Below are 111,372 nucleotides of genomic sequence, written 5' to 3' on the forward strand. Positions count from 1 at the left end.
TGGAAACCGGCCCAGACGGTAGGCGGCCTGCGCGAAGGCATGATCAAGATGGCGCCGCTGAACGCTTCCGTGCCTGCCGAGGTGCGCGATAAGTTCGCCGCAGTGGAGAAGGATATAGCGGAAGGCCGGCTGCATCCCTTCGCAGGGCCGATCTTCGACCAGGCTGGCAAGCAGCGCGTGGCGGCGGGCCAGGTGCTGGGCGCCGCAGAGCTGGACAAGATGAATTTCCTCGTCAACGGCGTCGACGGTACACCACCGAAATAGGAGAGCACATGAGCAATCTCGTTCTCATCAAGGACGCCCACAGTATCCTGACCGGCGCTGGCGGCGAAGCGGCCCGCAGCGCCGCCAGCGATGTGCGCATCGCCGACGGCGTTATCACTCAGATGGGCAACGGCTTGCGGCCGCAGCCCGGAGAGCGGGTGCTGAACGCGCGCGACTGCGTGATCTATCCCGGCTGGGTGAATACGCACCACCATTTGTTCCAGTCATTGCTGAAGGGCGTCCCGGCGGGCATCAACCTGACGCTCAGCCCATGGCTGCAGGCGGTGCCTTTCATTTACCGGCGCGCCTTCAACGAGGAGCGGCTGCGGCTGGCGGCGCGCATTGGCATCGTGGAGCTGATGCTGTCCGGCTGCACCACCATCGCCGACCACCACTACATCTACTATCCGAACATGGGCTACGACGCTTCCGCCGCGCTGTTCGAGGAGGCGGACAAGCTGGGTGTGCGTTTCATGCTGCAGCGCGGCGGCGGGACCGTCACCCGCAAGCTGGAGGCCGACCGCAGCACCTACGTGGAGCCGGAAACATTGGACGGCATGCTGGCCGACGTGGAACGCGTCGCCAGCCGCTACCACCAGGGCGGGCCGAGGCCGCGCACCAGGGTGGCGCTGGCGCCGACCACCGCCACGGTGTCCGTGGCGCGCGGCGAGTTGCGCGAAGTGGCGCGCGCGGCGCGCCGCATGAAGCTGCCGCTGCACACGCACATGTCGGAAACGGTGAGCTTCCTCGAGCACTGCCGCGCGGAGTTCGGCTGCCTGCCGATCGAATTCCTGGCCGAGCACGAATGGCTGGGGCCGGACGTGTCGCTGGCCCACCTGACGCACCTGGCCGACGCCGAACTGCGCCTGCTGGCGCAATCGGGCACCGGCATGGCGCACTGCCCGCAGAGCAACGCGCGCCTGGCGGACGGCGTGGCGCGGGCGCCGGACTTGCACCGCCTGGGCGGGGCGGTCTCCATCGGCGTGGACGGCGCCGCGTCCAACGAAGCTGCCGACATGCTGAGCGAGGTGCACTTCTGCTGGCTGATGCACCGGGCCCATGCGGGGGCCGCCACCCGGCCCCGGCCGCAAGGCGGCGGCGAGGCGGGCGCGGACAGCGTCTCGGTGGAGCAGGTGGTGAACTGGGCCAGCGAGGGCGGGGCGCGCATGCTGGGCTTCGACGGCGTGGGCACGCTGCAGGTGGGGCAGGCCGCCGACCTGGCCGTGTACGACCTGGATTCGCCGCGCTACTTCGGCCTGCACGACATGGCGATAGGACCGGTGGTGGCTGCCGGCCGTCCGCGGCTGAAATGGCTGCTGGCAGGCGGCCGGGTGCTGGTGGAGGACGACGCGATTCCGGGCATGGACATGGCGGCGCTGCGCGCCGAAGCCAGCGCCGACGTGCTGCGCCTGATGCAGCAGGTGTGATGGAAGTGTGGCGTGCATCAAAATTCCGTTGACAGCATAAAGCGAATAACGGTATAAATAGTTTTAGTAAGTGGGTAGAAGCGTTCAACTGGATTCCGCAGCGGTGCAATGCCGGCGCGGGGGACAGTGGGAGATTGCCTGCTGGCGGAGTACCCGTCAGTGGCCATTTGTCCTTCGCAAACGCGCCCCTGACAGTCCTCCAGATAAGCGAGGCGCACAGAGCAAGTGCGCTATCCCAACCTGAAGTATTGTGAGGAGATAACCCCATGATCATCGACACCAGCTGCTACCCGACCAACCTGGTCGACCTGGCCTGGCGCCACGATGGCGACCCATTCACCGGCGAACGGCTGATCCAGATGATGGATGGCCCCTACATGGTGAACGGCAAACCACGCCGTATCGACAAGGCCTTCATCCAGCCGCCGCAAGGCAACACCATCTACACCTACACGGACGGCGAAAAGACCGGCACCGAATCGATCGACGCCTACATGGCCTACACGCTGGAGATGGTGCGCAAGTACCCGGACCGGCTGATCGGCTGCTTCGTCTACAACCCGCGCTGCGGCGTGCAGAACGGCGTGGAAGCCATCGAGCGCTACGTGACGGAGTACGGCTTCAAGATGGTGCAGTTCCAGGCCAATATGCACGCCTACCGGCCCGACCGCGCGCTGGACTGGCTGCGTCCCGCGCTGGCCAAGTGCGCCGAGCTGGGTGTGCTGGTCAAGCTGCACACCGGCGACGGCCCGTACAGCATCCCCACCGAATGGGTGCCGATGATGAAGGAGTTCCCGACCGTGAACTTCATCATGGCCCACTTCGGCGTGCAGACCGGCGGCGTGTATTGCTTCGAGCCGTTCCAGCTGGCCATGGACATGCCGAACGTGTACTGCGAATCGGGCTGGTGCCTGCAGTCGCGCATCGTTGAATTCTCCAAGGTCCTGCCCAAGCACAAGATCCTGTATGGCTCGGACACGCCGCCGAACGAGCCGGGCATGTGGCTGCGCCTGCTGGAAGTGCTGTGCTTCGAGCCGCCGCAGGGCCTGAACCTGGACGAGGACACGCTGGAGGACTACCTCGGCAACAACGTGGCCCGCATGGTGGGCCTGGAAACCAGCCCGCCGCCGCGCACCGTGGCCGAAGCCGAGGAACGCCTCGGAATGAAACGTATCAACGACCGCTAACCGGAGCCACACATGATTATCGATACCCATCTGCACCCGACCAACCTGGTAGACGAAGCGTGGCGCCATACCGGCGAGCCGTTCAACGGCGAGCGCATGCTCAAGATGATGGACGGCCCCTACATGATCAACGGCAAGCCGCGCCGCATCGACATGGGCTTCATCCAGCCGCCCCCTGGCAACACCGGCTACCGCGACGGCAACCGCCGCGGCCGCGAAGGCATCCGCGACTACATGGCCTATATCTCGGAGCTGTGCCACAAGTATCCGGACCGCTTCATCGGCAACTTCACCTTCAACCCGCGCTGGGGGCCGGAGGAGGGCGCGCTGGAACTGGAGTACCACGTCAAGGAATACGGCTTCAAGATGCTCAAGCTGCACGCCAACATGCACGGCTACCGCCCGGACCGTGCGCTGGACTGGCTGCGTCCGGCGATGAAGATGTGCGCCAAGTACAACATCGTGGTGCTGATCCACACCGGCGACGGCCCGTACACCATACCGACCATGTTCTACCCCATCATCCGCGAATTCCCGATGGTGAACTTCATCATCGGCCACTTCGGCATCCAGACCGGCGGCAACTACTCGTTCGAAGCTTTCTGGATGGCGATGGATACGCCGAACGTGGTGTGCGAGTCCGGCTGGTGCTTCCAGTCGCGCATCGTGGAATTTGCCAAGCAGCTGCCGCGCAACAAGATCGTGTTCGGTACCGACACGCCGCCGAATGAGCCCGGCATGTGGCTGCGCGAGCTGGAAGTGCTGTGCTCCCAGCCGCCGCACGGCATGGGGCTGGACGAGGACGGGCTGGAGGACTACATGGGCAACAACATCGCCCGTCTTTGCGGCATCAAGACCACGCCGCCGCCGCGCACCCTGGAGGAGGCGCAACTGCGCCTGACCGACACTTACGCCGGCGTCAAGTAGCAAGCGGTAGCGGCGGCGCGCTCCCGTATGGGCGCTCCGCCGCTCCGCTGCATTATCCGCGCATCAACTGAAAAGGGCAGACATGATCTCGCAAGACTTCCATCAATTCCTGCGCCAGTACCGCGAACTGCACCCCGAGGATGTGCTGGCGGTGCGCGAGGAGCTCGAGAGCGGGCAGGACGCAACCGCGCTGGTGTGGCAGCTGGCGGCGCAGAACCGCCATCCGCTGCTGGTGTGCGAGCGCGTGCGCGGCATCGACACGCCGCTGGTAACGAATATTTTTGCCTCGCGCGAGCGCGTGGGGCGCATGCTGGGCGTGGCGCCGGCCGGCATCCACACCGAGTACCAGGCGCGCAGCCGCAGGCTGGTGGCGCCGCGCCTGGTGGCGCACGGTCCGGTGCTGGACAGCGTGGTGCAGGAAGGTGTGGGAGCGGGCCGCGTCGACCTGCGCACGCTGCCCATCATCCAGCACTTCGCCACCGACCGTGGTCCCTACATTACCAACGCCATCCTGGTTGCCGAACATCCCGACACCGGCGTGGGCAACATGAGCTTCCACCGTTCCACGCTGCACTCGGCGAACGAGATCGCCACCAGCCTGCATTCGCGCGGCCACTTGTGGCGCCTGCTGCAGATCGCGCGCGAGCGCGGCCAGCCGCTGCCGGTGGCGATGGTGATCGGCGCCCATCCGCTGTTCATGCTGGCCGGCGCCGCGCGCCTGCCGTTCGGCGTGGACGAGCGCCACGTGGCAGGGGGCCTGCTGGGCGCTCCGCTGGACGTGGTGCGCACGCCCAAGTACGGCCTTGCCGTTCCGGCCTACGCCGAATTCGTGCTGGAAGGCGTGATCGACCCGGAAGCGCAAGTGCCGGAAGGCCCGTTCGGCGAATTCAGCGGCTACTCGTCGGACCGTTCCACCAACAACCTGCTGCGCGTGCACTCCGTGCTGCGGCGGCGCGACGCGGTGCTGGTCGATGTCGTCGGCGGCAATTCGGCCGAGCACCTGAACCTGGGCCGTATTCCGCGCGAGTCCGAGATGGTGGAAAAGCTGCGCGAGCGCTTCCCGAGCGTGACCGCCGTGCACTATCCCAGTTCGGGCACGCACTTCCACGCCTACGTGGCGGTGAAGCAGATGCGTCCCGGCGAGGCGCGCCAGATCATGCTTGGCTTGCTGGGCTGGGACCCCTACCTGAAAACCGTGGTGGCGGTGGACGAGGACGTGGACGTCACGCGCGACGAGGAGGTGCTGTGGGCGATGGCCACGCACGTGCAGCCGCACCGCGACGTGCTGGTCGTGGACGGCCTGCCGGGCAGCGCGCTCGATCCGTCCGCGTCCGGCATCGGCACCACTTCGCGCATGGGCGTGGACGCCACGCGCGGGCCGGATTTCGACGGCATCCGCGCGCGCATCGCGCCGGAGGCGCTGGCGCGCGCCAGCGCCATCCTGGCGCGCGCAATGGTGTAGCCAAAGTTGCAAGCTATGGGGTAGGATGCTGCCAACAAAACATATTTGAGGTGCAGCATGATTTCACTAAAACTGCTGGCCGCCGCCGGCCTGGTGGCAGTCTCCACGCTGGCGCTGGCCGCCGCCCCGGCCGCAGCCCCCGCAAGCACGGCGGCGCCCAGCGCCATGCAGGTCAAGGCAGCGTACGACCTGATGGCTGCGATGCAGGCGGAAAAGCTGACCCGTACCGTGGCCGGCGGCAGCCGCTTCGCCAACGAGCAGCAGCGCTCGGCCTTCATGGCCAAGCTCGATAAAGTGCCCGCAACGGAAGTCTACAGCCGCCTGTCCGCGCCGGTGGCCAAGCTGGTTTCGGCCGAGACGGCGGTCGAGATGACGCGCTTCTACCAGTCCACGTATGGCCAGAAAGTACTGCAGAAGACCTACAACGGCGGCCCGAGCATGTACGACTTAGCGCCCAAGCCGACGCCCGCCGAAAAGGCGGAGCTGGCCAAGCCGGCCTACATCAAGGCCGACAAGGAATTCCAGGCCGCAAAATCCGCCATCCGCCACGAAGTATTCGTGCTGGTGAGCCAGCTGGCGAAAGCGAAGTAAGGCGGAATTGGGCTAGCATGTGCCCATGACCGACTCTAATCCGTGGAGGTTGCGATGAAGATATACCTGGTTGTTCTGAATACCCTGGCCGATTGGGAAATCGGTTATTTGACGGCGGAGCTGCACAGCAAGCGCATGATGGCCGCCCCCGGCGTGGCATGCGAGATCGTGAAAGTGGGCCTGACCCCGGCGCCCATCGCCACCATGGGCGGCATCAGCATCACGCCCGACATCACCTTCGACGCGGTGCGCATGGAGGCGGATGATTTGCTGCTGATGCCGGGCGCGGACTCGTGGCAGGAACCGCCAACCGCACCATTGCTGGCCTTCGCCAAGGACATGGTGGTGCGCGGCCACCGCGTTGCCGCCATCTGCGGGGCCACCATCGGCCTGGCGCAGGCCGGCGCCCTGGACGACAGGCAGCACACCAGCAACGACAAGGGCTACCTCAAGACCGTCTGCCCCGGCTACACCGGCGAGCAGCGCTACGTCGACTCGCCAGCGGTACGCGACGGTAACCTGATCACCGCGTCCGGCCTGGCGCCGCTGGAGTTTTCGTATGAAGTGATGAAGATGCTGGGCCTGTTCCGGCCCGCCACGGTGGACGCCTGGTTCAAGCTGTATTCCACCCGCGAGCCGCAGTACTACGAAGCCTTGATGGCGTCGATGGGCTAAGAGGCTGCGCGCCAGGCCGGCTGGCGTTTTTCCAGGAAGGCGTCGATGCCCTCGCCGGCGTCCTCTTCCATCATGTTGCGCGCCATGACGTCGCTGGCGTAGTCATAGGCGTCGCCCAGCGGCATCTGCCGCTGGCGGTAGAACATGGCTTTGCCGTGGCGTATGGCTGCCGGGCTCTTGCCGACGATGTCGGCCACCTTGCGCGCCACGGCCGCGTCCAGCGCATCGTCGGGAACGGCGTCGTTGATCAGGCCGAAGTCCGCCGCCGTGGCGGCGTCGATGAAGCGCCCGGTCGCGAGCATGTCGAAGGCGCGCTTGGACGACACGTTGCGCGACAAGGCCACCGCCGGCGTGGCGCAGAACAGGCCGACGTTGATGCCCGAGACGGCAAAGCGCGCACTGCTGGCGGCAATCGCCAGGTCGCAGCTGGCGACCAGCTGGCAGCCCGCCGCCGTGGCAATGCCGTGCACCCGGGCGAGGACCGGCACCGGCAAGGCCTGGATCGCTTGCATCACCCGGCCGCAGCGGGCGAACAGCGCCTGGTAGTAATCCAGGCTGGGTTGCGCGCGCATTTCACGCAAGTCGTGCCCGGCGCAGAAAGCCTTGCCTTCGCCGGCCAGGACCACGCAGCGCACGGCCGCGTCCGTGGCCACCGCATCCAGCGCGTTCTGGAGGGCGTCCAGCATGGCTTCGGACAGCGCGTTGAACTGCGAGGGCCGGTTCATGCGCAGCGTGACAACGCCGTCGCGGTCTTCCCGCAGCAGCAAAGGGGTTTGTTCGGTCTGCATATTGGTCTCCATGTTGTTTTCCATGTCTGTTTCCATGTCTGTTTCCATGTGCTCCGCGCTGTCAAATTGTACAGACATTGCGGAGCACAGGGGAGAGCACGCAGCCTTGCCGGACTTACTGCTCCAGGTAGCGCTGGGCATCCAGCGCCGCCATGCAGCCGGTGCCGGCGCTGGTGATGGCCTGGCGGTAGATGTGGTCCTGCACGTCGCCGGCGGCGAACACGCCCGGCGCGGAGGTGGCGCTGGCCATGCCTTCGGTGCCAATGCGGGTCTTGATGTAGCCGTTGTGCATGTCCAGCTGGCCTTCGAAGATGCCGGTGTTGGGCTTGTGGCCGATGGCCACGAACAGGCCGTGCACGCTGATCTTGGTCTTGGCGCCGCCGGCGGTGGCCGCCAGCGTCAGGCCGGTCACGCCGCCCTGGTCGCCGGTCACCTCTTCCAGCGTGTGGTTCAGCTTCAGCTCGATCTTGCCTTCGCCAACCTTGGCCATCAGGCGGTCGATCAGGATGGCTTCGGCGCGGAACTTGTCGCGGCGGTGCACCAGGGTGACCTTGGTGGCGATGTTGGACAAGTACAGCGCTTCCTCGACGGCGGTGTTGCCGCCGCCGATGACGGCCACTTCCTGGCCACGGTAGAAGAAGCCGTCGCAGGTGGCGCAGGCGGATACCCCGCGCCCCATGAATTCCTGTTCGGACGGCAGTCCCAGGTACTGGGCCGACGCGCCGGTGGCGATGATCAACCAAGCGCCTGGCGCAGGAGCTGGTGNGCCGCCGATGACGGCCACTTCCTGGCCACGGTAGAAGAAGCCGTCGCAGGTGGCGCAGGCGGATACCCCGCGCCCCATGAATTCCTGTTCGGACGGCAAACCCAGGTACTGGGCCGACGCGCCGGTGGCGATGATCAGTGCGTCGCAGGTGTACTCGGCGCTGTCGCCGATCAGGCGGATCGGTTTCTCGCTCAGCTTGGCGGTGTGGATGTGGTCAAACACCATCTCGGTGTTGAAGCGCTCGGCGTGCTGCAGGAAGCGCTGCATCAGGTCCGGGCCTTGCACGCCCATCGCGTCGGCCGGCCAGTTTTCCACGTCGGTGGTGGTCATCAGCTGGCCGCCTTGTTCCATGCCGGTCACCAGCATGGGATTCAGATTGGCGCGCGCGGCGTAGATGGCGGCGCTGTAGCCGGCCGGGCCTGAGCCGAGTATCAGGACGCGGGCGTGTTTCTTGTTCATGGCGTTCCGCTTTGCGATAGTTGAGTTCCGCCCGCCCGCTGTGCGCGCTGCAGTTGCAGGATGAACGGTTCGGGCGGGATGAAGCCGATCAGGCGGCCTTGCGGGATCTCCTTGCCGCTGGCGTCGAACAGGATGATGCCGGGCGGCCCGAACAGGCTGAATTTCTTCATCAGCGCGCGGTCGTCGCCATTGTTCGCGGTGACGTCCACCTGGATCAGGCGCATTTTCTTCATCTCCGCGCTGACAGCGGCCTTGGAGAAAGTCATGCGTTCCATCTCCTTGCAGGCCACGCACCAGTCGGCATAGAAGTCCAGCAGTACCGGCTGCTTGGCCTCGGCCAGCACGGTCTCCAGCGCGGCGACCGTGCGGATGCGGGTGAAGCGCGGCTCGCCGTGGTCTTCCGCCGCCAGCGAAGCCGCATTGGCGGTCCCGCCGCGCAGGTGGGCCAGCGGCTGCAGCACGTCGCGCCCGGCGCTGGCGGCGCCCACCAGCTCGAACAGGCCGCCCACCAGCAACAGCAGGCCGAGCGCCTTGGCCGCATAGGCGCCCGGCTTGCTGCCCGGCGGCAGCGCCTGGCCAACGTGCAGGAACACGGCGCACAGGATGGCCAGGCCGCCCCACAGCATCATCATCACGGGGACCGGGAATACCGGCGACACCATCCACACCGCCACCGCGATCAGCAGCAGGCCGAATACCTTCTTCACGCCGTTCATCCAGGCGCCGGCGCGCGGCAGCAGGCTGCCGGCGGACAGGCCGGTCAGCAGCAGCGGCACGCTCATGCCGCACGCCATGGAGAACAGCGCCCAGCCGCCGATCCAGGCGTTGCCGGTCTGGCTGATGTAGAGCAGGGCGCCGGCCAGTGGACCGGCCACGCACGGGCCGACGATCAGTGCCGACAATGCGCCCATGGCGAACACGCCGACAAAACGGCCGCCGCGCAGCTTGCCGCCGGTCTCGCTCAGGCGCGACTGCAGGCCGCTCGGCAGCTGCAGCTGGTAGACGTCGAACATGGACAGCGCCAGGCCCACCAGCAAGGCGCCGAAGGTCAACAGCACCCACGGCTTCTGCAGTGCGCCGGCCAGGCCTTCGCCCGCCAGGCCCGCGCCCACCCCCAGTGCGGTGTACACCAGCCCCATGCCGATGCAGTAGGCGGTAGCCAGCAGCAGGCCACGGCTGCGCGACACGTTGCCTTCGCCGACGATGATGGAGGACAGGATGGGCACCATCGGCAGCACGCAAGGGGTGAACGAGAGCAGCAGGCCGAACACCAGGAAAGCGCCGCCGATGCGCCACAGGCTGCCGCTTTGCAGCGTGCGCTGGGCCAGGGTGCTGTCGTCCTCGGGCGGCGCCGCCGCTTGCGCAGCCGTGGCGGAGGGATTGCCTGCGCCGGCCGCCGTGGCCGTTTCTGCGGCAGCTGCGCTGCTTGTGGCGGCGCCGCCGTCCACAGCGGGGACTGTTGCCAGTGTGCCGGGCTGGCCCGGATCGACCTTGAAGGCCAGCTCCTGCGGCGGGTAGCACAGGCCCGCGTCCGCGCAGCCCTGGTAGCCCACGGTTAGCGTGAACGGCGCGGCGCTGCCACCGGCCAGCGGCAGCGTGACGGCCAATTGCCGCTGGTAGGTCTCCATCTCCTTGTTGAAGTTCTCGTCGAACTTGCGGATGCCGGGTGGTAGCGAAGGTTGCTCCAGCGCGCTGCTGCCCTTGAAGGCCAGCCGTTCGCGGTACAGGTGATAACCCGGCGCGATAGCCCAGGTCAGCACCAGCGTGCCGTTGTCGCGCAGCTCGCCGCGCAGCTGGAACGCCTGCTCGGGCGCGAGAAAGTCGTCGGCCGCCGCCGTGCCGGGCAGGCCGGCGAAAGCCAGCATGGCGCACAGCGCCAGCAGCCAGTTAAATAAACGTCGAAAAGCCCGTTGCATTACATCCTCCCAATTTGATTTACCACTGGCGCGTGAGGCCCAGCTGGATGCTGCGCGCACGCAGCGCGTCGAGGCCCGGGCTGCCGCTGTCGACGGCGCGCCACGCGCCGCGCTGCTGATAGGCTTCCACTTTCACGTCCACGGTCCAGTCGCGGCTCAATTCCTTGGCCACCTTGATCCCCAGCGTCACCGCGCCGAAGCCGGACAGGCGCTGGTCGGCCGACGAAAAGCGGGTGCTGCCAAACACGTAGCCCGGCGGGAACGGCTGGCCCAGCGCGGCGTCGTACACCGGGTCATAATAGAAGCTGGCCGCGCGCTGGGTGTGGTAACGCACGGACGGCGTCACCCGCCAGCCTTGCGCCAGCGGCTGCACGTACTCGGCGCCCAGCGTGTGCGCGCGGATGCCGTAGCTGTCGTTGTAGTAGCGGTAGCTCAGGCGCGAGGCGCCGCCGCTGCCCTCGTGGTGGTGGTTCCAGCGCGCCAGCAAGGTGTTCTGGTTGCGCTCGCGCGGCCGGTTGTCGAAGGCCTTGTACGGGTCGGAGAAGTAGCCGTGGCCGTGTGTGCGCGTCAGCGTCAGCTGCGCGAGGTCGCGCGGGGTGAGCACCTGGGTCACGCCCAGCATCAGATTGACGCTCTGGCGCGACTCGCTGCTGACGATCTTGTTGACCGGGTCGATCGCATCGTCCGAACCGCCCACGCCGAACGACCAGGTGGTGTTCTTGTCTTCGCTGGACACGGTGCCCGTCAGCGACAGCGCACGCGACACGTAGTCATGCTCGGTGGAGTAGGCCGCGCCCACCGTCACGCTGCCGCGCGGCAGGTAGCGGGTCACCGCGATATCGCCGGCGCGGCGGGTGTCCTTCATGCGCGAGGCGCCGGACACCGCCGTGTGGTAGCGCGGCGAAGCGCCGGACACATGGTCCGAGGTGAGGGAGCCGGACAAGGACCACTGGCCGGCGATCGGCGTCACCAGCGACACCGACGGCGAATCGACGTGGATCCGCTCCAGGCCGGACTGGCTTTCCTCGTACCTCAGGTATTTCAGGCTCAGGGTGCTGCGCTCCGGCGGCTCCTCGGCGTGCGCGGCCAGGCCCGGCAGCAGCAGCGCGGCCGCCAGCAGCGCGTTGCCCAGCGGGGGCAGGTCGGTTTTTTCTGTATTCATGCTAGTCCTTGTGCCGTTCAATTGCAGCCGCAGCCGCCGCCACCCACGCCGCTGCCGCCGGAGGCGGCTTCCTTGCTGGCGTAGATATGCTCGTTGTAGCGCGCTTCCAGCGGATCGCCGTCGATCAGCATTTCCGGCTTGGCCAGCACGCCTTTTTCCCACGCTTGCACCGGCTTGATGGCGCTGCAGCCGGCACCGGCGGCGGCGGTTGCGGCAACGGCCGCCAGCGCTGCCAGGCGCGCCAGCGCGCGCATGGCGGTATTGACGCGCGGGCTCACTTTTTCGCTCCCAGGGCGGCGCGGATGCGGCTCTCCAGTTCGGCGCGGTCGCCTTCCCGGAAACCGCTGTGCTCGAACAGGATCTTGCCGTCCGGCCCGATTAGCACGCTGCTCGGCATGCCCTTGATGCCGTACTGGCGCGGGGCGGCGCCGGCCGGATCGAAGGCGACCACGAAGCGGGCCGGGGTGTTGGCCAGGAAGCTGCGCGCGTCGTCGGTCTTGGCGTCGACATTGATGCCGACCACCTGCAGGCCTTGCGCGCCATACTTGGCCTGCATCTCATTCATCCACGGGAAGGAATGGCGGCAGGGGCCGCACCAGGAGGCCCAGAAATCCAGGTACACCAGCTTGCCCTGGTACTGCTCAAGGCGCACCGCGCCGGCAGTACCAGGCAGCTCGAAGGCCGGCGCGGGCTGGCCGGGGACGACCGCCGCGCAGGCCGGCTGCGCCAGCAGCAAAGCGGCGGCGGTGCCGCTGATGCCGATGACGGCCGCGAGTGCCCGATGGGCACGATTGCCCAGGCTGATGAAGTTCATGCTGCCTCCTGATCGTTGTGTTGGTCTTTGCCGGCGCGGCGCGCCGGCCCGCGCGCAACCCTGCGCCAGCCGATCACACCCAGCGCCAGCAGCACCAGGAGCGGCAGCATCGGGTCCTTGCCGTCCCGGGCGGCGGAGCAGCCGCCGCCACCGCTGTTCTGCGGCTGCGCAGTGGCGGGTGGGGGCACGGCGGCGCTGGCCAGGCCGGTCAGCGCGATAGTCCAGCTGGACGCGGCGTCGCCTTGCAGCTTGACCTCGCCGGCGCTGGCGCCGGCTGCGGTAGGTGCATAGCGCACCACCAGTTCGCAGGAGGCGCCCGGCTGCAGTGCAAACGGCGTGGCGGCGCAGCTGGTGCTGTCGGTGACGGCCGAGAACGGGCCGGTGAAGGTGGCGCTGGCCAGGTTGAGCGCAGCGCTGCCGGTGTTGGTCAGCGTGAAGCGCTTGGTTGGGGCGGTACCGCCGACAGTGACGGCGCCGAAATCGAACGATTGCGGCGATACGGCCAGCGCGGCGCCGGCCGGCACCGCCACGCCGTTGCCGGACAGGTTGAGGTTGAGCTGGGCGCCGCCATCGGTCATCAGTACCAGGCCGGCGCTGCGGGCGCCTGCCGCTGTCGGTTTGAAGGTGCTGTCTATGGTGCAGCTGGCCGCAGGGCTCAGCGTGCCGTTGACGGTGCAGCTGCCGCCCAGTACGAAGTCGCCGGGATGGGCGCCGCCCAGCAGCAGGCTGGCGATCTTCAGCGCCGCGCTGCCGTCGTTGCGCAGCACGGTGCTGCGCGCCGCCGAGCTCCTGCCGAGCTGCGTGTCCGCGAACACCAGCGGGCCGCCGTCCGACAGTACCGGTTTGGCCACGGCGGCCGTGGTGCCGGCGCCGGTGATGGCAACCTGCAGGTCCGGCGCGTTGGAGCGCACCAGCAGCGTGGCGGCCACGTTGCCGGCGGCGGCGGGGGCAAAGCTGAGCGGCACCACGCAGCTCGCGCCGATGGCCAGCGTAGCGCCGCAGGTGCCGGCGCCAGCCGTTATGGCCGTGGCGCCGCTGGCGGTGATCGAGCTGATGGCAAGAGCCACGTTGCCGTTGTTGGTCAGCGTGACGTTCTGGGTGACTGCCGCACCGCCCACGGTTTGCGCGCCGAAGGCCAGCGCGCTCGGATTGGCCGCCAATGCCGGTGCAGCGGCCGCGCCGCTGCCGGACAGGCCGATGGCGGCATTGCCGTTGGATGCGTTCGATACCAGGCTGACACTGGCGGAGAAGGCGCCCGCCGCAGTCGGCTGGGCCTGCACGGTCAGGGTGCAGTTGCCGCCGGCCGGTACAGGCGCCGCCGTGGAGCAGCTGCCGCCCAGCGTGAAGAAGCCGCTGTTGGCGCCGCCCAGTGCGATGCTGGTGAAACTGAGGGCTGCCTGGCCGCTGTTGCTGACGGTGATGGTCTGCGGGGCCGACGCGGTATTCACGACCAGTGCACCGAAGTTGACGCTGGTGGCCGACAGGGCGACGGTGGGCTGTGCCACGGCGCTGCCGGTGCCGCTCAGGGCAAGGGTGCTGGCGCCGCCGGTGGCGTTGTGGCCGATGGTGAGTGTGGCCGCGCGCGTGCCTGCGGCAACCGGCTTGAAGCTGACCACCAGGGAGCAGTTGGCGCCAGCGGCCAGCGCGCCGCCGGCGCTGCAGCTGCCGCCGCTGACGGCATAGTCGCCCGCAGCCGCGCCGCCCAGCGCGATGCTGCTGATGTTGAGCGCGGCCGAGCCGGTGTTGGCCAGCGTGGCCGTCAGGCCGGCACTGGTCTGGCCCACGGTGGTGCCGCTGAAGGCGAGGCTGGCCGGGGACAGCGAGGCGGCAGGCGCGGCGACCACGGTCGGGTCGCCGATGAAGGCTGCCAGGTCGGCCAGCTCGGCGGAGCTGAAGCGGCCGTTGAACAGCGCACCCATGCCGCCGCGATTGGCCGCGATGGCGGCGCTGATCACGGCGGGCGCATTGGCGGCGCGCAGGATGCCGTTGACGTTGCTGGCTGGATTGGGACCATGGCAGGACGCACAGGTGGCGCCGCCGCCCACCGGGCCGTTCAAATACAGGCTTTTGCCATTCAGGGCGTTCGGCGTCTGGGCCGACGCGGTGCCGAGACCGGCGCCAAGGATCAGCAGCGTGGCGAGGCCGGTGCGGCGGACTAGCCGCCGGCCCGGGTAATGCGGTGTGGATGGGGTCATCGTTGCTCCTGGTTGTGCTCTTGTTGGTAAGCCGGGTTGTTAATCTCGTTACTGAAAATTGATGCTGCAGGAAACATGGGCAAAGCCATTGCACAGGGCATGCGCGGCGGCGCATAGCCGCCAGTCCCGCCGGCGCCAGTACAGCAGGCCCATGGCCAGCCCTGGCGGGAACACAGCGGCGGCGGCGAACCAGCCGGCGCCAGCGTGCAGCAGGCTGAACCCGGCGGCCGGCGCCAGCATGGCGAGCGGCATATTCCCGGCCCAGCGCCGCATCAGCCATTCCTGCAGGCCGGCGCGCACTATCCACTCCTCCAGCAGCGGCGCCAGTACCAGCAGGCGCAGCAAGGTGGCAGGATCGGTCTTCAGCAGCGACGGGCCGCACAGGGCTGGGAGCAGGGGCAGGGTGGTCATGTCACACGGTCAATACTGTCAAGTCTGAAAAAGGTTCAAAGGAACGTGAAATATTTTTCCCGGAATGGCGGCGTGTAAAATGAATCAGAAATTTTTTGAACCTTTTCTGTGCTTGTGCGTATAAACCGTAGACAGGTAGAAATAACGAAGAAATAGCGAAGCAGCAGCGGAGAAACAGGCAGATGGGGAATTTGGCAGGGGCGGACGGCGGCGAGCCGCAATTGGTGCGGCAGATCGCCACAGGAGACCGGGCGGCGTTCCAGGCGCTCTACCGCATCTATTTCCCCAGGCTGGCCCGGTTTCTGGACCGCATGGTGCGCAACGCGCCGCTGCTGGAAGAGATCATCAACGACACCATGCTGGTGGTGTGGCAGAAGGCGCAGACCTATGATCACAGCTGCAAGGTGTCAACCTGGATTTTCGCCATCGCCTACCGCCAGGGCTTGAAGGCGGTGAACATGCTCGACGAGCCGGTGGAGTCGGACTTCGAGCAGCAGCCCGGTTGCGCCAGCCAGGAACCCGAGCAGGCCGCCTTGCAGCAGCAGATGCAGCAGGACGTCGGCCGTGCGCTGGAGGCGCTGCCGCTGGAGCAAAGGGTGGTGGTGAGCCTGGCCTATTACCACGACATGGCCTACCAGGAGATCGCGCAGACGATGGATTGCCCGGTCAATACGGTGAAGACGCGGATGTTTCACGCCCGCCAGCGCTTGCGCGGCATGCTGTCCGCACATATGGAAGAATTATCATGAGTAGCAATCAACTAGCGGATACGCATGGCGCGGTTCAGGCCTTGCTGCCGTGGTTTGCCAACGAGACCCTGGCCGCGGACGAGATGGCGCTGGTGCGCGAACATCTGCGTGCCTGCCCGCAGTGCCGCGAGGAGGCCGCCTGGCAGCAGCGCTTGCGCGCGGCCGAGCCTGCGCTGCCGCCGGGGCTGGACCCGGAACGCGCGCTGGCGCGCCTGATGCCGGAGCTTGGACCGCAGGAAGCGGGGCAGGCCGCGGCGCCGGCCGTGCCGCAGGCCGCGCGGCCAGCCGTACGGCCGTCTGCCGATGGCTGGCTGCAGCAACTGGCCGCACGCTGGCAGTCCCTGCTGTCCGGCGGCAGCGGCTGGATGCCGTGGGCGCTGGCAGGGCAGGGGATACTGATTGCCGGGCTGGTAGTCCAGCTGCTGCCTGGCGACGCGAGTGACTACCGGGCACTCAGCAGCGGCGGCAACGCCGCGCCGCCGTCCTCCGGCAACGTAGTGGTGATGTTCCGTCCCGACGCGCAGCTTGGCCAGGTGCAGCAGATCCTGCAGGCCCAGGGCGCACGCGTGGTGGACGGCCCGACCGTAACGGGCGCCTACGTGCTGGAGGTGCCGGACGCGCAGCAGGCGCAGACGCTGTCGGCGCTCAGGGGCTACCCCGCGGTGCAGCTGGCGGAGCCGCTCAACCCGCGGCGCGCGCCATGAAGCGCGCATGGCCATGGCTGCTGTGCTGCGCGCTGCTGGCCGGCGCGGGATCTGCGTTGTCCGCCGCCGCCGCCGCCCGGCAATCCGCGCCGCCAGCACCGCCAGCAACGCCCCAGGCGGCGCCGCAGCCTGCCGGCACGCTCCCCCAGCCGCAGGCGGCGTCCCCCCAGCCTGCGCGCGAAATCCTGGTCATGCTGCGCTTGCCCGCGACGCACTTCCGGCCGGATTCCTACTACCCGCCCAACTACCGCGACGACACAGGCCAGGCGGCGCGGCGCCGCACCGCCGAAGCGCTGGCCCGCGAATACGGCCTGCGCCTGCTGGAGGACTGGGCCATGCCGCTGCTGAACGTCGATTGCTACCGCATGGCCGAACCCGAGGGCGCCGAGCCGGGCAAGATCGTCGAGGCGCTGTCGCGCGACCCGCGCGTCAAGTGGGCGCAGCCGATAGGGACCTTTTCGGCGCAGGGCGGCAGCGACCCGCTGTTTCCGGTGCAGCCGGCAGCCCGGCAGTGGCAGCTGGCCGATATGCGCAAGGCCGCCACCGGCCGCAACGTGACGGTGGCGGTGATCGACAGCGGCGTTGAAGCTGCCCATCCCGACCTGGCCGGTCAGCTTGCCTTCCAGGAGAATTTCGTCGATGGCCAGCAGTACACCGCTGAACGGCATGGCACCGGCGTTGCGGGCGTGATCGCAGCGCGGGCCGGCAACGGCGTCGGCATCGAAGGCGTGGCGCCGGAAGCGCGCCTGATGGCGCTGCGGGCGTGCTGGGAACAGGCCGACGGCGCCACGCGCTGCAACAGTTTCACGCTCGGCAAGGCCATGAATTTCGCATTGATGCACGGCGCCCAGGTGATCAATCTCAGCTTGTCCGGGCCGCCCGACCGGTTGCTGCGTGAGCTGATCGACGTGGCGTGCGCGCGCGGCGTGCGCGTGGTCAGCGCGGTCGACCCGGCCAGCGCCGACGGCGGCTTCCCCGCCTCGCATCCCGGCGTGTTCGCCGCCACTGCCATGGTGGCGCAGATGGCGGCCGGACGCGTGCTGCTGGCGCCCGGGCGCGACATTCCCACCGCCGCCCCTGGCGCACGCTGGGACATGGTGTCCGGCTCATCCTACTCGGCGGCCCATATCTCGGGCATGATGGCTTTGCTGAGCGAGCTGCGGCCCGCCCTGGCATTGCCCAAGCTGCGCGCCGGCATCGTCACGCAGCCGGCCGGCCAGGCGCAGAACGCCGGCATCGACCTGTGCGCCACTGTGACCCAGCTGACAGGCAAATGCACCTGCTTGTGCGGCAGCACGGCGCAGCTGAAGGAAGTGCGCTCCCCGTAAGACAATTTTGCCGCCGGTTTGGTGAAATTCGCAATGGATCGGGAGCGCAGGGCGCGTTATGCTGCCCGCACAGCAATACCTCCGCCTGTCAACCATACTCCGCTCACGGTCTTATGATAAATCTGCCTCGCCGCCGCCTCCTTGCGACTTCGCTTGCCACCACTCTTGCCACCACGGTTGCCACAGCGGCAGCCCTGCCTGGCGCGCGCGCAGCAGCGCCGACAGCCCATGGAGGGGCGGCGCTGGCGCCCACGCCGCCGATGGGCTGGAACAGCTGGAACTCCTTTGCCACCACCATTACCGAGGCCCAGGCGCTGGAGAACGCGCGCATCATGGCGCAAAAGCTGCTGCCGTCCGGCTACGACATCTTCACGGTCGATATCCAGTGGTACGAGCCGAACGCCACCGGCTACGAGTACCGCAAGGACGCCGAATTGACGATGGACGAGTATGGCCGCCTGCTGCCGGCGCCGAACAGGTTTCCTTCTGCCGCAAAGGGCGGGGGCTTCAAAAGCCTGGCCGGCCAGGTGCACCGCATGGGCATGAAGTTCGGTATCCACGTCATGCGCGGCATTCCGCGCCAGGCGGTGCGCCTGAACACCCCGATCCTCGGTACGAAGCTGCGCGCACAGGACATCGCCGACACGAGCTCCATTTGCGGCTGGAACGGCGACATGTACGGCATCGACATGAGCCGGCCCGGCGCGCAGGACTACTACGATTCCATCTTCAAGCTGTATGCGTCCTGGGGCGTCGATTTCGTCAAGCTGGACGACATGTCGCGGCCCTACGAGAAAAACTGGCGCGAGGTTGAAGCGGCCCACAAAGCCATCCAGGCGTCCGGACGCGCGATAACGCTGAGCCTGTCTCCCGGCGAGACCGATCTCAAATGGGCCGGCCACGTGCCGCACTACGCGCAGCTGTGGCGTATCTCGGACGATTTCTGGGACGAGTGGAAACTGCTGAAGGAGCAGTTCCAGCGCCTGGAAAACTGGAATCCCACCATGGCGCCCAACGCCTGGCCCGATGCCGACATGCTGCCGCTGGGCCGCCTGGCGATGGGCGAGCGGGACACGAAATTCACCCCGGATGAGCAGCAGACGCTGATGACCTTGTGGAGCATCGCGCGCTCACCGCTCATCATGGGGGGCGACCTGCGGCGCCTGGATTCAGCGACACTGGCCTTGCTGACGAACCCGGAAGTGCTGGCCGTGAACCAGCAGAGCCACCAGAACCGGCCGCACCGCGCCGACCCGGGCACGCGCATCTGGAGCGCCCGCGCGAACGGCGACAAGCAAGCCCCGGTTTATTACCTGGCGCTGTTTAACACTGAAGACGCGCCGTTGGAGATAGAATTCGACCTGTCGCGCCTGAACTTTGGCGACAGGACGGTGGCGCTGCGCGACCTGTGGCGCCGCCGGGATCTGCCGCCCGTGCGCGGCGCTGTTCGCCAGGCCCTGGCTCCGCATGGTTCGGCGCTGCTGCGCGTGGCGGGCTGACCGGCGGCGCCCGGCTATCCCTTTATTCGAAGGTCACCATTAAGGAACGGAACGATGCGAATTGCACTGGCGGTTTTGGGCTCGGCCCTGTGTTTCACCTTGTCGGTTCCGGCGCTGGCGCAAAGCAGCGATGACGGCTACCGTACCGCTGCCCAGGTGGGCGCCGGCTACAGCGTGAATCCCAACATTACCTACCTGACCGCCAGCGGGCGTGACCTCAAGCTCGATGTCTACCAGCCCTGGCCGAGCAAGGCCGCCACGCCGGTGGTGCTGAATTTCCACGGCGGCGGCTGGGTGGCCGGCTCGCGCGAAGGCGACATCCTGCATCTGCTTCCCTACATGCAGATGGGCTTTGCAGTGGTCAATGTGGAATACCGGCTGGCCAAGACAGCATTGGCCCCGGCCGCAGTGGAAGACACGCTGTGCGCGTTGCAGTGGGTGGGCCGCAACGCCAAGCGCTTCAACTTCGACCTCGGCAAGGTGGTGACGACGGGCGGCTCGGCTGGCGGGCACCTGGCGCTGGCGACCGCGATGATGCCATCCGATTCGCCCTTTACCAACCAGTGCGCGGCCAACGATAGCTGGAGCGGACCGTACGCCAACGCGGCGCCGAAAGTGGCGGCCGTGGTCAACTGGTTCGGCATCACCGACGTGGCCGACATGCTGCAGGGGCCGAACGTGCGTTCCTACGCGGTGGCCTGGTTCGGCACCATGGACGGCCGCATGGAACTGGCGCGCCGCCTGTCGCCGCTCAGCCATGTGCGCAAGGACGGTCCGGCCGTGCTGACCATCCATGGCGACGCCGACCCGCTGGTGCCCTACGCGCATGCGCTGCGCCTGCAGCAGGCGATGGACAAGGCGGGCGAGAAAAACCAGCTGTTTACGATCAAGGGCGGCGGCCATGGCGGCTTCGCGCCCGAGCAGCATCAGCAAGCCTTCCAGGCCGTGCGCAGCTTCCTGCGCGAGCAAGGCATCACGGCGCCCGCACCATAGGGCGGGCCGCGGCAGTCGCTGGACTGGCTGCGCGGCCCCAATGCCGGCGTCCGGCGCCGGTGCCTCGGCTCATGCTGCGGCCCGGCCTCCCGCCACCAGCCGCAGCGTGGGCGAGGCCGCGCGGCGCGCTGTGGCGGCCGGGCCAGGCGCCGCATCGCCGCAGCCGGTGGTAAAGGTCGACACCACCTGCGTCAGGCAAGTTGCCTGCTCCTGCAACGAGAGGGCGGCGGCGGCCGCTTCCTCCACCAGCGCTGCGTTGCGCTGCGTGACTTCATCGAGCTGGCAGATGGCCTGGTTGATCTGGTCCAGCCCCGCGCTCTGTTCCTGGCTGCCGCTGGCAATGTCGGCCATCACGCCGGCCACGCCGCCTATGCCTTGCACCACCGACTCCATGGTGGCGCCGGCCTTGCCGACCAGTTGCACGCCCTGTTCCACCTGCTGCACCGAGTTGCCGATCAGCGTCTTGATTTCCTTCGCGGCGGCGGCCGAGCGGTGCGCCAGGTTGCGCACTTCGCCGGCCACCACGGCGAAACCGCGCCCTTGCTCGCCGGCGCGCGCCGCTTCCACGGCGGCGTTCAGCGCCAGGATGTTGGTCTGGAAGGCGATGCCGTCGATGACGCCGATGATGTCCGCAATCTGGCGGGAGGAGGCGTTGATCGCGTCCATGGTCTCGACCACCTGCGCCACCGCTTTGCCGCCTTCGGCCGCGACGGCCGACGCGGACGCCGCCATCCGGTTGCCGCGCATCGCGTGTTCCGCGTTGCGCTTGACGATACAGGCCAGCTCCTCCATCGACGAGGCGGTTTCCTCCAGTGCGCCGGCTTGCTGTTCGGTGCGGCTCGACAGGTCGGCGTTGCCGCCGGCGATGTCGCGCGAGGCGGTGGCTATGGCGTCCGCGCCGCCGCGTACCTGGTCGACTATGCCGGACAGGCTGCCGTTCATATCCTTGAGGGCCAGCAGCAGCTGGCCGGTCTCGTCGCTGGAACGCGCCTCGATCACGCTGCCGAGGTTGCCCGACGCGACGGTCTGGTCGATGCGCACCGCTTGCTTGATGGGGCCGGTGATCGAGCGTCCCACCGCCCAGGCGGTGAAACCGCCCAGCAGCAGGGCCAGGGCGGACACGCCCAGCATCAGTGCCAGCGCGCGGGCGTTGCTGTCATCGGCCTCCTGCTCGTCCCGGCGGCTTTTGGCCAGCTGCACTTCCACGTACTGCTGTATCGCGTCCTGCCACGCGCCGGTGGCGGGGCCGGCCTGTTGCAGCAGATAAGTGACCGACGCTTCGCGGTCGCTTTTGCTGAGCTGGAGGAAGCGGTCGTACATGGGCAGGGCCTTGTCGTGGCCGGCCTTGATTTCCGCCATCAGCTTTTTGCCGGCCTCGTCCAGCGGCATCTTTTCCATCGCGGCGTAGGCTTTATCGTAGCGGGACTTGGCGTCCACGATTTTCTGCGACTCGGTGCGGGCGGCAGCCTCGTCCGATTGCAGGGCGACGGTGCGGATCACGCGCGCGACAACGTGCGTGGACTGCGACATCTCTTCCAGCAGCCGGATCTTCTCAAGGTTGACGTCGACGATATGGTGCAGTGCGTGGCTGGCGGTGTTCAGGCCGGCCATGCCGGACAGCGCCACGCAGGCCAGCAGCGCCAGGATCACCGCGAAGCCGGCGGCCAGCCGCTTGCCGATGCTCAGATTTGCGAGTTTCATGATTGCCTCCAGGGTAGGGAACACACGCGATGCGGCGGCGCGAGCAATCCTAAGAGACGCTTCGCGCAGCAAGTACAGGCGGGGATGTGGCCTGAAGGGAATTATTATTGCCTTGTGTTACATTTGGTGAGATTCAGGATAGCCCACGCGAAGCCGTTTGTGTAGGATTAGATGAGGTAGACGGATTTTGTTGCGTGTTTGGTCCTGCGCGCGGCATGGCAACGTCCTGTTCAGCGCCGTGCATCTCTGGCATGATGGCATTTGTTACACACCTGATCAGGGAGTTTGCATGTTTGTGCGGCAGTTTTCGCGGCAATACTGTTACGCCCGCCGTTGCGGCGGAGGCGTCTTTGCGTAGAGCCTGGGCGGTCCTGCTGCTGTGCTGCTGGCAGGGGCGCGCAGCGCATGCACAACTGAGCGGCAGTGTCACGCTGGTGTCCGAGCACGTGTACCGCGGGGCGAGCCTCAGCGACGGCGCTCCCGCACCCCAGTTCAACCTGACTTACGACGGCGCCGCCGGCTGGTACGTGGGCGCGTTCGCGTCGCGCTACAGGCTGCAGGGCGACCGGCGCAGCGGCACGCAATACATCGCCTACGCCGGCCATGCACAACGGCTGTCGTCCGGCCTGACGCTGGACACGGGCGTGTCGCGCTACGGCTACACGCCGGGCGCGAGCCTGAACTACACCGAAGTTTACGCCAGCCTGGCGGTGGACCAGTTCAATGCCAGGCTTTCCTATTCGCCCGACTACCTGGGCTTGAACGCCAGCAGCGCCTACACGGAACTGAACGGCAGCTACGCGCTGGGCGGCGACGTCAGCCTGTACTTGCACGCGGGGTGTCTCAGTTATTTGTCCGGCCTGCCGCAGTATGCCAGCCGCCATACGCTGGACGGGCGGGTCGGCGTGGGAACCGCGTGGGCGGGCTGGCGCTGGCAGGCGGCCTGGGCCAAGGCCCAGGCGCGCGGCAACGCTTACAGTTCGTGGTACGGCGGCAGGGCGCCGAACTCCAGTGGCACCCTGGTGCTGAGCGCCAGCCGGCCGTTCTAGCCCGTCGCCTGGACCGGGTTTTCTCCGCTCAGTGCGTGCAGGTCGGTCACTTCCAGGCCGTCCAGGTCTTGCGCGGTGTTGCCGACGAAGGCCGCGCGGCTGGGCGTGGCTTGTTTCAGCCACTGGCGCACCGCCAGCCGGATCTCATCTTGCGTGCAGGCAAGCACGCCGCTGCGGAAACGCTGCCGCTGCTCCGGGCCGATGCCGCGCGCCTGCAGGCTCCAGGCGTTCAGTACGGCGTCGAAGGGAGACGCCGGCCGGTCCAGCGACTTGATCACGCAAATGATCGCTTCCTCTATCTGCTCCGGGCTGAAGTCGGTTTCCAGCAAGTGGCCGATGGCGGCGGCGAAGTCGGCGTAGGTTCCGGCCAGGCGCGGGTCGCGGTAGGAACTCATGCTGAACAGGCGCAGGCCGCCGGCGTAGCTGGCCGAGCCGCCGTAGGCGCCGCCTTTCTCGCGCAGCGCCTGGTGCAGCAACTGGTGTGTCAGCAGTTCGGCGGCGACCGCCAGGGCCGGCGCCTGCGGGTGGGTCTGGGGCGGAGCGGGCCAGGCGATGTAGCAGTGGTTGACCTGGCCGGCGGCGTACAAAGCCAGGTTGGCGCGCGCTGCGCTGGCGGCGGCCGCCGCGCTGCCGCGCGCGGCGGCCGCTGCCGATTTCGCAGCCGGCGCCGCGAGCATGCCGGCCAGCGCCTGCGCGTCGTCCCCGGTGCCGGCGCACAGCACCTTGGATGGACAGGAAACCACTTGCAGGTGGATTTCGGCCAGGCGCGCAGCGATGTGCGCCACGCCTTCGGGCGTCGCCGCCAGGCGCCCCAGCTCGCCCAGGAAGGGCAGCATGGCCACGCCGCCGCAGGCGTTCTCGAAGCGGCGCAACGGTGACAGCGGTGCGGTGGCTGCCAGCGACGCATACACGTTGCCCGAGCTGGCCAGGCCGTTGATGCGGTTTTTCACCATGCGGGCGACCAGGAAGGCGATGCGTTCATGCTCGTCGAAGCGCGGGCTGCCGATGTAGGCTTCCAGCACGGCGGCCATATTCGCATGTTCCTCGCGCAGGCCGGTGACCGAGAACTGCAGCGCCAGGTCCAGCGTGTCGTCGGCCTTGACCAGCGCTTCCAGGCCAAGCTTGAAGGCAGGCACCATGCGCTTGCGCCATGCCCCGGCCTGTTCATAGCTGTGGCCGGCCACACCCAAGTCGCGCCGCAGGTCCGCATATAGCTGCAGCCACGGCCATGCCGATTCCGGCAGCGCGCCCACGTCGTATTGCACCACGGCGTAGGAGATGCCGTTGGAGGCAATCGGGAAGAGGTATTTGCCGTCCTGCGCGGCCGGAATGGCGGGCAGGGGGCGCGGATGCGGGCTGACATCGCCCGGCTTGATGCGGGGCAGCAGCGTGGTGTCGGACGGCAGGCGCTGGTGCGCATCCAGCGCCACGCTGTCGGCTTCGATGCGCGCGCGTTCCTCGCCGCTGAGCGCGGCCAGCCTGGCGGCCAGTCCTTCCTCTTCCGCGGCCGCGCGCGCGGTGAAGAAGTCGGCATCGGGCACGATGGCGGCGTCCAGCCGGGCCGGCGAGTCGAGCAGCGCGCGCACCAGGCCCTTGAAGAAGGCCGGGTCGGCAATATGCTGTTCCAGGCTGCGCAGCACGGCCTCGCTGTCGAAGGCGCCCACCACGTCGCCGCCGCGCATGGCCACCGGCAGCGCCTGCAGCATGCGGTTCATCACGTTCGGCATGCGGCCGCTGGAGGTGTCGCGCTGGCTGTACTTGATGTCGCGCAGTGCGGCCTGCAGTGCCGATTGCGGCACGCCGGCGTTGGCAGCGTCCTCCAGCGCGGCCCACACGCGGGCGCGGGCATCGGCCAGCTGGTGCTGCGCCAGGCCGTCCATTCCCAGGTGGAACAGCAACTGGCGCGGCCCCGTATCCATGCCGTTCAGGCGCGAAGGGCGGCCGTAGCCGGCCGATTCCATGGCTTTCTTCAGTGGTGCGGAAGCGTCGCCCAGCAGGCCGGCCTGCAGCAGGTTGGCGTGGTGCTGGACGGTGGCGTCCGACGACTCGCCCATCAGCCAGGTGAGCTGGAAACCGAATTCGTCGCCGCGCGCGCTCTGCGAGGGTACGCGGATGGTGGCTTCGCGCGGCGCGGCGGCCGCCGCCAGCTGCGGCATGCGGCGCGGCATGGCGCCCGGCAGCCTGCTCAGCACCCGCTCGGCGACGTGGCGCTGTATTTCGGCGGCGGGAATGTCGCCGGCTGTCATGAACACCGCCTGCGACGGGTGATAGTGGCTGGCGTGGAAGTCCTTCAGCATCTGGTGGCTCAGCTCCGGTATCGCCAGCGGGTCGCCGCCGGAGACGACCTCGTAGGTGGTGTCCTTGAGCAGGGCCGCGCTGATGCCGTTGTACAGCGCCCGCGTGGGATCGGCGAACGCGCCCTTCATTTCGTTGAACACCACGCCCTGGTAGCGCAGCTTGCCGTCTTCCAGGGTGTGGCGCCAGCCTTCCTGCAGGAAGTTCAGGTAGTCCAGGCGCGGGAAGAAGGTGGCGTCCAGGTAGACATCCAGCAGGTTGAAGAAGTCGTTGCGGTCGGTGCTGGCGAAGGGATAGACGGTGCGGTCGGCATACGTCATCGCGTTCATGAAAGTGGCGGTGGAGCGGCGCAGCATGGAGAAGAACGGCGCACGCACCGGATAGCGCTGCGAGCCGCACAGGGCCAGGTGTTCCAGGATGTGGGCGCGGCCGTCGCTGGTGTCGGGCACGGTCGGAAAGCCGACCAGGAAAGCCAGGTCGGCTCCGGCGGTGGCCAGGTGGATATGGCGCGCGCCGGACGACGGCGCCACGTATTCTTCCACGGTGGCTTGCAGGGCGGCGATGCGGTGGCTGCGGACTAGTTCGAACGTGTTCATGAGGCTTTCCTTGGACGGGGTCAGCCTATCGTACACAAAGCCGGGTCAGACCGCCATCGGCGCCGTGATGGGCGCGTGGTGCCGGTAGCCTTCCAGCGTGAAATCGGCGGGCTCGATCTTTTCCAGCCACTCCGGTTCGTACTTGCCGGTCTTGGCGAAATCGGGTACGCGTTCGGCAATCACCAGCCTGGGGGCAGGGAAGGGCGCGCGCGTGAGCTGTTCCTGCACCATGTCCATGTGGTTCTCGTAGATGTGGGCGTCGCCGATGAAATAGGTGAACCAGCGCGGCGTGTAGCCGGTGAGGCGGCCCACCAGCGCGAGCAGGGCGGCGCCTTCGGCCAGGTTGAACGGCGTGCCCAGGCCGATGTCGTTGCTGCGCACGTACAGGCACAGCGAGATTTCCTTCGTTGTGGCGTTCGGGATGAACTGGTACAGCAGGTGGCAGGCCGGCAGCGCCACCTGGTCCAGCACGGACGGGTTCCAGCCGTGGAACAGGATGCGGCGGCTGCCGGGATTGTTGACGATGCTGTCCAGGCACTCGCGCAGCTGGTCGATGGCCTTGTACATCAGCACCTTGCGCACGCCGCCTTCCTCCAGCGGCGCCACCTGGCGGTAGCCGTTCTTTTCGGCGTCGGCGATCTGCGCGGCGGCGGCCGCGTCGAGCAGCTTGTAGCCCGGCCATTCGCGCCACTGCACGCCGTACACGGGACCGAGGTCGTCGGTGCCGGTGCGGTAGGGATTGTCCAGCCACTGCTGGTTCTCGTTGGCGTTCTGGTCCCACACCTTGCAGCCCAGCGCGCGGAAGTCGGCCGCGCTGCGCGAGGCGCGCAGGAATGCGCACAGCTCACCCACCACGGATTTGAACGCGAGCTTCTTGGTCGTCACGGCGGGGAAACCGTCCTTCAGCAAGTCGAAGCGCATCATGGCGCCGGGCACGCTGAGCGTGCGAATGCCGGTGCGGTTGTCCTGCCAGCTGCCGGTTTCGAGGACGGTACGGATCAGATCAAGGTATTGCTGCATGCGGTTCTCCAACGTAATGCGTGTTTTTCAGAGCGGGATTCTACAAGGCCTTAGCGTTTCACGCTGCCACGGCCGGTCTTCCGGCTCGGCGCGATGGCTTGTGCGCGGCCTTCGGCGCGGGCTGCGGACTTGGCGCCGCGTCCGCCGGCGACGATGATTTTGCCCTGGCCCTGGCCCTGGCTTGCATTGCGGCCACCGCCGGCCGCCTCGGCCATGGCGCGCAGGGTGGCGGCGTTGCTGCCACGGCTGCCTGGCGCGGGTACTTTGGCGGCCGGGGCGCCCGGCTTGCCGCTGCCCGCCGCACCGCCTTTGCCGGCGCCGCCGCCGCCGGCTGCGCCGGTCGGCCGGCCTGCCGCCGCAGCGCCAGCCTTGCCGCGAGCCGGACCGCCGGCGCTGCTTGCTGCCGGGCCGCCGGCCTTGGCCCGCGCCGCGCCGCCGGCAGTCCGGGCGCCGCCCGCCGCTTGCTGTGCCAGCGCCGCCTTGCCGCCGGCAGGGCCGGTGAACGGGCGTTTCTTCTTGCCGGCCACAGCCTGCTTGGCGGCTGGTTTCGGCGTGCCGGTTTCCGGCACGCGGTGGTCCGCCTCGAAACCGGGTTCCTCTTCGCGGCGCAGCACCTGTTTGGTGAGCTTTTCGATGGCCGCCAGCAGGTCCACCTCGTCCGCGCACACCAGCGAGATCGCCACGCCGTCCGCTCCCGCGCGGCCGGTGCGGCCGATGCGGTGCACATAGTCTTCCGCCACGGTGGGCAGGTCGAAGTTCACCACCAGCGGCAACGCTTCGATGTCCAGGCCGCGCGCGGCCACGTCGGTAGCCACCAGCACCTGCACTTCGCTGGCCTTGAAGCGCGCCAGCGCGCGCAGGCGGGCCGGCTGCGGCTTGTCGCCATGGATGGAGTCGGCGCGGATGCCATGCTCGACCAGCGTTTTCACCAGCACGTCCACGCCTTTGCGGGTCTTGACGAACACCAGGACCTGGCCCCAGCGCTGCTTCTTGAACAGGTGCAGGAACAGTTCCGGCTTGTGCGCCTTGTCGGTGGTGATAATCCACTGCTTGACCGACTTGGCGGCGATATTGCGCGCGCTGGCCTGGATCGACAGCGGGTCGTTCAGCAGGATCTCGGCAAGGCTGCGCACGTCGTCCGAGTAGGTGGCCGAGAACATCAGCGTCTGGTGCTCGTCCGGCAGCGCGAGCAGGATGGCTTCCAGGTCGTCCGCGAAGCCCAGGTCCAGCATGCGGTCCGCTTCATCGAGCACCAGCGACTCCAGCTGCTCGAACTGCAGCACGCCCTGGCGGAACAGGTCCAGCAGGCGGCCGGGGGTGGCCACCATCACGTCCAGGCCCTTGTTCAGCTTGGCGATCTGCGGTTCGATCGGCACACCGCCGTACGCCACGTGGCAGCGCATCGGCACGTTGCGGCCGTAGCTGCGGAAGCTTTCGTACACCTGCTCGGCCAGCTCGCGGGTGGGCACCAGCACCAGGCAGCGCACGTGGTTCGGCGCGGCGCGTTCGCCTTGGCTCAGGCGCTGCAGCAGCGGAATGGCGAAGCCGGCGGTCTTGCCGGTGCCGGTTTGCGCGGCGGCCATCAAGTCGCGGCCGGCCAGCACGGCGGGAATGGCTTGCTTCTGGACCGGGGTGGGCGTGGTGTAGCCTACCGTGTCCAGCATGCGCAGCAGGGGATCGATAAGGCCGAGGGATGCGAAAGTCATGGGAATCTTTATTGTTATTGGGCGGGAGCGGCCAGTTCGGCGCTCCACAGGGTAAGGATGGCGTGCAGGCGCTGGTCGCTGATGGCGAGCAGGTTGTCGCCCACATACCATTCGGTGGCGCTGTGGCCCGGCAGCTGCGCCTGGCTGACGCGGTTGAACAGCCAGACGCCGTGTTTTTCCGCGAAGGCGTTGCGGATGGCGACGGCGCGCTCGCGGTCGACCGGCATATGCAGATGCAGCAGGTTGGCTTGCGGGCGCGCCGGATTCGGCGCCAGCAGCGGATGGCTGCGCAGCGTTTCGAACAGCGCTATGGTGCGTTTGAAGTACTGCGGCATGGCGGCCAGGCGCGCGTCGAACTGCATGGCGGCGGCCACCACGTAGGGCGTGCGGTGGATCACGTTGCCGCCCTGGCGGCGGAACCATTCCTGCGCCTTGGCCACAAAGCCGATGTTGCCCAGCAGCATGGCGCCGCCCAGGCCGCCGATGCCCTTGTAGAGCGAGACATAGACCGTGTCGAAGCCGGCGCAGATTTCGTGCAATGGCTTGCCATAGGCTGCGGCGGTTTCCCACAGGCGCGCGCCGTCCATGTGCAGGTGGATGCGGCGCGTGCGGCAGTAGTCCTTGATGGCTTGCAACTCGTCCCAGCCGGGGCACTGGCCGCCGATTTCGCGTGCCGGCAGTTCCAGCGACACCGCGCCGAGGTGGTCGGGCAGGGCCTGCAGGTCTTCCAGCGTCCACGGACGGTGCGGATCGCCGATCTGCAAGGCCTGGAAATGGCCCAGCAGCTGGTGGTTGCCGCGTTCGTGCCTGAAGATGTGGGCGGTGGGGTGCAGCGCCGCCAGCGGGCTGCCGCGCTCCATGCAGGCCAGGCGCAGCGCCGTCACCTGCGTCATGGTGCCCGTGATGCAGAAGGCGGCCGCCTCGAAGCCCAGCAGGTCCGCCACCTTGCGCTCGAACGACTGGATCAGCGGACCTTCGCCGTACACGTCGTGCGTCACGTCGTTGGCGGCGCACCAGGCGGCCATGGCCGCGAACGTCTCGGCCGGCGCGGGCTGGCGATGGCCGGGCAATACGGTGTGGCACATCTGGCGCAGTTCGGCGTCGGTCACGGGCAGTCTCCTGAAAGAACGTGATTTTACAGGACTGGCGCGGGCGGCAATGGTTGTGGCGCGAATCGCGGGCCGCATTGCCGCCTCAGGCGTGACATGCGGCCCGGCACGGCCGGTCGCCGCATGCGGATACGGCTCAGTAATATGCAGGGCGCGTTTGAACCGCCGTTGCTAGTGCACCACGTGCACGTTGTGGAACTGCAGCGCGGCCAGGTTGGCGTAGATGCCGCCCAGCGCCACCAGCGAGGCGTGCGTGCCGGTTTCGACAATCTTGCCGTCTTCCATGACGATGATGCGGTCGGCGCGCTGCACGGTTGCCAGGCGGTGCGCGATGATGACCGTGGTGCGGCCTTGCATGGCCGCTTCCAGCGCGCCTTGCACCAGGCGTTCGGATTCGGCGTCCAGCGCGCTGGTCGCTTCATCCAGCAGCAGCAGCGGCGGATTTTTCAGCAGCGCGCGGGCGATGGCGATGCGCTGGCGCTGGCCGCCGGACAGGCGCACGCCGCGCTCGCCCAGGAAGGACTGGTAGCCGTTCGGCAGCCGCTCGATGAATTCGTGCGCCGCCGCCAGCTTGGCGGCCTGGATCACTTCCGCGTCGGTGGCGCCGGCGCGGCCGTAGCGGATGTTTTCCATCGCGTCGGTGGAGAAGATCACCGTGTCCTGCGGCACGATGCCGATGGCGTCGCGCAGGGTGTGCAGGTCGAGCTGGCGGATGTCCACGCCATCGAGCTTGATGGCGCCTGCCTGCGGGTCGTAGAAGCGCAGGAACAGCTGGAACAGCGTGGTCTTGCCGGCGCCGGACGGGCCCACCACGGCCACCGTTTCGCCGGGCTTGATGTCCAGCGACAGGTGCGCCAGCGCCGCCGTTTCGGGGCGCGACGGGTAGTTGAAGGTCACATCGGCCAGCGTCAGCGCGGCGCCGTTGGCGGCGCGCGGCGGCAGCGCCAGCGGATGCGCGGGCGACTGGATTTCGGACTTGACCGACATCAGTTCCAGCAGGCGCTCGGTGGCGCCGGCCGCGCGCTGGGCTTCGCCCATCACTTCGGACAGCGCGCCGATGGCGCCGGCCACGATGGAGGCGTACAGGATGAACTGGCCCAGGTCGCCGCCGGTCATGGAGCCCTCCAGCACGGCGTGCGCACCGAGCCACAGCACGAACACGATGGTGCCGAACACCAGCACGATGGCCAGCGCGGTGAGCATGGCGCGCGCGCGGATGCGCTTCATGGCGGTGACGAAAGCGCCTTCGACCGACGCGCCGAAACGGTCGGTCTCGATTTTTTCATGCGTGAAGGCCTGCACGGTGGGCATGGCGTTCAGGATCTCGCCGGCCACGGCGGAGGCGTCGGCGATGCGGTCCTGCGAGTCGCGCGAGAGCTTGCGCACCCGGCGGCCGAACATCACGATGGGCAGCACGGTGAGGATCAGCAGGCCGATGATGATGGACGACAGTTTGACGCTGGTGACGAACAGCATGGCCAGGCCGCCGATGAACAGCAGCACATTGCGCAGCGCCATGGAGATGCTGGTGCCCACCACGGCCTGGATCAGCGTGGTGTCGGTGGTGATGCGCGACAGCACTTCGCCGGTCTGCGTGGTTTCGAAGAATTCCGGGCTTTGCGTGACCACGTGGCGGTACACCGCGCTGCGGATGTCGGCCGTGACGCGCTCGCCGAGCCAGGACACGGTGTAGAAGCGCGCCGCCGTGGCCAGCGCCAGCACAGTGGCCACGCCGAACAGGGCCAGGAACACCAGGTTCACGTGCTCGATGCTGCGTACCCCGGCCGAGGCGCCGAAGCCCAGGTCTATCATTTGCTTGAAGGCGGCCGGGATGGCCAGCGTGGCGCCGGCTGCCACCACCAGGGCCACGCCGGCCATGGCGAACTGCTTGCGGTAGGGGCGCAGAAAGGGCATCAGGCCCTTGAAGGCTGCCAGGCTGCCCTTCTTGAGTTCGCGGGATTCGCTGTGGGGGGCCGGTGTTGCGGCGTTGCTGCTGCCAGCCCCTGGGTTGACGTTGCTCTTGATACTGTCGGTCATCGTGTTGCCGTTGTTGTTGCGTTGTTCTGCGTTGTTATGGGTAAGCGAATTCATAGTTTCATGGGACTGGCATAGCCGGTCAGTTCCAGGTAGCCGCGCCCGGCGCGTGCGCCATCGCGGCTGAGCGTCACCGCACCTTCCCAGTACACCGCGCCCGTGCTGCGGCGCGAATCGAGCTCCTGGTCTTCCTGCAGGGGCGCAATCCGCCACAGCGTGTTGCCTGTGGCGAGCTGGGTGGCGACGGGATACTCGGCATTGGTGCGGGGCGAACGCCACCGCCGTTGCGGGGTAAAACTGACCTGGTCCGGCGCGTAATGCGTGATCTTACCGGATGCATCGCGCCATGTCGCGTGCGCCCATAGTTTAGCACCTGTTTTGCCGCGGATCTGGAAAGCCATCAGCGCGCCGCCGTCGTCGAGGTTGGCGCTGACCCAGTCCCAGCCCGCCGCGTCGTCGCCCAGCACCTGCTGCGACCATTCGTGATCCAGCCAGGTGGTGCCGGTGACGGCCTGCGGCTTGCCGCCGTTGCGGGTAATGGTGCCGCTGGTTTTCAGGTGCGGTTCGCTGTAGTAGTAGCTGGCCTGCTGGGGGTCCGTGCCCTTGCGCGAGTAGCCGCGTTCACCCTGCAGCAGCACCGGCTGGGTGGGCGCCAGGGTCAGGTTGAGGGTGAAGCTGGCGGCCGCCAGGGTGACCTGGTAGCTGCCGTCCGGGCGGCGCGCCATGCGCCAGTCGTCCAGTTTCACGTCGGTGTCGCCGGACTTGGCGTAGGCCAGGCCGAAGCCTGCGCGGGCGCTGCGCTGGTCGTGCAGCAGCTTGCCCAGCGCCGGATCGGACAGCGCGGCATGCCCGATGATGAGCTGCTGCGGTGCGAATTTGCTGGGGTTGGCGCTGTCGATGCCCGTGGCGCGGCGGAAGAAAGTGACCTGGTAGCCGAGATCTTTGCCCTCGGGCGTCTTGAGCCAGCCGGTGGCGTACCACCACTCGGTCTTGTAGTCCGGGTGGGCCCCATAGTCCTGGGGGAAGGCCAATGTGGCGCCGGCGGGAAGGGGCGTGACGGCCGGGAAGAGGCGCGGGGCCGCCAGCGCCGCCGCCAGCGGCGCCATGGCGCAAAGCAGGGCCGCCAGCAGGCGCAGGAGGGGCGGCAACATCACCAATCCTCCCGCACCGCGCGGATCGGCGCGCCCGACAAGGCCTGGCGGCCGGCCAGCAGCGCCGTCAGCGCGGCGGCGGCCAGCAGCGCGGAGGCCACGCTGGCCAGCAGCGGCCACGGGAAGTGCATCTGCATGGTCCAGTGGAAGGACTGCGGATTGATGACGAATACCAGCACCAGGCTGATGATCCAGCCCAGCACCGCGCCGGTGGCGATGCCCAGTCCCGTCAGCGCGCCGCCCTCCAGCGCCAGGATGGCCAGGATCTGGCGCCGCGTTACGCCGATGTGGCGCAGCATGCCGAATTCCTTCGAACGCGCCAGGGTCTGGGCCGAGAAAGTGGCGGCCACGCCGAACAGGCCGATAATAATCGCTATAGCCTCCAGCAGATAAGTAACGGCGAAGCTGCGGTCGAAGATCGTCAGGCTCATGGCGCGCAACTCGGACAGCGCGCTCAGTTCCAGCCCGGCCCCGAACGGCAGCGCCTTCAGCGCCGCCTTGACCTTTTTCATGTTGTCGTCCCCATCGCCGCCTTTGGCCAGCCAGATGGCCGTGCTGTTGATGTCCATGTCGCCCGTGATGGCGCGGTAGTCGGCCAGCCGCATCTGCACCGAGCCGGAGGCGCGGGCGTAGTCGCGCCAGACGCCGGCCACGAAAAATTCATGCTGCCGGCCTTGCAGCGGCAGTTTCAGGATGCTGCCTGCGGCCACCCCGTACAGGTCGGCCATCGGCTCGGACACCCACACCGGCCGCCGCCCCTCGGGCACCGGCAGCGTGGGGCCGGTCATGGCCAGCAGCTTGTCGGCGTTGGCCGGCTCGATATTGCGCGCCATGAGCAGCACCGGCGGGCGCTCGGGCGCCAGGCTCACGCCGCGCGCACGCAGGAAATCGACCTTGGCCACGCCGGGCAGGGCGCGCACCTGCTCCTGCTCGCGCGGATTCAGGCCCGCCGTGGCGCCGCCGCTGGCGGTGCTGGCGTACAAGTCGGCCGGCAGGATTTGCAGCAGCCAGTCGTCGAGCGAGACGCGGAAGCTGGACACCATGATGGCCATGGCCACCATCAGGCTGAAGCTGGACAGCACGCCGCCCAGCGCGATGCCGGCCTGGCCGGAGGCGTTGGCCAGCCGCGCCAGCGCCAGGGCCAGCACCGGCGAACTGTCCGGCCGGTCCGCCGCAGCCGCGCTCCAGCGCGCGTGCAGGAGGCGGAATACCGTGGACGCCAGGCGCGGCATCAGCGCGATGGCGCCCACCAGCATCAGCGCAATTGAGAGGTAGCCGAAAATGGGCAGCTCCCACAGCGGCGGCATTTGCGACATGGCCGCCGCCACCGCCAGGCATGCCAGTCCAGGCCAGGCAAGCGCAAGGCGCGCCATGGCGGTCTCCTCGCTGCCCGACTTGAGCGCCACCGCCGGGGTGGCGCGCGCCGCCTCCATGGCGGGCGCCACACAGCCCAGCATGGCCACGCCCGCACCCAGCGCGAAATACACCAGCGCCGCCACCGGCGTGAACTGAACCTGCGGCTGCACGCCGGCGAAGTAGCCCGCGCCCAGGTCGCCGCCGAACAGGCGCAGGGCGGCGGCCGCCAGGCCATAGCCGGCCGCGATGCCGAGCAGCGAACCGGCCACGCCCAGCGCGCGGCCTTCCAGCAGGATCTGGCGCAGCAGGCGGCCGCGCTCCATGCCCAGCACGCGCAGCAGCGCGAACTGGCTGCGGCGCCGCATCACCGACAGGGCCTGGGTGGAAAAGACCAGGAAGGCGCCGGTAAACAGCGCCACCAGCGCGAGCACGCTCAGGTTGACGCGGTAGGCCCGGCTCATATTGTTGTTGCGGCTATTCTGGTCTTCGTCGTTCGGGCTGCCGACATGGAAGCGGCCCGGATGTTCCCGCTCCAGGTCGCGCGCCAGCTGCGCCTTGAACGCTTCGCGGTCCACGCCGCCGCGCAGCTTGAGGTCCACGCGCGACAGCTGGCCGACCCGGTTCAGGCGCCATTGGAGCGCGCCGATGTCCATCACGCCCAGGCGCTGCCCGGCGCGCACGCGCTGCAGCGGCCCGGCCACGCGCAAGGTCACCGCTTGCGTTCCCGATTGCAGCGCCAGCACGCCGCCCTGCGGCTTGAGCCAGGCCTGCGCGGCCGGGGACAGGAAGATGGCGTCGTCGGCCAGGGTATCGGCCAGGTGCTCCGGGTCCGGCGTGCCGAGCAAGTCGGGCGTGACGTAGCCGGCGCGGAACGGATCCAGGCCGATGATTTGCAGGGCCGAGCGCTGGCCCGGCAGCGAGGCTTGCACGTCCAGGACGGGCGAGGCGACCGCCACCCCGGGGCGCTCGGCCAGGCGCGGATAGACTTGCTCGTCGAAGGTGGCCTCGGCGCCGGTGACCTGCACGTCGGCTTGTCCGGACAAGCTCTTGATGGCGGAGGAAAACTCGTTGAACGCGGCCGCATTGATCAGGTGGATGGCGAAGCCGAGCGAGACGCCGATGGCAATCGCGGCGATCGCCGTGATGGCGCGCACCGGATGCGCGCGCCATTCGCCCAGCAGCAGCCAGCGCGACAGCTTGCGCAGCGAGGCCGGCAGTGCGGCGGGCGGCGCAGCGCTCAACTGGCGCACGACAGCTTGAGTTTATCGGCGGCGCGCTGGGCCTTGATGCGGGCGCGCTCCTCGTGCTGCGGCTGGGCGCGGCGCAGGTCCTCGTCGGCCCACTTCCTGTCGAGCCGGAGCTTGTCGCATTTCTGGTGGCGCGCTGCGGCGGCGCGGCTGGCCGCGGCGTCTTCGCGCTCGTCGGCGGCATCGCGCTTGCGGCGCTCTTTTTCCAGCGCGTCGGCCTGCTTTTTCGCGCTTTTCAGCTCGGCCGCGGCCGACTTGCTGGGCGCGGGCGCGTCCGGCACCGCGATCACCGTGCCGCCTGCGCAAGGTTGCCCGGTGTAGGTGATCTTGCCGTCCTGCGTGCATTTGTGGACCGCCTGCGCGCCCGCATGGGGCGCTGCGGCGGCGCATAGCATGAGCAGGGTGGCGAGGGCGCGTGATTTCATAGGATCTTCCCGGGGTTCATTATGCCCTGCGGGTCCAATGCCGATTTGATCGCGCGCATCAAGTTCAGCTCCAGCGGCGACTTGTAGCGCGCCAGTTCATCCCGCTTCAGCGCGCCGATGCCGTGTTCAGCCGAAATCGAACCGCCGAAGCCTGCCACGCTGTCATGCACCACGCGGTTCACGGCATCCTGGTTGGCCAGGAAAGCTTCATTGGGAATGCCGTCCGGCGGCGCGACGTTGAAATGCAGGTTGCCGTCGCCGAGGTGGCCGAAGCACACCAGCTGGCAACCCGGGAAGGCCTGCTGCAGCAGCGGCGCCGTGCGGCCGATGAAGTCCGGGATGCTGGACACGGGCAGCGAGATGTCGTGCTTGATGTTCTTGCCGGCCTTGGCCTGCGCCAGCGGAATGTGCTCGCGCAGCTGCCACAGCCCGCGCGACTGGGCCACGGACGTGGCCACCACGGCGTCCTCGATGGTGCCGTTCTCCAGGGCCGCGTCGATGGCGCGCTCGAGCAGGCCCACCGCGTGCTCTGCCGATTCGCTGCTCGACAGTTCCAGCAGCACGTACTGGGCGTGCTGGCCGCTGAAGGGGCGCGGCAGCTGCGGGAACTGCGTTGCCACCAGCTGCAGGCAGAACGACGACATCAGTTCGAAACCGGTCAGGCTGGCGCCGCAGTAGTCCTGCATCAGCGCCAGCAGGCGCAGCGCGGCAGCGGGGGAGTCCAGCGCGGCCAGCGCGGTGATGCAGGCCTTCGGCTGCGGATAAAGTTTCAGCACGGCGCCGGTGATGATGCCTAGCGTGCCTTCGGCGCCGATGTACAGGTCGCGCAGGTCGTAGCCGGTGTTGTCCTTGCGCAGGCCGCGCAGGCCGTTCCAGATTTCGCCCTGCGGCGTCACCACTTCCAGGCCCAGGCACAGCTCGCGCGCGTTGCCGTAGCGGAGCACGGCGGTGCCGCCGGCGTTGCTCGACAGGTTGCCGCCTATGGTGCAGCTGCCCTCGGCCGCCAGCGACAGCGGGAACAGGCAGTCGTGCGCCGCCGCCGCGTCCTGCACTTGCTGCAGGATGCAGCCGGCGTCCACCGTCATGGTACGGTTCAGCGCGTCGGTTTCGCGGATGGTGTTCAGGCGGGCCAGCGACAGCAGCACCGCCTCGCCGCTGCGGTCCGGTACGCCGCCCAGCACCAGGCCGGTGTTGCCGCCCTGCGGCACCACGGGGATGCCCCAGCGCGCGCAGGCGCGCACCACCTCGGCCACCTGCTGCACGCTGCCGGGCCGCAGCACAGCCAGGGCCATGCCGGTGTGGCGGCCGCGCCAGTCGGTGAGGAAGGGCGCCATGTCGGCCGCGCCGGCCAGCACGTGGCCGGCGCCCAGCAGTGTGCGGCAATGCGCCAGGAAGGCGTTCCGCATGGCGGTGGAGGGCGGGCTCATTTGGCTGAGTTCACCCTGTTGACCTTGTCCAGCAGGTCCTTGGTCAGTTGTTTGGCGGCCTTTTTGTAGGGCCGCACATACATGATGGCGCAGATGAAATAGACGGTCACGATCAGCGCTTCGCCCCAGCCCAGCCAGGCCGACAGGGAACCGGTATCGCTCCAGCCGCGCACCACGCCTTCGGTGAAGTACAGCAGGATCACCATCGAGGTCCATTGCAGCGTGTAGACGTCGCGCTTGATGATGCCGGCCAGCGGGAACAGCAGCGGCGCCGCTTTCAGCGCCATCCACGAGCCGCCCGGCTTGAGCGGCGCCAGCCAAACTTCCCAGGCGATGCACCACAGGATAAGCAGCACCATGCTGGCGATGGCGCCCCGGTGGAAGAATTTTTGCGACTTGGTTTCCATCATGCTCCCCGCAGCGTGCCGGCGCGCAGTGTGCTTGCAACCTCCGCCAGGCGGCGGCCCTGCGCCGTGGCCAGGCGCCTTTCATCTTCGGTCAATGGCTTGTTGCCGTCAAGGCCGGACCAGTGGCTGGCGCCGTAGGGCGTGCCGCCGCTGGCGGTGGTCATCAGCTCGGCGTTGGTGTAGGGCAGGCCCATCACCATCATGCCGTGGTGCAGCAGCGGGATCATCATGGTCAGCAGCGTGGACTCCTGGCCGCCGTGCAGGCTGCCGGTGGAGGTAAACACGCAGGCCGGCTTGCCGGCCAGCGTGCCGGACAGCCACTCGGCCGAGGTGCCGTCCCAGAAGTACTTCATGGCGGCGGCCATATTGCCGAAGCGGGTCGGCGAACCCAGGGCCAGCGCCGCACAGTCACGCAGGTCGTCCAGCTCCACGTAGGGTGCGCCCTCGGACGGCACGGCGGGCGCGCTGGCCTCGGCCACGGTGGACACCGCCGGCACGGTCCGCAGCCGCGCCTCGCAGCCCGGCACCGAATCGATGCCCTGCGCGATGAGCTCAGCCAGTTTGCGGGTTGCGCCGTGGCGCGAATAGTATAAGACGAGAATTATCAGATCTGGTGTGGTCATCTTGGTATTATAGGGCGCTTTGGAGTCCGGCAGGCATGCCGCGCTCCCGCAACAACAGTGCTTTAGCAGTGCTTTCGATCCGGGGTTCAATGTTTTCCAAGTATATCTATCCGTTTTTGCAGTACATATTCCGCACCTGTAACGTCGGCGTGGCCGTGCTGCGGGCCTTGTCGTGGCACGAGATCCGCGACATGTTCCTGTTCGCGCGCCGCCGCCTGAAGGAAGAGAGCCTGCCGCAGGTGGCCGGCAGCCTCACCTTCACCACGGTGTTCGCGCTGGTGCCGCTGCTGACCATCGCGCTGGCCATCTTCACCACCTTCCCCATGTTCGCCGCCTTGCGCAAGGCGCTGGAAGTGTATTTCGCGCAGAGCGTGATGCCCAAGCAGATCGCCACGCCCATCCTGAACAACCTCACCATGTTCGCGGCCAAGGCGACGCGCCTGTCGGCGGTGGGCGCGGTGGCGCTGGTGCTGACGTCGGTGGCCATGATGGGCATGATCGAACGGGTGTTCAACCGCATCTGGCGCGTGAAGGCCGAGCGCAGCTGGGCCCGCCGCATCCTGGTGTACTGGGCCATCCTGACGCTGGGGCCGGTGCTGGTGGGGGTGTCGCTCAGCCTGTCGACCCACGTCTACACCACCACCAGCGACCTGGTGGGCAATGTGCCGGTGCTGGGCGCGCTGCTCTACACCACGCTGTCCATCGCCGCCACCACGGCCGGCTTTACGCTGATGTACGTGGTGGTGCCGAACCGCCAGGTGGACTGGCGCGATGCGCTGTGGGGCGGCCTGCTGGCGGCGCTGTTCTTCGAGCTGGCCAAGCGCGGTTTCGCGGTCTTCATCACGCAGTTCCCGACCTATTCGCGGATCTATGGCGCGCTGGCGGCGCTGCCGCTGTTCCTGCTGTGGATCTACCTGTCCTGGCTGATCACGCTGGTGGGCGCGCTGTTTACCGCGGCGCTGCCGGTGGTGAAGTACGAACGTTGGTGGCACGAGGCGGTGCCGGGCGGAGAGTTCGTGGACGCGATGGCGATCCTGAAGGTGCTGCACGTGGCCGGCCATTGCGGCGACACGGCGCTGGTCAACTCGGCGGCGATCCGGCAGGCGACCCGCATGGGCTACGACGAGATGGACGCGCTGCTGGAACGCATGCAGACGCAGGGCTGGGTGGGCAAGGTGAAGGCCGAGGCGCCGCCGCGGGTGCAGTGGGGCAAGCGGGTCAGCGAGGGCGCGGACAACTGGGTGCTGCTGGCCAATGCCGAGAAGCTCACGCTGGCCGATGTGTACCGCGTCTTCGTGTTCGGCGGCGTGGCCGTCAACAGCGGCATGCCGGATGATGAGGAGGACGACCGCGACCGCCAGGCCGCGCGCGAAGCGGCCAGCCTGGCGCGCCAGGTCGAGGATTCGGTCGAGAAGGGATTGGGCCGCACGCTGGCCGAACATTTCGGCCCGCTGGACTGCCGCTAGGGCAGTCCGCCTTCGTGGTCAGTGGGTCTTGCGCTTTTCCTGCTGCACCAGGATGAAGGGGCTGACCACGCTGGCCCATAGGCTGGCGTTGCTGTCGTTCCAGCGCTGTGCCTGTTCGTCCGATACCTTGGCGATCTGGCCGGCGGCCATCCATTGCGTGATGCTGGCCTTGTCGTCATGCGAGATGCGCACGGCCACGTCGACCAGGTCCAGCTCGTCGGCGATCCACACCACGGTGCCGGAGGCGAAGTGCTTGGCCAGCTCGCCCCATGGCAGGCGCGCCGTTTCCCGGTTGATCTTGGCGTGCAGTTCGATGTCTTGTTCAGGTTTGGTTTGCATAGTGAAGCTCATAGTAGGGAGATGCGCGGTTCCGGCGCTCCCTCCCATGTTAACCGATAGGCCGCGCCTTTGCGAACATTGCCCACCAGCGCGGGCCGGAAGCAGGCCAGGTTGACGCCGCCGGCGCGCCGCACGCTGGGGAAGATCACGCCGGTCGAGCCTTCCTCCAGCAGCCGCTCGGCCAGCCGCTGCGACTGCACGTAGCTGGCCGGGTCCAGGCAGTCTGCGTGCTCTTCGGTGCGGCGCAGGTCGTGGAACTGGGCGGTGAAGTCGGCCAGCATGCACTGGTAGCTCACGCTGTCGTGGAAGTAGTCGATCTCGGCGTATTCCACCGTCTTGTGGAAGGCGATCTCGGCCAGCGCAGTGTCGATGTCGAAGGCGCAGTACCAGGCGCCGCGCTCGCCGTCGTTGAAGCGGCTGCCTTCCGGACGCGCGTAGGTAAAGGCGGCGTTGATGATGCGGTAGTTCGGCACCCGGAACACCAGTTCGTCGATGCCGATGCCGGGCGCGCCGCCGTGTTCGGCGATCAGGCGCGCGTTGGTGGCGTTGTCCAGGTCGAACAGGTCGTGCAGTTCGTCTTCGCTGCCGGCCAGCGGGGCCAGCACGGAATCTTCCACGTCGGCAAAGCGGGACTGGATCAGGCGGCAGGTGTCGAATTGCCGCAGCAGGGTCAGGGGAGGGAGGGTCGCTGCCGCCATCAGAGCCCGCCGCGCCGCGCGTCGACCAGCTTGCGCACCGTTTGCATGGCCAGCAGGCCGCCGCCCAGCATATAGGCCAGCGGCGTGCGGCCGCCGAAGATGATGTTCTTGTTGGGCAGCGTAACCCAGCGGTCCGCCAGCTGGTCGCCGTACAGGATGTGCAGCGACTTGTAGATGCCCACCAGGTAGGAAATGCGCGTGATGCGGTCCACTTCCAGCACCCGGTCCGGGTTCTTCTTCCAGTCGTAGTAGCTGCTGCTGGACAGGCCGCCCAGCAATTCGCGGGCGTCGCTCTCGCGCACGGACCAGGCTTCCACCAGGCGGAAAAACGCGGTCAACGCCGATTTCGACAGGCGTTCGCGCTCTTCGCGGGCATTCAGGTCGACCGGGATCACCGGTTCAAAGCGGCTTCTTGGGTAGGCGTAGGCGGCTTGCATAAATCCTCCGTTTCTGGATTATTTATACTCCGCTTTCGGATGAAAGGCAAGTTCGAAAAATTCGATAATAGACAGGCAATTTTTCCGTTTTTCTTTTCGATGCGGCAGGTTCATACTTCATTTCATCGGCGCTGCAAACAAACAGTAACACTGCAGGCCTTCGAAAAAATCGATGTATACACCACAGGAGAACTACCATGCCATTCGCAAAAGCCCAACCAGGTAAAGAACTGCTGAACGCCAACGACCACACGCTGATCATGATCGATCACCAGTCCCAGATGTCGTTCGCCACCAAGTCCATCGACATTACCGTGCTGCGCAATAATGCCGCGCTGGTGGCCAAGGCGGCGCGCGAGTTCAAGGTGCCCACCATCCTGACCACGGTGGCGGCGACAAGCTTCTCGGGCCCGATCTTCGACGAGATCCAGTCGGTATTCCCCGAGCAGCAGCCGATCGACCGCACCAGCATGAACACCTGGGAAGACCAGCGCATTGCCGACCGTGTCAACGAAATCGGCCGCGGCCGCATCGTGCTGGCCGGCTTGTGGACCTCGGTATGCATCGTTGGCCCGGCACTGTCCGCGCTGGACCAGGGCTTTGAAGTGTACGTGATTGCCGATGCCTCCGGCGACGTCACCGACGAAGCGCACGAGCGCGCCATGCAGCGCATGATACAGGCCGGCGCCAAGCCCATCACCTCGCTGCAATATCTGCTGGAACTGCAGCGCGACTGGGCGCGCAGCGAGACCTACGATGAAACGGTGGCCACTTCCATCGCCCACGGCGGCGGCTATGGCCTGGGACTGATCTACGCCAAATCGATGTTCAACGCTTCCGAAGGCCATTAAACCGGCGTAGTATCGAAGGCTCGCCGACTCCCTGAGGATTATCGATGAGCCTTCCCAACTATGCCTTCGTCGCCGCGCTCGCACTGGTTTGCTCCACTGCGGGCGCGGCGCCGTCGAATGCCGAGCTGACCCAGCAAGTGGCCGACACGGAGCGCGCCTTCGCGGCCACCATGAAGGCGCGCGACCTGGCCGCCTTCACCAGCTTCCTGTCCGACGAAACGGTGTTCTACTCCGGCCCCACGCCCTTGCGCGGCAAGGAGCAGGTGACTGCTTTCTGGAGGAAGTTTTACGACGGCAAGGAAGCGCCGTTCTCGTGGGAGCCGGACCGGGTCGATGTGACCGATTCCGGCACCCTGGCCCACTCGTCCGGCCCGGTGTACGATCCGAAGGGCAAGCTCATCGCCCGCTTCAACTCGGTCTGGCGCCAGGAAGCGCCGGGCAAGTGGCGCATTGTGTTCGATAAGGGACAGGATATCTGCGACTGCAAGAAATAGAGGGGCATCGCGGATGTGCGGGATGGCGGATCGCCGCACGGAGCATCCGGCGGCTGCCATATCGGGCCGCGCTGTAGGACTGCGGCCCGTCGCGGGCCGGTCCGTGCGCCGACGCACAGAGGCCGACCGGATGGAAGGTAATCATGGAGGCATTCAATCAGGAGGCCACCATGAACCCATCCATTTCAAGCAAGTGCCGCGCTTTGCTGAGCAGCGCGCTATTCATGGCAAGCATCGCTCCTGCCTGCGCGGCGGGCCAGCAGGACCAGCAGACGCCGCCGGCCCTGGCCGATACGGTCCCGCTGGCCGCACCCGCGCCTGCTGCCGCAGTACGGCCGGCGGCGCCCGCCATCACGCGCATTGTACTGGCTGCCGAAGAGTTACCTGTTCCGGGTCGGGCGCAGCCCGCATATGCGCTCCAGCCGCGCGCGGCGCCCGTACGCCAGCTGGAACGTGACGCGATAACGCTGCGCGCCGCGCGCGCCGCCTTGCTGCAGAACGACGCAAGCCATCGGCAGCAATTGGCGGCGCTGCGCTAAGCAGGCTCAGAACGTGTAGCTGGCGTACACCGCTGCCGTTGGCGCGGTGGTGCGGCGCGCCAGCGGGCTGTTGGCCGCGTCGCGCAGCAGGCTGCTGGCGCCCAGCATGCCGGTCACGCCCCAGTGGCCGTCCAGCTTGTGCTGCCAGCTCATGGTCACGTCCGCCTGGTAGAGGCCGGCCTTGGGCTGGTATACCTTGTAGCCGGATTTGAGCGCCTGCTTGGCCGTCACGCCGTAGTAGGCTTGCGCATACTTCTTGTCGGCCACTTCGAAACCCAGGCTCAGCGTGACGGTATTGGCATCGTCCTTGAACAGTTTGCCGCTCAGGCCGGCGCCATAGGTGCTGCCCGTTTCGCGCGCGCTCAGCGCCTGCGCCGTATGCACGTTAACGTCCAGTCCGTCGAAAATGGCATAGCCCAGGCTCAGGTTGGCCGTTGCGCTGCCTTTCACGTCGCCCATGCCGCGCAGGTACTTGCTGGCCTTGCCGCCGAAGGGCAGCTTGCCGTCTTCCTTGCGCGGTGCGCGGTAGCCCAGCGCGGCGCTATAGCTGAACGGGCCGGCGGCGCCGCCGTAGCCCAGGCCGCGCAGCGTGCTGGCGTAGAAACCGTTGGCCATCGAGTAGTCCAGCGCCACCACCGGCACCACCATGTTTTCGTCCGAGCCGGAATAGCGCGGCGCCAGGGCCACGCCGGCCCCGATGGTGGTAACGGCTTCGTCGGCAGCGGTGGCGGCGCCGGCGATCAGGATGAACAGGGCGGGGATCAGTTTCATATTGCAGCTCTTCATAAGTTCTCCAATTTTTGGGAATGAGTTGGGAAGGCCTGCAGTGTGATGACTTGGCATGAAGCAAACCTGAGCCGTTCATGAAGATTCCATGAAGACAAGGCTTTAGCTGATCTTCAGCTAGCCGTGCTCTAATATGGGACATGAAAATACTGCTGATTGAAGATGACCTGGACCTGGGCAACGGCGTGCGCATCGCACTGGCCGACCAGGGCATGGACGTGGTGTGGACGCGCCGCCTGGACGACGCGGCGCGCCAACTGGAGAGTGGCGGCTGCGACCTGGTGCTGCTGGACCTGGGACTGCCGGACGGCGACGGCATCACCTTGCTGACCCGCTTGCGGCGCGAACGGCGCGACCTGCCGGTGCTGATACTGAGCGCCCGCGACGCGCTCGGCGACCGCCTGCGCGGCCTGGACTCCGGCGCCGACGACTACCTGGTCAAGCCCTTCGAACTGGCCGAGCTGTTGTCCAGGGTGCGCGCGCTGGCGCGGCGCAGCTATGGTTTCGACGGCGAAACGCTGGAGCTGCGCGGCCTGGAGCTGCACGCCCCCACGCGCCGCGTTAGCGCCGGCGGCAAACCGGTTGACCTGACCGCCAGCGAGTACGAGTTGCTGAAGATGCTGATGATGCGCGCCGACCGCGTGGTCACGCGCCGCATGCTGGAAGAGCAGGCCTTGCCCGGCTCGCAGGCCAACGCCAGCAATTCGCTGGACGTCCACATGGCCAACCTGCGCCGCAAGATAGGCGAGGGCTATGTGCGCACGGTGCGCGGCGTCGGCTACGTGATCGACGGCAAGGCGCCGGCCGGCATGGGGCCCGCTTGAGCGGCCTGCTGCGCGGCCTGTGGCGCCGCATATCCCAGCCCAGCCTGGTGCGCCGGCTGCTGCTGGCGCAGTTGCTGCTGCTGACGCTGTTGTGGACCATGTTTACCGGCTATATCACCTATGAAACGGGCAACGACCAGGCGGCCCTGCACGAGGAAAACCTGTACAAGACCGCGCTGGCCGTGGCCGACAACCTGGCCGGCCAGCCCGAGCGCCGGCATCAGACGCTGGCGCTGCTGGATGCCGCCGCCACCGCCGGCTACGGCATGGGCGACCCGATCCTCGCCGTCAGCATGCTGGTGAGCCAGGACGGCCGCGAGATATTCCGTTCTCCCAAGGCGCCCGAAGGGGCGCGGCATGTGGACGTGCCGGGCAAGGTGGTGGTGATGGGCACGGGCGAGCGCCGCTGGCGCGCGCGCACCATGCGCGCTCCCGATACCGGCAGCCTGGTAACGGTGATGACGCCAGCCGGCGGCTGGTTCGTGTTCGTTACGCTCAATTCGCGCGGCTTCTATCTGCTGCCGCTGGTGCTGAGCCTGCCGTTGCTGGTGCTGCCCGCCTGGCTGTCGATTCGCCTGGCACTGCGGCCATGGAGCAACGTGGCGCGCGAAGTGGCCACGCGCGGTCCGCACAACCTGGCCGCGCTGGGCTACAGCGACCGCCACCAGGAACTGTCGGACATGGTGGACAGCATCAACACGCTGATGCAGAGCGTGGCGGAGAGCCAGTCGCGCGAACGCAGCTTCATTGCGGACGCGGCGCATGAGCTGCGCACGCCGCTGGCTGCCATGCGGGTGAACGTGGAAGCCTTGCTGGGCCAGGCCGGCGAGGGCCGCGACCGTACCTTGCTGAGCGGTATCGTCAGCAGCGTGAAGCGCGCCACCAGGCTGGTGAGCCAGCTGCTGACCTTGATGCGCAGCGACGCCACCGCCGGCGATGAAACCGAGCGCGTGGCGCTGGACGAGCTGCTGCAGGACAGGCTGGCCGTGCTGTCCGGCCTGGCTGCCGCGCGCGGCGTGGAGCTGGAACTGGCGGCCGAGCCGGACGTGGCGGTGCAAGGCCAGCGCGAGAGCCTCATTTCGCTGGTGGACAACCTGGTGGAGAACGCCATCAAATACGGGCCGGAAGGCGGCGTGGTGCGGGTGGCGCTGCGCCGCGCGGGCGTGCCCCGTGGCGTAGGCGGGCCGGCGCCGCTGGCGCTGCTGGCCGTGGAGGACCAGGGGCCGGGCATCGCGCCGGCGCTCCGGCAGCGGGTGTTCGACCGCTTCTTCCGCGACCCTGCGCAGTCGCAGGGCGGCAGCGGCCTCGGATTGGCGATCGCGCAGGCGGCCGCCGCCCGGCATGGCGGGCAGGTCGCGTTGCTGGATGGCGAAGAGGGCGGCTTGCTGGTGGAGGTGACGCTGCCGCTGGCGAAATGAGCGGGCGCGGGCTGGCGCAGCTTAGCGCTTGTGGCGCGAATTCATCTTGTCGATCAGCTTGGCCAGGTCGTCCTTCATGGCCTCGGACATGTTCAAGAACTGGCAGCCGATCTGCACCTGCTCGCCGAGCAGGAAGGAGCGGTAGGTGCGCGACAGGCGGATTTCCAGGTCGGCGATGATTACCGCGTCCGGTCCCAGTTCCAGCCGCACGCGCTGCAGCTTGCGGCCCACGTGCAGGCCCTGCGAGTCGCGCGGGGCGCAGCGCATGCCGACGCCGCCCTGCGAAAAGTCGTACAGCTGCAATTCATACGGTTTGCCGTTCAGCACGAACGACGCCGTGAAGTACACCCCCAGCGGCGTCTCCAGCCGCGCCGTGGCGCGCCGGTTCAGCACCTGGCAGCGTTCCGGGAATTCCAGCGGGATCAGGTGCGGCTGTTCCGGCAGCGCGTTCCAGGCCGGATCGCTCAGCGTGAACTGCAGCTTGGCGCTGCGCAGCCAGGCCACGAAGGTGGCTTCGCCCGGGGGCAGCTTTTCCCCCTCGTTCAGTTCCAGCACGAAGCGCGGCTGATCGTCCGACACCGACTGGATGCGCGCCATGACCACGTTGGTGCTGCTCGCAGGATAGACGGAAACGGCGTCGCCGTTCTCCGCCAGGATCGCCAGCGAATCGCCGATATCATCCACATCCGTCATCTCGTGCGGTTTGGAACCCGCCGCTATGGGTTCGACGGCATCTTGCAGCCGGGGCGGACCTTTGCGGAATTCGTTAGGGATAGGATCGTTCACAGCTGCGTGTCTCTTTGATAATGGGCGGTTTCCGGCCGGTCCGGGTAGTTTACAAGCATATCAGGACTTTGGCTTGCCAAACAGCAAGGAAAAGAGGATGGCTTCCAATATCTGTGGTTAAAACTGCTCGCCCGCCTTCAGATAGCGCCACTGGCCTTCCGGCAAGTTGCCCAGCTTGACCTTGCCGATGCGCACGCGCTTCAGGCCGACCACCCGCAGCCCCACCATCTCGCACATGCGGCGGATCTGGCGCTTTTTACCTTCGCGCAAGGTGAAGCTGAGCTGGTCGTCGTTCTGCCAGCGCACCTTGGCCGGCAGCAGCGGCTTGCCGTCCATCCACAGGCCGTGGTTCAGTTTTTTCAGGTCCGAGTCCGGCAGCTTGCCTTCCTTGGTGTACTGTACCCGCACCAGGTATTCCTTGTCGACGTTTGTGGTCTCGCCGATCAGGGTCTTGGCGACGCGGCCGTCCTGCGTCAGCACCAGCAGACCGACCGAGTCGATGTCCAGGCGGCCGGCGGGCACCAGGCTGCGCAGCTGGGTGGGGTGGAACTGCTCGGGCGCGTCGCACTCGGCCCAGCGGTTTTCCGGCTTGATGAGGGCGATGGCGGGCGTGTAGCCGTCTTCGGCCTGGCCGCTGACGAAGCCGACCGGCTTGTTGATCAGGATGGTGACGCGCTTGGACTGCTCGGCGGCCGCCTGGCGCTCGACGGTGACGCGCTGGCTCGGGTAGATCTTGGTGCCCAGTTCGGACACCACCTGGCCGTCCACGCGCACCCAGCCACGCGCGATCCATTCATCGGCTTCGCGGCGGGAGCACAGGCCCAGTTCGGACATGCGTTTGGACAGGCGTAAGAGTTCTTCAGACATTTTCTTCGTTCGTTATTGGCGGGTGAGGGCTACGGCCAACCCGCCCTACGTGTTCCACATTGCCGTAGGGCGGGTTAGCGCAGCGTAACCCGCCGTGGGGTTAAACCTTTAATGCTTCCAGCAGGTCGGTTTCCAGCTGGAGCTGGTTGCGTGCGTTGTTGAGCGCGGCGCCGTCGACGAGGAACACGTCCTCGACCCGCTCGCCCAGGGTCATCACCTTGGCCGTGTGCAGGTTGATGCGGTATTTGGTCAGCACGTTGGCGATCGAGTACAGCAAGCCGGTGCGGTCGTTGGCCGCCACCGACAGCAGATAGTACTGGCCCCGTTCGTCCGGCCGCAAATCGACGGTCGGCTGGATCGGGAAGGTGCGCGACAGGCGCGACAGGCGGCCCTTGGTCGGCGAGGGCAGTTCGGCCTGCGACTGCAGCAGTTCGCACAGTTCGTGCTCGATCAGGCTGATGATGTCGCGGTAGCTCTTGGCGAAGTTCTGCTCCGTCACCAGGAAGGTGTCGAGCGCGTAGCCGTGGCGCGTGGTGTGGATCTTGGCGTCCAGGATGCTGAAATTCTTGCGGTCGAAATAGCTGCAGATGCGCGCGAACAGGTCTGGCTGGTCCTGCACGTAGACCGCCACCTGCAGGCCCTCGCCGATCGGCGCCAGCCGGCACTTCACCACCGGCTTGGTGCTGTCCAGGCGGTCGTACAGCGCGCGGGTTTGCCAGGCGATGTCGGAGGCGTCGTGGCGCAGGAAGTAGGCCATGTCGAGCTGCTTCCACAGCGGCTCGTGCGCGTCCGGCGGCAGGCCGTACAGGCGCAGCGTGGCCAGCGCTTCCTGCTGGCGGTTCTTCAGTTCGCGGTCGGCCGAATGGGGCTCGCCACCCAGCACGCGCAAGGTGATGCGGTACAGGTCCTCCAGCAGCTTGGCCTTCCACGCGTTCCACACCTTCGGGCTGGTGCCGCGGATGTCGGACACCGTCAGCAGGTACAGCGCGGTCAGGTGGCGCTCGTCTTTGACCAGCTTGGCGAAGGCCTCGATCACGTCCGGGTCCGACAGGTCCTGCTTCTGCGCCACTTGCGACATGGTCAGGTGCTGCTCGACCAGGAAGGTCACCAGTTCGGTGTCGGTCTGGTTCATGCCGTGGTCCTGGCAGAACTGCGCCGCGTCGGCCACCCCCAGCTTGGAGTGGTCGCCGCCCCGGCCCTTGGCGATGTCGTGGAACAGCGCCGCCACGTACAGCAGCCAGTGGTTGGGGAAGTTGGCCATCAGCTGGCTGCAGAACGGGTATTCGTGCGCGTGCTCGGTCATCGTGAAGCGGCGCATGTTACGCACCACCATCAGGATGTGCTGGTCCACCGTGTAGACGTGGAACAGGTCATGCTGCATCTGGCCGACGATCTTGCGGAAGTTGGGCAGGTAGCGGCCCAGCAGCGACAGTTCGTTCATGCGGCGCAGCGCGTGCAGCATGCCCACCGGCGCCTGCAGGATGCGCAGGAAGTAGGCGCGGTTCACTGGATCGTGGCGGAAGGCCGCGTCGATCTTGAAGCGTTCGTGCCACAGCGCGCGCGTGGTGCGGGCCGTCATGCCTTTCAGGGCGGGGCGCTCGGTCATCAGCACGAACACTTCCAGCATGGCCGACGGGGTTTGCACGAAAGTATCGTCGGCCGCGATGTCGATGAAGCCGTTTACTTCGTTGAAGCGGGCGTTGATCGGCGTCTGTTCGCAAGGCTGCGGGAACAGCTGCGCTTCGATGTTTTGCAGCAGGATGGTGTTCAGCTGGGTCACCGTCTTGGCCGCCCAGTAGTAGCGCTGCATCAGGAATTCGCTGGCGCGGCGCATGTGGGCGCCGCTGCCTTGCGCGGTCAGGCCCAGGGTTTCTGCGATGGCGGTCTGCACGTCGAACACCAGGCGGTCTTCGCGGCGGCCGGCGTGCAGGTGCAGGCGCACGCGGATGTCCTTGAAGGCGCGTTCCTTTTCCATCAGCTGCTTCGCTTCGGTCTGCGTAATCAGGCCGCCGGTGGCCAGCGTGCGCCAGGACGTGGCCAGGCCGGCCGCCTTGACCATCCACAGGATCACCTGCAGGTCGCGCAGCCCGCCGGGGCTTTCCTTGCAGTTGGGCTCCAGGCTGAAGGGCGTGTCTTCATATTTCGCGTGGCGCTGCTTCATTTCCAGCATTTTCGCGTGGAAGAAGGCTTGCGGGTCCATGGCTGCGTTGTAGCGGGTTTGCATCTCGTCGAACAGCGCCTGGTTGCCGCACACCAGGCGCGCTTCCAGCAGGCTGGTCTGCACCGTGATGTCGGCCTGCGACTCGCTCATGCACTCGTCCACCGTGCGGATGCTGGAGCCGATTTCCAGGCCCAGGTCCCACAGCAGCTGCACCAGCTCTTCCAGGCGGGCGCGGGTGTCCGCATCCGGCGCCTGGTGCAGCAGGATCAGCAGGTCGACGTCGGAATAAGGGAACAGCTCGCCGCGCCCGAAGCCGCCCACCGCCACCAGCGCGGTTTCGGGCGGCAGCGCCGCTTCCTGCCACGCGGTGCACAGCACGCCGTCCACCACCTGGCGCAGGTTGCGCAGCAGTTTTTCGGGCATGCCGTCCTCGCGGAAACCGGCGATGACGGTCTGGCGGCCGGCTTTGAGCTGGCTTTTCAGCTGCTCGCGCAGCTCCTTCTTCATGGCGGCAGCTGGCATGCGCAGGTCAGGCGGCGGCAGGGGCTGCGGCCGGCCCTGCTGCGGATGCTGCCTGGACGGCGATGATGGCGGGCGGCGGCGGGGTGCCGGCCGACATGGTCAGCACTTCGTAGCCGGTTTCGGTCACCAGCACGGTGTGTTCCCACTGCGCCGACAGGCTGCGGTCCTTGGTCTTGATGGTCCAGCCGTCGTTCATCTCGCGGATTTCGCGGCGGCCGGCGTTGATCATCGGCTCGATGGTGAAGATCATGCCGGCTTTCAGTTCGTCCAGCGTGCCGGGGCGGCCGTAGTGCAGCACTTGCGGTTCTTCGTGGAAGACCTTGCCGATGCCGTGGCCGCAGAATTCGCGCACCACGCTGTAGCCGGCTTTTTCAGCGTGCTGCTGGATCACGTGGCCGATATCGCCCAGGTGCGCGCCCGGCTTGACCTTGGAAATGCCCAGCCACATGCATTCGTAGGTGATGTCGGACAGGCGCTTGGCCAGGATGGATGGTTCGCCGATAAAGAACATGCGGCTGTTGTCGCCATGGTAGCCATCCTTGATGACGGTGATGTCCAGGTTCACCACGTCGCCGTTTTTCAGCACCTTGTCGCCCGGGATGCCGTGGCAGATCACGTCGTTGACGGAGGTGCAGATGGCTTTAGGGTAGGGCGTGTAGCCGGGCGGGCAATAGTTCAGCGGGGCCGGGACGGTGCCCTGCACGTTGACCATGTATTCGTGGCACAGGCGGTCGAGTTCGCCGGTGGTGACGCCCGGTTTGACGAAAGGAGTGATGTAATCCAGCACTTCGGAGCCGAGGCGGCCTGCAACGCGCATGCCTTCGATGTCTTCGGCGGTATGGATGGTAATAGCCATGGGGTAGGTAATCTGTGTGAAATGTATAGGTGAAATTATAAACGACCCACCACCTTCTCGCGGGATTCATGTCGTTGTTGTTTTGGCAATCTTGGCTGGGGAGGGGGTTTAGGCGGCTGGTGCAATGGATGTTTGCGGCTGTAACCTTCCCCCGCTGCCGGCGCGCAGCAGTCTTGCCGCAGGTCTATCCACGGTGGCCACGCGCTTGAAGTACGGGAGAGGGTGTACTTACTTCAAGTGTGTGGAGGAAAAAATGGGCGCGACAAAATTGACGAGCAAGGAATTCGATCCCGATGCTGGCCAAGCCAGGAAGCCCGCCAGCGAAGAGCCTGTATTCATCTGCAAGCATGGCAAACCGGCGTATGTGCTGATGAGTATTGCGGAATTTCAACGCATTACCTCGGGCGGGCGGACAATTGCAGACCTGTTGTATATGCCGGAAGCGGCGGAGTTGGATATCGAATTCCCAGCCGCGCAAGACTTGGCTCGGCCCGCTGAATTTTCCTAAATGTTCATTCTGGACACGAACGTCATTTCGGAACTGCGCAAAGCGGGCAAAGGCACTGCTGATGCCAACATGCTTGCCTGGGCAACCGGCATCCCGGTGGTCAACCTGTATTTGCCCGCAATCACGATCCACGAACTGGAATTAGGCATATTGCTTGCCGAGCGGCGCGACATAAAGTGCTCGGCGCCGGCGCGCCCGCTACCGGAGGAAGTAGCCGGAGACTTTCCAGTTGCCGTCCTTGGCGCGTGCTGGCGTGACGGTTTCGACCGCATCCGGCTTGTTCGCAAAGGTGCTGGCGTAGACGATGACAACGTATTCGCCCTCCGGCGCTCCTGGCGGGTTCTTGGCGAACGTGGCCGATTTCACTGTCCTGCTTTTCAGCGGCCCAAGGGGCGCCCTGAGGGCTTGCAGCGCCTGTGTCCAATCCGACTGCGACACCGCCTTCTGGAACGGCTCCGCCGCTTCGGTCCAGGTTGAGGCGGCCCGGTTGCTGTCCGCCAGAGCAAGCCAGCTGCCTGCGGCGGCTTTAGCCTGCTCGACATCTTGCGCGCTTTGTGCCTGCGCCGTCAGGCTGAGGGTCATGCTTGCGCATGCGAGGAATTGTAAGATGCGTTTCATTGAAGTCCTTGTAAGCCAATAGGATTTGTCAGGATAGCATCTCACCGTAAGCTGAAAATGCGAGCATCTTCGCTGTCCGCAATCCAGACTTGCGCTTCCTCGTCCCAGACAGCCACAATTTCCAGCGGGGTTTCCATAGAATGACTATAAGCAGGAAACCTTCGGCCGCAAGCTGCCGCAACGGCCACTTATACGTGCTGGTCAAGGAAGACCGGGTTGCCGTCCGGGTCCAGCAGGATGGCGTAGGCGGGGCCGGTGGTGGTTTCGTCGGCTTCGGCGGTCAGGGTGACGCCGTCGGATTTGAGCTGGCGCTGGATCTCGCGGATGTCGGTGAATTCGGCCAGCGGCTGGGCGTTCTGGTCCCAGCCGGGATTGAAGGTGAGGGTGTTTTTGTCGAGCATGCCCTGGAACAGGCCGATGATGTGCTCGCCGTTCTTGAGGATGAGCCATTTGTTGGCCAGGTCGCCGCCGAAGGGTTTGAAACCAAGTTTCTCGTAGAAGGCCAGCGATGCTGCGATGTCCTTTACGGCCAGGCTGACAGAGAATGCGCCGAGTTTCATGTTGTCTCCAGGAGTGTGGTCAGGAAGATAATACTACAGGGTTGCTGGCCGGACATGACCTAAGCTTGGTCCTTTGTGGCAAGATGGTAAACATCTAACTTGCGAGGATAGTCATATGCGCATATATGCCGCCGCATCCGGCAGGGCGATGCAGGGGTTGCTCTTGCTCTTGCTGTTGCTGGGATGCGCGCAGGCCGCCGCATCCGCGCCGCCGCTTGCGCTGACGCCGATTAAGCTGACGCCGATCCAGGTGGCGCCCCAGGTCTATTACTTCCAGGGCCAGGCCGGCATGGCGAGCGTGCAGAACAAGGGCTTCATGTCGAATGCCGGTTTTGTTGTCACGCGCGACGGGGTGGTGGTGTTCGACGCGCTGGCCACGCCGGTGTTGGGCGAGGCCATGCTGAAGGCGATTGCGGGCGTGACCGCGCAGCCGGTGCGCCGGGTGGTGGTGAGCCACTACCACGCCGATCATTTCTACGGCCTGCAAGCGTTCAAGCTGCAGGGCGCCGAGATCTGGGCGCATGGCGCGGGCAAGGCCACGCTCATGTCCGAGTTCACGCAGACCCGCCTCGCCGAGCGCCGCGCGTCGCTGGCGCCGTGGGTGGACGGCGCCACCCGGCTGCTGGCCGCCGACCGCTGGCTGGAGTTCGGCGCGGACAAGCAACTCAAGTTCGAACTGGGCGGCACGCGTTTCACGCTGCTCGACGTGGGCGGCGCGCATTCGCCGGAGGACTTGATGCTGTATGTGGAGGACGCGCAGGTGCTGTTCGCGGGCGACCTGTTCTTCACCGGCCGCATCCCATTCGTGGGCGAGGCGGACAGCAAGGCCTGGCTGCAGGCGCTGGCGCGCTTTCCCGCCGCGCCCAAGGTGGTGATCCCCGGCCACGGTCCCGCGTCCAGCAAGCCGCAGGCCGATCTGGCGCTGACCACCAGCTATCTGCTCTATCTGCGCGAGCAAATGGGCAGGGCGGTGGCGGACATGCAGACCTTCGACGAGGCTTACCAGCAAGTGGACTGGAGCCGCTTTGAGCAGTATCCTGCGTTCAAGGAAGCCAATCGCATCAACGCCTACGGCACCTATCTGCTGCTTGAGCGCGAGAGCCTCGGCAAATAACAAAACCAACCTGAGGAGATTTCATGAAGCTGCTGCGCACTTTCTTCGCTGTCCTGTTTGCGCTACTGGCGCTGATTCCCGCTGCCGCTACGGCTGCCACGCCGCAAATCAAGGTGGTCTACCACGTCAACAACAGCGACGGCGCCACGGCCGTGTTGAACAACATCCGCAACCACCTGAACGCCAGCCCTGCGGCGAAAATCGTCGTGGTCACGCACGGTCCCGGCATCGACTTCTTGCTGGACGGCGTCAAGAACGCCAACGGCAATCCTTACGATATCCCGGTGCAGGAACTGGCCGATCGCGGCGTGGAGTTCCGGGTCTGCAAGAACACGCTGGACGCGCGCAAACTGGACAAGTCGAAACTGCTGCCGGAGACGAAGATCGTGCCGTCCGGCGTGGCCGAGATCGCGCGGCTGCAAGCGGAGGAGGGCTTCGTCTACCTGAAGCCTTGATATAATTGTTCCCCCAACCGTCGATGAGAATTCCGTGGATAACCGCTTAAGCAAAGAGCAGATGGCCGAATTGTTCGAGGAAGTCTCGAACGTCTTCTTTTTGCTGTCCGAACCGACGCGCCTGAAAATCCTGCACAGCCTGTGCCACGGCGAACGCGCCGTCAACGAGATCGTGGCGGAAATCGAGGCCAGCCAGGCCAACGTGTCGCGCCAGATCAATATGCTGTTCCGCGCCAAGATCCTGGCGCGCCGCAAGGAGGGTACGCAGGTCTACTACCGCATCGACGATCCCGCCACGCTGGGCATCTGCCAGAACGTGTGCGCGCGTGTCAGCGCCGACATCCTGGCCCGCAGCGGCCAGCGTCCCGAACCGCAGCCCATCCTGGTCGCGGCCGAAGCCTGAAACCGGTATTGGCCGTGTTTTTTTGCCACATCGCGAAATTTCTTTTCGCAAATATGCGTGATTAGTCATATACTCCAGTTCAAGCAGTCAACAAGAATGAGGAGACGGCATGGCGGGCGAAGCATCTAAGCCTGGGCGCATCTTGCGCGCCCCTGAAAATTTCGTGGATAGCCAGCTGGCGCTGGACATCACCAACAATGGCATGAACGACCAGCGGCGCAGCTTCCTGCGCAAAAGCTTCCTGGCCGCCGGCGCGGCCATGGCGAGCGGCACGGCCCTCGGCCAGGCGCCAGCCGGCGGCGACCCCGCCATCCTGAAGCTGCCGGAGCATTCCACGTCGTTGGGCAAACCGGTGGCGACCAACCCTTACGGCATACCGTCGCGCTTCGAAGGCGCGCTGCAGCGGCGCGAGTCGCCGGGCCTGACGCGCGTGAATGCGGCCTCCGTTTCGTTCACGCCGCTGCAAAGCCTGTTCGGCATCATCACCCCCAGCGGCCTGCATTTCGAGCGCCACCACCAGGGCTGGCATGACATCGATCCAAGCCAGCACCGGCTGATGGTCAATGGCCTGGTGCGCCAGCAAAAAGTCTACAGTATGGACGACCTGATGCGCCTGCCGTCCGTGTCGCGCATGCACTTCATCGAATGCGGCGCCAACACCGCCATGGAATGGGGCAATGTCGCGGTGCCGTCGGTGCAGTATTCGCATGGCATGCTGAGCTGCAGCGAGTTTACCGGCGTGCCGTTGTCGGTGCTGCTGGATGACTGCGGCTACGACAAGAAGACCGCCCGTTTCGTGCTGGCCGAAGGCGCGGACGGCTCCGGCATGACGCGCACCATCTCCATCGAGCGCGCGCTGGACGACGTGATCGTGGCCTGGGCCATGAACGGCGAAATGCTGCGTCCCGAGAACGGCTATCCGCTGCGCCTGGTGGTGCCGGGTGTGCAGGGCGTGTCGTGGGTGAAGTGGCTGCGCCGCATCGAGGTCGGTGACCAGCCATACGCCACCAAGGACGAGGCGATCCATTACGTCGATGCGATGCCGGACGGGATGTACCGCCAGTACACCGGCATCCAGGAATGCAAGTCCGTAATCACCACGCCGTCTGCGGGGCAGCGGCTGCTCGATACGGGCTTCTACAACATCACCGGCCTGGCCTGGTCGGGCAGGGGCAAGATCAAGCGCGTGGATGTATCCACCGACGGCGGGCGTAACTGGCGCACCGCACGCCTGGAATCGCCGCTGCTGCCGAAGTGCCTGACCCGCTTCAATATCGACTGGACTTGGGACGGCGCGCCGGCCGTGCTGCAGGCGCGCGCCATCGATGAAACCGGCTACGTGCAGCCGAAGATCAACGAGCTGCGTGCCGTACGCGGCACGCGCTCCATTTATCACAACAACGCCATCCAGTCTTGGCAAGTGGCAGCGTCCGGGGAGGTGTCGAATGTCCAGGTTTATTAAGGCAGCCGTGGCGCTGCTGTGCGCCGCCGCTTCGTGCACGCTGCTGGCCGCACCGCCCTACGCCAATGTGGGCCGGTCCGCCACGCCGCAGGAAGTGGCCGCATGGGATATCGATGTGCGGCCCGATTTCAAGGGCTTGCCCAAGGGTTCGGGCAGCGTGGTCAAGGGCATGGAAGTGTGGGAGGGGAAGTGCGCGTCCTGCCACGGTACTTTCGGCGAGTCCAATGAAGTATTTACGCCGATAGTCGGCGGCACGACCAAGGAAGATGTCAAGTCCGGCCGGGTGGCGTCGTTGCGCGACAACAAACAGCCGCAGCGCACCACGATGATGAAGGTGGCCACGGTGTCCACGCTGTGGGACTATATCAACCGCGCCATGCCGTGGACCGCGCCCAAGACGCTGACCACGGAGGAAGTGTATGCGGTAACCGCTTATATCCTGAACATGGCGGAAGTGGTGCCCGACGACTTTGTGCTGTCGGACCGGAATATCGCCGAAGTGCAGGCGCGCATGCCGAACCGCAACGGCATGACGCAGGCGCATGGCATGTGGGACGTGAAGGGCAAGCCGGACGTGCGCAGCACGGCCTGCATGAGCAACTGCGGCGACGTGAAGCTGCGCTCGGAACTGCCCGAGGCGGCGCGCAATGTGCACGGTGACCTGGCCGCGCAGAACCGCAGCTTCGGTGCAGTGCGCGGCGTGGACACCACCCAGCCTGCGCCTCGGGCCGCGCTGGTGGGCAGGGCGCCGGTGGCTGCCTCGACTTCCAGCGCGCTTGCCGTGGCAGCGGTGTCCGCGCCGGCGCCGGCCGTGGCCAAGGCGCCGACCGGCGGACTGGCGCTGGCCAAGCAGAACGCGTGCATGGCTTGCCACGGCGTGGGCAACAAGATTGTCGGCCCGGCGCTGCGCGACATCGCCGCCAAGTACAGGGGCGACGCGGCGGCGGCGCAGCGCCTGGCGGGCAAGGTGAAGGCGGGCAGTGCGGGCGCCTGGGGACCGGTGCCGATGCCGGCCCAGGGCCATTTGAAGGACGAAGACATTGCAGTGATGGTCGGCTGGATACTGGACGGCGCCAAGTAGGCGCACTCCGGGCAGCCATATTAATAAAGGGAGACTTCAATGAATCAGAATCGACGGGATGCCCTGCGCATCGGTTCCATCCTCGGCCTGGCAATCACGGCCGGCCTGCTCAAGCCAAGCGACGTGTTCGCCGCCGACTGGCAGGCCAGCGTGTTCGACGCCAAGTCGCTGGAAGCTGCGCTGAAAGCCATGGGCGGCGACACCTTCACCACCAGCAAGGACGTGGCCGTAACCGGCCCGGACATCGCCGAGAACGGCGCCGTGGTGCCCGTGTCGGTGTCGAGCAGCGTGCCGAACACCGAAATGATCGCCATCCTGGTGGAGAAGAATCCGAATCCGCTGTCGGCCAGCTTCAAGATCCCCGCCGGCACCGAAGCGGCGGTGAGTACCCGCGTGAAAATGGGTGGCACCTCGAACGTGCACGCGCTGGTGAAGGCGGACGGCAAGTGGTACGTCGCCAGCAAGGAAATCAAGGTCACCCTCGGCGGCTGCGGCGGTTGATACGCTCCTACTAACCAATTCAAGGAATACATCATGGGCAATCCGATGCGCATCCGCGCCAACGCCAGCGGCGACACCGTCGAAGTCAAAGTGCTGATCCGCCACGACATGGAAACCGGCCAGCGCAAAGACGCTTCCGGCCAGGCGGTGCCGGCGCACTTCATCCAGACCCTGGTCGCCACCTGCAAGGACAAGGTCGTGCTGGACGCGCAGTTCGGCACCTCGGTGTCGAAAGACCCCTTCCTGTCCTTCAAGTTCAAGGGCGGCGCCAAGGGCGACAAAGTGGTCGTCAAATGGACCGACAACAAGGGCGACAGCCGCACCGACGAAGTGGTCGTCGCTTAACAGTAGCACCCGGCAGCAAGTGGCGCAGACCACCCACCTGAAAAGAAACGGAGACGCAATGAAACGGACTAGCTCCTACCTGATGGCCGCACTGGCCGTGTCCGCGCTGGGCACGGCCCTGGCGCAGACCTCTGCCACCGACGAAATCGCAAAGTACCGGCAATTGCTGGCCGACGGCAATCCCGCTGAGCTGTGGGAAATGCGCGGCGAAGAGTTGTGGATGAAAAAGGACGGCCCGCGCGAGGCCACGCTGGAACAGTGCGACCTGGGCAAGGGGCCGGGTGTGCTGAAGGGCGCCTACGTTGAACTGCCGCGTTACTTCAAGGACGTGAACAAGGTGATGGACCTGGAGCAGCGCCTGGTGCACTGCCGCACCACCCTGCAGGGCCTGAGCCCGGAGCAGGCCACCAAGACCCCGTTCGGCGCAGCCGGCAAGCAGTCCGACATCGAAGCGCTGGTGTCCTACATCACGGCGCAATCGAAGGGCATGAAGATGGCGGTCTCCACCCGCCACCCGCAGGAGAAAGCGGCCTACGAGATCGGCAAGAAGCTGTTCTATTACCGAGGCGGCGCGCACGATTTCGCCTGCGCCACCTGCCACTCGGCCAATGGCCAGCGCATCCGCCTGCAGGAGCTGCCCAACATCCTGAACAAGACCAACGCGCAGGCGGCCTACACCACCTGGCCGGCGTACCGCGTGTCGCAGGGCGAAGTGCGCACCATGCAGCATCGCCTGAACGACTGCTTCCGCCAGCAGCGTTTCCCGGAACCGGTCTACGGTTCGGACCTGATCACGGCGTTGACCATGTTCCTGGCCAAGAATGCCGATGGCGGCACCTACAACGCACCGGCGCTGAAGCGCTAAGGAGAACCGCATGAAATATAGCGCATTGATGTTGGCCTCCGCCGCAGCCTTCGGACTGACCGCCCAGCCCTCGCTGGCGGCCGACTACGAGAAGCAGGCGCAGGAACTGATGAAGGCGGACTTCCGCTCCAAGGGCCCGGCCACAGTGGAAGGCGTGCTGCAGCAGGACGACGCGCAGAAACTGTGCAGCCAGTATCCGGCGCCGGAAAAGCGGCCCAAGAAGCTGGCCGCCAAGCTGGAAGCCGAGCAGCTCAAGCTGGTGAAGTACCCTTCCGACGGCCAGTACATGGGCCGCTGGCAGGAAGGCGAGAAGATCGCCCAGAACGGGCGCGGCATGCAATCGTCCGACAAGCCGGGGGCGCCGAACGGCGGCAACTGCTACGCCTGCCATCAGCTGGCGAAGGCTGAAATCTCGTTCGGAAACATCGGCCCGTCGCTATACCAGTACGGCAAGCTGCGCGGCGACAGCGAAGCGGTGCTCAAATACACCTGGGCCAAGCTGTATAACTCGCAGGCCTTCAGCGCCTGTTCCAATATGCCGCGCTTCGGCCACAAGGGCATCCTCGACGAACAGCAGCTGAAGGACGTGCTGGCGCTGCTGATGGATCCGGCTTCTCCGGTCAACAAGGACTGAACTTCATGGGCCTGAATCGACGCGAATTTATACAGGTCCTGGGCATTGCCGCCGCTGGCGGCATGGCGCTCAATTCCAGGGGCGCGCTGGCAGCGCAATCTGCCGATGCGCTGTACTCCCTGCCGCGCTACGGCAACGTCCATTTCCTGCACTTTACCGATTGCCACGCGCAGCTCAAGCCGGTGTACTTCCGTGAGCCCAGCGTGAACATCGGGCTGTTCGAGGCGGAAGGCAGGATGCCGCACCTGGTGGGCGAGCACCTGCTGCGGGCGGCCGGCGTCAAGCCGAACACGCCGCAAGCCCATGCCTTCACCAGCCTCGATTTTGAACGCGCGGCAGCCACGTACGGCAAGGTGGGCGGCTTCGCGCACCTGGCCACGCTGGTCAAGCGCATGAAGGCGTCGCGGCCCGGCGCCTTGCTGCTGGACGGCGGCGACACCTGGCAGGGTTCGGCCACCGCGCTGTGGACCAGGGGCCAGGATATGGTCGATGCCTGCCTGGCGCTGGGCGTGGATGTGATGACGGCGCACTGGGAGATGACGCTGGGCGACAAGCGGGTGCAGGAGATCGTCGACAAGGACTTCAAGGGCAAGGTCGATTTCGTGGCCCAGAACATCAAGACCAACGACTTCGGCGACCAGGTGTTCAGTGCTTACACCATGAAGGAGATGAACGGCGTGCAGGTGGCGGTGATAGGCCAGGCCTTCCCGTACACGCCGATTGCCAATCCGCGCCACTTCATCCCCGACTGGAGCTTCGGCATCCAGGAGGAGAACATGCAGAAGACGGTGGACGAGGCGCGCGCCAAGGGCGCCAAGGTGGTGGTGGTGCTGTCGCATAACGGCATGGACGTGGACCTGAAAATGGCCTCGCGCGTGCGCGGCATCGACGCCATCATGGGCGGCCACACGCACGACGGCGTGCCGGCGCCTGTCGTCGTCAGCAATGGCGGCGGCAAGACGCTGGTGACCAATGCCGGCAGCAACAGCAAATTCCTCGGCGTGCTGGACTTCGACGTGCGCGGCGGGCAGGTGCAGGGCTACCAGTACCGCCTGCTGCCGGTGTTCTCCAACATCCTGCCGGCGGACCGGGAGATGGATGCGCTGATCACGCGCATCCGCGCGCCGTACGAGGGCAAGCTGAACGAGCGGCTGGCGGTCACCGAAGGCACGCTGTATCGCCGTGGCAATTTCAACGGCAGCTTCGACCAGCTGATCGTCGATGCGCTGATGGACGTGAAACAGGCCGAAATCGCCTTCTCGCCGGGCTTCCGCTGGGGCACCTCGCTGCTGCCGAACAGCCCCATCCTGATGGAGCACCTGATGGACCAGACCGCGACCACTTACTCGCACACCACCGTGTCCGAGCTGAGCGGCGCCACCATCAAGACCATCATGGAGGACGTGGCCGACAATCTGTTCAACCCGGACCCGTACTACCAGCAGGGCGGCGACATGGTGAGGGTAGGGGGCATGAGCTACGCCATCGATCCGAAAGCGAAGATGGGTGCGCGCATCCAGGACATGCGCCTGAACGGCAAGCCGATCGACGCGGCCAAAGTGTACAAGGTGGCCGGCTGGGCGCCGGTGGCCGAGGGCGCGAGCGGCGAGCCGGTGTGGGACGTGGTGGGGACGTGGCTGCGCAGCCAGAAAGCGGTCAAGCCGCGCAAGCTGAACGCGCCGCGCCTGATCGGGGTGCAGGGCAATCCGGGCATACTGGCATGATGCGGCGGGCCGCAGTGTTCGCCGCGTTTGCTGCGGCCGGGCTGCTTGCTGCCCTGCCCGGCGCCGCCGCTGCGCCTGCGGCTCCGGCACTGCCCGCGTTTAAAACACTGGACGGCACGCTGCTTGCGCCCGCGCGTTTCGCTGGCAAGACTACCGTTGTGGCGTTCTTTTCCAGTAGCTGCCCGTTCTGCGTGAACGAGGCACCCAAGCTGCAAAAGCTGTATCGCGAAAACAGCCGGGTGCTGGCCGTGGTATCGGTGAACATCGAGGCGGGCGATGCGGCGCAGGCGGCAAAGGCCGCCGCCTGGGTCCAGCGTTTCGGGCTAACCCACGCAGTCACAGCGGATTACCGCGCGTTCGAGGCGGCGCTCGGCAAGCCGAAGGGCATCCCGGCGCTGTATGTGTTCGACCGGCATGGCAAGCTGGTACGAAGCGAAATCGGCGAGATGCTCGACGAGGATTTCGACGACATTGCCCGCGAAGCGCGCAAGCCATGAAGACGGCATTGGCGGCGGCTATGCTGGCGATGTTGGCCAACGCGGTCAACGCGGCCGCTTCGGCCGCCGCGCCCGCCGCCAAGGCCAATGCCGGGACATCGGCGGCGACGCCCCCGGCGTCTTTGCCGCCGGTCCCGCTGGCATTGGACCTGCAGCGCGATGGTATCGCCGCGGCGCGGACGGGCATGCCGCTGGTGCTGTTTTTCTCGCTGCCGGACTGCCGCTATTGCCACACCGTGCGCCACAGCTACCTGGCCCCCATGCAGCACAGCCCGTACGTCGTGCGCGAAATCGAGGTTGGCGGCAGCCTGGCCGTGACCGGACTGGACGGCGCGGCCACCACGCACGCCGCGCTGGCGCGCCGGTTCGGCGTGCAGTTCGCGCCAACCGTGCTGTTCCTCGGCCCGGCCGGCGCCGAGCTCGCGCCGCCGCTGAAAGGCGGCGACACCGCCGGCATGTACGGCGCCTACCTCGACGCGCGCCTGGCCACGGCGCGGCATGCCATCTCCGCCACATTACGCCCCGAAAGGAAAGCCCCATGAAACAAGCCATTACCAGCGTCCTGGCCGCCGCCATCCTGCTGGGCGCGCCTTCTGCCGCCCTGGCCGCCGACGCCAGCTATGCCATCCGCCTGATGACGCCCGAAACCGCGCTCAAAGCCGCATCGGCCGCACTGGCCGCTTGCCGCAGCGGCGGCTTCCAGGTGGCGGTGGCCGTGGTGGACCGCAGCGGCCAGATCCAGGCGGTGCTGCGCGACCGCTTCGCCGGCGCGCACACCCCGGAAACGGCCGTCAACAAGGCCTGGACCGCCGCCAGCTTCAAGATGAACACCACCGACCTGGCCAAGGCCACGCTGCCGGGTTCGGCTTCCAGCGGGATCCGCGCCATCCCCCGCGTGGCGGCCATCGGCGGCGGCCTGCTGATAGAAGCGGCCGGCGCGCCCTACGGCGCCATCGGCATCTCCGGCGCCCCGTCCGGCGACCAGGATGACAAATGCGCCCGCGCGGGCCTGGACGCCATCCTGGACGACCTCAACCTCTGATCCGCCGCGTTCCGCCGCGCAGCCCTTGCGCGGCGCCCGCCTTGCCACTATGCTCGCGTTTTGCCAGCCATAGAAGGGCGCCCCATGCGTAGCACCATCAGGATTGCCGTGACCGGCCTCGCCGCAGCGTGCTGCCTGGCTTTGGCCGCATGCGGTACGGCCGGCACGGCCAGCCCCGGCGGCCCGGCCGGTGGCGTCTTGGCGCGCGCGGCCGGCCCGGGCAGTCCAGCCCCCGGCCTCACCTGGGCGCTCAAAGTGCAGCCCGGCGTCACGATAACCGAGATAGAGGATGCTTTCGCCAGCGTCGCGGCCGAGGACAACATCCGCGCGGTGGGGGAGTTGCCGCTGTCCAAAGAGCTGGAACTGCGCGCCGGCAAGCCCGGCAAGTTCCTCAAGGTGTATTCCTATTGCGACCCCGCCGCCGCGCGCACCATGGTCGACTTCAACCCCAGCATGGCCGCGCTGCTGCCGTGCCGCATCTCGGTGGTCGAGCAGGACGACGGCCTGTGGATCTACACCATGGATATGGACATGTTAATTAATATGCAAGGCGAGTTGCCGCCCCATGTCGGCGCCACCGTGCAGCGCGTGCGCGCCACCATCCTCAAAATGCTGGATCGCGGCGCGCGCGGCGAGTTTTGATCAGAAGCGGCGATGTCCCGTATCCTGCTCGCAGCGGCCGTTGAACTTGATCATGCCTTCCACCGTGATGACACCGCTGACGCGGTTGATGGTCAGGGTCGGCTTGTTCAAGCCGTTGAGCCTGAAGCGGGCGCGGATTTCGTCGTGTCCGACAATCAGGTCATCCAGGTCCCACCAGCCGTGATCGCCGCCTGAATTGATTGGCGGCACCAGCTGCTTGGGCATCTTGATGCTGCCCTGGTCGCCGTGGATGGACACGTTGACGGCGGTCTCGAACGAGGCTTTGCCCGTCTCCACTGTGGACTTCGGTTCGTACTTGTGCTTTTCAGCGTTCCACTGGTAGCCGCTGTGGGTTTCCACTGTCAGCTTTTCCGCGCCGCCGTAGCAGACCAGCTGGATATCGTCGCGCCGCTCGCGCCGGTCGTCATCCCGGTCCTGGGCGTGGACATGGCCGGCGGCAACGGCTATGAATAGAAGTGCGGTCAGTGCTTTCATCTGGTCTCTCCTAAGGATGGGGGGGGGCGTAGCCAAGGCGCTCAATGCCGGCGGAAGGTGTGGAGCTGGTCTTTGCGCAAATAGTGCAGGCCGAATATCAGGCCGCCGGACGGGCCGGGCAGTTGGTAGTCCCCCGCAGCGCGGGCGATGATGTAGTCCGCCCCTTCCTCGACGATGTCGGCGTTGCGGCCAAAACCAGTTCAGGCGGGAGCATGCCTGCCACCCGGGTGCAGGCCAGTTGGAGCGTGCCCACGTCGGCCTTGTACAGCACCTTGCTCAGTTCGCCGCGCGCATCTTTCTCCAGCATGCCGCGCAGGGCGGCGGCGCCGAGCAGCATCTCCCCGTGCATCTTTTCCAGCATGGCCGGCCCCGCTTCCTTCAGCGCGGCGGCGGCATAGGCGCTGGGCAGATGGGTCATGTAGCGCCCGGTCCAGTTAGCCGACTGCATGCGCGCAACGAGCGCCACGCGGAACTGGTCGTCATCGCAGTCGAGCAGGTAGGCCAGCGGGTGCAGGTTGAGGCCCTTGCCGTCCTTGCTGAGCAAGGGGCTGCCGGCCATGGCTTGCTGCATGACGGCGTACGGCTCCACGCTGGCATATTTGGCCGCCAGTTGCGCCGCGTCGTGGTGGTGCAGCAGCGCCGTCGCGGCCTCCGTCACGAACGGCACGGGCACCAGCAAGCCTGCCGCGCTCTCGCGGGAGATCAGGATGAACTGGCTGTGCGGGACCGGTGTGCTTGCCTTGGGTAGCTCGGCCGGCAGCGCGCGCGCCAGCACTACTCCGGCGGCCAGGGCGCCCGGCGCGGGCGCGGTGCTGTGCCGGATCGTGCCGCAGCCTGCCAGCAGCAGGGCGGCGAGTATGGTCCATCGCATGCGTGCTCTTTCCTGTTGTTATCCGAGTCAGAATAGCAGGAAGATAACACAGGCGCGGGCTCAGGAGAGGCGGCCGAAAGTAAGAAACAGCCAGGCGGCGGTAATGACCACCATGCCCGAAATGGTGAGGCAGGACCAGGTGAAGAACCAGGCCGACAGCAAGGTGGCCTGCAGCGCGCGCTCGAACAGGAAGCCCAGCGCGAAATCCAGGGCCGCCACCACCGACCAGCGCCGCAGGTAGACCGGCAGGTAGCGGCTCATGAAGCGGTTGTGCGCCAGCGCCGCGTGCCGCTCGAACAGGTCGCGCGCCGCGCTCACGTCCCTGAACAGCCAGTCGAAGAACATGAAGCGGTAGAGCAGGGTCCTGAACGGCATGGCCGGGCTGTGGTCTTGCTGAAGGTCGGGCTGCGACGCGTCCTTGTCCATGGGCTCTCCAAGTTGAGTTGAAGATGAGAGTGGCAATGCCGTTTCGCTCATCATACGCCTACCCGCGCAACGCCGCGCGCGCGAAATTGCATCCAATGCAAGCTTATCGGGCCGAAGGCCGTTGCCGCGCTTGCCTAAAACGGCGTTTTCAGAGTAGAATTTCGGGTTGCTTGAATTCGTTTTTGAGCAAGGTAGTAAATCCTTAAATTTTTTTAAACGCGAATCCGGTCGCCAAGGGTGCCTGTCACAGGGTGACTGATCGGATTCCAGACCCAAACCCTGGAGCTAATATGTCCGTAACTATGCGTGAAATGCTGGAAGCCGGTGTCCACTTCGGTCACCAAACCCGTTTCTGGAACCCAAAGATGGCTCCGTTCATCTTCGGCCACCGCAACAAAATCCACATCATCAACCTGGAAAAAACCATGGGCATGTACCAGGAGGCGATGAAGCACGTTCGCCAACTGGCATCGAACCGTGGCACCATCCTGATGGTGGGCACCAAGCGTCAAGCGCGCGAAATCATCGCTGCTGAAGCGCAACGTGCTGGCGTTCCTTACGTTGACCAGCGTTGGCTGGGCGGCATGCTGACCAACTTCAAAACGATCAAGACCTCGATCAAGCGCCTGAAAGACATGGAAGCGCAAATCGAAGACGGTTCCGTTGAGAAGCTGTCGAAAAAAGAAGCGCTGATGTTCCAACGCGAGATGGTCAAGCTGCAAAAGTCCATCGGCGGTATCAAGGAAATGGGCGGCGTTCCTGACGCAATCTTCGTCGTGGACGTTGGCTACCACAAAGGCGCCATCACCGAAGCCGCTAAACTGGGCATCCCAGTCATCGGCGTGGTCGATACCAACCACTCCCCAGAAGGCGTAACCTACGTCATTCCAGGCAACGACGACTCCTCGAAAGCGATCACGCTGTACGCTCGCGGTGTGGCCGACGCCATCCTCGAAGGCCGTGCCAACTCGGCAGCCGACGTGCTGGAAACGATCAAGACCGCATCTGGCGACGAGTTCGTAGAAGTCAGCGAACAAGCCTAATTGGCCGCCTGCCGCAAGGCAGGCTTCCATGCAGCAAATCAGCAGTTTAAAAGGGGTGGCATCTGCTCCCCCTTTTTTTTAACGACAGCGTATGGGCGTGCAGGCTTGCGAGCCACCCCATACCACTCACCGAATACACAGGAGAATTACATGGCAGCTATTACTGCAGCGATGGTAGGCGAACTGCGCGCGAAAACCGACGCGCCTATGATGGAATGCAAAAAAGCCCTGACCGAAGCCGAAGGCAACATGGACAAGGCTGAAGAACTGCTGCGCGTTAAGCTGGGCGGCAAGGCTTCCAAGGCTTCCTCGCGCATCACCGCCGAAGGCGTGGTGGCGACTTACATCGCCAACGGCGTTGGCGCCCTGATCGAAGTCAACTCCGAGACCGACTTCGTTGCCAAGAACGACGACTTCCTGAACCTGGCCAACACCGCGGCCCGCCTGGTTGCCGAAAACAATCCGGCCACCGTGGAAGCCCTGCTGGCCCTGCCAGCCGGCGAAGGCAAGACCCTGGACGAAGTGCGCACCGCCCTGATCGGCAAAATCGGCGAAAACATGTCGATCCGCCGCTTCCAGCGTTTCGAAACCACCGCCAAGCTGGCGTCGTACCTGCACGGCACCCGCATCGGCGTGATGGTTGAGTTCGAAGGCGCGGACGACCAGGTCGGCAAAGACGTGGCCATGCACATCGCCGCCATGAAGCCAGTGTCGCTGTCGGCTGACCAGGTGCCTGCCGAACTGATCGAAAAAGAGCGTTCGGTTGCCCAGGCCAAGGCCGACGAAGATGCAGCCCAGGCTGCCGCTGCCGGCAAGCCAGCTCAGTCGGCTGACATCGTCGCCAAGCGCCTGGAAGGCTCCGTGCAGAAGTTCCTGAAAGAAGTGTCCCTGCTGAACCAGGCCTTCGTCAAGAACGACAAGCAGACCATCGAAGCCATGCTGAAAGCGAACAACGCCTCCGTGAAAGCATTCACGATGTACGTGGTTGGCGAAGGCATCGAGAAGAAGGTAGACGATTTCGCTGCTGAAGTTGCAGCGCAAATGGCTGCCTCCAAAGGCGCATAATTAAAAGCGGGCCGCAAGGCCCGTTTTTTTAAGCCCAAACCACTTGTCTCTTGCTTTAGTGCAAGCGAGTGGTGCAGCAAGCGGAGGTCCGGTTATCATTATGCGTTGCATAACCTTGCCTTCGTAGCCTCACCCGAATAAACCCCAACTAAGGAGCCCCAGCTCATGTCAAAACCAGCCTACAAGCGCGTCCTCCTCAAATTGTCCGGTGAAGCCCTGATGGGCGACGATGCCTACGGCATCAACCGCGGCACGATCGAGCGCATGGTGGCCGATGTGGCCGAGGTCGCGAAACTGGGCGTGGAACTGGCAGTAGTGATCGGCGGCGGCAACATCTTCCGCGGCGTTGCGCCCGGCGCCCAAGGCATGGACCGCGCCACTGCGGACTACATGGGCATGCTGGCCACCGTGATGAACGCGCTGGCCCTGGCCGACGCCATGAAGCACGCCGGCGTGACCGCGCGCGTGATGTCGGCCATCGGCATCGACCAGGTGGTCGAGCCCTATGTGCGCCCGAAAGCGCTGCAATACCTGGAAGAGGGCAAGGTTGTCGTGTTCGCCGCAGGCACCGGCAATCCCTTCTTCACCACCGACACGGCCGCTGCCCTGCGCGGCTCGGAAATCAGCGCGGAAATCGTGCTGAAAGCGACCAAGGTGGACGGCATCTACACCGCCGACCCGAAAAAAGACCCGAACGCGACGCTGTTCCACACGATCTCGTTCGACGAAGCCATCGCCAAGCACCTGCAAGTGATGGATGCAACCGCATTCGCGCTGTGCCGCGACCAGAAACTGCCGATCAAAGTGTTCTCCATCACCAAGCCGGGCGCGCTGATGCGCGTGATTCTGGGCGAGGATGAGGGTACACTGGTTCACGTTTAATTATTTACCAAGATATACAGGAGCACAGCATGTCCGTAGCTGACGTTAAAAAGAACGCGCAAGACCGCATGGTCAAGTCGATCGAGACGCTGAAGGGCGACCTGGCCAAGGTCCGCACCGGCCGCGCCCACACCGGCATCCTCGACCACGTGATGGTGGAGTACTATGGCAACCCGACGCCGCTGAGCCAGGTGGCCAACCTGACGCTGGTGGATGCGCGCACCATCGGCGTGACGCCCTTCGAGAAGAAGATGGGCGCCACCATCGAGAAAGCCATCCGCGACGCCGACCTGGGCCTGAACCCGGCCTCGCAGGGCGACCAGATCCGCGTGCCGACCCCGGCCCTGACCGAAGAACGCCGCAAGGAAATGGTCAAGCTGGTCAAGAGCGAAGGCGAAGACGCCAAGGTCGCCGTGCGCAACATCCGCCGCGACGCCAACGAATCGCTGAAGAAGCTGGTGAAGGACAAGGCCATCTCGGAAGACGACGAGCGCCGCGGTTCGGACGACATCCAGAAGCTGACCGACAAGGCCATCGTCGACATCGACAAGCTGCTGGCTGAAAAAGAGAAAGAAGTGCTGACCGTATAAGGTAACTGCGGTTACAGTACGGTTACCGTACGGTACAGTGCGTATCTAGAACACGGGACGGGCCGCGCAAGGCGGCCTGTCCCCATTGTGGCGACACCTTTTTTGGCTTTAGAGTTCATGAAATATTCAAGTTCGACGACTGCGGTTCCGGATGCGCCCAAGGTGCCCCGCCACGTTGCCATCATCATGGACGGCAATGGACGCTGGGCGACCAAGCGCTTTCTGCCGCGTGTCGCCGGCCACGTCAAAGGCGTGGAAGCGGTGCGCAACATCGTGGAGGGCTGCGCGCTGCGCGGCGTGGAATACGTCACCCTGTTCGCCTTCAGTTCCGAGAACTGGCGCCGGCCGGAAGAGGAAGTGTCGCTGCTGATGCGCCTGTTCGTCACCGCGCTCGAGCGCGAAGTGTCCAAGCTGCACGCCAATAATATCCGCCTCAAGGTGGTGGGCGACCTGAGCCGCTTCGACGAGAAGCTGCGCGGCATGATCGCCGCCGCCGAGCGCAAGACTGCCAACAATACCCGCCTGACCGTCACCATCTGCGCCAACTACGGCGGCCGCTGGGACATCATGCAGGCGGTTGGCAAGATGGTGGCGGCCCATCCCGGCGCCACCGACTTCAGCGAAGAGCAGCTGGCCCCGCACCTGGCCATGGCCTACGCGCCCGAGCCGGACCTGTTCATCCGCACCGGCGGGGAGGAGCGCATCTCCAACTTCCTGCTGTGGCAGTTGGCCTATACCGAGCTGTTTTTCACCGACACTTACTGGCCCGATTTCTCGATCGAGAGCCTGGACGCGGCCATCGCGTCTTACCAGAACCGGGAGCGCCGCTTCGGCCGCACCGGCGACCAACTGGCTGAAAAGACCACCTGATGCTCAAAACCCGGATTATCACCGCTGTCGCGCTGCTGGCGGTCCTGCTGCCAGTCCTGTTCTTCAACTACTATCCGGCCGTGGCCGTGGTGGTGCTGGCCTTCTTCGGCGCAGCGGTGTGGGAAAGTTTCCGGCTGTTCAATACCCCCCGTCCGCTGCTGGCGGCGGCGGTGTGGGCGGCGGCGTTCGGCTACACTTTTTTGCTGCACGGCCTGAACGGCCCGGTCACCTTCTGGCTGGCGCTCGGCTTCGCCATCTGGCTGCTGCGCTTTACGCCCACGCTGTACACCGGCCTGCCGCCGGCTGAAAGCCTGGGCAACAAGATGCTCAGCGTGGTCTATGCCATCACGCTGGTGAGCTGCTTCGTGGCCATCCTGGCGCTGTACCTGAGGTCGCCGCTGTTCCTGATTTCCGCCATGGCGCTGGTGTGGATCGCCGATATCGGCGCCTACTTCAGCGGCAAGGCCTTCGGCAAGCGCAAGCTGGCGCCCACCATCTCGCCCGGCAAGTCCTGGGAAGGCGCGATTGGCGGCTGCATTGCCGTGGTGCTGCTGTCGGCCGTGAGCGTGCTGGCCGCACCGTCCTTCCCCTGGCTGCAGGACACCTTCGTGGTGGCCCTGCAGGCCAAGCGCGGCTGGGCGCTGACTATTATTATCCTGGTCGTGATCTGCGCCTTCAGCGTGATCGGCGACCTGTTTGAATCCATGCTGAAACGCCGCGCCGGCGCCAAGGACAGCAGCAACCTGCTGCCTGGCCACGGTGGCGTGCTGGACCGTATTGACGCCCTGGTGCCAGTGCTGCCGCTGGCCGCGCTGATCGCCGGCTGGGCATAAGGAGTACCATGCAACGCATTACCATATTGGGCGCCACCGGCTCCATCGGCGTCTCTACGCTGGACGTGCTGGCGCGTCACCCGGACCGCTATTCGGTCTATGCGCTGAGCGCGCACAGCCGCGTCGACGAATTGGCCGCACAGTGCGAACAGTTCAAGCCGGCGCGCGCCGTGGTCGGCACCGCCGCCGCCGCCGCGCAGCTGCAGGCCCTGCTGCGGGCCAAAGGCTTGCGCACCGAAGTCGAATACGGCGAACAGGCGCTGTGCGCCATTGCCAGCGCCGCTGAAACCGACACTGTGATGGCCGCCATCGTCGGCGCCGCCGGCCTGGCGCCCACGCTGGCCGCCGCGCGCGCCGGCAAGAAGGTGCTGCTGGCGAACAAGGAAGCGCTGGTCATGTCCGGCCAGCTGTTCATGGACGCGGTGCACGACAGCGGGGCGGTGCTGCTGCCCATCGACAGCGAACACAACGCCATCTTCCAGTGCCTGCCGCAGCATTACAGCCGGGTGCCGGGCGCCTCCGGCGTCACCAGGATCCTGCTGACCGCCTCCGGCGGTCCCTTCCTCAAGCGCGCCGTCGACACGCTGGACTCGGTCACGCCCGACGAGGCGTGCAAGCACCCGAAATGGTCGATGGGCCGCAAGATCTCGGTCGACTCGGCCACCATGATGAACAAGGGCCTGGAAGTGATCGAGGCCCACTGGCTGTTCGGCACCACCGCCGAGCAGATCGAAGTGGTGATCCACCCGCAGTCGGTGGTCCATTCCATGGTCTCCTACAACGACGGCTCGGTGCTGGCCGAACTGGGCAACCCGGACATGCGCACCCCGATCGCGCATGCGCTGGCCTACCCGGAGCGCATCGCATCCGGTGTGGCGCAGCTGGACCTGGCGCAAGTGGGCACGCTGCAGTTCGAGCGTCCCGACTTCGTGCAGTTCCCCTGCCTGGCGCTGGCTTTTAAGGCGCTCAAGGCCGGCGGCACCGCGCCCGCGCTGCTGAACGCGGCCAACGAAGTGGCGGTGGCCGCCTTCCTCGACAGCCGCATCGGCTTCCGCCAGATCGACCGCGTCATCGCCCAGGTGATGCAGGAGCTGCCGCACGGCGCCGCCGCCAGCATCGCGGCGGTGATGGAGCAGGATGGCCTGGCGCGCGCTGCCGCACAGCGTATCATCGGCAACATCACTAGCGGTTTGCGCCCACAATGAACTTCCTCACGACCCTGCTGGCTTTCGCGGTTGCGCTGGGATCGCTGATCATCTTCCACGAGCTGGGCCACTATTGGGTGGCGCGCTGGTGCGGCGTGAAAGTGCTGCGCTTCTCGGTCGGCATGGGCAAGGTGGTGTGGTCGCGCCGCGTCGGCCCGGACCAGACCGAATGGGCCGTGTCCGCCTTGCCGCTGGGCGGCTACGTCAAGATGCTGGACAGCCGTGAGCCCGACACCGGCCCGCTGTCCGATGCCGACAAGGCGCGCGAATTCACCCGCCAGAACGTGTGGAAGCGCATCGCCATCGTGGCCGCCGGCCCGCTGGCCAACTTCCTGCTGGCCATCTTCCTGTTCGCCGGCCTGTACATGGCCGGCATCGCCGAACCTTCCTCCAAAGTGGCGCCGCCCGCCGCCGACACGGCCGCCTTTGCTGCCGGCCTGAAGGGGGGCGACGTGGTTACCTCGGTGAACGGCGAGCGCGTGCGCGTCTGGTCCGACCTGCGCTGGGCCGTGATCCAGACCGCCATCGACAAGCAGGCCATGCGGCTGGAAGTGGACCGGCCCGGCAGTGGACGGCAGACGCTGTCGATACCGGCCAGCGCCATGGCCGGCATGGACCTGGAATCCGACGTGGCCGGCAAGCTGGGCTTCGGCCTGGCGCGGCCGCCCGCGCTGCTGGGCGAAATCCTGCCGGGCAGCGCCGCCGAGCGCGCCGGCCTGCGCAGCGGCGACCTGATCGAAGCCATCGACGGCAAGCCGGTCGAGGACTGGATCGCCTTCCTCACCGTGGTGCGCGGCTCGAACGGCAAAGCGCTGCAGCTGCAGGGCCTGCGCGGCGGCTCGCGGTTCGAATTGACCGTCACGCCGGACGTGGAGCGTAAAGGATCTGTAACAGTCAGTAAGATCGGCGCTTACGCCGGACAAGGCCCGGATATGATCGAAGTGACCGCCGGGCCGGTGGAGGCGGTAGGCAAGGGCGCCGTCAAGGTGTGGGATACCAGCGTCCTGACCCTGAAAATGATAGGGAAAATGATCGTCGGCGAGGTCTCGTGGAAGAATGTGACCGGACCTATCACCATAGCCGACTACGCCGGGCAGACCGCACGGATAGGCGTTGCCAGCTATCTGAGCTTCATTGCCTTCATCAGCATCAGTCTCGGGGTGATGAATTTGCTACCGATTCCCGTTCTTGATGGGGGACTTTTACTGTATTATTCGCTGGAAGTTTTAACCGGGCGTCCAGTGCCGGAGCGTTTTGGCGAGATAGCGCAGCGCCTCGGCGTTGGTCTGCTGGTGACATTAATGGCACTGGCTGTATTCAACGACGTGGCGCGCCTGCTTTAATAAGTTTATGTAGTCTGTAATTTGAGCCATTGATTTGAGCCATCGAATACCACCAATGAAATTATATTCTGACCGTATCGCCTTGCCTTCTTTTCGCCGCAGCCTGATCGGCGCCGCCGCCCTGGCACTCTGCTCCGGCAGCGCGTTCGCCATCAATCCCTTTGTCGTCAAGGACATCCGTGTCGAAGGCATCCAGCGTACGGAGGCCGGCACGGTCTTCAGCTACCTGCCGGTGCGCGTGGGCGAGACCTTCGACGACAAGAAGAGCGTGGCCGCCATCAAGGGCCTGTACGGTTCGGGTATATTCAAGGACGTGCGCCTGGAACAGGACGGCGACGTGCTGGTGGTGATCGTGGAAGAACGCCCGGCGATCGCCAAGGTGGACTTCACCGGCACCAAGGAATTCGAGAAAGACATGCTGGTCAAGGCGCTGAAGGACATCGGCGTGGGCGAAACCAAGACCTTCGACAAGGCATCGGTGGACCGCGCCGAGCAGGAGTTGAAGCGCCAGTACCTGTCGCGCGGCCTGTACGGCGTGAAGGTCACCACCACGGTCACGCCGATCGAGCGTAACCGCGTCAACATCGTGTTCGCGGTGGACGAAGGCGAAATCGCCAAGATCAAGCAAATCAACCTGGTGGGCAACAAGGCTTTCTCCGACAAGGAACTGCGCGAGAACCTGGCGCTGAACACCGGCGGCTGGTTCAGTTGGTACACCAAGGCCAACCAGTACTCCAAGACCAAGCTGACGGGCGACCTGGAGTCGCTCAAGTCCTTCTATCTGAACCGCGGCTATATCGAGATGCAGGTCGAATCGACCCAGGTGTCGATCACCCCGGACAAGAAGGACATCTACATCACCATCAACATCAGCGAAGGCGAGAAGTACAAGGTCGCCGACTACAAGTTCGAAGGCGAGATGTTCGGCCGCGAGGAAGAACTGCGCCAGCTGGTACTGCTGCGCAGGGGCGAAGTCTATTCGGGCGAGCGCCTGACCGCCACCAACAAGCTGATCACCGACCGCCTGGGCACCTTCGGCTACGCTTTCGCCAACGTCAACGTCGATCCGCAGATCGACCGCGAGAAGCGCGAAGTGAGCTTCACCTTCCTGATCGATCCGGGCAAGCGCGCCTACGTGCGCCACATGAATATCGCCGGCAATACCAGCACCCGCGACGAAGTGATCCGCCGCGAGTTCCGCCAGTTCGAATCGTCCTGGTACGACGCCAACAAGATCAAGCTGACCCGCGACCGCGTGGACCGCCTGGGCTACTTCAAGGACGTGACCATCGACACGCCGGAAGCGCAGGGCACCTCGGACCAGGTGGACGTGCAGCTGACCGTGGTCGAAAAGCCGACCGGTAACTTCCAGATCGGCGGCGCGTTCTCGCAGGCCGAAAAGTTCACCTTCTCGGCGTCGATCCAGCAGGCCAACTTCGCCGGCTCGGGCAACACCGTCGGCATCAACCTGAACACCAGCAAGTACAGCCGCACCATCGAGTTCTCGAACACCAATCCATACTACACGGATGATGGCGTGAGCCGCTCGTTCGACTTGTATATCCGTACCCTGAACCCGCCGGCGCTGAACATCGGTTCCTACACCATTAAACAGCACGGCGGCCGTATCAGCTGGGGTGTGCCGTTCTCGGAAGTGGACACCGTGTTCTTCGGCGCGGGCCTGGAACGCTCGTCGATCACCACCGACGAAACCAGCCCGGTGCGCTACCAGGATTATGTGCGCGACATCACCGGCAGCCCGGTGGGCACCGCCAAGACCGTTGCCGTGCCGCTGACCGCCGCCTGGGCGCGCGACAGCCGCGACAGCGCCCTGACCCCGACCGTGGGCCAGTACCAGCGCGTCAACCTGGAACTGGACGTGGTGGGCGAGTCGAAGTACTTCCGCGCCGTATACGAACACCAGCTGTTCAAGCCGCTGCACCCGAAAGTCACGCTGGCCCTGAAGGGCGAGATCGACTACGGCCACGGCATCGGCGACAAGCCGTATCCGGTGTTCAAGAACTTCTACGGCGGCGGCATCGGTTCGGTGCGCGGCTACCTGAGCTCCTCGCTCGGTATCGTCGACACCCGCTACGGCGACGCGCTGGGCGGCGCCTCGCGCCTGATCGGTAACGCCGAACTGCAGATGCCGTTCCCGGGTTCCGGCCAGGACCGCAGCTTGCGCTGGTTCGGCTTCCTTGACGGCGGCCAGGTGTACCAGGAAGGCCAGAAGATGCGCTTCTCGGAGCTGCGTTTCTCCACCGGCCTGGGCGTAAACTGGATTTCCCCGGTTGGTCCGCTGAAGTTGAGTTATGCTAAGCCTTTGAACGCCAAACCTGGCGACCGCCTGGAGCGCTTCCAGTTCCAGATGGGTAATGGATTCTAAGGGTACTAACTTTGATTCGGAGAAACACGTTGAAGACTGCTTCCGCTACCGCATCGGCTAAGGCCGCCAAGTATCTGGCCGTGCTTGCACTGGGCTTGAGCGCTTTGGGGCCGGCGCAAGCGCAGTCGTCCAAGATTGCGTGGCTCAGCACCGAGCGGATTTATAACGAATCGCGCCTGGCCAAGCTGGCCGGCGACAAGCTGGCCGAGGAGTTCAAGGCGCGCGAAAAAGCCATGCAGGACCTGGCTTCGCGCCTGAAAAGCGCCTCCGAAAAGCTGGAAAAGGAACTGCCGGCGCTGGGCGAGGCCGACCGCGTCAAACGCCAGCGCGAGTACTTCGAGCTGGACAAGGAGTTCCAGCGCCGCCAGCGCGAGTTCCGTGAAGACCTGAACCAGCGCACGAATGAAGAGCGCGCCGTCATTTCCGACAAGGCCACCCTGATCATCAAGCAGCTGGCGCAGACCGAAGGCTTCGATATCGTGCTGCAGGATGCGGTGTGGGCCAGCCCGCGCATCGACATCACCGACAAGGTGCTGGCGGCGCTCGACAAAAACAAATAGTCACACAGATATAGATTGGAACACCCCGATGGGCACTCGACTAGGAGAATTGGTCGAACGCTTGGGCGGGCAGCTGGTAGGCGATGCGGCACTGGAAGTGTCCGGCATCGCGCCACTGGCGGACGCCGGCGTTTCGCACATCAGCTTTCTCAGCAATAGCAAATTCCGCGCGCAGGCCGGCCAGAGCAAGGCCGCCGCGCTGATCGTCTCCGCACAGGACGACGAGACCGTGGCCGCGACCTACCAGGGCGCGCGCATCATCGTCAAAAATCCCTATGTGTACTTTGCCCGCGCGGCGCAATACTTTGAATCGCTGACGGCCATCGTGCCCGAGCCAGGCATCCATGCTTCGGCGGCGGTGCACGCCACGGCCACGGTGGACCCCAGCGCCCATATCGGCCCCTTCGTCAGCATCGAGGCGGGCGCGGTGATCGGCGCCGGCGCGGTGATCGAGCACGGCTGCTTCGTCGGCCGCGACGCGCAGGTGGGCGAGGGCACGCACTTCTTCGCCAACGTGACCTTGCAGGCGCGCTGCATCATCGGCAAGCGCGGCATCGTCCATTCGGGCGCCGTGATCGGCACCGACGGTTTCGGCTTTGCCAACGAGGGCGGTGTCTACATCAAGATTCCGCAGACCGGCCGCGTGGTGATCGGCGACGACGTCGATATCGGCGCCAACACCACGGTGGACCGCGGCGCGCTGGCCGATACCATCATAGAAGACGGCGTGAAGCTGGACAACCAGATCCAGATCGGCCACAACTGCGTGATCGGCGCGCACACGGCGATGGCCGGCTGCGTCGGCGTGGCCGGCAGCGCCGTCATCGGCAAGTACTGCACCTTCGGCGGCGCCGCCATGGTGCTGGGCCACCTGAAAATCGTGGACGGCGTACACGTCTCGTCGGGCAGCATGGTATCGCGTTCGATACTGGAGCCGGGCCAGTACACCGGCTTCTATCCGTTGGCAAAAAACGCCGATTGGGAAAAATCGGCCGCCATTGTTCGCAATTTGCCGGGGATGCGCGATAAAATCCGCGCGCTGGAAAAAAACATTAAAACTAAAGACGCTGACGTCAAAGACTAATCATGACCACTACCGAATTGAGCACCGCCCCGAAGACCATGGATATTTGCGAGATCAAGGCCTACCTGCCGCATCGCTATCCGCTGCTGCTGGTCGACCGCGTTCTGAACTACGAAGAGAACAAATCCATCACCGCCATTAAGAACGTCACCGTCAACGAAGAATTCTTCAACGGCCACTTCCCGCACAAGCCGGTCATGCCGGGCGTGCTGATGATCGAGGCGATGGCGCAAACCGCAGCGCTGCTGTCGTTCAAATCCATGGGCATCAAGCCGGACGAGAATTCGGTGGTCTACTTCGTCGGCATCGACGGCGCGCGCTTCAAGCGCCCCGTGGGCCCCGGCGACCAGCTGAAGATGGACGTGGAAATTCTGCGTGTGGCGCGCGGCATCTGGAAGTACAAGGCAGTCGGCACCGTCGACGGCCAGACCGCCGTGGAAGCGGAACTGATGTGCACCATCCGCAGCACCGCCGACGCGAGCCAGCCAGCGGGGCAGTAATGAGTCATATCCATTCCACCGCCATCGTTGACCCGAAAGCGCAGCTCGACAGCAGCGTGACGGTCGGCCCGTACTCGGTGATCGGCCCGAATGTGCGCATCGCGGCCGGCACCAAGGTCGGCCCGCACGTGGTGATCGAAGGCCACACCACCATCGGCCGCGACAACGTGCTGTTCCAGTTCTCGTCCATCGGCGCCGCGCCGCAGGACAAGAAATGGTCCGGCGAGCCGACCCGCCTGGAAATCGGCGACCGCAACACCATCCGCGAATTCTGCACCTTCAACACCGGCACCGTGCAGGACAAGGGCGTGACCAGGCTCGGCAACGACAACTGGATCTCGGCCTACGTCCACCTGGCGCACGACTGCATCGTCGGCAACAACACGATTTTCTCGAACAACGCCCAGATCGCGGGCCACGTCGAGATCGGCGACTGGGTCATCATGAGCGGCTTTGCCAATGTGCACCAGTTCTGCAAGATCGGCGCGCACGCCTTCGTCGGCATGAGCACCAGCCTGACGCAGGATGTGCCGCCGTTCGTGCTGTTGAACGGCAACCCGGCGGCGGCGCACGGCGTCAACATCGAAGGCCTGAAACGCCGCGGCTTCACGCGCGAGCAGATCAACGCCATCCGCGCTGCCTACAAAACGCTGTATCGCTCCGGCCTCACGCTGGAGGAGGCCAAGGCGGCCATGCTCGAACAGGAGAACGCCCTGGCCGAGGACGTGGCCGTGCACGCGCGCGCCATGCGCGAATTCCTCGATACGGCGAATCGTGGCATCGTCCGCTGACATTGCCGTCGCGGTAGTCGCCGGCGAGCCGTCCGGCGACGTGCTGGCCGCGCGCCTGCTGTCGGGCCTGCGGCCGCAGTTGCCGGAAGCGCGCTTTCACGGCATCGGCGGTCCGGCGATGATGGAGCACGGCTTCGAATCGCAATGGCCGATGGACAAGCTGACCGTGCGCGGCTTGCTGGCCGTGATTCCCCGCTACCGCGAAATCAAGGGCATCCAGAACACGCTGCGCGACCAGTTGCTGGCCGAACGGCCTGACGTGTTCATCGGCGCCGACTACCCGGGCTTCAACCTGGGACTGGAAGAACAGCTGAAGGCGGCCGGCATTCCCACCGTGCACTACATCGGGCCGCAGATCTGGGCCTGGCGCGGCGGCCGCATCAAGAAGATCATCCGCGCCGTGTCGCACATGCTGGTGGTGTTCCCCTTCGAGGAAGAAATTTACCGCAAGGCAGGTGTGCCATGCAGCTACGTCGGCCATCCGCTGGCCGAACTGGTGCCGTTGGCGCCGGACGAGGCCGCTGCGCGCCGCCTGCTGAGCCTGCCAGAGGTGGCCAACGTAGTCACCATCATGCCGGGCAGCCGCATGTCGGAGATCAAGTACAACACGGTAGCCTTCATGAAGGCGGCACGTTTGCTGAAGAAGCGCGACCGTTCGCTGCATTTCGTGGCGCCGATGGCAGGCGAGAAGCAACGCCAGTACTTCCTCCAGCTGGTGGCGGAAGCCGGCCTGCAGGATGTGGAGATCAAGCTGCTGGACGGCCAGTCGCACACCGCCATCGCGGCGGCGGACGCGGTGCTGGTCGCTTCCGGCACGGCGTCGCTGGAAGTGGCACTGTTCAAGAAGCCAATGGTGATCGCTTACAAGATGATGGCGCTGGAATGGCAGATTTTGCGGCATTTTGGCTACCAGCCGTGGATCGGCCTGCCGAACATCCTGGCGCGCGACTTCCTGGTGCCGGAGCTGCTGCAGGACGCGGCCAGCCCGGAGAACCTGGCCGAAGCCATGTGGCGCCAGCTGAGCGACGCGCCGCACCGCCTGAACCTGGCGGAACGGTTTACTGAAATGCACCACAGCCTGCTGCGCAATAGTGCGCAGGAAAGCGCGGCGGCAGTGATGAAAGTACTGAAGAAATGAAAACCCCACAACCCGGCCTGTTCGACGACTTGCCGCGCTCGCTCGACGAGATCATCTGCGGCGTGGACGAGGCCGGGCGCGGCCCGCTGGCCGGCCCGGTGTTCGCGGCGGCCGTGATCCTGCATCCCGAGCGTCCCATCGACGGCCTGCGCGACTCGAAAAAGCTGACCGAAGCCAAGCGCGACATGCTGGCGCCGCTGATCAAGAGCCATGCGCTGGCCTGGGCCATCGCCGAGGCCTCGGAGGCGGAGATCGACAAGCTCAACATCCTGCAGGCCAGCATGCTGGCCATGAAGCGCGCCGTGGAAGCGCTCAGCACCAGGCCGACCCTGGCGTTGATCGACGGCAACCACTGCCCGCGCATGATGATACAGACCATCGCCATCATCGGCGGCGACGACAAGGAAGACGCCATCTCGGCCGCCTCCATCCTCGCCAAGACCGCGCGCGACGCCGCGCTGGTGCAGCTGCACGCCGCCTATCCGCAGTATGCCTTCGACCAGCACAAGGGCTATGGCACCGCGCTGCACCTGGAGCGCCTGCGCGAACACGGCCCGTCGCCGGTGCACCGCCGCTCGTTCGCACCCGTACGGGAACTGCTGTTCATGAATAATTTGTTATGAAAACCATCACCTCGCGCGACAACGCGCAATACAAAGACCTGAAGCACCTGGCCACCAGCTCCCAGGCCCGCAAGAAAGCCGGCCAGACGCTGCTGGACGGGGTGCACCTGTGCCAGGCTTACCTGCAACTGCGCGGCCTGCCGGTGCAGTGCATCGTCAGTGAAACGGCGCTGAACAACCAGGAAGTGGCCGATATCGTCGGCAAAATCGAGCATCAGCGTGGCCATACCATCGCCTTGCCGGACGCGCTGTACAACGCCGTCAGCCAGGTTGAGCACGGCGTGGGCGTCATGTTCCAGATCGATACCCCCGAGCGCGCCGTGCCGGCGGCCATGACAATGTCCGCAGTCCTGCTGGACAATGTGCAGGATCCCGGCAACGTCGGCTCCATTTTGCGCAGCGCCGCTGCCGCCGGCATCAAACAGGTTTATTGCAGTGGCGGCAGCGCTTTCTGCTGGTCGCCGAAAGTGCTGCGGGCCGCCATGGGCGCCCATTTCGTGCTCGACATCTTTGAAAATGTCGATCTGGCGCCGCTGATGGCTGCCTCCAGTATTCCCACGCTGGCCACCAGCGGCTATGCCACCACCCGCCTGTACGATGCGGACCTGGCCAGGCCGGTAGCCTGGGTATTCGGCCACGAAGGGCAGGGCGTGGCGGACGACCTGCTGTCCCTGGCAACGCAGACCGTGGTCATCCCCCATCTCGGCCAGGTGGAATCCCTGAACGTCGCCGCGTGTGCGGCTGTATGCTTTTTCGAGCAAGTCAGGCAGAATCAGCAGTAAATAAGTTTCTCTGGAGCAGGCATGGACATCGCGCAGTTGCAGTTTCTGGTAGCGGAGGGGGATCCTGGCCAGCGCCAGGCGCTGGTGGACATGTTGCGCCGCCTGGGCGCCGCCCAGGTTGCCGACGCGCCGGACGGCCACGGTGTGCTGCGCCACCTCAGCGCTGACTTCGTGCCGGCCGTGAATATCGCCATCCTCGACCTGGCGCTGCCCGGTATCGACGCGCTGGAACTGATACGCCGCCTGGCCGAGTCCGGCAGCCGCGCCGGGATTATCGTTGCCGGCGCCCAGAAATCCGACGTGCTGTTTTCGATTGAAACCATGGCCCAGGCCTATGGCGTGGATTTACTCGGCGCCATTGCCAAGCCGGTAGGTGAACAGCGCCTTCAGACATTGATCAGTAATTACCAGGGCGCGCGCGCCGATTCCAGTGCCAAAGCCGGTCCTGTATTCAGTTTTGCCGAAGTGGGGCGCGGTTTGCAGGCACGCGAATTCGATCCGTTCTTCCAGCCTAAAATCGAATTGGAATCCGGCCTGGTAAAAGGGCTGGAAATGTTCGCCCGCTGGCGGCATCCGGAACACGGCGTACTGGGGCCGGCCGCATTCATGCGCGCGCTGGAGGAAAATAAGCGCATCGATTTTCTCGACTGGAGCATGATAGAGAAATCGGTAGCCGCCTGCCGTACGCTGCACGATAAAGGCATTCCGATTTCGGTGTCGATTAATGTGGACCAGGCGACCTTGGCTCATCCGCAATTCATGGCGCAAATCGGCGCATGCCTGGAACGCCATCGCATATTGGCAGACTACATTACTTTTGAAATGACAGAATCGGCTGTGCTGTCGGCCGAACCGCATTTCCTGGAACGCCTGCTGCGTTTGCGCATGCAGGGATTCGGATTGGCAATTGACGATTACGGTACCGGCCGGTCGAATCTGCAATTATTGGCCGCCGTGCCATTCACGGAATTAAAAATAGACCGCAGTTTCGTCGATGGCGCATCGCGCCGGCGCGCCATCAGTACGGTATTAAAATCCTGCCTCGGCCTGGCGCGCAGCCTGGATCGCCGTTCGGTGGCGGTCGGTGTGGAAACCAAGCAGGATTGGGATTTCCTGCAAGGCCTGGGTTGCACCTACGCGCAGGGCTATTACATTGCCAAACCCATGCCGGTCGAAGAATTCCCCGATTGGCTGAACGACTGGCGCCAGTTTTTCTAATCGCCATCAACTTTCTACAGCGGCCGCAGAGATGCGGCCGCTGTTGTTTCATAGGCAGCCCATGCCAGTTATTGGCGCAATCAAGCTGGTATCGGGCACGAGGTGGACGCGTCGGCGGACCGGCGCGCGAGTACGGCGGCTGTGAAATCGTCTGCGGGGAAGAATGTCTCGATGGCCAGCTCCTGCAGCGTGATATCGTGCGGCGTGCCGAATATGGTAACGGTGCTGATAAAGCTCAATATTCCGGAAGCGCTTCTCAGGCGCAGCGGCAGTAATACGCCGGGCGCATCGTATTCCTTCCCGGACCTATTGTCCCGCAAGGCAGGAAACGGATAGTCCCTTACTTCGGCAATCAGGGATCGCAGGTGGGAATCGCCGCCTGATTCCAGCTGCCGTGCCAAACGCTCCAGTATGTGTGTGCGCCATTGCGGGTAATTGATGATGCTGGAACCTAGTCCATCCGGATGCAGGCTGAATTTCACCACGTTGACCGGCTCCGCCAGCAGTGCCGGATGGGCGCCGCTCAGCAGCACGCCCACGGCCTGGTTCATCGCGACGATTTCGTAGCGGCCATTCATCACCAGGCAAGGATTCGGCATATGGCTTTTTAAAACAATATTGAGCGAATGTCTTGCTGCCCGCATTTCCGGCGCGTCCAGCGCGCTGGTTTTATACATCGGTGCAAAGCCGGCCGCTTCCAGAATGTTATTGCGCTCCCTCGGCGGAATATTCAGCCGGTCGGAAAGGCGCAGCACCATTTCGCGGCTGGGGCTGGAGCGGCCGGTTTCCAGAAAGCTTAAATGGCGGGCCGACAGGTCCGCACTTTCCGCCAGACCTTGCTGGCTGAGATGCCGCAGTTTGCGCCATACGCGCAAATGCTCGCCGAAAGTCGAATTATTCATGCAGGCTATTCTAACCGGCGTTGGGGGCGGGAGCATTACCTTGCAGGTAATGGCACGCCGACACTGTAATGCCGATAATCGGGCATCCAACCTTTGAAAGGAATAATCATGCAGCGCACCTTGATCGCCGTCGTCCTGGTTTTGTTTGGCGCCCTGAGTCTGCCGGCCATGCTGCAGCATGGCTATGTCGGCATCTGGGAGGTGCAGTTCCGCACCTGGGCCGGCATGCAGGTGCTGGCCGACCTGGCCATTGCGCTGGTGCTGGTGCTGGCGTGGATATGGAAGGACGCCAAGGCGGCGGGGCGCAACCCGTGGCCCTGGATTGCGGCCACCCTGACGCTGGGCTCGTTCGCCCCGCTGGTGTATTTGCTGACGCGCCGCCGGCAGGCGGCGCGGGTGGAGGTCAGTACTCGCGCCGGTTCGGCTTAATTTCCTGCAAGATCGTGGTCGAAATCTCCTCGATCGACTTGGTGGTCGAGGACAGCCAGCGGATGCCTTCCCGCTTCATCATCATCTCCGCCTCGTTCACCTCGTAGCGGCAGTTCTCGATGGACGCGTACTTGCTGCCGGCGCGGCGCTCGTTGCGGATCTCGGCCAGCCGCTCCGGGGTGATGGTCAGCCCGAAAATCTTCGATTTGAACTGGTACAGCGAGGACGGCAGCTTGCCGCGCTCGAAATCGTCCGGGATCAGCGGATAGTTGGCCGCCTTGATGCCGTACTGCATCGCCAGGTACAGGCTGGTCGGGGTCTTGCCCGAGCGCGACACGCCGACCAGGATCACATCCGCCGACGACAGGTTCTTATGCGACTGTCCGTCATCATGGGCCAATGAGAAGTTAATCGCCTCGATGCGGTTCTTGTATTCCTCGCTGTCCACGATATTGTGCGAACGGCCGATGGTGTGCGTCGACATCACGCCCAATTCCTGCTCCAGCGGCGCCACGAAGGTCTGGATCAGATCCATATGCATGCCATTGCATTTGCGGATCACTTCCGACAATTCCGTCTTTACCAGGGTGGAAAAGATAATCGGCCGCTGGCCGTCTGTGGCGGCCGCTTCATTAATCTTGCGGGCCGCGTCGTAAGCCTTGTCCAGCGTGTCGATAAACGGCAATCGGATCTGGCGGAAGCGCAATTCGAACTGCGTCAGCACGGAATGGCCGAACGTTTCCGCAGTGATACCAGTGCCGTCGGAGACGAAAAACACGGTGCGCGCGGCGGCGGGGAGGGGCGGGCGTTGTTCTTGTGTCATGAGGGAGTGCTTAGAGCTATGTTGTGAATCGTCAATTTGCGCCGCAGGCTGTAGAATGCACAGCAACGGTAAGATTGTGCTGCACGATGCTAAGAATAACAAGAATCAATATCGGCCAGCCTGCGTAAAGATTTCTATCATCAGTAAAGGTGTCACTATGACTAACGCAGCACTGAAGGAGCAGCAGAACGGCGATGCCGTCTATGTCGCTTCGTTTGAGAACTTGCGCATGACGGATGTGGAGTCCGTCGGCGGTAAGAACGCCTCCCTGGGCGAGATGATCAGCCAGCTCGCTGGCGCCGGGGTCCGGGTGCCGGGGGGCTTCGCCACCACGGCCCAGGCTTTCCGCGACTTCCTGTCGCACAGCGTTGGCGGCGGCAAGCCGCTGGCCCAGCGCATCGCCGACCGCCTGGAAGGCTTGAACATCGACGACGTGCGCTCGCTGGCGCAAGCCGGCGCCGAAATCCGCCAATGGATCGTGGAAACCCCGTTCCAGCCTCGCCTGCAGGCTGAAATCGAGGAGTTCTACGCGCGCCTGGTGGCCGACTCCGAAACCGAAATGTCCTTCGCCGTGCGCTCCTCGGCCACCGCCGAAGACTTGCCGGACGCGTCCTTCGCGGGCCAGCAGGAATCCTTCCTGAACGTGGTCGGCATCGAAAACGTGCTGGACGCCATGAAGCACGTGTTCGCGTCCCTGTACAACGACCGCGCGATTTCCTACCGCGTGCACAAAGGCTTCACGCATGCCGAAGTGGCGCTGTCGGCCGGCGTGCAGCGCATGGTGCGTTCGGACGTGGGCGCCGCAGGCGTGATGTTTACCATCGACACCGAATCCGGCTTCAAGGACGTGGTCTTCATCACCTCCAGCTACGGCTTGGGCGAGACGGTGGTGCAGGGCGCGGTCAACCCGGACGAGTTCTACGTGCACAAGCCGATGCTGGAACAGGGCAAGTCGCCTGTCATCCGCCGCAACATCGGTTCCAAGCTGATCAAGATGGAATTCACCGCCGAAGCGAAAGCCGGCCGTTCCGTCAAGACCGTGGACGTGCCGATCGAAATGCGCAACCGCTACTCGCTGAACGACGAAGAAATCGTTGAACTGGCGAAGTACGCCGTCATCATCGAGAACCACTACCAGCGTCCGATGGACATCGAGTGGGGCAAGGATGGCCGCGACGGCAAGCTGTACATCCTGCAAGCGCGTCCGGAAACCGTGAAGTCGCAGCAGAAATCGACCGACGCGCAGCAGCGCTTCAAGCTGAAGTCGACCGGCACCGTGCTGACCTCCGGCCGCGCCATCGGCCAGAAGATCGGCGCCGGCCCTGTGCGCGTGATCTCCGACCCGTCCGAGATGGAACGCGTACAGCCGGGCGACGTGCTGGTGGCCGACATGACCGACCCGAACTGGGAACCGGTCATGAAGCGCGCTTCCGCCATCGTCACCAACCGTGGCGGCCGTACTTGCCACGCGGCGATTATTGCGCGTGAACTGGGCGTGCCTGCGGTAGTGGGTTGCGGCGACGCAACCGAGATCCTGAAAGACGGCACCTTCGTCACCGTATCCTGCGCCGAAGGCGACGAGGGCAAGATCTACGACGGCCTGCTGGAAACCGAAGTGTCGGAAGTGGCGCGCGGCGAACTGCCGCCGCTGAAAACCAAGATCATGCTGAACGTGGGCAACCCGCAGCTGGCCTTCGACTTCCAGTCGGTGCCGAACGCCGGTGTGGGCCTGGCCCGCCTGGAGTTCATCATCAACAACAACATCGGCGTGCACCCGAAAGCCATCCTGGAATACCCGAACATCGACGCCGACCTGAAGAAGGCCGTGGAGTCGGTGGCGCGCGGCCATGCTTCGCCGAAGGCGTTCTACGTGGACAAGCTGGCCGAAGGGATCGCCACCATTGCCGCCGCGTTCTGGCCGAAAAAGGTAATCGTGCGCATGTCCGACTTCAAGTCGAACGAGTACAAGAAGCTGATCGGCGGCTCGCGCTACGAGCCGGACGAGGAAAACCCGATGCTGGGCTTCCGCGGCGCGGCACGCTACCTGTCGGCCGACTTCGCCGGTGCGTTCGAAATGGAATGCCTGGCCATGAAGCGCGTGCGCAACGACATGGGCCTGACCAACGTCGAGATCATGGTGCCGTTCGTGCGCACCCTGGGCCAGGCTGAGAAAGTGGTCAACCTGCTGGCCAAGAACGGCCTGAAGCGCGGCGAAAACGGCCTGCGCCTGATCATGATGTGCGAAGTGCCTTCGAATGCGGTGCTGGCCGACCGCTTCCTGGAGTTCTTCGACGGCTTCTCGATCGGTTCCAACGACCTGACCCAGCTGACCCTGGGCCTGGACCGCGACTCCGGCATGGAACTGCTGGCCGCCGACTTCGACGAGCGCGATCCTGCGGTGCAGGCGCTGTTGCAGATGGCCATCCAGGCCTGCCTGAAGCAGGGCAAGTACATCGGCATCTGCGGCCAGGGCCCTTCGGACCACCCGGAACTGGCGGTATGGCTGATGGAGCAGGGCATTGAATCGATGTCGCTGAACCCGGACTCGGTAATTGATACCTGGCAGAAACTGGCAGCATTGCAATAAAACAAGTTGACGTTGAGGTGTTTTGAGTTAGACTGGAGTTATTGGAACGTTTAGCAAAAAACCATCAAAACCTCACACATTGCAGCAAGAACCCTCGTCGCCTTCGCAGGCAGCGGGGGTTTTTTATTTTTCACAACGAGGAGGCATCATGTCTGACTGGAGCATGTGGCTGTTGGCCGCAGGCGTGCTGGTGGTGTTGGAGCTGCTGACCGGCACCTTCTACCTGCTGATGATCGCGGTCGGACTGGCGGCCGGGGCGGCGGTGGCATTCGCCGGCGCGTCCGGGCCGGTGCAGACGGTGACGGCTGCCGTGGTCGGCGTGCTGGCAACCGGGCTGCTTTACCGCAGCAAATACGGCAAGTCCGGCAGCGTGGACGCGGCGGTGGACCCGAACGTGAACATGGATATCGGCCAGACCGTCAGCGTGCCGGCCTGGCAGGACGGCATGGCGCGCGTGATGTACCGCGGCGCGCTGTGGGATGTGGAACTGGCGCCGGGTTCATCGCCGGCGCCGGGGCTGTACACCATCCGCGAAGTACGCGGCAGCCGGCTGATCGTCGGCGCCTGACCCTTGAAAGAGTAGACAAAACGTGGAGAACTTTATGGAAATCGGCATCGGCAACGTCAGCTTCGTCATCTTCATCCTGGCGCTGGTATTCGTGTTCAAGACCATCAATGTGGTGCCGCAGCAGCACGCCTGGGTGGTCGAGCGCCTCGGCAAATACCACGCCACGCTGGGCCCCGGCCTGAACATCGTGGTGCCCTTCGTGGACCGCATCGCCTACAAGCACGTGCTCAAGGAAATCCCGCTCGACGTGCCGCCGCAGGTCTGCATCACCAAGGACAACACGCAGCTGCAGGTGGACGGCATTCTCTACTTCCAGATCACCGACGCCATGCGCGCCTCCTACGGCTCGTCCAACTATATCGCCGCGATTACCCAGCTGGCGCAGACCACCTTGCGTTCCGTGATCGGCCGCATGGAACTGGACAAGACCTTTGAAGAGCGCGAACACATCAACACCGCCATCGTCAACGCCATCGACGAGTCGGCCGCCAACTGGGGCGTGAAAGTGCTGCGTTACGAGATCAAGGACCTGACGCCGCCGAGCGAGATCCTGCACGCCATGCAGGCCCAGATCACCGCCGAGCGCGGCAAGCGCGCGCTGATTGCCGCTTCCGAAGGCCGCAAGCAGGAACAGATCAACATCGCCACCGGCGAACGGGAAGCGTCGATTGCCCGTTCCGAAGGCGAAAAGCAGGCCGCCATCAACCGCGCCCAGGGCGAGGCAGCTGCCATCACGGCGATCGCCGACGCCACGGCCGGCGCGCTGCGCGAAGTGGGCGCCGCGATCCAGTCGCAAGGCGGCGCGGACGCGGTGAACCTGAAAGTGGCCGAGAAATACGTGGAAGCGTTTGCCGAGCTGGCCAGGACCAACAACTCCCTCATCGTTCCCGCCAACCTGGGCGACATGAGCGGCCTGATCGCCACCGCGATGCAGGTGGTGAAGACGCAGAAACCCTGAACTTGAACATACCCTTCCATTACCAGGCGGCGCTCGCCCTCATCGGCGTGAGCGCCTTGTGGGCGGTGCTGGCGCCGGTTTATGCGGCAGCCCACACTTGGCTCCGCAACGGGGACGTGGCCAGCGGCTCCGCTACCGTTGCGGAAGCAGCTACTGGCAAGAAGGGGAGGCCCGCCGCATGCAGTGCCATCGTGATTGCTGTGCCGGCATGCGTTTGGCTGAACCTGTCGCTGGCGCTGCACGCACTCAATCTGCTTGCGGTTGGCTTGGCAATCTGCTGCGGTGCGGTACTGGTTTATCGCGCGTTCAAGTGGTACCCGCGCTGGCTGGGCGTTCCGGTTGGCGTGCTGTCCGCGCTCGGATGGTTGCTGGTCGTCGGCATGTTGATACTGGACGGGTTGTTTGGAGGTGGCTCGCCGCGTACGGCCCACATAGGCAACGGTCGACATTGCGAGTTGCGCGAATACGGTTTCGTCACTTCGGATCAGGGCAGCATTACGCGGGTCTACCAGCGCCACTTCTTTATCGACAGGCAAATCGGAAAATTCGTGATCTCCTACATATACCCGGGCGCTCCCGGCCCTGCGCCGGATTTGCAGCAGCGCTGCGAGCGCGCATTGATGGCCGAACAGCGCCGCCAGGCCTTGAACTAGCCAGTCATTGACCTGCGTCGGGCGTCAGCAGCTTGCTTGCTTTGAGCCTGGCTCTGCTTCGGCTATAAGCCTTCGACGATGCGGAAGTCGCGTTCGGCGCCGTCGCCCAGCGCTTCGACCGATGCCGCGTAAGCCGGACTGGCGTACGCTTCCCGTGCCGCCTCGATGGAGGGGAACTCGATCACCACCGTCAGTTGCTGTACACCGTTCTCCTGCACCTCCGGCCGCGTGTTAAACACCAGCGCGCGTCCTCCGGCCGCTTCAATCGGTGGCCGGGCCAACTCGGCGTAGGCCTTCACTTTCGCCTGGTCCGAGATCGACCGGTAGGCGACTATCCAATATCCCTTTTTCATGCTGTCTCCTTGATTACCATTTACCGTTGTGGGCGCCGCCGTCGACGCGCAGTACTTCGCCGCTGACTTGCCTGGCTTCCGTCAGATATACCACGGCATGGGCAATGTCCTCAACGCTGGCGGTGGAATTGTTCGGCGCCAGCGACTTGAGGAAGTCGGACGGGATGCCGTCGGTCAGCGGGGTGTCGACAATACCGGGCGCCACCACGTTGACGCGGATGCCTTGCGAAGCGAATTCGGACGCCAGGCTGCGGCTCACGGCTTCAATGCCGCCCTTGGTAATCATCGGCACGGCGGCGGTGAGGGCGCGGTTCGGGCTGCCTACCAATGTGCTGGAGATGCCCACGATGCTGCCGCCGCGCTCCTGCTTCAGCATCTGCCTGATGACCAGCTGGCTGATGTACAGGTAGCCTTCCAGATTGGTGCGCGACAGCGCAGCGAAGTCGGCCGGGGTGTAGTCGAGGAAAGGCTTGGCGATGAAGATGCCGGCATTGTTCACCAGGCCGTCGATGCCGCCGAAGCGCTCCACCGCCGCCGCCACTACCTTGATTGCGGTGGCCAGCTCGCCGATGTCGCCATCCACCAGCGCCAGGTTGGCGGAAGGCTGGAACGCCTCGGACTGGCTGATAGTGCGCGAGGTGGCCACCACGTTGTAGCCGCGCGCCAGGAAGGCTTCGACGATGCCTGCGCCGATGCCTTGCGACGCGCCGGTGACGATGATGGTTTTTTGCTGTTGAGTCATGCTAGCTCCTGATGGGGTGAAGGGCTTGTTGGTGGAATGGACTTTACTTCCAACAACCTTGCCGATAAAGGCCGCGCCAGGCGCTACTGTTATTACATCGTGTAATCAATCGCCTGGGCGATGCCGCGGCTGGCCAGGTATTCGGTCATCCAGTACAGCAGTGCCAGGCCGGGGAAGGCCGCGCCGGCCAGCAGGGCGGCGTGCCAGCCGTAACTGGCGTAGACCCAGCCGCCTGCCGCCGACCCCAGCGCGCCGCCGGCGAAGAACAGGGCGAAGTACAACCCGTTCAAGCGGCTGCGCAGCTCCGCTCCCAGGCTGAAGATAGCGCGCTGGCCCAGCACCAGGTTGGCCGCCACACCCATGTCCAGCACGATGGAGGCTACCGTCAGCACGGCCAGCGCCACGTTGCGCATGGGAGGCGAGTCCGGCGCGAACAGCGGCAGCAGGAAGCTCACCACGCCCAGCGCCAGCGCGGCGGCGGTGGCCATCAGCGTATGCCCCGAGTCAGCCAGCTTGCCGGCGACAGGCGAGGCGATGGCGCCGGCCATGCCCACCAGCGCGAACACGGCAACGCCGGTTTGCGATAGGTGAAAGGCAGGCGTGGACAGCATCATCGGCGTTACGGTCCAGAACAGGCTGAAGGCGCCGAACAGGCCCGCGTGATAGGCGGCGCGGCGGCGCAGCACGGGCTGGCTCAGCAGTAGCAGCCATAGCGAGGCCATCAATTTACGGTATGGCACCGGCGCGGACGGCACGCGCGCCGGCAGCTTGCGGCGCAGCACGGCTGCCAGCATCACGGTGGCAACGGCGGCGCCGCCGAAGACCACGTGCCAGCTGCTGGCATCGGCCACCAGGCTGGCCACGGGACGCGCCAGCATGATGCCCATCAGCAGGCCGCTGACCACCTTGCCCACGGTCTGGCCGCGCGTGGCTTCAAGCGACAGGTGCGCCGCGTAAGGCACCAGCACTTGCGCCGCGACGGAACCCAGGCCGATGGCCAGCGCGGCGGCAAGGAAGGTCCAGGCGCTGGTGCTGGCGGCGGCGGAGGCCAGCGCCAAGGCCGTGAACAGCAGCGCTGCCACCACCAGCTTGCGGTTCTCGAGCAGGTCGCCCAGCGGCACGACGAACAGCAGGCCCACTGCGTAGCCCGCCTGCGTCAGCGTCACGATCAGGCCTGCCGCCTGCGGCGACAGCCCGGTGGCGGCGCTGATCGGGCCGACCAGCGTCTGCGCGTAGTACAGATTGGCGACGATCAGCCCGCAGGCGATGGCCAGCAGCCAGACCATGCCCTTTGAAATGTCCTTGTTCATATTTGCCTCTCGGATTAGCTATGCGATGAGGCCATTCTAGGGAGAAGCCATCGGAAGATAATTAGGGCATAATCCTCATACGCTTTTCGGATTAGATGAACAATGAGGGAATAGTGGACCGCCTGAAAGCCATGCAAACCTTTGTCCGCATCGTCGAAGCGAACAGCTTCACCAAGGCGGCCGAAACGCTGAACCTGCCGCGCGCGGCACTGACGGCCACCATGCAGAACCTGGAGGCCTTCCTTGGCACCACGCTCCTGCTGCGCACCACGCGCCGCCTGTCCTTGACGCCGGACGGCGCCGACTACTTCCGCCAGTGCGTGGAGATCCTGGGCGCGGTGGAAGCGGCGGAAGCGGGCTTTCGCGGCGCCAGTACGGGCAAGCCAAAGGGCAAGCTGCGCATCGACCTGCCGGGTACGCTGGGCCGCCGCCTGGTGATGCCGCGGCTGGCCGAGTTCGCGGCGGCGTATCCCGATGTGGAGCTGGTGCTCAGCCTGACCGACCGCATCGTCGACGTGGTGCAAGAGGGCATAGACTGCGCGCTGCGGGTGGGGCAGTTGCAGGACTCGTCGCTGGTGGGCCGCCAGATCGGCAGCATGCGTTTTCTCACATGCGCCGCGCCGGCCTATCTGGAGCGCCACGGCGTGCCGCGCACGCTGGAGGAACTGCGCGCGCACCGTGGCGTGATCCACTTTTCCGGCCGCACCGGCCGCGCCTTCGACTGGGACTTCCAGGTGGACGGCAAAGTGGTGAAGGTGGACATGGCGGGCGCCATCTCCGTCAACGACGCCGACGCCTATTTGAGCTGCGCCTTGCAGGGCCTGGGCCTGGCCCAGGTCGGCGCCTACCAGGCCCGCCCGCATTTGCAGGCGGGGGAACTGGTGCAAGTGCTGTCCGCCTGGCCGCCCACGCCCATGCCGATCTCGCTGCTGTACCCGCAGGGCCGCATGGCAGCCCCCAAGGTGCGGGTGTTCGCCGAGTGGCTCACCGCTGTTTTCCAGAATGAAGCGGACTGCCAGCCATGATAGACAAGCAAGCCATGATGCGGCCCACGCCCGGGTTGGCGATCACGTTCGGCTGGATGCTGATACTGCTGATGGCGTTGCCCGCCATCTGGTTTGGGGCGTCGCGTATCTGGGCCAAAGTAGCGGCGGAAGAGTGGTCCCTGGTGAGGGCCACAGTCCTGTCCAGCAAGGCCTATCACCGCACCGGAAAATCCAATGACTAGTGCGTGATGCTGCACTACAGCTATCCGGCCCTAGGGAAGAGGTACGAAAGCCGGGCGATCGGCACGTCGCGCGTTGGGAATGCCGGCTGCGAGCGGAGCGAGGAACGATTGCGCGAGCGCTGGGGGGATCTGGCGCCGGGCACGTTGCTGCGGGCGCGATTCGACCCGCAAGCGCCGGAGCGCGCGGCTATCGTTGTCGAGAAAGTGGACGCGCTTGACTGCGTCATGATCCTGATAGGCCTCATCATCTTGTGTGGAAGCGCGTGGGAGATCCGGAACCAAATGAAACGGTGAAGCATTGACGCGGCGGGCGTAACTGTTTATAACATGGCGATTATTGCAAGCTGAAACGGATAGGAAAAATAATATGGGTACTTGGGCGGTGGACGCGTTCGGCAACGACTTTGCGCTGGACTGGGCGCAGGATTTGCAGGAATCGAAGGACTTGTTTTTCATCGAGGACACGCTGAACAACGTGCTGTCGCCGGATAGCGCAGATTATCTGGAGGCGCCGTTCGCCGCAGAAGGGCTGGCCGCCATCGAGGTGCTGGCGCGGCTGTATGGCAAGCCGGGTGAGAACGGCGAGAATACGCAGGACGTCGATGCATGGGTGGAGGAGGTCAGCAAGAAGACCACAAAGCGGCGAACCGACCTGATCGAAAAATCGCAGCGCGCCATCGAGCATATTCTGTCCGATCGCTCGGAATTGCGGGAACTGTGGGAGGACAGCGAACACTATGCCGAATGGCGCGCGTCCGTGGACGAACTGAAAAAGCGCATCAGCGCGTCAATATGAACATAACCGTACGTCCGGTTACAGAAAAACCGGGATCTGGCTAGCGATGTCGAACTACTGAATCACCAGGAAGATTATCTCGCTAACAATGCTTATTCACTGCGCAGGCCACCCTTCATTCTCATTTCCTTTATGCCAGCTTCGGTTTTGTGGAAGCGGAGATCGATGAATCCGGAGAAATGAACGCCTTGATAACACTGTAAAACGACGCTTGTGCTCGGAGATATTGCTATTGCCTCTGCACAATGGCAGAGTGTAGCTTGTCGTCAATAAAACAGAGCTTATCGTGGGGACCACGCTTTATTCGGCCAGCGTGCCGGTGTTTATACATTACTTGCAGCAGCTACACGCTACGCTGCGCGTGGCGGAGAACCATGAGCGGCGCACCGGCCGGCCACTGGTGCGGGTGGCCTTGGCGGAGGGCATGTTTCCCTTTGCCCAGCAAGTGACCACCGCCTGCAGTTTCGCCGTGCGCGCCTGCTGCCCCTTGCTCGCATGCGACCTGCCGGTGCTTGGCGGCGGTGACCAGGACTGGGACCAGCTGCGCACCCGCATCGCTGCCACGGTCGATTTCCTCGAGGAGGTGCCTGCGGACCGCTTCAATGCGGCGGAGAAGATGCAGGTGGTAACCACGGCCGGACTGGTGTCGCCGGTGTTCTCGGGACGCGACTACGTGGTCTCCTACGCACTGCCGAATTTCTTCTTCCACCTGGTGACCGCGCACGCCATCCTGCGCAGCCACGGCGTCCCCGTGGGCAAGGAAGACTTCGACGGCTACCACCAGTACCAGGCAGGCTTCAGCTTCCCGCAGGCGAAGTAGCGCGCTTTCGGTTAGCATGGCGGCATGCAGATCTTCTCCGAACACGAGGCCGATGCCGGTGCTGATGAACTGGACGCCTTCCTGGGCCGCCACCGCAAAGTACTGGTGCTGACCGGCGCCGGCCTGAGTACCGCATCCGGCATTCCCGACTATCGCGACAAGGATGGCGTCCGGCGCGGCCGCGCCCCCGTGCAGGGGCCGGAGTTCCGCCGCTCGGACGCGGTGCGCCGCCGCTACTGGGCGCGCAGCATGGTGGGCTATCCCACCCTGGCGCGCGCCGCGCCGAACGACGGCCACCGCGCGCTGGCGGCCCTGGAGCACATCGGCAGGGTTGCCACCGTCATCACGCAGAACGTGGACGGCCTGCACCAGCGCGCCGGCAGCCGTAGCCTGATTGAGCTGCACGGGAATATCCACGGCGTGGTGTGCCTGGAATGCCGCGCCCAATATGCCCGCGCCTACATCCAGCAGCAACTCCTGCGCGACAACCCGCAACTGGCCGGCAGCGACGCCCGGCCGCTGCCGGACGGCGATGCGCAACTGGAGCCGGAAGCGCTGGAGTATTTCCACGTGCCGCACTGCGCGCACTGCGCCGGCGTGCTGCAGCCGGACGTGGTGTTCTTCGGCGACACCATCCCCAGGCCGCGCACCGAGGCTGCGCTGCAAGCGATGGCGGAAGCCGATGCGCTGCTAGTGGTGGGGTCGTCGCTGATGGTATTTTCCGGCTACCGCTTCTGCAAGCTGGCCGCCGAAAGCGGAAAGCAGATTGCAGCCATCAATGCCGGCGTGACGCGGGCGGACGACCTGCTTTCGCTGAAGGTCACCGCGTCGGCGGAGCAGGTGCTGGCGCTGCTGGCCAGCCGGGCCTGACGTTCAGCGCCCGGTGCCCGGAGCTCAGTGCTGCATCAGCATCGAGCGAACGATGCCTTCCTTGGCCAGCGCGAAGTCATGCGCCGCCAGCACGAAATTGGTGTTGGGCTGGATGACCTTCACGTTCACGAACACCATGTCGCTGGTCTCCGCGTAGGAGCCCACCACGATGGCTTGTGCATTGTGCGTCTGCGCTACCTGGCCGATTTCACGGGTCAGCATGAGCTCGCCCTGGCCGCGTTTCAGGTAGACGTTGTTACGCAACTTCATCTCCACCATGTTCAGATTGCCCTGCGACAGGCGGGTGGAGATCTGCTCGGACACCAGGCGGCCCAGCGTGGTGGTTTGCTCCAGTGCGTCGATATTGACGACCGTGGCCATGATCAGCGGCTTGTCCGCCAACAGTTTGCCGTTCAGCTGCGACAGCAGCATGTCGGCTGCCTTGTAGTTGGAGGCGATGAACTGGTTGGACGACACCGTGGCGTAGTTGGTTTCTTCCTTGGCCGGGGTGCTGGAGCAGGCGCCCAGCAGCAGCGGCAGCGCGGTGGCGAAGGTGGCGACGAGCAGGGCGCGCAGCGGTGCGAAGTTGCGCATTATTGGTCACCCTTCACTTTGTAGGTCTTCATCAGTTTGGCTTCGGCCGGCACGTCGGGCGCAATGCCGTACAGCGTGCGGTCGCTGTCGGCCACATAATAGGCCGTGCTGTTGCGCGCGTAGTAGCGGTACTGGTCGGACACCGACACCGTCACCAGCAGCTCGGTCTGCGGCGTGTCGCCGGCTGCAAACTTGGCATGCTGATACTGGTAGGTGTCGATGGCGGCGACACCGGCGAGCAGGCCGGCCACCGGCTCCAGCAAGGTCAGCGCCAGCACGCCGGCGGTCAGCACGGTCGGCTCGCCCGGATAGCGGAACTGGGCGCGGCCCGGCGCGAAGGTATAGGCTTGCACATCGATGTCCACCTTGAGCGAACCGGCCGGGGTGCGCGAGACGATATGGCCGTCGCGCACCAGGGCCGACACCAGTTGCGCGGCCAGCGCACGCTGGAACGGCGATGCTTGCGGGGACGGCTCGGCGATGTAGAACGGCCGCGGAGGCGATTTCTTCAAGTCCGCCGCCAGGCCTTTTTCGATATGCTGGGCGATAACGCCCCAGTGTGCCGCAGCCTGCAGCGTGTATTGGTTGGACGTCGGGAAGTTGCTGGCGACGGGCACCGGGCTGTACGGCGTATGGGGAATCTGGGGCACTTGCTGGCCCGCGCAGCCGGCCAGCAGCGCGCCGGATATCAGGATTGCTGCGGTTTTCGTCACCATGTTCTTCCTCGCCGTCGTTAAAGAGTCTTGCCACGGCAGTTTACCATGGGAGTTTCTAGATAGAAACGCCTACGGAAGGAAGTGACCTCGAAGTGACATATTAACGACGATGCTGTTTCATAGCCGAAGCCACTTCGCGCGATGCGTCGCGGTCTTTCTCGGTGGCGCGCTTGTCGTGCTGCTTCTTGCCCTTGGCCAGGCCGATCTCGCACTTCACGCGGCCGCCCTTGTAATGCAGGTTGAGCGGCACCAGCGTGTAGCCGGAACGGGTGGCTTTGCCGATCAGCTTGTCCAGCTCGGCGCGGTGCAGCAGCAGTTTGCGGGTGCGCACGGCTTCCGGGCTGATGTGGGTCGACGCGGTGGGCAGGGCGCTGATATGGGCGCCGAACAGGAATAGCTCGTCGCCCTTGATGGTGACGTAGGCTTCCTTGATCTGCACGCGCGCGTCGCGGATTGCCTTCACTTCCCAGCCTTCGAGCACCAGGCCCGCTTCATAGCGGTCCTCGATGAAGAAATCGTGAAAGGCTTTTTTGTTGTCGGCAATAGTCATGGGTGGTGGGTAAAACAGTGCGGGTCGGTTAAACTACGGTTTCGCCGCGCGCAGAGCGCGGATAAACCAACATCATAGCAAACGGTAACACAATGGCAGTAGTGCACAAGTCGGTTATCCTGGGCTACAGCGCAGAACAGATGTTCGAGCTGGTTGCCAAGGTCGAAGATTATCCCAAATTTCTGCCTTGGTGTGGCGGCGTCGACGTGCGGGAACGCGGCGAAAATACCGTCGTGGCCAGCCTGGCCATCCATTATCACGGCATTCACCAGAGTTTTACCACGTCCAACGTGAATACGCCGCCCACCAGCATGAAGATGACGCTGGTCGATGGTCCTTTCAAGACCCTGGACGGCACCTGGACCTTCAAGCCGCTGCGCGAGGACGCTTGCAAGGTCGAACTGGACCTGCACTACGAGTTCTCCAGCCGCCTGCTGGAGCAGGTGGTGGGCCCGGTGTTCGGCATGATCGCCAACAGCATGGTGGACTCGTTCTGCAAACGGGCCGACACGGTATATGGCGGCTGACCAAATCATGGGCCAAATCAACGTCGAGGTGTGCTACGCCACCGACACGCTGCAGTTCCGCCGCGCGCTGCGGCTGGAGGCCGGCGCCACCATCCGGCAGGCGCTGGATGTGAGCGGCCTGGCGGTGGAAGTGCCGGGCATCGACCTGGCCGCGATGGCGGTCGGCCTCTACGGCAAGAAGAAGACGCTGGACACCGTGCTGCGCGAGCACGACCGGGTGGAAGTCTACCGCCCGCTGATCGCCGACCCCAAGAACGCCCGCCGCCGCAAGGTGCGCAAGAGCTGAATAGGGCTGTCAGCGCGGGATGCGCAGCCTAAACGCAGCGCCATGCCCGGATATGTGGGACGGCGCACGGTAGCCTTGGGCCGGGTGCGATAGCGTGGGCGATCTGACACTTTGCCCGGGAGCGCATTATGGATCAGCTCAAACCCGCCCATGAACTTGCCGCCGCCGCGAGCAAGCCCTATCCCAACGACAGCGCCGAGTACCGCGCCGCGCGCACCGCCTTGCTGGCCGAGGAAATCGAACTGCGGCGCCATATTGAACGGGTGGCCGAGCAGCGCCGCGCCTTGCCGCCAGGCGGTGAGGCGGCGGATTACCAGTTCAATGATGAAAACGGCGCCACCGTGCCGTTGGCAGCGCTGTTCGGCAAGCATGACACACTGGTGACCTACTTCTGGATGTTCGGACCACAGCGCGACCGTCCGTGCCCCATGTGTACGGCCTTTCTCGGCGCACTCGACATCCCGGCGCGCGACATTACGCAGAAAGCGGCCATGGCGGTGCTGGGGCGTTCGCCGGTGGAGCGCCAGTTGGCCTTTGCGCGCGAGCGGGGATGGCGCAATCTGAAGTTCTACGCCACCGTCGGCGACGGCTTCGCGCGCGACTATCGCGGTCTGGCGCCGGATGGCAGCGAATGGCCGGCGCTGGACGTGTGGGTGAAGGATGGCGCCAAGGTGCGCCATTTCTGGGGCGCCGAGATGGGCGGCACGTCGGACCCCGGCCAGGATCCGCGACTCGCGCCCGATCCCACTCCGCTGTGGAATATTCTCGACCTCACGCCGGCCGGGCGCGGCAGCGACTGGTATCCCAGGCTGGCCTACGACTAAGCGCTGCGTCGCAGGCCCGCGCGAGCGGGCAAGGCGGGGCGGCCATAGGGGGCGCTGCCATGCTGTTCTTGTGCCGCCTCGGTGGGGCTTGCCTGCGGCTAATCCGCAGCTGGCTCGGGGCCGGCGCATCGCAGCCCCGGTTGCTGCCGTGCTATTGCGCGCCTGCCGGGCGGCCCCGGACGTCCACCGCGTGTGCGGGCAGGCGCAGGCGGACGGTGGCTGCGGGCGCGTCGGATGCGCTGGCCAGGATGATGTCGTAGTCGCCGCCGGCGATGCGCCACGTCTTGCTGGCGCTGTCGTACACGCCCAGCAGGCGCGGATCGACCGTCACCGTGGCGGTGTGGCTGGCGCCAGGGGCCAGCGCGAACTTGTCCCATCCGGCGAGACGCTGCGGCGCTTCCCAGCCGCCGGCCACCTGCGAATCCGGCGCAACCGGTGATTCGAGGGCAGGCGCTGCCACGTAGACCTGCGGCACGGCCTTGCCCGCCCGCGTGCCCGTGTTGCGCACGTTGAAGCTGACCGTAACCTTGCCATCCTTGAATTGCGCAGCCAGTCCGCCATAGGTGAAGCTGGTATAAGACAGGCCGTGACCAAAGGCAAACAGCGGTTTGCGGCCCTTCAGCTGGTGCCACTTATAGCCGACCGCCGCGCCTTCGATGTTGTAGTCGGCACGCTGCTGCCCAGCGTCGATGACGGGGCGCGGCAACTGTGTTTCGGCGGCGGGGAAGGTGGCTGGCAGGCGGCCGGAAGGATTCACCTCCCCGGTCAGCACGCGCGCTATCGCTACGCCGCCGCGCGTGCCCGGATACCAGGCCTGCAGCACGGCGCCCACGCTGCCCAGCCATGGCATGGTGACCGGGCCGCCGGTTTCCAACACCACCACCGTGCGCGGATTGGCGCGCGCCACGGCGGCAATCAGCTCGTCCTGCCCGTTCGGCAGCGCCAGGGAAGCGGCGTCCACACTCTCGGCTGTCCACTGTGTAGCAAACACGATGGCCACGTCGCTCGCGGCGGCCAGCGTGGCGGCGGCAGCAATGTCCTTGCCGTCCAGGTAGGCCAGGCGCGCCTTGCTGCGCGCGGCCAGCGCCTGCATCGGCGAGGACGGGTGGTACACCATGGGGCCGGGGAAGTGCGCCGGGCCTTCGTTGGGAACCGCCATGCCGCCGTGCGCATGCACCTGCGATGCACCGCCGCCGGACAGTACGCCCTTGTCCGCATGCCCGCCGATGATGGCGATCGAGCGCACGGCGCCGGCGAGCGGCAGCAGCGCGCCGCTGTTCTTCAGCAGCACCATGGCTTCCTCGCTGCCCGCCTGGGTCACGGCTGCGTGCGCGTTGAAGTCGATGCCGGATTCCGGCTCGACTGCAACCGGATGGTCCATCACGCCGTGCTTGAACATGGCGCGCACGATACGCTGCACCATATCGTCCAGCCGCGCCTGCGGCACGTGGCGGTTGGTGACGGCCTCCCGCAGGGCGTCGCTGAAGTAGGCGGAGTGGTCGAAAGGCCAGCCGGACTGCTGGTCCAGCCCCGCGTTGGCGGAAGGGATGGTGGAATGCACCGCGCCCCAGTCTGACATTACATAGCCTTGGTAGCCCCAGTCCTGCTTCAGCACTTCATTCAGCAGGTAAGGGCTTTCGCAGGAATAGATTCCGTTGACGCGGTTATAGGCGCACATGACGGAGCCGGGATCGCCGCGCTCAATGGCGAATTGGAAGGCCAGCAGGTCCGACATGCGGGCGGCCGCGTCGTCCAGTTCGGAATCCACGGTGAAGCGGTGGGTCTCCTGCCCGTTGTAGGCAAAATGCTTGACGGTGGCGACGATGTGATTGGACTGGATGCCGCGCACCTGCTCGCCCACCATGACGCCCGCCAGCAGCGGATCTTCTCCCGCGTATTCAAAATTGCGGCCGTTGCGCGGATCGCGCATCAGGTTCACGCCGCCGGCCAGCATGACGTTGTAGCCGGACTGGCGCGCTTCCTTGCCGATCATGGCGCCGGACGCGTAGGCCAGTGCCGGGTTCCAGGTGGCGGCCGTGGCCAGGCCGGATGGCAGCGAAGTACGCTCATAGGGCTGCTTCGAGCTGCTTTGCGTTGCCACGCCGATGCCCGCGTCGGCCTGCCATTGCGGCGGCAGGCCGACGCGCGGCACGCCGGGCACGTAGCCGGCCGAATCGCGCCGCGCTTCCTTCGGCGCGAAGTGGTTCTTCTTGGCGAAGTCGGTGGCGAAGTAGCCGAAGACGGTCTGGATCTTTTCTTCCGCCGTCATCGCCGCCACCATGCGTGCGGCGCGCTCGTCCGCGCTCGGGGCCGGCGGCACCGCCTGCGCGGGGCAGGCCAGCGCCACGGCCGCGGCCGCAGCTGCGACTGTATCTGTGACTGTACCCCGTGCGCGCCCCGTCCTCATGCCGGCACGAATACGCTGAGGTTGTAGGTCGCGCCCGGAGCGATATTGGCGATGTGGGCAGACGGCAGGAACTGGCCGGCGTGCATCACCATCACTTCCTTCACGTCCGTGCGGCGGATGTTCAGCACGAACTTCGCGCCCCTGAACATGCGCGTCACCTTGATGCCGTCCCATTCCGCCGGCAACTGCGGGTTGATGCGCAGGCCGTCGGCGTCGCCCTGCAGGCCGCACAGGCCTTCAATGAAGCAGCGGTAAGCCCAGGACACGGTGCCGGTGTTGAACAGCTGGCTGGAGCGGCCGGCCTGCTCCGGATACTGGTGATACGCGCCGCGATAGTAGTTGGGAATGAACACCGGCAGCTGGCCGCGCTGCAGATAGTCCGCCTCGCTCGGGCCGGGGATCATCTGGCGCAGCAGCTTGTAGGCGCGGTCCTTTTCGCCCACGGTGTACAGGCTGTAGATGTAAAACACCGAGGCGTGGTTGTATACGGCGCCGTTTTCTGCCGAACCGGGGTGCTTCTGCGTGACGCGGCCCACGTCTTCGCGCATGGCGCTGAACGGCGGCGCGAACATGGCCACGCCGTATGGCGTATTGAGCTGCTGGTCCACCTGCGCCAGCATTTTCGTCCGCTGCTCCGCGCCGGCGGCGCCGCCCAGGATGGACCAGGCTTGTGGATTGAGCCAGATGCGGCCCTCCTTGTCCTTCCTGGTGCCGAAGGCGACGCCGTCGTCGGTAATGCCGCGCGAGAACCAGTCGCCATCCCAGAAATGCTTGTTGGCGGCTGCGTTCACTGCGGCCGCGCCGGCGCGGTAGTGCTCGGCGCGCTCGTCGCGGCCCACTTGGGCGCACATGTCAGCCCACAGGTTCAGCGCGTAGGCCGTGGCCACGGTCAGCCAGCCGGAAACGCCTGTTCCCTTGTAGCCCACCATATTCATCGGATCGCACCAGTCGCCCTGGGCGATGAAGCTCAGGCCGCGCTCGTCGCGCGCTTCCAGCAGCCAGTCCATGGCGCGCGAGATGCGCTCGAACACCGACTGCTCCACGCCATCCTCGGCGCCGCGCACGGCGGTGCGCAGCAGTGCGTAGTCGGCCGTTTCGTCCAGGTAGGTCTTCAGGCAGACCGGCAGCCACACGCAGTGATCGGTGTGCGGCACCTGGTTGATGTACTTCAGCTCCGCGCCTTCCACCAGCAGGATCCCGTCCGGCATGGCGCCGTTCGGTTCCTGCTGCGACAGCGCGTGCAGGAAGGCCGCGCGCGTGACCTGGGGCTTGATGAAGCTCATGCCCATGTTGTCCTGCAGGTAGTTGCGGGTCTGCGGGTCGGTGGTCAGGCGGTTCACGTCGCCATGGTAGTAGACCTGGCGCGGCAGCCAATGGTTGACGAAATTGTCCAGTTCCGCGTCCGGCGTTTCGATCTGCAGCACGCCCCGGCCTTGCTCGATGTACCAGGCGTAGTCGCGCTTGGCCTCGGCGAAACCGGCCTGGCTCAGGTACTTGCCGCGCATGGAGCGGATCTCCGCGTCGTCGAAGGCCGGGCCGAAGATGAAGCGCAGCGCGCGCTCGCCGCCGCCGTCCAGCGTAAGCCGGTACTGTACGGCGGCGGTGGGCGTTTCGTAGCGCGCGTCGCTGCGCGACAGTTCGTCCTGCCGCACTGCGGAAGGCGCGTGCAGGCCGCCTTCACCCTCGAACGCCTGCTGCATGGTTTCCCACGAATCGGGCGGCGTCTCGCACAGGAAGTAGGTGCGGTCCTTGAAGAACTTGTTCTTGAAGTAGTCCGCCACCTTCTGGTAGGGCGTGACGCAGCTGGCCACCACGCCGCCCAGGTCCACGCGGTACTCGGCGGACTGGTTCATCCACGACATGTAGCCGATCGGGAAATAGGGATAGACGCTGATCTTGCGCTGGCGGCCGGACAGGTTGACCACCTTGACCGACCACAGTTCCACCACGTCCTGCGTCGGCAGGCTGAGGGTCAGTTCGACGCGAATGCCAAGGTGCTCGACGGTCCATTCGATGTCGCTCTTGCCGACCGAGAAACGGAAGCTGTCGACCGGCGCGCGTACCGGCTCATAAGGGGCGGAGAAGAACTCGCCGGTCTCCTCGTCCTTGATGTAGACGAAGCGGCCCGGATGGTGGGCGTAGTAGTTCTGCTCCGGCTGCATGAAGGTCTTGGCCTCCAGGTTAGGCGCGTAGGCGTACTTGGCGGGCTCGGGCTGCATGAACTGCGCGGTGGCGTAGCCCCGGCAGGTCACTTGTATCATCATTTTCTGGTTCCACAGGAAGCCGCCGGCCTTCGGCATGGCCGTCGGGCTGGTCAGTTCGTAGCGGTCGCCATCGTGGGTTGGGCGTAGCATGGGTATCTCCGGAGTGTCTTTCAGCTTACTGCGTTTGGCTTACAGCGCCGCCTTGCGGACCGCCAGTTCGGTCTGGATCAGCGCCAGTTTTTGTTTATCGAGGTCATAGAAGAGCATCACGGCCACGGCCAGCGCGGCGAAGAAGGCCGGAATCAGCGACATCAGCCACACGATGCCGGCCTGCGAGCCGGTGGTCTGCGCCGCGTTGGGCACATAGCCCAGCGCTGTGAACAGCGCGCCGATCACCGCCACCGCCAAAGCAGTGCCGAGTTTTTGCGAGAAGGTGGCGGCGGCGAAAGTCATGGCGGTGGCGCGGCGGCCGGTGCGCCATTCGTTGTAATCGGCGGTGTCGGCGTACATGGAGAACGCCAGCGGCGACTTGGGGCCGAGCACGAAGCCGAGCGCGATCTGCAGTGTGTACATCAGCCAGACCTGCTCCTTGTCGACGAAGAAGAAGGCGCTCGACAGCACCGTGGTGCAGCCCATGAGGATGATCAGCAGCTTCTTCTTGTCCACGTAGCGCGTCATCAGCGGCGTAAGCGAGGCGCCTGCTGCAGCTGCCACCATGTAGGCGGGAACGAAGGTGGCCATCAGCTCAGGGCGGCCCACGTAGTACTTGAAGTAGTAGATGGCGGTGGAGGTGCGCAGCGTGATGGTGATCATGATGATCAGCGCCAGGAAGAACAGGACCAGCCAGGGGGCGTTGCGGGTCAGGTCGCGGATGTCCTGCGCCACGTTGCTCGTTTGCGTGGCGGCGGGCGCGATGCGTTCGCGCGTGTTGAAGAAGGTGAGCGCAAACAGGGCCGAGGCGGCGACGCCCCAGGCCAGCATGGTGAGCTGCCAGCCCTGCTTATCGTCGCCGCCGCCCAGCAGGCGCACCATGAAGGGCGTAGCGGCGGTTACCAGCGTGCTGCCGGCGAAGGCGAAGATGAAGCGCAGGCCGTTGATGGTGGAGCGTTCCTGCGGATCGCCCGACATGACGCCCGACAGCGCGTTGTACGGGATGTTGATGGCGGTGTAGCACACCATCATCAGCAGATAGGTGCCGTAGGCCCATGCCAGCTTGCCGTCGTGGTCCAGGTCCGGCGTGGTGTAGGTGAGCACGGCGGCTGCGCCCAGCGGCAACGCCATCCACACCAGGTAGGGACGGAACTTGCCGAAGCGCGTGGTGGTACGGTCGGCCAGCGCGCCGATCAGCGGATCGGTGAAGGCGTTGACGATCTTGATCGTGAACAGCATGGAGGCCGCAGCGGCGGCCGATATGCCGAATACGTCGGTATAAAAGAACAGCAGGAATGTGGCGATATTGGTCCAATAAAAATTGAAACCCATATCGGCAATGCCGTAGCTGAATTTCTCGCGCCACGACAAGGGGGAATTGAGCACTGCAGCCACGGATTGCTTTCGGTGATAAGGGACGATGCCGAGTTTAACGCGAACGCGCCGCCCCGATTGATGGCGGGGACGGCGCAAGTGCTATCAGAAATCGGCGGTCAGGCGCACGCCGAAGGTGCGCGGCGCCAGGTACATCGCCTGCCATACAGGACGGTCGCTGGCTGCCGGCGGCAGGTTCACGATGTTGACGGTGGTCTTGATGTCCTTGTTCTCCAGGTTCTGCACGAAGGCTTCCACCTGCCAGTGCTTGTCGCCTGCCGGCTTGTAGCGCACGGTGAAGTCGCTGCGGGTGTAGGCACGCTGGCGGTCCGGCTCGCCGTCGTTGAACACATCCAGCCAGCTCGCGGTCTCGTAGTGCATATTGATGCGCGGCGAGATGCGGGCGCCGCTCTCCAGGTTGAAGTGGTGCTGGTAGCCCACGTTCAGCGAGAAGTGCGGCGCGTGCGGCAGCTCGTTGCCTTTCAGGTCGCGCACCTTGCCGCCGTTTGGGCCGGGCAGATTGTTGTAGCTGGAGTTGTTCGGGTCGGCCGTCAGCAAGGTATCCATCTCGGTACGCTGGACAGACATGGCCACGTTCAGCGTATCCACCGGCGTCACGCGCGCCGTCAGCTCGCCTTCGAAGCCCTTGGCCGTCGCGCCTTTCGCGTTGGCCGTCAGCAGGAAGCTGGCGCCGTTCGGGAAGGTGGTTGGTACCGAGATCTGGTAGCCCTTGAAGTCCGCGTAGTAGAGCGAGGTGGCCCAGGTGACTTTGCCGCCCATCAGCTTGCCCTTCGCACCGAGCTCATAGCTGGTCAGCGTTTCAGGCGCCGTGTGCACGCCGCCGTCGGTCAGCACGCCGGACTTGTAGCCGGTGCTCACGCTGGCGTAGGCCATGATGTCCCTGGTCACGTCATAGTCCGCCTTCAGCAACCAGGTCGGCTTGCTCCACTTGTGCTGGCCGTCGTTGTTCAACGCCGGCTTGCCGTCCGGGCCGATCACCGATGGGTTGGGCACGAAGCCCACGCTGCGCGGATCGTCCTGCGCCGTGATTGGCAGGCAGGGCTTGCCGTTGGCCGGCTGCGTTGTCGGGCAGTAGAAGTTGGTGCCGCCGCGGTTGTGCTTCTCGTCCCAGGTTTTGCGCAGGCCGCCGGTCAGGCGGAAAGTCTCGGCCACGTTCCAGGTGTTCTGCGTGAAGAAGGCGTGCGATTTGGTGTCCTGGTTGGGCTGCACGAAACTGTTCTGGGTCAGCGCCGGCCAGCCGCAGTTGGTGCAGCCGTAGCCCGCTTGCGTGCCGGACCATGCCGGCTGGTCCAGGCGGATGCCGGCCTTTTCGTGGAAGACGTAGGCGCCCACCAGCCAGTCCACCGTCTTCTTGCCGGAGGACTTCACGTTCAGTTCAGCGCTGGCATTGGTGTAGTGCTCCCAGTTGATGCGCGTGTTGCGCAGCACGCCGCCGGTGGTGTTGCTGGTCGGCACGGTGTAGCCGCCGCGCGCGTCGAACTGCATGGCGCCGTCGGTGCGCTGGGCGCCGGCGATGAAAGCCAGGTCGATATCCTGGTTCACGTTCCAGTCGGTGCGGGTGCGGATGGTGTCTACCTTGCGGTGCAGGTAGGGCGCGATCTGGATCAGCGCCGACCACAGCTTTTGGCCCGGACGCGGTTCCTGGTTCAGGTTCATGGACGGCGTACCGTCGTCGCGGAAGGTCTCGAAGGACAGGTCGGTGCGCAGGCTGCTGTTTGGCTGCCAGGCGGCCGACAGGCGCAGCGCCTTCTGGTCTTGCGCGTTGTACTTGTCACCGCTGGTGACGAAGGCGTTCTTGTCCAGGCCAGGGATGTTCGGCGGCTGCTGATAGTCCACGTAGCCTTCGTGCGACTCGCCGGCATAGGCCACGCGCAGCGCGAACTGCTCGGTGATCGGCAGGTTGTACATGAAGCGGGTGCCGGTGCGGTTGTAGTTGCCGACCGTGATTTCAGCGCTGCCCTCGGTCATGCCGAACTTCGGCTTGGCGCTCACCATGTTTACCGCGCCGGCGGTGGAATTGCGGCCCCACAGCGTGCCTTGCGGTCCGCGCATTACCTCCACACGGTCCATGTCGTAGAGCAGGGCGGTGGCGCCTTCGGCGCGTGGGGAGTAGACGCCGTCCACGTAGACCGACACTTCCGGGTCGGCCTGTTCGGTCTTGGCGCCGTCGTTGCCGATGCCGCGCATGGTCAGCAGCAGCACCGCGTGGTCGCCCTGGCTGGTGGCCTGGAAGCTCGGCGACAGGTGCGTCAGATCCTCCAGGTTCTTCACGTGCGCATCGTCCAGCGCCGCGCCGCTCAGGGCGGTGACGGCCAGCGGGGTTTTCAGCAGCGAAGTGGAGCGCTTGGTGGCGGTGACGATCACCTCGGCCACGTTGCCGTTGTCGGATGCCTTGGCTGCCGCTTGGGTGGCTTGCGCGGCCTGGGGCTCGTCCGCCGCGTAGGCGCTGGAAATGTGGGCGGCCATGGCGACCAGCGAAGTGGTCAGGATCTTGTTGCGGGTAGTAAGCATCGTGTCTCCGTTGAGGATTTAGTTATGGATTGCTGTTGAAGATGTCGCTGATGAGCTGCGCCGGCTCCTTGCGGATATCCAGCGTGATACCGGCCTCGTCCGCCTGTAGCGGCTCCAGCACGTTCAACTGGCTGTCCAGCAGCGACAGCGGCATGTAGTGGTTGATGCGGGCCAGCATGCGGGTGGCGATCAGCTCGCGGTCGCCGGCGAGATGGGCGAAACGCAGTTCCGGATCGCCCTCGCGCAGCAAGTCGCGGTAGCGGCGCTTGAGTGCCGAGCAGGACAACACCAGGCTCTCGCCGCGCTCGCGCGCGTCGCGGATTTCCGCCATTAGCTGCAGCAGCCACTCGGCGCGGTCGGCATCGTTCAGCGGCGTGCCGGCCGACATCTTCGCCACGTTGGCCGGCGAATGGAAGGTGTCGCCTTCGAGGAACGTGGCGCCGATCTTTTGCGCCAGGCTGCCGCCAACCGAACTCTTGCCACAGCCGCAAACACCCATCACCACCCAGCGCGTTGGTTTCGTCTTTTCTGTCATATCCAGTCCTATTTGGTAGCGCTATCTGTTAGCGCTATCAGTGGACCGGAGTTTAACGTGGCGCGAAAAAATGTAAAGAAGATTCGATGCTGCATCGCACCAAATTCCAACCGAGCTGAGCCGCATTTTCCAAACTTCGGGGTCAGACCCCGAAGTTGGAGGAATGCGGCTCAGCTCGCTTGTAGGAATATGGGAGGATGCTTAGGCGCTTTCGCGGGCCATGAGGGTGAAGCCGAGGTCGATTTGGACGGCGGGCGGCTGTTCGCCGCGGATGACGCCGCGCAGCAGGGTGGCCGCTTCGAAGCCGACCCGGTAGCGCGGCGTGCCTATGGTGGTTACGGACGGGTTCATCCAGGCGGAGGCGGGCAGGTCGTTGAAGCCGCAGATGGCCAGCTGCTCGGGCATGCTGATGCCGCGCCGCTGGCATTGGTAAATGGCGCCGTGCGCCAGGTCGTCGTTGCAGCAGAAGATGGCGTCCAGGTCGGGGGTCGCAGACAGCATCCGGCCCACCAGTTCGGCGCCCAGGGCGATGGTGGACGGGTCGGCCACCATCAGCTCCAGTTTGGGATCGGCCAGGCCGGCTTCGTCCATGGCCTTGCGGTAGCCCTCGGCGCGCTTGATGGTGCGCTCGTCCAGCTGCGCGCCCATGAAGCCGACGCGCTTGTAGCCCTTGTCGATCAGGTAGCGTGCCATGGTGTAGCCGGCTTGCACTTGGGAGAAGCCGACCGACAGCTGCGCCGGATCGGGCGACAGGTCCATCATCGACACCACCGGCACGCGCGAGGTGTCGAGCATCTTTTGCACGCCTTTGCTGTGTGACATGCCGGACAGCAAAATGCCGTCCGGATTGGATTGCATGTAGACGTTGAGCAGCTTTTCCTCTTCGGCGTCCGAATAGCGGGTGTTGCCGATCAGGATCTGGTAGCCGTACGGGTCCAGCGCGTCCTGTATGCCTTGCAGCACCGCCGTGAACACGGCGTTCGACAGCGACGGCACCAGCACCACGATGACGTTCGAACGCGACGAGGCAAGGGCGCGTGCGGCGCGGTTGGGAACATAGCCCAGCTCTTCCACGGCCAGCTGGACGCGCGAGCGCAGCATGGGCGATACCAACTCAGGCTGGCTGATGGCGCGCGATGCCGTCATCGTTGCGACGCCCGCGCGTGCAGCAACGGCTGCCAGGGTTACTCGGCCGCTGGCGCGGCTCTTGCCATTATGTGGTTTGGTCATCCGGTATTTTTCTTGGTTTTTGGTAGCGTTAACATCATTCTATACTGCCTGGATGTCATTTTTTAGAGCATTCTGCCAAAATCTTCTGGTTGCGGCGGGAGCGCTCGGCGCGCTGCTCGTCGCTAAGGAAGACGCGCTGGCCGCTTTTGTCGAATTCGGTCATGCGGGTGCCCGAGTCAAGCGCGGCCTGGTTGCTGCGCGCGCTGTCGCAATTGGCGGCCTGTTCAGCTTTGCGCGCCGCTTCCTGCGCCGCCTTCTGCTCGGCCGCCTGGCTTTCAGCCTTGCGCTTGGCGAACTCGGCGTTACGCTCGGCCACCGTCGGCGGGCGTTTCACCTTGGACTCGGCCGCGTCGGGCGCGTCGCCTTCGGCCGCAGGGGCAGGGGACTGGGCGGCGGGACCATAGCCCGGCGCTGCGGCACCTTGCCCGCTCGGCTGCTTCAGGATGCGGTTCTGCGGCACCGACGGCGGCGGCGGCTGGTCGGACAGCTGCTTCATGCCCTTTTCATCCAGCCACATATATTGGGCATGGGACCAGGCCGGCAGCGCAGCCAGCGCCAGCAGTACGGAAAGCGCGCGCGCCGTTCGGTAGTGTTTCATGGTGGATAGATTCCTTTATTCCTTGCGGCAGATTTCCATGCTTTGCCTATGCTGTCAACCGGCGTTGCCAATTTTCCCCGGGGTAAAGACGTCGGACGTGACTTACTGTATAATCGACTTTTGCGCCTATAGGAAATCGTACTATGCGTTTACTTCAAAAAGCACTCACCTTCGATGACGTGCTCCTCGTCCCTGCGTACTCCAATATTCTGCCTGCGGATACGTCTCTCAAAACTCGCCTGACCCGCAACATTTCGCTGAATATTCCGCTGCTGTCGGCCGCGATGGATACCGTTACCGAAGCCCGCCTGGCCATCGCCATGGCGCAGGAAGGCGGCATCGGCATCATTCACAAGAATCTGAAGCCGAAAGACCAGGCCCGCGAAGTAGCGCGCGTAAAGCGTTTTGAAGCCGGTGTGCTGCGCGATCCGATCACGATCCCGCCGGACATGAAGATTCGCGAAGTCATCAAGCTGACGGAGCAGTATGGCATTTCCGGTTTCCCGGTAGTAGAGGGCAAACAAGTAGTTGGTATCATCACCAACCGAGATCTGCGCTTCGAACAGGAGCTGGACGCTGAAGTACGCGCCAAGATGACCCCGCGCGACAAGCTGGTGTACGTGAAAGAAGGCGCAGACACGACCGAAGCCAAACGCCTGATGAACAAGCACCGCCTGGAGCGCGTGCTGGTGGTGGACGACGCCTTCAACCTGCGCGGCCTGATTACCGTAAAAGACATCCAGAAATCGACCGAGCACCCGAACGCATCGAAAGACCAGCACGGCAAGCTGCTGGTGGGCGCTGCTGTCGGCGTGGGCGCGAAAGACGAAGAACGCATCGAGCTGCTGGTCGCGGCCGGCGTGGACGTGCTGGTGGTGGACACCGCCCACGGCCACTCGCAAGGCATCCTGGACCGCGTGAAGTGGATCAAGACCAAGTTCCCGCACGTGGACGTTATCGGCGGCAACATCGCCACCGCAGCGGCCGCCAAGGCGCTGGTGGAATACGGCGCGGACGCGGTCAAGGTCGGCATCGGCCCTGGCTCCATCTGCACCACCCGCATCGTCGCCGGCGTGGGCGTGCCGCAGATTACCGCGATCTCCAACGTGGCCGAAGCGCTGGCCGGCACCGGCGTGCCGTGCA

General features: G+C 65.4%; 115 protein-coding genes and 1 pseudogene (2 of these 116 only partly in view). 66 read left to right on the forward strand and 50 right to left on the reverse strand.

Annotated features, from left to right (window positions below; all coding sequences use genetic code 11):
- From ASD15_RS21815 to ASD15_RS21845, 7 genes are all read left to right on the forward strand, one after another.
- Positions 1-264, forward strand: partial view of a BMP family ABC transporter substrate-binding protein gene (locus tag ASD15_RS21815; protein ID WP_057157104.1) — the 3' portion only. The gene continues 816 nt to the left of window position 1, outside the view; only the last 264 of its 1,080 coding nucleotides appear in the window; the start codon falls outside the window, past its left edge; its stop codon occupies positions 262-264.
- Positions 265-272: 8 nt separating this feature from the next.
- On the forward strand, positions 273-1,691 hold the full coding sequence (locus tag ASD15_RS21820) for an amidohydrolase family protein (protein ID WP_057157105.1): 1,419 nt from the start codon (positions 273-275) through the stop codon (positions 1,689-1,691).
- A 266-nt stretch (positions 1,692-1,957) separates the two neighbouring features.
- Positions 1,958-2,878 (forward strand): amidohydrolase family protein, encoded by a 921-nt coding sequence (locus ASD15_RS21825; RefSeq protein WP_057157106.1) that lies wholly within the window; start codon positions 1,958-1,960, stop codon positions 2,876-2,878.
- Between the two features lie 12 nt (positions 2,879-2,890).
- Positions 2,891-3,805, forward strand: coding sequence for an amidohydrolase family protein (locus ASD15_RS21830; RefSeq protein WP_057157107.1), 915 nt, complete (start codon positions 2,891-2,893; stop codon positions 3,803-3,805).
- An 82-nt stretch (positions 3,806-3,887) separates the two neighbouring features.
- The gene (locus tag ASD15_RS21835) at positions 3,888-5,267 is read left to right on the forward strand and encodes a UbiD family decarboxylase (RefSeq protein ID WP_057157108.1); all 1,380 of its coding nucleotides are present in this window, start codon (positions 3,888-3,890) and stop codon (positions 5,265-5,267) included.
- Between the two features lie 57 nt (positions 5,268-5,324).
- Entirely contained in the window at positions 5,325-5,858 is a 534-nt protein-coding gene (locus tag ASD15_RS21840) for a hypothetical protein (protein ID WP_057157109.1), read from the forward strand.
- A gap of 54 nt (positions 5,859-5,912) precedes the next feature.
- On the forward strand, positions 5,913-6,533 hold the full coding sequence (locus ASD15_RS21845) for a type 1 glutamine amidotransferase family protein (RefSeq protein WP_057157110.1): 621 nt from the start codon (positions 5,913-5,915) through the stop codon (positions 6,531-6,533).
- Here the strand turns inward: ASD15_RS21845 and ASD15_RS21850 are convergent.
- The 9 genes and pseudogenes from ASD15_RS21850 to mrtJ form a co-directional block, all read right to left on the reverse strand.
- Positions 6,530-7,333: an enoyl-CoA hydratase gene (locus ASD15_RS21850; RefSeq protein ID WP_057157343.1), complete on the reverse strand. Its 804-nt coding sequence runs from the start codon at positions 7,331-7,333 to the stop codon at positions 6,530-6,532. The genes ASD15_RS21845 and ASD15_RS21850 overlap by 4 nt on opposite strands.
- 103 nt (positions 7,334-7,436) lie before the next feature.
- Positions 7,437-8,086 (reverse strand): FAD-dependent oxidoreductase (locus tag ASD15_RS21855; protein ID WP_162249940.1); only part of this gene is annotated, 650 nt, incomplete at its 5' end.
- A 1-nt stretch (position 8,087) separates the two neighbouring features.
- A pseudogene (locus ASD15_RS32520) lies at positions 8,088-8,546 on the reverse strand (NAD(P)/FAD-dependent oxidoreductase); the annotation flags it as partial.
- Positions 8,543-10,462, reverse strand: coding sequence for a protein-disulfide reductase DsbD (dsbD, locus tag ASD15_RS21860; protein WP_057157112.1), 1,920 nt, complete (start codon positions 10,460-10,462; stop codon positions 8,543-8,545). The gene dsbD and the pseudogene ASD15_RS32520, both read right to left, overlap by 4 nt.
- A 19-nt stretch (positions 10,463-10,481) precedes the next feature.
- Complete coding sequence (locus ASD15_RS21865) at positions 10,482-11,624, reverse strand: DUF3570 domain-containing protein (RefSeq protein WP_057157113.1); 1,143 nt, start codon at positions 11,622-11,624, stop codon at positions 10,482-10,484.
- A gap of 17 nt (positions 11,625-11,641) precedes the next feature.
- A complete protein-coding gene (locus ASD15_RS21870) occupies positions 11,642-11,902 on the reverse strand; it encodes a DUF4266 domain-containing protein (RefSeq protein WP_229418294.1) in 261 nt (86 codons plus the stop codon).
- Positions 11,899-12,438 (reverse strand): TlpA disulfide reductase family protein, encoded by a 540-nt coding sequence (locus ASD15_RS21875; protein WP_082552035.1) that lies wholly within the window; start codon positions 12,436-12,438, stop codon positions 11,899-11,901. The genes ASD15_RS21870 and ASD15_RS21875 overlap by 4 nt, the downstream gene beginning before the upstream one ends.
- A complete protein-coding gene (locus ASD15_RS21880; RefSeq protein WP_082552036.1) occupies positions 12,435-14,633 on the reverse strand; it encodes a choice-of-anchor D domain-containing protein in 2,199 nt (732 codons plus the stop codon). Before ASD15_RS21880 ends, ASD15_RS21875 begins: the two co-directional genes overlap by 4 nt.
- A gap of 48 nt (positions 14,634-14,681) precedes the next feature.
- The gene (mrtJ, locus tag ASD15_RS21885) at positions 14,682-15,044 is read right to left on the reverse strand and encodes a JDVT-CTERM system glutamic-type intramembrane protease (protein ID WP_082552037.1); all 363 of its coding nucleotides are present in this window, start codon (positions 15,042-15,044) and stop codon (positions 14,682-14,684) included.
- 182 nt (positions 15,045-15,226) lie between these two features.
- On the opposite strand from mrtJ, the gene ASD15_RS21890 reads away from it, so the two are divergent.
- The 5 genes from ASD15_RS21890 (at position 15,227) to ASD15_RS21910 (ending at position 20,317) form a co-directional block, all read left to right on the forward strand.
- Entirely contained in the window at positions 15,227-15,793 is a 567-nt protein-coding gene (locus ASD15_RS21890) for an RNA polymerase sigma factor (RefSeq protein ID WP_057157114.1), read from the forward strand.
- Entirely contained in the window at positions 15,790-16,497 is a 708-nt protein-coding gene (locus ASD15_RS21895; RefSeq protein WP_082552038.1) for a zf-HC2 domain-containing protein, read from the forward strand. The genes ASD15_RS21890 and ASD15_RS21895 overlap by 4 nt, the downstream gene beginning before the upstream one ends.
- Positions 16,494-17,825: a S8 family serine peptidase gene (locus tag ASD15_RS21900; protein WP_057157116.1), complete on the forward strand. Its 1,332-nt coding sequence runs from the start codon at positions 16,494-16,496 to the stop codon at positions 17,823-17,825. Before ASD15_RS21895 ends, ASD15_RS21900 begins: the two co-directional genes overlap by 4 nt.
- 113 nt (positions 17,826-17,938) lie before the next feature.
- A complete protein-coding gene (locus ASD15_RS21905) occupies positions 17,939-19,324 on the forward strand; it encodes a glycoside hydrolase family 27 protein (protein ID WP_057157117.1) in 1,386 nt (461 codons plus the stop codon).
- Between the two features lie 54 nt (positions 19,325-19,378).
- A complete protein-coding gene (locus ASD15_RS21910; protein ID WP_057157118.1) occupies positions 19,379-20,317 on the forward strand; it encodes an alpha/beta hydrolase in 939 nt (312 codons plus the stop codon).
- A gap of 69 nt (positions 20,318-20,386) precedes the next feature.
- On the opposite strand, the gene ASD15_RS33705 is transcribed toward ASD15_RS21910, so the two are convergent.
- Positions 20,387-22,018 (reverse strand): methyl-accepting chemotaxis protein, encoded by a 1,632-nt coding sequence (locus ASD15_RS33705; protein ID WP_057157119.1) that lies wholly within the window; start codon positions 22,016-22,018, stop codon positions 20,387-20,389.
- 350 nt (positions 22,019-22,368) lie between these two features.
- Between ASD15_RS33705 and ASD15_RS21920 the strand changes: the two genes are divergently transcribed.
- The gene (locus tag ASD15_RS21920) at positions 22,369-23,067 is read left to right on the forward strand and encodes a TorF family putative porin (RefSeq protein ID WP_162249934.1); all 699 of its coding nucleotides are present in this window, start codon (positions 22,369-22,371) and stop codon (positions 23,065-23,067) included.
- Here the strand turns inward: ASD15_RS21920 and ASD15_RS21925 are convergent.
- The 11 genes from ASD15_RS21925 to wrbA form a co-directional block, all read right to left on the reverse strand.
- Positions 23,064-25,958, reverse strand: a complete 2,895-nt coding sequence (locus tag ASD15_RS21925) for an insulinase family protein (RefSeq protein ID WP_057157121.1) — start codon at positions 25,956-25,958, stop codon at positions 23,064-23,066. The genes ASD15_RS21920 and ASD15_RS21925 overlap by 4 nt on opposite strands.
- A 45-nt stretch (positions 25,959-26,003) precedes the next feature.
- The gene (locus ASD15_RS21930; RefSeq protein WP_057157122.1) at positions 26,004-26,978 is read right to left on the reverse strand and encodes a thymidylate synthase; all 975 of its coding nucleotides are present in this window, start codon (positions 26,976-26,978) and stop codon (positions 26,004-26,006) included.
- Between the two features lie 50 nt (positions 26,979-27,028).
- Positions 27,029-28,684, reverse strand: a complete 1,656-nt coding sequence (locus ASD15_RS21935; RefSeq protein WP_057157123.1) for a DEAD/DEAH box helicase — start codon at positions 28,682-28,684, stop codon at positions 27,029-27,031.
- A 14-nt stretch (positions 28,685-28,698) separates the two neighbouring features.
- Positions 28,699-29,793 carry a low specificity L-threonine aldolase gene (locus ASD15_RS21940; protein ID WP_082552040.1) on the reverse strand — a complete coding sequence of 365 codons (1,095 nt, stop codon included), beginning with the start codon at positions 29,791-29,793 and terminating at the stop codon, positions 28,699-28,701.
- Positions 29,794-29,964: 171 nt separating this feature from the next.
- Positions 29,965-31,830 (reverse strand): ABC transporter transmembrane domain-containing protein, encoded by a 1,866-nt coding sequence (locus ASD15_RS21945; protein WP_057157348.1) that lies wholly within the window; start codon positions 31,828-31,830, stop codon positions 29,965-29,967.
- 50 nt (positions 31,831-31,880) lie between these two features.
- Entirely contained in the window at positions 31,881-32,978 is a 1,098-nt protein-coding gene (locus ASD15_RS21950; protein WP_057157124.1) for a lipocalin-like domain-containing protein, read from the reverse strand.
- Entirely contained in the window at positions 32,978-35,584 is a 2,607-nt protein-coding gene (locus tag ASD15_RS21955) for an FtsX-like permease family protein (RefSeq protein ID WP_229418295.1), read from the reverse strand. The genes ASD15_RS21950 and ASD15_RS21955 overlap by 1 nt, the downstream gene beginning before the upstream one ends.
- A complete protein-coding gene (locus tag ASD15_RS21960) occupies positions 35,572-36,006 on the reverse strand; it encodes a DUF4124 domain-containing protein (RefSeq protein WP_157201069.1) in 435 nt (144 codons plus the stop codon). The genes ASD15_RS21955 and ASD15_RS21960 overlap by 13 nt, the downstream gene beginning before the upstream one ends.
- Positions 36,003-37,433 (reverse strand): FAD-binding oxidoreductase, encoded by a 1,431-nt coding sequence (locus ASD15_RS21965; protein WP_057157126.1) that lies wholly within the window; start codon positions 37,431-37,433, stop codon positions 36,003-36,005. The genes ASD15_RS21960 and ASD15_RS21965 overlap by 4 nt, the downstream gene beginning before the upstream one ends.
- Positions 37,430-37,840, reverse strand: a complete 411-nt coding sequence (locus ASD15_RS21970) for a DUF2069 domain-containing protein (RefSeq protein WP_057157350.1) — start codon at positions 37,838-37,840, stop codon at positions 37,430-37,432. Before ASD15_RS21970 ends, ASD15_RS21965 begins: the two co-directional genes overlap by 4 nt.
- Entirely contained in the window at positions 37,840-38,463 is a 624-nt protein-coding gene (gene wrbA, locus ASD15_RS21975) for an NAD(P)H:quinone oxidoreductase (RefSeq protein ID WP_057157127.1), read from the reverse strand. The genes ASD15_RS21970 and wrbA overlap by 1 nt, the downstream gene beginning before the upstream one ends.
- Before the next feature lie 89 nt (positions 38,464-38,552).
- Between wrbA and ASD15_RS21980 the strand changes: the two genes are divergently transcribed.
- Positions 38,553-39,929, forward strand: coding sequence for a YihY family inner membrane protein (locus ASD15_RS21980; protein ID WP_057157128.1), 1,377 nt, complete (start codon positions 38,553-38,555; stop codon positions 39,927-39,929).
- A gap of 18 nt (positions 39,930-39,947) precedes the next feature.
- Here ASD15_RS21980 and ASD15_RS21985 read toward each other — a convergent pair whose 3' ends face one another.
- Genes ASD15_RS21985 through ASD15_RS21995 form a run of 3 tightly spaced genes read right to left on the reverse strand, consistent with a single transcriptional unit; the run spans position 39,948 to position 41,403 of the window.
- Complete coding sequence (locus tag ASD15_RS21985; protein ID WP_057157129.1) at positions 39,948-40,268, reverse strand: DUF2288 domain-containing protein; 321 nt, start codon at positions 40,266-40,268, stop codon at positions 39,948-39,950.
- 8 nt (positions 40,269-40,276) lie between these two features.
- The gene (locus ASD15_RS21990) at positions 40,277-40,966 is read right to left on the reverse strand and encodes an RES family NAD+ phosphorylase (RefSeq protein WP_057157130.1); all 690 of its coding nucleotides are present in this window, start codon (positions 40,964-40,966) and stop codon (positions 40,277-40,279) included.
- Entirely contained in the window at positions 40,966-41,403 is a 438-nt protein-coding gene (locus tag ASD15_RS21995; RefSeq protein ID WP_056390938.1) for an antitoxin Xre/MbcA/ParS toxin-binding domain-containing protein, read from the reverse strand. The genes ASD15_RS21990 and ASD15_RS21995 overlap by 1 nt, the downstream gene beginning before the upstream one ends.
- Before the next feature lie 197 nt (positions 41,404-41,600).
- Here ASD15_RS21995 and ASD15_RS22000 point away from each other — a divergent pair, with 197 nt between their 5' ends.
- The 3 genes from ASD15_RS22000 (at position 41,601) to ASD15_RS22010 (ending at position 43,287) form a co-directional block, all read left to right on the forward strand.
- The gene (locus ASD15_RS22000; protein WP_057157131.1) at positions 41,601-42,254 is read left to right on the forward strand and encodes a hydrolase; all 654 of its coding nucleotides are present in this window, start codon (positions 41,601-41,603) and stop codon (positions 42,252-42,254) included.
- Positions 42,255-42,298: 44 nt separating this feature from the next.
- Positions 42,299-42,748, forward strand: a complete 450-nt coding sequence (locus ASD15_RS22005) for a nuclear transport factor 2 family protein (protein WP_057157132.1) — start codon at positions 42,299-42,301, stop codon at positions 42,746-42,748.
- A gap of 170 nt (positions 42,749-42,918) precedes the next feature.
- Positions 42,919-43,287 carry a hypothetical protein gene (locus ASD15_RS22010; protein ID WP_157201070.1) on the forward strand — a complete coding sequence of 123 codons (369 nt, stop codon included), beginning with the start codon at positions 42,919-42,921 and terminating at the stop codon, positions 43,285-43,287.
- Positions 43,288-43,293: 6 nt separating this feature from the next.
- Here ASD15_RS22010 and ASD15_RS22015 read toward each other — a convergent pair whose 3' ends face one another.
- The gene (locus ASD15_RS22015) at positions 43,294-44,058 is read right to left on the reverse strand and encodes a MipA/OmpV family protein (protein WP_162249935.1); all 765 of its coding nucleotides are present in this window, start codon (positions 44,056-44,058) and stop codon (positions 43,294-43,296) included.
- A gap of 155 nt (positions 44,059-44,213) precedes the next feature.
- On the opposite strand from ASD15_RS22015, the gene ASD15_RS22020 reads away from it, so the two are divergent.
- A complete protein-coding gene (locus ASD15_RS22020) occupies positions 44,214-44,897 on the forward strand; it encodes a response regulator (protein WP_057157135.1) in 684 nt (227 codons plus the stop codon).
- Positions 44,894-46,315: a HAMP domain-containing sensor histidine kinase gene (locus ASD15_RS22025; protein ID WP_229418296.1), complete on the forward strand. Its 1,422-nt coding sequence runs from the start codon at positions 44,894-44,896 to the stop codon at positions 46,313-46,315. Before ASD15_RS22020 ends, ASD15_RS22025 begins: the two co-directional genes overlap by 4 nt.
- A gap of 21 nt (positions 46,316-46,336) precedes the next feature.
- Here ASD15_RS22025 and ASD15_RS22030 read toward each other — a convergent pair whose 3' ends face one another.
- The 4 genes from ASD15_RS22030 to map form a co-directional block, all read right to left on the reverse strand.
- The gene (locus ASD15_RS22030) at positions 46,337-47,008 is read right to left on the reverse strand and encodes a flagellar brake protein (protein ID WP_057157136.1); all 672 of its coding nucleotides are present in this window, start codon (positions 47,006-47,008) and stop codon (positions 46,337-46,339) included.
- A gap of 210 nt (positions 47,009-47,218) precedes the next feature.
- Positions 47,219-47,968: a pseudouridine synthase gene (locus tag ASD15_RS22035; protein WP_200954047.1), complete on the reverse strand. Its 750-nt coding sequence runs from the start codon at positions 47,966-47,968 to the stop codon at positions 47,219-47,221.
- 100 nt (positions 47,969-48,068) lie between these two features.
- Entirely contained in the window at positions 48,069-50,651 is a 2,583-nt protein-coding gene (locus ASD15_RS22040) for a [protein-PII] uridylyltransferase (protein WP_057157138.1), read from the reverse strand.
- A gap of 7 nt (positions 50,652-50,658) precedes the next feature.
- Entirely contained in the window at positions 50,659-51,507 is an 849-nt protein-coding gene (gene map, locus ASD15_RS22045) for a type I methionyl aminopeptidase (RefSeq protein ID WP_057157139.1), read from the reverse strand.
- 253 nt (positions 51,508-51,760) lie between these two features.
- Here map and ASD15_RS22050 point away from each other — a divergent pair, with 253 nt between their 5' ends.
- Positions 51,761-52,015: a type II toxin-antitoxin system prevent-host-death family antitoxin gene (locus ASD15_RS22050; protein ID WP_057157140.1), complete on the forward strand. Its 255-nt coding sequence runs from the start codon at positions 51,761-51,763 to the stop codon at positions 52,013-52,015.
- A 198-nt stretch (positions 52,016-52,213) separates the two neighbouring features.
- Here ASD15_RS22050 and ASD15_RS22055 read toward each other — a convergent pair whose 3' ends face one another.
- From ASD15_RS22055 to ASD15_RS22060, 3 genes are read right to left on the reverse strand one after another with little or no spacing between them, the layout of a single operon-like run.
- The gene (locus tag ASD15_RS22055) at positions 52,214-52,633 is read right to left on the reverse strand and encodes a DUF4019 domain-containing protein (RefSeq protein ID WP_082552042.1); all 420 of its coding nucleotides are present in this window, start codon (positions 52,631-52,633) and stop codon (positions 52,214-52,216) included.
- A 41-nt stretch (positions 52,634-52,674) separates the two neighbouring features.
- Positions 52,675-52,770 (reverse strand): DUF1902 domain-containing protein, encoded by a 96-nt coding sequence (locus ASD15_RS33885; RefSeq protein ID WP_157201071.1) that lies wholly within the window; start codon positions 52,768-52,770, stop codon positions 52,675-52,677.
- Between the two features lie 51 nt (positions 52,771-52,821).
- Entirely contained in the window at positions 52,822-53,193 is a 372-nt protein-coding gene (locus tag ASD15_RS22060) for a VOC family protein (RefSeq protein ID WP_057157142.1), read from the reverse strand.
- A 163-nt stretch (positions 53,194-53,356) separates the two neighbouring features.
- Here ASD15_RS22060 and ASD15_RS22065 point away from each other — a divergent pair, with 163 nt between their 5' ends.
- From ASD15_RS22065 to ASD15_RS22130, 14 genes are all read left to right on the forward strand, one after another.
- The gene (locus ASD15_RS22065) at positions 53,357-54,307 is read left to right on the forward strand and encodes an MBL fold metallo-hydrolase (protein WP_229418297.1); all 951 of its coding nucleotides are present in this window, start codon (positions 53,357-53,359) and stop codon (positions 54,305-54,307) included.
- Between the two features lie 23 nt (positions 54,308-54,330).
- Positions 54,331-54,762: a DsrE family protein gene (locus ASD15_RS22070; protein ID WP_082552043.1), complete on the forward strand. Its 432-nt coding sequence runs from the start codon at positions 54,331-54,333 to the stop codon at positions 54,760-54,762.
- Between the two features lie 34 nt (positions 54,763-54,796).
- Positions 54,797-55,165: a helix-turn-helix transcriptional regulator gene (locus ASD15_RS22075; RefSeq protein ID WP_229418298.1), complete on the forward strand. Its 369-nt coding sequence runs from the start codon at positions 54,797-54,799 to the stop codon at positions 55,163-55,165.
- 109 nt (positions 55,166-55,274) lie between these two features.
- The gene (gene soxC / locus ASD15_RS22080) at positions 55,275-56,627 is read left to right on the forward strand and encodes a sulfite dehydrogenase (RefSeq protein ID WP_057157144.1); all 1,353 of its coding nucleotides are present in this window, start codon (positions 55,275-55,277) and stop codon (positions 56,625-56,627) included.
- Positions 56,611-57,708 carry a c-type cytochrome gene (locus ASD15_RS22085; RefSeq protein ID WP_057157145.1) on the forward strand — a complete coding sequence of 366 codons (1,098 nt, stop codon included), beginning with the start codon at positions 56,611-56,613 and terminating at the stop codon, positions 57,706-57,708. The genes soxC and ASD15_RS22085 overlap by 17 nt, the downstream gene beginning before the upstream one ends.
- 39 nt (positions 57,709-57,747) lie before the next feature.
- Complete coding sequence (soxY, locus tag ASD15_RS22090; RefSeq protein WP_057157146.1) at positions 57,748-58,209, forward strand: thiosulfate oxidation carrier protein SoxY; 462 nt, start codon at positions 57,748-57,750, stop codon at positions 58,207-58,209.
- A 33-nt stretch (positions 58,210-58,242) separates the two neighbouring features.
- Entirely contained in the window at positions 58,243-58,554 is a 312-nt protein-coding gene (soxZ, locus tag ASD15_RS22095; RefSeq protein WP_057157147.1) for a thiosulfate oxidation carrier complex protein SoxZ, read from the forward strand.
- A gap of 58 nt (positions 58,555-58,612) precedes the next feature.
- Positions 58,613-59,419: a sulfur oxidation c-type cytochrome SoxA gene (gene soxA, locus ASD15_RS22100; protein WP_057157148.1), complete on the forward strand. Its 807-nt coding sequence runs from the start codon at positions 58,613-58,615 to the stop codon at positions 59,417-59,419.
- Between the two features lie 10 nt (positions 59,420-59,429).
- Complete coding sequence (soxX, locus tag ASD15_RS22105; RefSeq protein WP_057157149.1) at positions 59,430-60,053, forward strand: sulfur oxidation c-type cytochrome SoxX; 624 nt, start codon at positions 59,430-59,432, stop codon at positions 60,051-60,053.
- A 5-nt stretch (positions 60,054-60,058) separates the two neighbouring features.
- Positions 60,059-61,777, forward strand: coding sequence for a thiosulfohydrolase SoxB (gene soxB / locus ASD15_RS22110; RefSeq protein ID WP_200954049.1), 1,719 nt, complete (start codon positions 60,059-60,061; stop codon positions 61,775-61,777).
- Positions 61,774-62,274, forward strand: coding sequence for a TlpA disulfide reductase family protein (locus tag ASD15_RS22115; RefSeq protein ID WP_082552044.1), 501 nt, complete (start codon positions 61,774-61,776; stop codon positions 62,272-62,274). The genes soxB and ASD15_RS22115 overlap by 4 nt, the downstream gene beginning before the upstream one ends.
- Positions 62,271-62,816, forward strand: coding sequence for a thioredoxin fold domain-containing protein (locus ASD15_RS22120; RefSeq protein ID WP_157201072.1), 546 nt, complete (start codon positions 62,271-62,273; stop codon positions 62,814-62,816). Before ASD15_RS22115 ends, ASD15_RS22120 begins: the two co-directional genes overlap by 4 nt.
- Positions 62,813-63,316 carry a heme-binding protein gene (locus tag ASD15_RS22125; protein ID WP_057157152.1) on the forward strand — a complete coding sequence of 168 codons (504 nt, stop codon included), beginning with the start codon at positions 62,813-62,815 and terminating at the stop codon, positions 63,314-63,316. Before ASD15_RS22120 ends, ASD15_RS22125 begins: the two co-directional genes overlap by 4 nt.
- A gap of 84 nt (positions 63,317-63,400) precedes the next feature.
- The gene (locus ASD15_RS22130) at positions 63,401-63,958 is read left to right on the forward strand and encodes a DUF302 domain-containing protein (RefSeq protein WP_057157153.1); all 558 of its coding nucleotides are present in this window, start codon (positions 63,401-63,403) and stop codon (positions 63,956-63,958) included.
- Here ASD15_RS22130 and ASD15_RS22135 read toward each other — a convergent pair whose 3' ends face one another.
- The 3 genes from ASD15_RS22135 to ASD15_RS22145 all read right to left on the reverse strand — a co-directional run bounded on the left by ASD15_RS22135 (position 63,959) and on the right by ASD15_RS22145 (position 65,750).
- On the reverse strand, positions 63,959-64,453 hold the full coding sequence (locus ASD15_RS22135) for a hypothetical protein (RefSeq protein ID WP_057157154.1): 495 nt from the start codon (positions 64,451-64,453) through the stop codon (positions 63,959-63,961).
- A gap of 97 nt (positions 64,454-64,550) precedes the next feature.
- A complete protein-coding gene (locus tag ASD15_RS22140) occupies positions 64,551-65,324 on the reverse strand; it encodes a hypothetical protein (RefSeq protein ID WP_057157155.1) in 774 nt (257 codons plus the stop codon).
- Between the two features lie 60 nt (positions 65,325-65,384).
- Positions 65,385-65,750 (reverse strand): hypothetical protein, encoded by a 366-nt coding sequence (locus tag ASD15_RS22145; RefSeq protein ID WP_057157156.1) that lies wholly within the window; start codon positions 65,748-65,750, stop codon positions 65,385-65,387.
- A 290-nt stretch (positions 65,751-66,040) separates the two neighbouring features.
- On the opposite strand from ASD15_RS22145, the gene rpsB reads away from it, so the two are divergent.
- The 17 genes from rpsB (at position 66,041) to ASD15_RS22230 (ending at position 82,663) form a co-directional block, all read left to right on the forward strand.
- Complete coding sequence (gene rpsB / locus ASD15_RS22150) at positions 66,041-66,793, forward strand: 30S ribosomal protein S2 (protein ID WP_057157157.1); 753 nt, start codon at positions 66,041-66,043, stop codon at positions 66,791-66,793.
- Positions 66,794-66,943: 150 nt separating this feature from the next.
- The gene (gene tsf / locus ASD15_RS22155; RefSeq protein WP_057157158.1) at positions 66,944-67,858 is read left to right on the forward strand and encodes a translation elongation factor Ts; all 915 of its coding nucleotides are present in this window, start codon (positions 66,944-66,946) and stop codon (positions 67,856-67,858) included.
- Positions 67,859-68,023: 165 nt separating this feature from the next.
- A complete protein-coding gene (gene pyrH / locus ASD15_RS22160) occupies positions 68,024-68,740 on the forward strand; it encodes a UMP kinase (RefSeq protein WP_057157159.1) in 717 nt (238 codons plus the stop codon).
- 29 nt (positions 68,741-68,769) lie between these two features.
- Entirely contained in the window at positions 68,770-69,330 is a 561-nt protein-coding gene (gene frr, locus ASD15_RS22165) for a ribosome recycling factor (RefSeq protein WP_057157160.1), read from the forward strand.
- Between the two features lie 117 nt (positions 69,331-69,447).
- Positions 69,448-70,200 (forward strand): polyprenyl diphosphate synthase, encoded by a 753-nt coding sequence (gene uppS, locus ASD15_RS22170; protein ID WP_057157161.1) that lies wholly within the window; start codon positions 69,448-69,450, stop codon positions 70,198-70,200.
- Entirely contained in the window at positions 70,200-71,033 is an 834-nt protein-coding gene (locus tag ASD15_RS22175) for a phosphatidate cytidylyltransferase (RefSeq protein ID WP_057157162.1), read from the forward strand. Before uppS ends, ASD15_RS22175 begins: the two co-directional genes overlap by 1 nt.
- 8 nt (positions 71,034-71,041) lie before the next feature.
- Positions 71,042-72,238, forward strand: coding sequence for a 1-deoxy-D-xylulose-5-phosphate reductoisomerase (gene ispC / locus ASD15_RS22180; RefSeq protein ID WP_057157163.1), 1,197 nt, complete (start codon positions 71,042-71,044; stop codon positions 72,236-72,238).
- Complete coding sequence (gene rseP / locus ASD15_RS22185; protein ID WP_057157164.1) at positions 72,235-73,581, forward strand: RIP metalloprotease RseP; 1,347 nt, start codon at positions 72,235-72,237, stop codon at positions 73,579-73,581. Before ispC ends, rseP begins: the two co-directional genes overlap by 4 nt.
- Positions 73,582-73,636: 55 nt before the next feature.
- A complete protein-coding gene (bamA, locus tag ASD15_RS22190) occupies positions 73,637-75,967 on the forward strand; it encodes an outer membrane protein assembly factor BamA (RefSeq protein ID WP_057157165.1) in 2,331 nt (776 codons plus the stop codon).
- A 29-nt stretch (positions 75,968-75,996) separates the two neighbouring features.
- The gene (locus ASD15_RS22195) at positions 75,997-76,527 is read left to right on the forward strand and encodes an OmpH family outer membrane protein (protein ID WP_082552045.1); all 531 of its coding nucleotides are present in this window, start codon (positions 75,997-75,999) and stop codon (positions 76,525-76,527) included.
- 28 nt (positions 76,528-76,555) lie between these two features.
- Positions 76,556-77,611 carry a UDP-3-O-(3-hydroxymyristoyl)glucosamine N-acyltransferase gene (gene lpxD / locus ASD15_RS22200; RefSeq protein ID WP_057157166.1) on the forward strand — a complete coding sequence of 352 codons (1,056 nt, stop codon included), beginning with the start codon at positions 76,556-76,558 and terminating at the stop codon, positions 77,609-77,611.
- Positions 77,612-77,613: 2 nt separating this feature from the next.
- Positions 77,614-78,111, forward strand: a complete 498-nt coding sequence (gene fabZ, locus ASD15_RS22205) for a 3-hydroxyacyl-ACP dehydratase FabZ (RefSeq protein WP_057157167.1) — start codon at positions 77,614-77,616, stop codon at positions 78,109-78,111.
- A complete protein-coding gene (gene lpxA / locus ASD15_RS22210; protein WP_057157168.1) occupies positions 78,111-78,902 on the forward strand; it encodes an acyl-ACP--UDP-N-acetylglucosamine O-acyltransferase in 792 nt (263 codons plus the stop codon). Before fabZ ends, lpxA begins: the two co-directional genes overlap by 1 nt.
- On the forward strand, positions 78,886-80,040 hold the full coding sequence (gene lpxB / locus ASD15_RS22215; RefSeq protein WP_057157169.1) for a lipid-A-disaccharide synthase: 1,155 nt from the start codon (positions 78,886-78,888) through the stop codon (positions 80,038-80,040). The genes lpxA and lpxB overlap by 17 nt, the downstream gene beginning before the upstream one ends.
- A complete protein-coding gene (gene rnhB / locus ASD15_RS22220) occupies positions 80,037-80,663 on the forward strand; it encodes a ribonuclease HII (protein WP_057157170.1) in 627 nt (208 codons plus the stop codon). Before lpxB ends, rnhB begins: the two co-directional genes overlap by 4 nt.
- Positions 80,660-81,445 (forward strand): RNA methyltransferase, encoded by a 786-nt coding sequence (locus tag ASD15_RS22225; RefSeq protein WP_057157171.1) that lies wholly within the window; start codon positions 80,660-80,662, stop codon positions 81,443-81,445. Before rnhB ends, ASD15_RS22225 begins: the two co-directional genes overlap by 4 nt.
- A 21-nt stretch (positions 81,446-81,466) precedes the next feature.
- On the forward strand, positions 81,467-82,663 hold the full coding sequence (locus ASD15_RS22230) for an EAL domain-containing protein (RefSeq protein WP_057157172.1): 1,197 nt from the start codon (positions 81,467-81,469) through the stop codon (positions 82,661-82,663).
- Positions 82,664-82,743: 80 nt separating this feature from the next.
- Here the strand turns inward: ASD15_RS22230 and ASD15_RS22235 are convergent, their stop codons facing one another.
- Positions 82,744-83,565 (reverse strand): helix-turn-helix domain-containing protein, encoded by an 822-nt coding sequence (locus ASD15_RS22235; RefSeq protein WP_057157173.1) that lies wholly within the window; start codon positions 83,563-83,565, stop codon positions 82,744-82,746.
- Positions 83,566-83,673: 108 nt separating this feature from the next.
- Here ASD15_RS22235 and ASD15_RS22240 point away from each other — a divergent pair, with 108 nt between their 5' ends.
- Positions 83,674-83,994, forward strand: a complete 321-nt coding sequence (locus ASD15_RS22240) for a hypothetical protein (protein WP_057157174.1) — start codon at positions 83,674-83,676, stop codon at positions 83,992-83,994.
- Here the strand turns inward: ASD15_RS22240 and ASD15_RS22245 are convergent.
- Complete coding sequence (locus tag ASD15_RS22245; protein ID WP_057157175.1) at positions 83,969-84,817, reverse strand: pyruvate, water dikinase regulatory protein; 849 nt, start codon at positions 84,815-84,817, stop codon at positions 83,969-83,971. The genes ASD15_RS22240 and ASD15_RS22245 overlap by 26 nt on opposite strands.
- A 157-nt stretch (positions 84,818-84,974) precedes the next feature.
- Here ASD15_RS22245 and ppsA point away from each other — a divergent pair, with 157 nt between their 5' ends.
- The 4 genes from ppsA to ASD15_RS22265 all read left to right on the forward strand — a co-directional run bounded on the left by ppsA (position 84,975) and on the right by ASD15_RS22265 (position 89,583).
- On the forward strand, positions 84,975-87,404 hold the full coding sequence (gene ppsA / locus ASD15_RS22250; RefSeq protein ID WP_057157176.1) for a phosphoenolpyruvate synthase: 2,430 nt from the start codon (positions 84,975-84,977) through the stop codon (positions 87,402-87,404).
- Between the two features lie 148 nt (positions 87,405-87,552).
- A complete protein-coding gene (locus tag ASD15_RS22255; protein ID WP_057157177.1) occupies positions 87,553-87,972 on the forward strand; it encodes an NfeD family protein in 420 nt (139 codons plus the stop codon).
- A gap of 34 nt (positions 87,973-88,006) precedes the next feature.
- Complete coding sequence (locus tag ASD15_RS22260; RefSeq protein WP_057157178.1) at positions 88,007-88,930, forward strand: SPFH domain-containing protein; 924 nt, start codon at positions 88,007-88,009, stop codon at positions 88,928-88,930.
- Between the two features lie 2 nt (positions 88,931-88,932).
- Positions 88,933-89,583, forward strand: a complete 651-nt coding sequence (locus ASD15_RS22265; RefSeq protein WP_057157179.1) for a hypothetical protein — start codon at positions 88,933-88,935, stop codon at positions 89,581-89,583.
- A gap of 62 nt (positions 89,584-89,645) precedes the next feature.
- Here the strand turns inward: ASD15_RS22265 and ASD15_RS22270 are convergent, their stop codons facing one another.
- From ASD15_RS22270 to ASD15_RS22280, 3 genes are all read right to left on the reverse strand, one after another.
- Positions 89,646-89,936 (reverse strand): DUF1330 domain-containing protein, encoded by a 291-nt coding sequence (locus tag ASD15_RS22270; protein WP_057157180.1) that lies wholly within the window; start codon positions 89,934-89,936, stop codon positions 89,646-89,648.
- 13 nt (positions 89,937-89,949) lie between these two features.
- Positions 89,950-90,678 carry an SDR family NAD(P)-dependent oxidoreductase gene (locus ASD15_RS22275; RefSeq protein WP_057157181.1) on the reverse strand — a complete coding sequence of 243 codons (729 nt, stop codon included), beginning with the start codon at positions 90,676-90,678 and terminating at the stop codon, positions 89,950-89,952.
- A gap of 92 nt (positions 90,679-90,770) precedes the next feature.
- Positions 90,771-91,988, reverse strand: a complete 1,218-nt coding sequence (locus ASD15_RS22280; protein WP_057157182.1) for an MFS transporter — start codon at positions 91,986-91,988, stop codon at positions 90,771-90,773.
- 113 nt (positions 91,989-92,101) lie between these two features.
- Between ASD15_RS22280 and ASD15_RS22285 the strand changes: the two genes are divergently transcribed.
- From ASD15_RS22285 to ASD15_RS22310, 6 genes are all read left to right on the forward strand, one after another.
- Positions 92,102-93,013, forward strand: coding sequence for a LysR family transcriptional regulator (locus ASD15_RS22285; protein ID WP_057157183.1), 912 nt, complete (start codon positions 92,102-92,104; stop codon positions 93,011-93,013).
- Entirely contained in the window at positions 93,010-93,216 is a 207-nt protein-coding gene (locus tag ASD15_RS22290) for a hypothetical protein (RefSeq protein ID WP_057157184.1), read from the forward strand. Before ASD15_RS22285 ends, ASD15_RS22290 begins: the two co-directional genes overlap by 4 nt.
- Positions 93,217-93,219: 3 nt before the next feature.
- A complete protein-coding gene (locus ASD15_RS22295; RefSeq protein WP_157201073.1) occupies positions 93,220-93,510 on the forward strand; it encodes a hypothetical protein in 291 nt (96 codons plus the stop codon).
- 73 nt (positions 93,511-93,583) lie between these two features.
- Positions 93,584-94,012 carry a DUF4259 domain-containing protein gene (locus ASD15_RS22300; protein ID WP_057157186.1) on the forward strand — a complete coding sequence of 143 codons (429 nt, stop codon included), beginning with the start codon at positions 93,584-93,586 and terminating at the stop codon, positions 94,010-94,012.
- A gap of 286 nt (positions 94,013-94,298) precedes the next feature.
- Positions 94,299-94,832 carry a DUF1993 family protein gene (locus ASD15_RS22305; RefSeq protein WP_057157187.1) on the forward strand — a complete coding sequence of 178 codons (534 nt, stop codon included), beginning with the start codon at positions 94,299-94,301 and terminating at the stop codon, positions 94,830-94,832.
- A gap of 24 nt (positions 94,833-94,856) precedes the next feature.
- Positions 94,857-95,702, forward strand: coding sequence for an NAD-dependent protein deacetylase (locus tag ASD15_RS22310; protein ID WP_057157188.1), 846 nt, complete (start codon positions 94,857-94,859; stop codon positions 95,700-95,702).
- A 24-nt stretch (positions 95,703-95,726) separates the two neighbouring features.
- Here the strand turns inward: ASD15_RS22310 and ASD15_RS22315 are convergent, their stop codons facing one another.
- The 3 genes from ASD15_RS22315 to smpB all read right to left on the reverse strand — a co-directional run bounded on the left by ASD15_RS22315 (position 95,727) and on the right by smpB (position 97,562).
- Positions 95,727-96,296 carry a FlgO family outer membrane protein gene (locus ASD15_RS22315; protein ID WP_200954051.1) on the reverse strand — a complete coding sequence of 190 codons (570 nt, stop codon included), beginning with the start codon at positions 96,294-96,296 and terminating at the stop codon, positions 95,727-95,729.
- Entirely contained in the window at positions 96,296-97,012 is a 717-nt protein-coding gene (locus ASD15_RS22320; protein ID WP_057157189.1) for a hypothetical protein, read from the reverse strand. Before ASD15_RS22320 ends, ASD15_RS22315 begins: the two co-directional genes overlap by 1 nt.
- Before the next feature lie 100 nt (positions 97,013-97,112).
- A complete protein-coding gene (gene smpB, locus ASD15_RS22325) occupies positions 97,113-97,562 on the reverse strand; it encodes an SsrA-binding protein SmpB (protein ID WP_057157190.1) in 450 nt (149 codons plus the stop codon).
- A 92-nt stretch (positions 97,563-97,654) separates the two neighbouring features.
- Here smpB and ASD15_RS22330 point away from each other — a divergent pair, with 92 nt between their 5' ends.
- The 3 genes from ASD15_RS22330 (at position 97,655) to ASD15_RS22340 (ending at position 99,199) form a co-directional block, all read left to right on the forward strand.
- The gene (locus ASD15_RS22330; RefSeq protein WP_057157191.1) at positions 97,655-98,089 is read left to right on the forward strand and encodes a type II toxin-antitoxin system RatA family toxin; all 435 of its coding nucleotides are present in this window, start codon (positions 97,655-97,657) and stop codon (positions 98,087-98,089) included.
- A 7-nt stretch (positions 98,090-98,096) separates the two neighbouring features.
- Complete coding sequence (locus tag ASD15_RS22335; protein WP_229418299.1) at positions 98,097-98,375, forward strand: RnfH family protein; 279 nt, start codon at positions 98,097-98,099, stop codon at positions 98,373-98,375.
- A 128-nt stretch (positions 98,376-98,503) separates the two neighbouring features.
- Positions 98,504-99,199 (forward strand): DUF899 family protein, encoded by a 696-nt coding sequence (locus ASD15_RS22340; protein ID WP_057157192.1) that lies wholly within the window; start codon positions 98,504-98,506, stop codon positions 99,197-99,199.
- Between the two features lie 151 nt (positions 99,200-99,350).
- On the opposite strand, the gene ASD15_RS22345 is transcribed toward ASD15_RS22340, so the two are convergent.
- The 7 genes from ASD15_RS22345 to ASD15_RS22375 form a co-directional block, all read right to left on the reverse strand.
- Positions 99,351-101,606: a glycoside hydrolase family 3 protein gene (locus ASD15_RS22345; protein ID WP_057157193.1), complete on the reverse strand. Its 2,256-nt coding sequence runs from the start codon at positions 101,604-101,606 to the stop codon at positions 99,351-99,353.
- Positions 101,603-103,960, reverse strand: coding sequence for a GH36-type glycosyl hydrolase domain-containing protein (locus ASD15_RS22350; RefSeq protein ID WP_057157194.1), 2,358 nt, complete (start codon positions 103,958-103,960; stop codon positions 101,603-101,605). The genes ASD15_RS22345 and ASD15_RS22350 overlap by 4 nt, the downstream gene beginning before the upstream one ends.
- Before the next feature lie 39 nt (positions 103,961-103,999).
- Entirely contained in the window at positions 104,000-105,355 is a 1,356-nt protein-coding gene (locus ASD15_RS22355; RefSeq protein WP_057157195.1) for an MFS transporter, read from the reverse strand.
- Positions 105,356-105,439: 84 nt separating this feature from the next.
- On the reverse strand, positions 105,440-107,866 hold the full coding sequence (locus tag ASD15_RS22360; protein WP_057157196.1) for a TonB-dependent receptor: 2,427 nt from the start codon (positions 107,864-107,866) through the stop codon (positions 105,440-105,442).
- Between the two features lie 22 nt (positions 107,867-107,888).
- Positions 107,889-108,401 carry a gluconokinase gene (locus tag ASD15_RS22365; protein ID WP_057157197.1) on the reverse strand — a complete coding sequence of 171 codons (513 nt, stop codon included), beginning with the start codon at positions 108,399-108,401 and terminating at the stop codon, positions 107,889-107,891.
- 201 nt (positions 108,402-108,602) lie between these two features.
- Positions 108,603-109,631: a LacI family DNA-binding transcriptional regulator gene (locus ASD15_RS22370; protein WP_057157198.1), complete on the reverse strand. Its 1,029-nt coding sequence runs from the start codon at positions 109,629-109,631 to the stop codon at positions 108,603-108,605.
- A gap of 55 nt (positions 109,632-109,686) precedes the next feature.
- Positions 109,687-110,229: a DUF4124 domain-containing protein gene (locus ASD15_RS22375; RefSeq protein ID WP_057157199.1), complete on the reverse strand. Its 543-nt coding sequence runs from the start codon at positions 110,227-110,229 to the stop codon at positions 109,687-109,689.
- A 143-nt stretch (positions 110,230-110,372) separates the two neighbouring features.
- Between ASD15_RS22375 and guaB the strand changes: the two genes are divergently transcribed.
- Positions 110,373-111,372 carry the 5' portion of an IMP dehydrogenase gene (gene guaB, locus ASD15_RS22380; RefSeq protein ID WP_057157200.1) on the forward strand. The gene runs 464 nt beyond the window's last position, so only the first 1,000 of its 1,464 coding nucleotides appear in the window; its start codon is at positions 110,373-110,375; the stop codon falls past the right edge of the window.

It is taken from the genome of Massilia sp. Root351 (assembly GCF_001425045.1).
GTDB lineage: Bacteria > Pseudomonadota > Gammaproteobacteria > Burkholderiales > Burkholderiaceae_D > Rugamonas.

Coding starts and splice junctions, on each gene's coding strand:
- ASD15_RS22015 (WP_162249935.1), bottom strand. CDS start 44,058: ATGAAACTGATCCCCGCCCTGTTCATCCTGATCGCCGGCGCCGCCACC.
- ASD15_RS22275 (WP_057157181.1), bottom strand. CDS start 90,678: ATGACTCAACAGCAAAAAACCATCATCGTCACCGGCGCGTCGCAAGGC.
- ASD15_RS22130 (WP_057157153.1), top strand. CDS start 63,401: ATGCGTAGCACCATCAGGATTGCCGTGACCGGCCTCGCCGCAGCGTGC.
- ASD15_RS22240 (WP_057157174.1), top strand. CDS start 83,674: ATGCAGCGCACCTTGATCGCCGTCGTCCTGGTTTTGTTTGGCGCCCTG.
- ASD15_RS22360 (WP_057157196.1), bottom strand. CDS start 107,866: ATGCTTACTACCCGCAACAAGATCCTGACCACTTCGCTGGTCGCCATG.
- ASD15_RS21895 (WP_082552038.1), top strand. CDS start 15,790: ATGAGTAGCAATCAACTAGCGGATACGCATGGCGCGGTTCAGGCCTTG.
- ASD15_RS22335 (WP_229418299.1), top strand. CDS start 98,097: ATGGGCCAAATCAACGTCGAGGTGTGCTACGCCACCGACACGCTGCAG.
- ASD15_RS22315 (WP_200954051.1), bottom strand. CDS start 96,296: ATGCGCAACTTCGCACCGCTGCGCGCCCTGCTCGTCGCCACCTTCGCC.
- ASD15_RS21820 (WP_057157105.1), top strand. CDS start 273: ATGAGCAATCTCGTTCTCATCAAGGACGCCCACAGTATCCTGACCGGC.
- ASD15_RS21905 (WP_057157117.1), top strand. CDS start 17,939: ATGATAAATCTGCCTCGCCGCCGCCTCCTTGCGACTTCGCTTGCCACC.
- ASD15_RS21970 (WP_057157350.1), bottom strand. CDS start 37,840: ATGGAAACCAAGTCGCAAAAATTCTTCCACCGGGGCGCCATCGCCAGC.
- ASD15_RS22230 (WP_057157172.1), top strand. CDS start 81,467: ATGGACATCGCGCAGTTGCAGTTTCTGGTAGCGGAGGGGGATCCTGGC.
- ASD15_RS21910 (WP_057157118.1), top strand. CDS start 19,379: ATGCGAATTGCACTGGCGGTTTTGGGCTCGGCCCTGTGTTTCACCTTG.
- rseP (WP_057157164.1), top strand. CDS start 72,235: ATGAACTTCCTCACGACCCTGCTGGCTTTCGCGGTTGCGCTGGGATCG.
- ASD15_RS22120 (WP_157201072.1), top strand. CDS start 62,271: ATGAAGACGGCATTGGCGGCGGCTATGCTGGCGATGTTGGCCAACGCG.
- ASD15_RS21850 (WP_057157343.1), bottom strand. CDS start 7,333: ATGGAGACCAATATGCAGACCGAACAAACCCCTTTGCTGCTGCGGGAA.
- ASD15_RS22345 (WP_057157193.1), bottom strand. CDS start 101,606: ATGAGGACGGGGCGCGCACGGGGTACAGTCACAGATACAGTCGCAGCT.
- ASD15_RS33885 (WP_157201071.1), bottom strand. CDS start 52,770: ATGGAAACCCCGCTGGAAATTGTGGCTGTCTGGGACGAGGAAGCGCAA.
- ASD15_RS22000 (WP_057157131.1), top strand. CDS start 41,601: ATGCCATTCGCAAAAGCCCAACCAGGTAAAGAACTGCTGAACGCCAAC.
- soxZ (WP_057157147.1), top strand. CDS start 58,243: ATGGGCAATCCGATGCGCATCCGCGCCAACGCCAGCGGCGACACCGTC.
- ASD15_RS21830 (WP_057157107.1), top strand. CDS start 2,891: ATGATTATCGATACCCATCTGCACCCGACCAACCTGGTAGACGAAGCG.
- soxX (WP_057157149.1), top strand. CDS start 59,430: ATGAAATATAGCGCATTGATGTTGGCCTCCGCCGCAGCCTTCGGACTG.
- ASD15_RS21935 (WP_057157123.1), bottom strand. CDS start 28,684: ATGACTTTCGCATCCCTCGGCCTTATCGATCCCCTGCTGCGCATGCTG.
- ASD15_RS22085 (WP_057157145.1), top strand. CDS start 56,611: ATGTCCAGGTTTATTAAGGCAGCCGTGGCGCTGCTGTGCGCCGCCGCT.
- soxY (WP_057157146.1), top strand. CDS start 57,748: ATGAATCAGAATCGACGGGATGCCCTGCGCATCGGTTCCATCCTCGGC.
- rnhB (WP_057157170.1), top strand. CDS start 80,037: ATGAAAACCCCACAACCCGGCCTGTTCGACGACTTGCCGCGCTCGCTC.
- ASD15_RS22050 (WP_057157140.1), top strand. CDS start 51,761: ATGGGCGCGACAAAATTGACGAGCAAGGAATTCGATCCCGATGCTGGC.
- ASD15_RS21985 (WP_057157129.1), bottom strand. CDS start 40,268: ATGCAAACCAAACCTGAACAAGACATCGAACTGCACGCCAAGATCAAC.
- ASD15_RS22030 (WP_057157136.1), bottom strand. CDS start 47,008: ATGACGGATGTGGATGATATCGGCGATTCGCTGGCGATCCTGGCGGAG.
- ASD15_RS22020 (WP_057157135.1), top strand. CDS start 44,214: ATGAAAATACTGCTGATTGAAGATGACCTGGACCTGGGCAACGGCGTG.
- uppS (WP_057157161.1), top strand. CDS start 69,448: ATGAAATATTCAAGTTCGACGACTGCGGTTCCGGATGCGCCCAAGGTG.
- ASD15_RS22320 (WP_057157189.1), bottom strand. CDS start 97,012: ATGGTGACGAAAACCGCAGCAATCCTGATATCCGGCGCGCTGCTGGCC.
- ASD15_RS21875 (WP_082552035.1), bottom strand. CDS start 12,438: ATGAACTTCATCAGCCTGGGCAATCGTGCCCATCGGGCACTCGCGGCC.
- bamA (WP_057157165.1), top strand. CDS start 73,637: ATGAAATTATATTCTGACCGTATCGCCTTGCCTTCTTTTCGCCGCAGC.
- fabZ (WP_057157167.1), top strand. CDS start 77,614: ATGACCACTACCGAATTGAGCACCGCCCCGAAGACCATGGATATTTGC.
- ASD15_RS21890 (WP_057157114.1), top strand. CDS start 15,227: ATGGGGAATTTGGCAGGGGCGGACGGCGGCGAGCCGCAATTGGTGCGG.
- ASD15_RS21945 (WP_057157348.1), bottom strand. CDS start 31,830: ATGACCGACAGTATCAAGAGCAACGTCAACCCAGGGGCTGGCAGCAGC.
- ASD15_RS21825 (WP_057157106.1), top strand. CDS start 1,958: ATGATCATCGACACCAGCTGCTACCCGACCAACCTGGTCGACCTGGCC.
- ASD15_RS22225 (WP_057157171.1), top strand. CDS start 80,660: ATGAAAACCATCACCTCGCGCGACAACGCGCAATACAAAGACCTGAAG.
- ASD15_RS22350 (WP_057157194.1), bottom strand. CDS start 103,960: ATGCTACGCCCAACCCACGATGGCGACCGCTACGAACTGACCAGCCCG.
- ASD15_RS22260 (WP_057157178.1), top strand. CDS start 88,007: ATGGAAATCGGCATCGGCAACGTCAGCTTCGTCATCTTCATCCTGGCG.
- ASD15_RS22365 (WP_057157197.1), bottom strand. CDS start 108,401: ATGACAGAAAAGACGAAACCAACGCGCTGGGTGGTGATGGGTGTTTGC.
- ASD15_RS22270 (WP_057157180.1), bottom strand. CDS start 89,936: ATGAAAAAGGGATATTGGATAGTCGCCTACCGGTCGATCTCGGACCAG.
- soxC (WP_057157144.1), top strand. CDS start 55,275: ATGGCGGGCGAAGCATCTAAGCCTGGGCGCATCTTGCGCGCCCCTGAA.
- rpsB (WP_057157157.1), top strand. CDS start 66,041: ATGTCCGTAACTATGCGTGAAATGCTGGAAGCCGGTGTCCACTTCGGT.
- soxB (WP_200954049.1), top strand. CDS start 60,059: ATGGGCCTGAATCGACGCGAATTTATACAGGTCCTGGGCATTGCCGCC.
- ASD15_RS22375 (WP_057157199.1), bottom strand. CDS start 110,229: ATGAAACACTACCGAACGGCGCGCGCGCTTTCCGTACTGCTGGCGCTG.
- soxA (WP_057157148.1), top strand. CDS start 58,613: ATGAAACGGACTAGCTCCTACCTGATGGCCGCACTGGCCGTGTCCGCG.
- ASD15_RS21845 (WP_057157110.1), top strand. CDS start 5,913: ATGAAGATATACCTGGTTGTTCTGAATACCCTGGCCGATTGGGAAATC.
- ASD15_RS21880 (WP_082552036.1), bottom strand. CDS start 14,633: ATGACCCCATCCACACCGCATTACCCGGGCCGGCGGCTAGTCCGCCGC.
- wrbA (WP_057157127.1), bottom strand. CDS start 38,463: ATGACCACACCAGATCTGATAATTCTCGTCTTATACTATTCGCGCCAC.
- ASD15_RS22300 (WP_057157186.1), top strand. CDS start 93,584: ATGGGTACTTGGGCGGTGGACGCGTTCGGCAACGACTTTGCGCTGGAC.
- ASD15_RS22010 (WP_157201070.1), top strand. CDS start 42,919: ATGAACCCATCCATTTCAAGCAAGTGCCGCGCTTTGCTGAGCAGCGCG.
- ASD15_RS33705 (WP_057157119.1), bottom strand. CDS start 22,018: ATGAAACTCGCAAATCTGAGCATCGGCAAGCGGCTGGCCGCCGGCTTC.
- ASD15_RS22340 (WP_057157192.1), top strand. CDS start 98,504: ATGGATCAGCTCAAACCCGCCCATGAACTTGCCGCCGCCGCGAGCAAG.
- ASD15_RS21865 (WP_057157113.1), bottom strand. CDS start 11,624: ATGAATACAGAAAAAACCGACCTGCCCCCGCTGGGCAACGCGCTGCTG.
- ASD15_RS22235 (WP_057157173.1), bottom strand. CDS start 83,565: ATGAATAATTCGACTTTCGGCGAGCATTTGCGCGTATGGCGCAAACTG.
- ASD15_RS21840 (WP_057157109.1), top strand. CDS start 5,325: ATGATTTCACTAAAACTGCTGGCCGCCGCCGGCCTGGTGGCAGTCTCC.
- ASD15_RS22135 (WP_057157154.1), bottom strand. CDS start 64,453: ATGAAAGCACTGACCGCACTTCTATTCATAGCCGTTGCCGCCGGCCAT.
- ASD15_RS22245 (WP_057157175.1), bottom strand. CDS start 84,817: ATGACACAAGAACAACGCCCGCCCCTCCCCGCCGCCGCGCGCACCGTG.
- map (WP_057157139.1), bottom strand. CDS start 51,507: ATGGCTATTACCATCCATACCGCCGAAGACATCGAAGGCATGCGCGTT.
- ASD15_RS22055 (WP_082552042.1), bottom strand. CDS start 52,633: ATGAAACGCATCTTACAATTCCTCGCATGCGCAAGCATGACCCTCAGC.
- smpB (WP_057157190.1), bottom strand. CDS start 97,562: ATGACTATTGCCGACAACAAAAAAGCCTTTCACGATTTCTTCATCGAG.
- ASD15_RS22330 (WP_057157191.1), top strand. CDS start 97,655: ATGGCAGTAGTGCACAAGTCGGTTATCCTGGGCTACAGCGCAGAACAG.
- ASD15_RS22005 (WP_057157132.1), top strand. CDS start 42,299: ATGAGCCTTCCCAACTATGCCTTCGTCGCCGCGCTCGCACTGGTTTGC.
- ASD15_RS22175 (WP_057157162.1), top strand. CDS start 70,200: ATGCTCAAAACCCGGATTATCACCGCTGTCGCGCTGCTGGCGGTCCTG.
- ASD15_RS22125 (WP_057157152.1), top strand. CDS start 62,813: ATGAAACAAGCCATTACCAGCGTCCTGGCCGCCGCCATCCTGCTGGGC.
- ASD15_RS21930 (WP_057157122.1), bottom strand. CDS start 26,978: ATGCAGCAATACCTTGATCTGATCCGTACCGTCCTCGAAACCGGCAGC.
- ispC (WP_057157163.1), top strand. CDS start 71,042: ATGCAACGCATTACCATATTGGGCGCCACCGGCTCCATCGGCGTCTCT.
- pyrH (WP_057157159.1), top strand. CDS start 68,024: ATGTCAAAACCAGCCTACAAGCGCGTCCTCCTCAAATTGTCCGGTGAA.
- ASD15_RS21960 (WP_157201069.1), bottom strand. CDS start 36,006: ATGAAATCACGCGCCCTCGCCACCCTGCTCATGCTATGCGCCGCCGCA.
- ASD15_RS22035 (WP_200954047.1), bottom strand. CDS start 47,968: ATGTCTGAAGAACTCTTACGCCTGTCCAAACGCATGTCCGAACTGGGC.
- lpxA (WP_057157168.1), top strand. CDS start 78,111: ATGAGTCATATCCATTCCACCGCCATCGTTGACCCGAAAGCGCAGCTC.
- ASD15_RS21990 (WP_057157130.1), bottom strand. CDS start 40,966: ATGGCGGCAGCGACCCTCCCTCCCCTGACCCTGCTGCGGCAATTCGAC.
- ASD15_RS22290 (WP_057157184.1), top strand. CDS start 93,010: ATGATAGACAAGCAAGCCATGATGCGGCCCACGCCCGGGTTGGCGATC.
- ASD15_RS22255 (WP_057157177.1), top strand. CDS start 87,553: ATGTCTGACTGGAGCATGTGGCTGTTGGCCGCAGGCGTGCTGGTGGTG.
- ASD15_RS22145 (WP_057157156.1), bottom strand. CDS start 65,750: ATGGACAAGGACGCGTCGCAGCCCGACCTTCAGCAAGACCACAGCCCG.
- ASD15_RS22060 (WP_057157142.1), bottom strand. CDS start 53,193: ATGAAACTCGGCGCATTCTCTGTCAGCCTGGCCGTAAAGGACATCGCA.
- ASD15_RS22070 (WP_082552043.1), top strand. CDS start 54,331: ATGAAGCTGCTGCGCACTTTCTTCGCTGTCCTGTTTGCGCTACTGGCG.
- frr (WP_057157160.1), top strand. CDS start 68,770: ATGTCCGTAGCTGACGTTAAAAAGAACGCGCAAGACCGCATGGTCAAG.
- ASD15_RS21900 (WP_057157116.1), top strand. CDS start 16,494: ATGAAGCGCGCATGGCCATGGCTGCTGTGCTGCGCGCTGCTGGCCGGC.
- mrtJ (WP_082552037.1), bottom strand. CDS start 15,044: ATGACCACCCTGCCCCTGCTCCCAGCCCTGTGCGGCCCGTCGCTGCTG.
- ASD15_RS22115 (WP_082552044.1), top strand. CDS start 61,774: ATGATGCGGCGGGCCGCAGTGTTCGCCGCGTTTGCTGCGGCCGGGCTG.
- dsbD (WP_057157112.1), bottom strand. CDS start 10,462: ATGCAACGGGCTTTTCGACGTTTATTTAACTGGCTGCTGGCGCTGTGC.
- ASD15_RS21925 (WP_057157121.1), bottom strand. CDS start 25,958: ATGAACACGTTCGAACTAGTCCGCAGCCACCGCATCGCCGCCCTGCAA.
- ASD15_RS22040 (WP_057157138.1), bottom strand. CDS start 50,651: ATGCCAGCTGCCGCCATGAAGAAGGAGCTGCGCGAGCAGCTGAAAAGC.
- ASD15_RS22370 (WP_057157198.1), bottom strand. CDS start 109,631: ATGACCAAACCACATAATGGCAAGAGCCGCGCCAGCGGCCGAGTAACC.
- ASD15_RS21950 (WP_057157124.1), bottom strand. CDS start 32,978: ATGTTGCCGCCCCTCCTGCGCCTGCTGGCGGCCCTGCTTTGCGCCATG.
- ASD15_RS22280 (WP_057157182.1), bottom strand. CDS start 91,988: ATGAACAAGGACATTTCAAAGGGCATGGTCTGGCTGCTGGCCATCGCC.
- ASD15_RS22140 (WP_057157155.1), bottom strand. CDS start 65,324: ATGCGATGGACCATACTCGCCGCCCTGCTGCTGGCAGGCTGCGGCACG.
- ASD15_RS21980 (WP_057157128.1), top strand. CDS start 38,553: ATGTTTTCCAAGTATATCTATCCGTTTTTGCAGTACATATTCCGCACC.
- lpxD (WP_057157166.1), top strand. CDS start 76,556: ATGGGCACTCGACTAGGAGAATTGGTCGAACGCTTGGGCGGGCAGCTG.
- ASD15_RS22310 (WP_057157188.1), top strand. CDS start 94,857: ATGCAGATCTTCTCCGAACACGAGGCCGATGCCGGTGCTGATGAACTG.
- ASD15_RS21965 (WP_057157126.1), bottom strand. CDS start 37,433: ATGAGCCCGCCCTCCACCGCCATGCGGAACGCCTTCCTGGCGCATTGC.
- tsf (WP_057157158.1), top strand. CDS start 66,944: ATGGCAGCTATTACTGCAGCGATGGTAGGCGAACTGCGCGCGAAAACC.
- ASD15_RS21835 (WP_057157108.1), top strand. CDS start 3,888: ATGATCTCGCAAGACTTCCATCAATTCCTGCGCCAGTACCGCGAACTG.
- ASD15_RS21995 (WP_056390938.1), bottom strand. CDS start 41,403: ATGCAAGCCGCCTACGCCTACCCAAGAAGCCGCTTTGAACCGGTGATC.
- ppsA (WP_057157176.1), top strand. CDS start 84,975: ATGACTAACGCAGCACTGAAGGAGCAGCAGAACGGCGATGCCGTCTAT.